This window comes from Polynucleobacter sp., from assembly GCF_040400325.1.
In the GTDB taxonomy this organism is placed as follows: Bacteria; Pseudomonadota; Gammaproteobacteria; order Burkholderiales; family Burkholderiaceae; genus Polynucleobacter.
In genome coordinates, this window is sequence record NZ_JBBAQK010000004.1 from 1 (window position 1) to 115,343 (window position 115,343).

A 115,343-nucleotide genomic window follows, 5' to 3' on the forward strand; every position below is an offset into this window, starting at 1 on the left:
CTTTTTAGCTTATTCACCCAAAGTAATTGCCCCATTACTCATTAGCATAGGGCTAGCTTATGGGATCAATAGGATTCCAGTATTAAGGACAGTTTTGTTGGGTGAGAGATGAGTTACTTAAAAAGATTAGTGGGACTGGAGTTTAAGCAATGGCACAGGGTAATAGCTAATCTAAAGCCAAAGTGGAGCTTAATAGCTTATGAGTAAAAGAGAGTAAATACTTTTGCTCATGTAGTTAGTCAAATTTTGCTGAAACCATTCCAATACCTAATACACGACTGTCATCATCCATGCCAATAGAAGATGGAGAGGCTGCATTAGGAAGTTTAAATTCCAAAGTAATATACCCCTTGTGCTTGACTGAAGCAGGAACATCTAACTGGATAAGATTATCTTCAAATTTGATTAACGAATAATTTCCTAGCATTTCACCATCGCTACTAATTTGGACTGTTTGCGCTGTTATTGCGCCATTGACAAAAGCTCTTAAGTTAATCGTTAACAATTTAGCTTGATTGATGGGAAGGGGAAGCGTTAGTGCTACATCTTTTCCTCTACTCCATACCCTCCAATCCTCACGATTATTCCAGTCTTTTGTTAGTGCATATGAACTGAGTGGTGATGCAGGGCGTTTGAAAGAAATTTCCTTATGAAGCTCAGGGCGAATAGATTTAATATTTATTGCTTTGTAAGAACCAATTGAATTGGTATCGCTCATTTTTAAGAAATTTGGAGCCAATACATTAAAGCCGTCGATGCTTGCTAGGAATGCATTTTCATCTTTGAGTCCAAATGCTACAGGTATTAAATCCTCATTTTTTATGATGTATAGAGTATTTTGGTTATATATTCCTGTTACCGAAGCTTTTAATGCATTACTAAATGCCATGTTCTGCTTTTGAGTGTCGTAGCGCGACATGTAAATAGCATTTGTATTTAATTGATTTACCCCCGCATACCTTCCAAAAATTCTCCAATCTGAAGACATAAAGCGAGACATAAAGTCAGGGTTCGGTTCAGATCGACTAGGAAGAAGATAGAGATTTTTATAGTGGTTCCCCGCAATTTGCCAGAATGGCTGTTTTAGTGGAGATAAAGTCAGATCGTTTTTAACTGGAGTATTTAGTTCTTTGTGAAGATTCATGAGACCTGGAGATAGATCTATTACTTGTATTGCCATACAAAGGGCAAAAATAAGACGTGCTCTATTTTGAGAATAATTTTTAATTATTAAAATACATCCCACTATCAAAATGATGTAATAAACAGGCCAAAAAAGTCTAGCCGAATGGCGTAATATGCCAAATAGCTGTAATAGCCATTGGGGAAATGGAATGCGGACTTCAAATGACCCTAGCCCAATTTGGTTGGTAATGGAAAATAGTAAAAATAAAACCATGGTAACCAAAAGAAATCGATATCTCTTCAATATTCCTATAACCTTGATATTCCAATACTTTATTTTTAAAAATCCGAATATCAATAACAAAATACTACCTAGGCCTAGATATAAATTCGCCTCACCCCAACTACTTTTAATGGGTATATCCTTCATAAAAATAGACCAACATTGGCATTAAAAAGGCTAAGTAAATTAGCTTTAAAAAAGCCATAACCAAAGAGGTTTGGAGCTTGGACGCTAAGGTATCCTAATTGCCATGCAAGAATCAGTATTAAAACTAAACCGGTACCAAATGAAATGAGATTCGACTTGGAGTTGTGAGAATTTTGAGGAGTGAAACGATCTCCAAGGTCAGCTACCCATAGGCCAAAAATCATTACAAATAAATAAAAGTGCACCCCAAGGCTTGCTAATAATAAAAATATCCACTTGTAATTTTGGTGCTTAGCATAGGGGCATAGATTTAAATATAGGCTACCGAGAATAAGGAAGTGGGCTGCAAGATTTGTATGAATGCCTACTCGAAACAGCATAGGAGTTGATAGTAAAAACAATATTGTGCCAAGTCCTTGAGATAGCCAATCCCTTGTATATAGACCTAAAATTTTCCAGGCAAGGTAAGCTTGCAAGACGAAACAGATTACCAACCATAGGCCCTGAAATTGAAAGATTTCTGGAAGAACTGCATTAAAGGGTTTGAAAAGAAGAGAGAGTAGTGGATTACCGTCTGAATAGACGATTGAGCTGCTTATGTCCATTCCGTACATCGGATTTAGACCCAGCGGCATTGTCCAAGGACTATTGCGAAAAAATACCCAGCCAAAGTACTGCTGAGTCAGATCGCCACCAGTTAGCAACCATGTTTCGTTAAGTGGGTTGAGTATGTTGGGGCCACAAATCAAAAGGAACGCAATCAAACCGATGCTGCTGGGAACCAAGCACCTAAATTTATCTATTGAAAATCTGACCATACCACATTTTATATTGATTATTAAGATTAAAAATAAAAAAATAAGACCATAATGATAGTTTATATGCTAAAGACTCATATTTAGTAGGAAACAAGCTCTTGTCTTAATCTATAATCTTTTACTAGTTGAGTTGGGTTATCAACCTTTCATTCTTAATACGCAACAATTTGTAACTTGGAATAATTTTGAAAAAAATATTCTTATTAGCAACCCCAATCTTTTTAGTTGCTTGTGCTGGAGGTAGTAGTTCTTCAAGTACCAGCTCATCGTCCGTGGCAACTACACCATTTACTAGTTAGTCGAGTACTACTGTAGGCACTCCAGTCAGTTTTTCTGGTGGAGCATCATCCACTTTAGCGGTTGATGGAACTTCAGTACAGGGAGCTGCTGATGGTGTGGCAACTCTGACCTTAAATTCCAGCAATAATTTTTCTGCGATCAGTGCTTCTAATTCAGGAGGTTCTGTTTCATTTAGCACTGTAGGCGGCGATACTTTACAAGGTGGATTTAATGGTAACTCAACAGTTGCGTTGAATAAAACTCAAACTACAGTTGGCGCGTTTGCTAATCCAGCTGCATATGGATTTGAATATCAAACTTTTGGGGCGTGGGGTGCGTATGGCAATGCCACTACACCAGCTTACGCTGTAAGCGTCGGAAACTCTTCTCCTGCCAGTGCAATTCCTGCCGTTGGTTCACTGACATTTACAGGGGGCTCTACTGGATATTATGTTGATGCTTCAAAGTTCGGCTATGTAACTAATGCTGCTATGGTGGCTGTTATAACATTTGATAATCGTACACTCGCCTTTACTACTACTAATACCTCTATTGCTGGGGGTCCTGGGGCACCTCAAATTTCAGCACCTAGTTTAAATATGACTGGCACTCTAAATTATGCTGCTGGCACAAATGCAATGACTGGAACTGCTTCTACTACTAATTGAATGTCAGGCAATATGAATGGTAAATTTTATGGCCCAGCCTTAAATGAGGTTGGCGGAACCTACGCAGTAACTGGTTCAGGTGTTGGGTCAATGGTTGGCGGCTTTGGAGGCAAGCGATAAATCCTTTTTTCTTAATTCTCTTAATAAGGGTACTACTTGTAGTGCCCTTTTTCTTTATTGTGCAATCTGCTTATGCAGTTGTTGCTCGAGAGCCTGCTGTTATTCAAAAAGAATTTGATGCCGCAGTTGGATTGATGGGGTCTAGTCCTGAGGCTGCTGCCGCATCTTTTGCTGCCTTATACCAAGAAACGCTTGCGCCCCGTATTCAGCTTGAGTGGGCTAGAAGCTTGTACTTGGCTGGTCGCCTAGCTGAAGCTAAGGCGCAGTTCATTGATGTGATCAATAAAGAGATTCCTATTACTGTTCGAGATAAGATTGAGTGGTATTTGAGTGAGATTCAAAAAAGACAATCAGCTAAGTTTTATATTGGCATTTATCAGGATTCAAACCCTGGGTATATTACCAGTGCACGTACGGTAAGCATTTTTGGGCAAACACTGTCTTACCAGCCTGCAGTCAATACGAACTCAGAAACAGGACTAGCAGTGGGAGTTGAGGCTGAGCGAGAGCTGATTCCTCAGTCAGGTTATTTTGCTCAGGTAAATCTCAATACCGCCACCTACCAGACAAGTGCTTTTAATAAACAAGATATGGATGTAAGCGTTGTTAAGCGTTGGCAAGACTATAACTATAAAGATTTGCGAGTGGGCTATCAGCGTATGCTCTATGGCGGTTCTACTTTATTTGATTATGCTTATGTCTCTTCAAGATGGATTTTTAATTTACCCAGTCAAGACTACTATGGATTTTTTATCAAAGGTGGACCTTTAACTTATCCTAATTACACTTATTTGTCTGGTTCTCAGACACAAGCAAACCTTTTCTATAACCACAATATCACCCGAAACCTAACGCTATATCTTGAGGCAGGAGGAGATAAAACTTTTGCTAGTCAGGCTGCCTATACATCAAATGGTTTTTATGGAACTATAGGCTCCCAAGTTGCTTGGGATTCTACAAATATTCAGGCGAACTTGAAGGCCTCGGTATTGCAGCGTAATTACTCTGACTCAGACCCTTTATGGGGTGAGGTAAGAAGAGATTCTGGGCAGCTTTACTGGCTATCCATCACCAAGAGAGACCTCTATATTCTGGGGCTAAGACCTAGTATTGATATCACATATCAAAACAATAACTCTAATATCCCATTTTTTAGCTATAACAAGCTCTTTGGTGGGATTTTCTTCAAGAACGTTTATTAGTAATCCCCATACTTTACGGTAGTGATTATTAGGTTTATAACTACCTTATGCGCGTGTCAAAAAACCGATTCACTTGTAATTAAGAAAACAATATAGAAAGTATAAGAGGATAGATCATGAAAAAGATTGCTCTAGTATTTGCGCCTATTTTAATTAGTGCTTGTGCCGGGGGAAGCAGTAGTAGTAGCTCGTCAAGCGGTTCAGCCTCTACTAATGCTTTTACTTCTTGGTCTGCAACTATTTCTGCTAATACTCCAGTTAGTTTTACTGGTGGGTCTACTTCAACGATGGCGCTAAATGGAACTTTAGTTCAGACTGACGCTGATGGTACAGCTACTCTTGCATTGGGTGGAAATGGTAATTTTTCATCTATCAGTGCAAGTACCCCTACAAGTTCTGTATCGTTTAGCGCTGCAAATGGAGATACTTTACAAAGTAGTTTTTATCAGACCTCTACGATTGCATTAAATAAGTCGGAAACAACGATTGGTGTCTTTGCAAATCCTACCTATAATGGATGTGAATATCAAACCTATGGAGCCTGGGGCTCCTATGGAAATGCAACAACTTCAGCTAATGCAATTAGCGTTGGAAGTGCAACCCCAGTAACAGGTCTTCCAGCAACTGGTTCTTATACCTTTACTGGTGGCGCATCTGGTTATTACACTGATCCTAGTAAATTTGCCTATGTAACCAATGCGAATATGACTGCTACAGCTTCTTTTGATGCTCGAACAGTGGCTTTTAGTACCTCGGGAACTTATATAAGTGGTGCACCTTCAGGGAACGCAGTCGCAGCGCCTGATTTAAATCTTTCTGGTACTTTATCTATTGCTGCCGGGGCAAATAAGGTCTCTGGAAATGTTACAACAATTAATGGAATGTCTGGTAATGCTAACGGTAAGTTTTATGGCCCGACTGCCAATGAAGTGGGTGGAACGTACGCAGTGTCAGGATCTAATTTAGGCAACTTTGTTGGTGGATTCGGAGGAAAGAGATAGATTTTCGTTTACAACTAAAGTGGATTTGGGTGCTATTACTGGCACCCTTTTTCTTGCTACCTGCTTATGCTCAAGAATCAAATACTTGGATTGAGTTCATTGATCCAAAACCTAAAACTGAAGTGTGGGTCAATCCAGGGTTTTATTCCTATCATTTTCAAAAAGATCAAAATCTTAATAACAATAACTGGGGCTTTGGTCTGGAGTACCGGTTTAATACGGTTGCATCAGCAACGATAGGTAATTTTAAAAATAGCGATAACGGACACTCTAGCTATGCTGGAATTTACTATCAGCCAATTGCTATAGGCCCATTAAAGCTAGGTGTAGTAGCTGGTGGGTTTAATGGATACCAGTCAACTAATAATGGTGGATGGTTTCCTGCAGTGCTACCTGCAATAACGATTGAGGAGGGCAGGTTTGGCGCCAATGTCTTTTTCATACCAACTGTAGGAGATAAAGTTCATGGGGCTATATCTCTTCAGCTCAAAGTAAAGCTTTATGATGCTTTTTAATCAGATCAACCAGACATAAACATCTCAGAAAAATAAAAAAACTATTGTTTGAATACTGCGCTACGTAAACCAATACCTAATACCCTGCCATCATTTGTTGATATCCCTGCCAATATTGGAGAAGTTGCATTCGGGGTTCTAAATTCGATATGTAGCAGTTTTGACTCATCAATAAGAGCGGGTAAGGATAATTCAATTTGATTATTTTCAGCAACATTGAGCAATAGTGTTTTCTGCAGACTATTGTTAACCCATATTTCAAGGGGCTGTTGTGTGTGCTTTGGGGTAATTAAGGCATTAACTAATAAAACGATTTTGGTGGGTGAGCCATTGGGAATGGGAATTAATAAATCAGCATTTTTACCATCAGACCAAATACCCCAATTCTCTCGATCGTACCAATGATTATTTAAATAACTTGTAATTGGACCACGTCCATCTTTAGAAAAATCAATAGTTTCATCGATCCGCGTATTTCGATCCATTTTTTTTATTTGCCCCCGAAGCGCATCGCATTTTATTTCACCTTTAACAAGTCTAGGGTACAGGATGTCATTGGAAAAGCCTGCCTCAAAACCCTCTTTGGCGATGGTCGGGTAGATTTTAAAGTAATGATATTGATAGCTAGCAAAGAAAAGGGAGCCTATCAGTAGGGTTGCCAAGTAGACTTTATTAAAGGGTAAAACTTCGCTTAGTCTAGATAAAATTACGCCAGAAAATATTGCATAAAAAGGCCAAACAGAAATTGTCCTAAGTGCATGCGGGGAAGCCTCATTGGTTAGGGATGCTGGAATAAGGCTGATACCAATACCAATTAATCCAATAAAGAATGCTTGATATTGCCCGGATGAAAAAATATGCTCATACTTGCGCGAAAGTACTTTTATGGCAACAAGATAAATTAGCGCTCCTAGCGCTAGGAGATCAAGCCAGCTTAGCATTCCAAAGGATTGAATAGAATGCCTTAAGTTATTTTCACCATGAATAAATAAAAAAGATGGAGAAAAGTGGGCTAACCAATTTTTCCAAAAGACAGAAAGAAGCTCAATTAAATTGTAGTGACGATAGGGGTTATAAAAGGTCGAACTCCATATAGTCAGCATATTGGAGCGAGACAAGAAATTTTCATCTTGAAATTGAAGTGCCAACGGAATGCATGTGAAAGCTATGACCAGAAGCCCTATTATTTTTCTTTTTATACTTAGGTTAGGTAGGCAAAGCCAAATTAATGGTGTGATTATTCTTAAGGGTGGGTATGAGTAGATAGCAAGACCAAGCGGTAATCCTGCGATCCACCATCCCTTTTTTAAAGTGCTTATCCAAAGCCCAAGCATTAGAAAAAGCGGCGCTAAAGGTGGATCCCACGCAATTCTTGAAAATTGCCAAGACCATGGCATGACTGTTGCTACAAATGCAATATAGAGTGCCGCTCTAGAGCCTAAAAGATTTTTAGCATAAAGATATAAAAATAGGATTGTTAGGGTTGTAATAATGGCTACATATGATCTAAAGCCGGCAATACTATGTCCAAAGACTGAGGTCCAAAGAAGCTGCCCATATAGATAGGTGGGTGAGTAAATGGGTTCCCCAGGCCCAGAAATTGCAAATAAAGGGAAAGCATTGCCAAAGAAATCAGCACCAGTTTGCCAAAGGCAAATTACTTGAGTAGCGCCATAGGACTCATCTGCATAGAAGCCCGGCGGTGATATTTCTAAGCCTATAAATCTTAGTGCATTAAATAATAGAATGAAGAAAATCATTGCTACTTTAGAACTTTAGATAAGTACTCGCCAACGAAAATATTTCCCTCGTTATGCAAATGACCATCATTAAGCCAGTAGAGTTCTTCCGACCGTTTTTTAGATTCATAGAAGGATTCGGTAAGATCATAGTAACGAACATTCTTTGAATTTAAATAATCTCGAAAGCCACCATAATAATTGGTGTTGGCATGATGTAATTTTGGGGGAATCAGAATCAAAATCAGCTCATACTTTCGTTTCTTAGCATCGTTAAACCAAAGATCTAAAGCCTCACGATTTTTTTTGCTTACCTCAGCGGTGCCATATCCCTTATCTTTGCCATAGTTGACGCCTTCACTAATGCCGTAGATCGTAGCAAGTTCTCTTGCTTTGGTTTGCTTGATGCCAATCTTCATTAAATTCCACGAAAGAGAGTGACCATCTAACCATGCATCAAGGCGTACTTTCCAATCTTGTGATTTAGGATTGATGCCGGCAAGAATATCTTTTTGAATTTGATCCATATCTCTGGGTACCAATTGAAATTGGCCAGGATCAAATTTATAGGTATCTACCTCGTAACCCTCTATGACAGTCGTATGGGGATATGCGTAATCATTGGCTACATCATTTTCATAAAAAGTAAGAATGACTCTTTTAGGAGGGTGCCCGATTAGTTTTTCAGTACGCTGAAACTTTTCAAATTGATGTTTTTGTCCGGAATGGATAATACCGCACTTAATGGTAAATCTGCCGCTAATCTTTTCATAAGTTGAAGGAATATTTTGTTCATAGTTTCCATATCCCCACGCAAAAGAATCGCCTGCGAAGTAATCATAGGATTTGGCAGCTTTGATTTCTGCCAAAGTATGGTGATCAAAACACCCTATATCATTTGAAAATATTGGGAAACTACCATCAGCCATATTGAAAGCAACAGGAGCTATATTTTTCTGGATGTCAAAGCCCGTAACAGGGTCAGCAACGTTATATCCACGTGGAAAATAATGCACTGCTGCATTTAGCTTCTCTTGAAATCGATTCTTTTTGTAGGCTGGTACATAAGCAATACCTTGGCTTGGTAAGCTTATGTAAGTTATAAGATCAACTGTAATCAAAGTGCCGATGATTACTAGGATTAAGGCTAAACAGTTCTGAATGATCTTTTTAAAAGATGGCATGAGTGAATGGATTGATTAGGGGTGAATTTCAGCAGACGACGATTACTCAGTCGCCTTCCACTCCCCACTCTTACCGCCACTCTTTTCTAAGAGCTTGACATCACCCATCACCATACCTCTATCGATTGACTTCGCCATATCGTAGATTGTGAGTAGGGCAATTTGGACTGCGGTGAGGGCTTCCATTTCAACGCCGGTTGGGCCAGTAGTTTCTGCTTTGACTTGGCAGGTGATGCTGCTTTCGGCCTTATTTAATTGAAATTCTAGGCTGACATGGCTTAGGGCCAGGGGGTGACAAAGGGGAATCAGATCAGATGTTTTCTTAGATGCCTGAATACCCGCAATTCTGGCGATTCCTAAAACATCCCCCTTTTTATGGCTTCCAGCCTCTACCATTTCAAAGGTCTGGGGGAGCATGGTGATCTTGCCGGTAGCCACAGCCACTCTATGGGTATTGGGCTTATCGCCTACATTGACCATATGAGCTTGGCCGCTGGCATCAAAATGAGTTAGTTTGTTCATGGGATAAGTTTTACCATATAGGGATGCAAGTGATAAAGCCAGTAGGCAAAATTTCCTTTATTCGACGTTTATTAGCCATCCAATTGATGCTGGCGCTAGCTTGTTCTGGCGCTTCCCCAGTTTTTGCCGCTCCACCAATACCTGCGCCTGTAGGGGATGTTTCTGTTCAGGGTGATTCGGCTGCCATACAAAATCTCAGGGGTCTAATGCAATCTCCCGAGGCAAGGCCTACTAACGCCCCAAACCGTAGTAGTTTACAAACCCAACCTACTTTGGTATTGCCTGATATGGGCGACCCAGGGGGTGATTCGCTCAGCCGAATTGATGAGCGTAAATATGGCGAGATGATCATGCGCCAGATTCGGCCTGATGTGGATTACTCCAACGATTGGCCCCTCTATGATTACCTGAATCAAATGGAGAGACGCCTATTACAAGCTGCCAAGAAATTACAACTTGGGGGTGCAAATGAACAAGGTAGTGGCGCCTATAACTTTGAAGTCTTTGCGGTCAAAGACAGCACAATTAATGCGTTTGCATTGCCCGGTGGATTTATTGGATTTCATACGGGCTTGATTGTGAATGCAGAGTCTGACTCTGAAGTTGCTTCAGTCATGGGCCACGAAACAGGACATGTTTTGCAGCGGCACTTGGCTCGTCAAATGGACAGACAGGCTACCAATACCATGATCGCTATTGCAGGTATGGTGCTTGGTGCCTTAGCCATGTCTCGTAACCCTTCGGCTGGCGCAGGACTGATGCAGGGAGGACAAGCCATGGCTATTAGCAATCAACTATCTTACTCACGAGATGCCGAGCGTGAAGCGGATCGGATCGGCTTTCAGATTCTTGAGGCCAGTGGGTATGACGTGAACGGCGCACCCGCTTTTTTCCAAAGACTACAAAAAATTACAGGGATTATGGATAAAGGTGTTCCAGGTTATGTACGTACCCATCCATTAACCACCGATCGTATTGCAGAGATGCAAGATCGAGTAAGGATGGTGCCTGATCGTAATATACCTACTGCAGTAGAGTTTTATCTTATTAAAGCACGTGCTCGCATGGAGCAATCTGGTTCATCTAGTGGACTATTTGATCTACGGAATACTTTTGAAAGTCTGAGTAAGCAAGCTCCTATTGGTAAACAGATAGAAGGCACTTATGGTCTTGCTTTGATTGCCCAGCGCCAAGGCAAAATAGATCAAGCAGAGACTTATTTACAGCAAACACGTAAGTTAGCGCAATCGGCCAGCGCTCCAGGCTCACCGATACAAAGACAAAGCTTATCTCTCGACATCACTTCCTCTGAATTAGCCCTGGCTAAAGGTAAGAATGAGGAAGCGCTGCAAATTGCACAAACTACTCTCAATGCTTTTCCTCAGTCCTATGCTGCTGGCGTAGCAATGATTAATGCAGAGTTAAAACTCGGGAAAACGAATGATGCAATCAATTGGTTAAAGGCTAGAACCCGTCTTCAACCCAATGAAGTGGTCTGGTGGTCCTTACTCTCTAATGCCTATGACCAGGCTAAAAATGTCCCTTTACGGCACTATGCGCTCGGAGAAAAATATGCACTTGAGGGGGCTTGGCCTTCTGCGATTGAGCAGCTCAGGATTGCGCGTGCTGCTGGTGGTGCTGATTTTTATCAGGGCTCGAGTATTGATGCGCGTTTACGTGAAATGCAAAGACAGTATCAAGAAGAACTGAAAGAGCAAGGCAAGAATAAGTCTGGATAGTGGGATAGTGACGGGCTGAATATTTTTCTAGGCACTAGGCTTAGGATTGAAGTCAAAGCGATTGGCTAATTCTGATGAATGAATCGGATCTAGAGGCAGTTGCTTGCCATGCCAGATCCAAGATCCTCCAAAGCTACAAGCTTCTTCTTTAAGGGTAGCTAACTCAGAAAAAAGATCTAGATCGTGATCATGCAAGAGGGCAATGCTCTTAGTAGTTTGTAGCTTAAATTGTGCTCTATCACTCTCTTCATACACTGCCTGAGCGATATTTCCGACGATGTAAATATTGCCATTCTCATCGCTGAGAGCTGCTGTGGGTTCTATTGGGCTTTGACATTGTGTTAATAGTTTGACGCCTTGATCGCTGGGAATCATTCTGACTATCCAGGGTGTGGTATCTAGGGTAATGAATACACGCTGCGGACCGTTCTGAAAAAAGTATTTACCTTGCGTATCTCGTGCATAGTTTCTGGAAATGAATTCATTGAGGGACTGGTGCTTAATGACCTGACCGGGAAGATTATTTTGCTGGGTAAATTCATCACGCATACGCCATTGGCCACGGCGATCTAAGGCAAGCCAGCCATAACAATCAGGAACATCAGGCCACTTGATCAGAGACCGAATGACTTGTTCATCCATTGCAAAAGTTAATGCAAGCCGTGAGGTGTAGATGGGGCATCAAAGGTTTCTTCGGTAGAAAGGCTCGCATGCAAATGAGCGATTCGCCATCCTTGACTATCTTGTAACAAGACTAAAGTAATGTTGAGAAAAAAATCAGCTTCAACTTGATCTGGTCTGAGATGTACTGCTTCGGTAGTGTCGTAGATTGCAGCGCCCAAAATTGTGTGGCTAATACAAGCAATAGGCTCTAAAAATAATGGCTGCTTAGAGAGCAGTCTTTCTAAACCCTTACGAATTTCTGCATGGCCACTCAGGCGATGTCCTTCAGGTAGAACGCAGGTAATAGAGTCATCATCTAGCCAAATATCCAAGGCACCTTGAACGTCACGATGTTTTAAGGCATCACGCCAAGCATCAAGGACATCATCAGCATTATCAAAAAGTCTGGCAAGTTTTGTCATGAGTAGGGCTTTAGTTTGAATGACGTCTATAAGGTATTGAGTGTAGTCAAAACTTGCTCAGGAAGGATATCTTTTAAGCACTTTAAGTGACCCAAAGGGCATTTTTTTTTGTGGCAAGGGCTACAAGGCAAGTTCAGCCAAATCACTTTAGCCTTCTCAGATAAGGGTGGAGTGTGCGCTGGATCGCTCGAACCAAAGATTGCCACCTGAGGAATGCTCAGTGCAGCTGCGACATGCATTAATCCAGAATCATTACTAATAAGCGCTTTGCTCATCCCAATGAGGGCAATGGCTTCATCTAAAGAGGTGCTGCCACACCAATGATGAATATGGGAATCTTGCTTTGCTAGAGAAGCAATCTCCTTACCAAGAATTTGATCGCTCTTGCTCCCAAGCAGGATGATGTGATGGTTGGGATTATTGGAAACTAATTGGGTAGCCAAGCTTGCAAAATGATCTGTAGGCCAGCGTTTACTGGGACCATATTCAGCACCAGGGCACATTACATAAACAGCTGAGCTTGATCCTGATAAGTTGATATTCGCGCTTTGGAGTTTCCTGTCAACAGATAGCTTTGCATTTTCCGATATATTTAAACGCGGAGCCATTTCATTGCTAACACTAGGCTGACTTTCTATTACTTCTTCATCATTGAGAAGTTTGCCAAGAGCCAGATAGTGCTCCAGCATTGGGGGCCGATTGACTTTGCTTGGGTTATCTAGCGCAACATTGATGAGGCCAAAGCGTATCTCCCCACGATATCCGATACGCAGAGGAATATTGGCTAACCAAGGAATGAGTGCAGACTTAAAACTATTCGGCAATACAAAACAGGCCTGATATTTTTTGGATTCCACTTGCTTTGCAATCTGCTTGCGCAGGCCCCACTGTAATTGCTTGTGCTCAAAGGGTGCTTCGATGACTTCACTAACTTCAGAGCAAGCGCGATAGATGGGTGCTACCCAAGTGCTGGCAAGAACATCAATTGTTGAGTCTGGATAAAGTGCTTTGATGCTCGCCAATAAAGGCTGTGTCATCACGGCATCCCCAATCCAGTTTGGGGCGATGATCAGAATACCTGGCATGGGTTGTATCCCGATTCAGCGCCTTTCAGCGCCGATCTGGTTTAGTGTCCGTGAGGCTCGGTGCCAGGAATGAGCTTGTACTCTGCTCCGCAATAAGGACACTTTGCATCACCAGTTTTGATGATATCTAGAAACACGCGTGGATGCGAATTCCAAGCAGGAGTCTGATTGGTTGGGCAATGTAATGGTAGATCTTTGCCATCTACCATTACTACTTGAGCTTGAGTCATTGATTGATTCCTGGCTGCTAGAAATGACTGCAACTTTTACTTGACGTAAGTCAGCCACGATTTATATTTGTCGTTTCTGCCATACACTGCATCAAAAAAAGTCTTCTGAATTTTCTCCGTAATCGGACCACGCTTACCGTCACCAATAGTACGATCATCTAGTTCACGAATGGGCGTTACTTCTGCAGCAGTACCAGTGAAGAAGGCTTCATCCGCCGAGTAGACCTCATCACGCGTAATACGCTTTTCGCGCAACTCTAAACCTAGATCTTTAACGATATCAATAATAGAGTCACGTGTAATACCGTCTAAACAAGAAGCTAGATCTGGTGTATAGACAATGCCATCGCTCACCATAAACATGTTTTCACCAGAGCCTTCAGAAACATAGCCTTCTGTATCAAGCATGAGCGCTTCATCGTAGCCGTTGGCCGTTACTTCTTGGTTAGCCAAAATCGAGTTGATATAGTAGCCAGAAGCTTTAGCGCGTACCAAAGAAGAGTTCACAAAGTGGCGAGTAAATGATGAAGTCTTTACACGAATCCCTTTATTGATTCCATCTTCACCTAAGTAAGCACCCCATTGCCAAGCGGCAATCGCGGTATGGATCGTATTGCCCTTAGGAGAGATTCCTAATCTTTCGGAGCCAATAAAGATGATGGGGCGGATGTAGCACGCTTCCAACTGATTGCTGTTGACTACCTCAATAATCGCCTTAGTAATTTCTTCTTTGCTGTAAGGCATATTCATCTGGAAGATCTTGGTGCCATTAAACAGGCGCTTCACATGCTCAGGAAGGCGGAAAATGGCAGTACCTTGAGGGGTGTTGTAAGCACGAATACCCTCAAAAACACCCATTCCATAATGCAGGCTATGGGTAAGCACATGAATATTGGCCTCACGCCAAGGAACTAGCTTCCCATCGGACCAAATAAAACCATCGCGGTCGGACATCGACATTTTTTCTACCTTTTTAGTAACTATTAAATTGGGTATTTCTGGGGCGCCCAGCCAGCCGGCTTTAGGCCTCTAGCTCAGAATGCGTCCAAGCCCTTATTGTAGAGCAGGCAGGGTAATTATTTCTTGGCTCCCTTTGGGCTAGCTGCTCCGAAACATTTAGAATGGAGTATTCCCAAGAATCAAGCTAAAACACCTTAACCACCCTATTTTTCTGAAAAAACATGCCGGAATCCTTATTTAAAGTTAAACGTTTAAGTGAATTGGCCCAATCAGGCCTTTTGAAGGGAAAACGGGTTCTCATTCGTTCCGACTTAAATGTGCCCCAGGACGATGTCGGCAACATTACCGAAGACACCCGAATTCGGGCGTCTATGCCCGCAGTACAAATGTGTCTTGATGCTGGGGCCGCCGTGATGGTGACTTCACACTTGGGTCGTCCAACCGAAGGGCAATTTAAGCCTGAAGATAGTTTGGCCCCAGTGGCTGATCGGATTGCGACTTTGCTCAATCGCAAAGTACCCCTCATTAGCAATTGGGTGAATGGTGGATTCGAAGTGAGGCCTGGAGAATTGGTGCTTCTAGAAAATTGCCGCTTAAATGTAGGCGAGAAGAAAAATAATGATGAGTTAGCAAAAAAGATTGCTGCTCTGTGTGATGTGTATGTCAATGATGCTTTTGGTACTGCGCATCGTGCTGAAGCAACGACATATGGCGTAGCAAAATTTGCACCAGTAGCTTGTGCGGGGCCACTGATGGCTGCAGAGTTAGACGCCTTGAGTAGAGCGCTAGCAAGCCCTAAGCGTCCGCTGGTAGCGATTGTGGCTGGCTCCAAAGTATCTTCAAAGTTAACCATCCTCAAAGTCTTGGCTGACAAAGTCGACGAACTCATTGTGGGTGGTGGTATTGCCAATACCTTTATGCTTGCCAAAGGTTTGCCGATTGGTAAATCTCTGGCTGAACCTGATTTAGTCAATGAAGCAAGAGAAATCATGGAGATCATGGAAAAGCGTGGAGCACATGTACCTATTCCTGAAGACGTTGTCGTTGCAAACGAGCTGTCTCCATTAGCGCGCGCTAATCGTGTTGCTGCTGATCAAGTAGCAGAAGACGACATGATTTTAGACATTGGTCCAAAAACAGCAGCACGCCTCTCGACCATGCTGGCTCACGCGGGTACGATTGTTTGGAACGGCCCCTTGGGCGTTTTTGAAATTGATCAGTTTGGTGGTGGTACCAAAATGTTAGCTGCCGCGATTGCCCATTCCCCAGCCTTCTCCATTGCGGGTGGTGGCGATACGTTAGCTGCGATTGCCAAATATGGCATTGAAAATCAAGTGGATTACATCTCAACTGGGGGCGGCGCTTTCTTGGAATTCCTCGAAGGTAAAACCTTGCCAGCCTTTGCAGTATTAGCTGAAAGAGCGAAAGACTAAATAATGCTTCGAGCAACCAAAATCATTGCCACCCTAGGGCCCGCATCTGAAAAGCCTGAAGTGCTTCGTGACATGATTCGTGCGGGTGTAGATGTCGTGCGGATGAACTTTTCGCATGGCACGGTAGCAGATCACAAAGCACGTCACGATTTAGTGCGCAGCATTTCTGCCGAAGTGGGTAAAGAAGTGGGTATTATGGCTGACCTTCAGGGCCCCAAAATTCGTGTCGGCAAATTTGCTGACAGCAAAATTTTGCTCAAAGAAGGCGATCCATTTATTTTGGATGTGAACTGCCAACTAGGTAATCAAGAACGTGTCGGCCTAGACTATAAAGAGTTGCCCAATGACGTTAAATCAGGTGATCGTCTTTTGTTAAATGATGGTTTAGTCGTATTGCGTGTCGAAAAGGTTCAGGGTGGAGAAATCTACACCCTCGTAGAGCAGGGTGGTCCACTGTCTAATAACAAAGGCATTAACCGTGCTGGTGGAGGTCTTACTGCTCCTGCGCTCACTGAAAAAGATATTAGTGATTTAGATGCTGCGATAGCAATGGGCGTTGATTTCTTGGCGATCAGTTTTCCAAAAGACGGTGCTGATATGGCTTATGCCCGTAAATTGGCGGATGCTGCTAGCGCCAAATATGGCGTTGGTAAAGTGCGCACCATTGCAAAGGTCGAGCGTGCAGAAGCCATCGAACCTGAAGCACTCAAAAGTATTATTGCTGAGAGTGATGGCATCATGGTTGCTCGTGGCGACTTGGCGATTGAAGTGGGTAATCCTGCTGTACCGGCACTACAAAAGCGCATGATTAAGTGGGCACTCGAGGCTGATAAATTCACGATCACGGCAACTCAGATGATGGAGTCGATGATTAATGCGCCAGTACCTACGCGTGCTGAAGTAAGTGACGTAGCCAATGCTGTTCTAGACGGTACTGATGCTGTGATGCTTTCTGCAGAATCTGCTGCTGGCTTGTATCCAGTGCAGACGATTAAAGCAATGGCAGAGATTTGCGTAGAGGCAGAAAAATCTGATCGCGTTAAATTGGACACCGATTTCTTAGATCAAACTTTTACTCGGATTGATCAAACTATTGCCTTGGGCGCTCTATTTACCGCCCATCATTTGAATGCGAATGCTATTGCGGCGTTAACAGACTCAGGATCTACTCCGATTTGGATGAGTCGCCATAATATCCACGTGCCTATTTTTGCATTGACCTCTAAGATTTCGACACAGCGTGCTTTAAGCACCTACCGCAACGTCACTCCGATTGGTTTGGATTATTCCAAAGACCGAGACACGGCTTTACAAGAGGTAGAGGCATGTCTCAAGACATTAGGCGTGGTTAAAAAAGGTGATACCGTGGTATTTACTTCGGGCGAACCCATGGGCGAGCCTGGCGGTACCAATACCCTCAAAATTATTCATGTGAAGTAATCCCATTTATTTATCCATCTCATTAACGTATTCAATCTATTAAGAGAACATCATGGCTTTAGTATCTTTGCGACAACTCTTGGATCATGCAGCTGAAAATGCTTACGGCCTGCCAGCGTTTAACGTCAATAACTTAGAGCAGGTCACTGCCATCATGGAGGCTGCGAATGAAGCAGATTCTCCAGTGATCATGCAAGCATCCGCTGGTGCGCGTAAATATGCTGGCGAAGCATTTTTACGCCATTTGATTTCAGCGGCAGTGGAATCCTATCCACATATTCCAGTGGTGATGCATCAAGACCACGGTCAGAGTCCTGCAGTCTGTATGGCAGCGATCAAGAGTGGCTTTACCAGTGTCATGATGGATGGCTCATTAGAGGCAGATGGTAAATCTGTTGCTAGCTACGAATACAACATTGATGTTTCTAAAGAGGTGGTGAGGTTTTCGCACTCTATTGGAGTAACAGTTGAGGCTGAACTGGGAGTTTTGGGTTCTTTAGAAACCATGAAGGGTGATAAAGAGGATGGTCATGGTGCTGATGGCACGATGACTCGTGAACAGTTATTGACCGATGTTGAGCAAGCCGCTGATTTTGTCAGAGCAACCCAATGTGATGCATTGGCGATTGCGATTGGTACGAGCCATGGCGCTTATAAGTTCAGCAAAAAGCCAACAGGGGATATTTTGGCGATTGATCGCATCAAAGAAATTCATGCACGCATTCCCAATACCCATTTGGTGATGCATGGTTCCTCTAGCGTTCCTCAAGAATTGCTCGCTGAGATTCGTCAATTCGGTGGGGATATGAAAGAAACCTATGGCGTGCCAGTAGAGGAGATTCAAGAGGGTATTAAGAATGGCGTTCGTAAGATCAATATTGATACTGATATTCGTTTGGCAATGACGGGCGCCATTCGTCGTTACTTTATCGAGAACCCCAGCAAATTTGATCCTCGTGATTACCTAAAGCCAGCACGCGAAGCTGCCAAAAGAGTCTGTCTTGCGCGCTTTGAGGCTTTTGGGTGCGCTGGTCAAGCATCCAAAATTAAACCTATCGCATTAGAAAAAATGGCAGAGCTTTACAAGAGCGGTAAGTTAGCTCAGATCGTCAAGTGAGTTAAAGATGCCTGCTTTGTACGCTACCTCTATTAAGTCACTCCCTTTGCTGTCCAAAGGTAAGGTGCGTGATGTTTATGCGCTAGGTGATGACAAGCTGCTCATGATTACGACTGATCGCTTGTCCGCATTTGATGTAGTGATGGGTGAGCCCATTCCAGAGAAGGGTGTTGTACTCAATCAAATGGCAAACTTTTGGTTTGATAAGTTAGCTGCCGTGATTCCTAATCACTTAACTGGTATTGATCCAGCATCGGTAGTCGCTGCTGATGAGGTGTCGCAAGTGACAGGTCGTGCAGTGGTCGCTAAACGTCTTAAACCGATTATGGTTGAAGCAGTAGTGCGTGGCTATTTGGCTGGGAGTGGTTGGAAAGATTATAAAGAGACTGGTAAGGTTTGTGGCATACCACTGCCAGAAGGTTTAGAGAATGCTCAAAAACTACCAGAGCCTATTTTTACCCCTGCCGCAAAAGCAGATGCAGGTGAACATGATGAAAACATCACCTTTGATAAAGTGATTGAGCTGATTGGTAAAAAATTAGCCAATCAAATTCGGGAAGTCAGTATTCGTTTATACAAAGAGGCTGCTGAATATGCAGCTACTCGGGGAATCATTATTGCCGATACTAAGTTTGAATTTGGTCTCGATGATGCTGGTCAACTGGTGTTGATGGATGAGATTCTGACGGCAGATTCTTCCCGTTTTTGGCCTGCAGAAACCTATTATGTGGGCTCTAATCCCCCATCCTATGACAAGCAATTTGTACGAGACTGGCTTGAAGTGGCGGTGGTCAATGGGAAGTTGTGGCCCAAAACCGCTCCAGCACCCCAATTACCTGCTGAGGTGATTGAAAAAACTGCCCAAAAGTATCGCGAAGCCTTACAACGACTCACTAAGTAGCCTGACTCAGGGATAATAGAGCCTCAAGATTTTAAAAGCGTGTATTTTGGGCATTTGGAGAGGTAATGATCAAAAAACCATTAGTCGGAATAGTGATGGGTTCCAATTCAGATTGGGAAACGATGCAACACGCCGCTCAAATGCTCGAGCAGTTTGATGTTGCTCATGAAGCTCAGGTGCTGTCTGCACACCGTATGCCAGATGATATGTTCCAGTACGCAGAACAAGCCCAGGCCAATGGTTTGCAAGCAATCATTGCTGGCGCTGGTGGTGCCGCTCATTTACCTGGCATGTTGGCCTCTAAAACAATTGTTCCAGTCTACGGCGTACCTGTAGCGAGCAAATATTTACGTGGTGAAGACTCTTTGTACTCTATCGTGCAAATGCCCAAAGGCATTCCAGTAGCAACTTTCGCCATTGGTGAAGCTGGTGCTGCCAATGCAGCTTTGCATGTAATTGCTGGGCTTGCCTTGCATGATGCAGATCTTGCCAAGCGTTTAAATGAATTCCGTGCCAAGCAGTCTGATACTGCACGATCAATGAATTTGCCGGGATATTAATTACATGGCAGAGCATCTAGAACCCATTTTACCGGGTTCGTATTTAGGAATTTTAGGTGGTGGACAGTTAGGGCGAATGTTTACGCAAGCGGCCCAAGCGATGGGCTATAAGGTTTGCGTTTTAGATCCAGGAGCTGATTGTCCTGCTGGCTCCATTGCTGAAAAATTGATCCAAGCCGATTACACAGATTCTGCTGCCCTAAAGGAAATGGCTTCTCTTTGCGCCTCAGTCAGTACCGAGTTTGAAAATGTACCAGCGCAATCTTTAGATGAGCTAGAGGCTCTAGGTGTATTTGTAGCGCCACGAAGCAGCTGTGTATCTTTAGCGCAAAATCGCGTTGCTGAGAAAAAATTCCTAGCGACTTGGAAAGCAGAAACCAATATTGGTCCAGCACCTTATAGCGTGATTGAGCATGATATTGATATCGAGCAGGTGCCGGCAGATTTATTTCCAGGAATTTTAAAGACCGCACGCATGGGCTATGACGGTAAAGGTCAAATCATTGTTGATGCAGCAGCTGATTTGCCTACTGCATGGGCTGAGCTAGGTAAAGTGCCTTGCATATTAGAGAAGCGCATGGAATTAGATTTCGAAGTCTCAGCCTTGGTGGTTCGTGGTTATGACGATGCAGTAGTGATATATCCTATTGCTCAAAACATTCATCGTGATGGTATTTTACATATCTCTACAGTACCAGCACCATCCCTGAAGCCTATTCAAGAGAAAAAAATTATTAGCGCAGCCAAAGCGCTGATTCGAAAAATTGATTATGTAGGTGTGTTGTGCATAGAGTTTTTTGTGCTCAAGAATGGCGACATCATTGCTAATGAAATTGCGCCGCGTCCCCATAACTCTGGTCACTACACTATGGATGCTTGCATCAGTAGTCAATTTGAGCAGCAGGTTAGAAGTATGGCGCGCTTACCCTTAGGCGATACTCGTCAACTAGCGCCAGTAGCCATGCTCAATTTGTTGGGTGATCTCTGGTTTGAAGGAAATGAAGAGCAAGCAAAAGAGCCTGCTTGGAATAAAGTACTAGCGCATCCTGATGCTAAGTTGCATTTGTATGGCAAGTCTGAGCCACGCATTGGTAGAAAGATGGGTCACATTAATTGTTTAGGTGAGAATTTAAGTGAAGCCCGTCAACATTGTGCTGCTGTCGCTACTGAATTAGGCATCGAACCTTAGTAATGTCTACTGACAAATCGGACAGTACGCCACTGCAATCTTCTGCAGTGATCAATGAAGCAGTGCAAACCTTGCGCGATGGTGGTTTGGTAGCGTTCCCAACAGAGACAGTTTATGGCTTGGGGGCAGATGCTAATAATCTAGAGGCCATTAAAAAGATCTTTACTATCAAAGGTAGACCCTCAAATCATCCGCTGATTGTTCATCTTGCAGCGCCAGATAAATATGATGTAGCGCAAATTGATTGGGCTGCTTTATTAAGCCCTTGGGTACGTGATGTATCGGAAAATGCACTATTACTAGTGAATACCTTTTGGCCTGGCCCTTTGACTTTAGTCTTTCAAAAAGATAAGAGTGTTTTAAGAGAGATCACCGGTGGGCAGGATACTGTTGCCATTCGCGCACCAGCACATCCGATTGCAAAAGAATTACTCCGTAAATTCAAAGGCGGTGTAGTGGCGCCATCAGCCAATCGTTTTGGCAAGATATCCCCTACTAGTGCCGCAGATGTTCGTCATGAGTTTGAAGGAAAGTTAGGGTTAATGGTGTTAGATGGTGGGGATTGTGAGATTGGTATTGAATCCACCATCATTGATTTATCGTCTGGAGATAAACCCATACTACTGAGACCAGGCGCAATTACGCCAAGCGAGATTTTGGCAAAGACCGGAATTAAGGTATATCAAGTAGGGGAAGTAAACAAGACTGATGAAGCAGATCCTCTTCCGAGAGTATCGGGAAGTTTGCTAGCCCATTACGCTCCAACGACGCCTTTACGGCTTTACGCACCAGGCCGAGTACTCGATGCCTTAAGTGAGTTTCCTGATACTAAGTCTAGGGTTGCAGTAGCTGTTTGGGATTCAGAATCTTCGCTTGTCTTGGAGGACCATCCTTCAATTGATGTTGAAGAAGTGATTGTCTCTAGTGATAGCACTGCTTTTGCTAGTCGACTCTATCGTTCTTTGCGAGATTTAGATCAGCAAGCTTGGGATCTGATTTTGTTCCCAGAGCCCCCAGCAGGTGAGGAATGGGATGGTGTTAGAGATCGACTTCAACGCGCTTGTTTTGGTTCGGGACCATCTTCCAGTAGCCACGTCAGTAATTGATCGTGTGCCTCCAAGCCTTTCCAGGCATTGGGATGATTAATAAAAGAAGATACTGCATAGAGCTTTCCAGATTTACTCAACACATAACCTGAGATGGCACGTACGTCGGCTAGAGATCCAGTCTTGATTCTGACCTCAGGTTTTTTCTTGAGATGTAAAAATTTTCGTAACTGAGTCATGAGGCGATTTCTCATAGTGCCATCACTTCCTGCAAGTGGCAGACTGTTATAAAAGATCTCTGATGCTGGTAAGTTTCGAGCTGTTGCTAAGAGTTGATTCATTTGCTCAGCAGAGATAGCCTCATTACGTGATAGACCAGACCCATTTTCAATCACGAGTCCTGGAAACTCTAAACCCATTTGTTTGAGCCAACTCTGAATCACGAGTTCACCATTCTCTGTTGTCGCTGGCTTACCCATTTTCTCAAGTGCTAAGGTTAATAAGAGTTGCCGAGCCATGACATTATTTGAATACTTATTAATATCCTGCACATCATCTGCTAGATTGATGCCTTCAAACTGTAGTAAGAGTCTTGCAGCCAGTGGCACAGTAGCGCTTTTTCCCACAGGAGTTTTTACCCAAGCGCCCCCAGCCTGTTCCCATGCAGCAGTAAAGCCTTGCGTTAAAAAGGTATTGGCATCCAAAGCCACAACGTTGTAGTGAACACCTTTACAGTCATTCGGAAATGCACCCGAAAATTGCGCTATGAGGAGTTGATCTGTTTTATTGGTATTGCTGTTATTACCCATACTTTCTGGATCTAAATTAAAGCGCATATTACTTTTCCAGTTATCGCAAGGCCTATCTACTAACTGCATTTGATTATCAATTTGCAGTTGCGACATGGCAGGGCTATAGCGAATATCAATGAAATCAGCAGTACGAGATTTGCCTATTTGAAACGAGAGTGTTCTAAAAGCATAGAGTAAGGGGTCAGGTGGAACGTTGTATGCCCTTAGGGATTCACCATCAATCGTGTTGTGTTCCATGACGCTAGGTGCATAAGCACTGCGATCAAAAAATAGATTACCATCAATTTTCTGAATGCCAAGCGCTTGGAGGGCTTTCATTAACTTAGCCAATTCTTCCGGAACCAGCTTAGGGTCTCCAGTACCCTGAAGATAAAGATTACCCTTGAGTGTGCCTTGACGAATCATGCCATCGGTATAAATGTTGGTGCGCCAGCGATATTGCGGTCCCAAAATATCTAAGCCACTCAGAGTAGTGAGTAGTTTCATGGCGGAAGCAGGATTCATGGGCTCCTGAGCGCGCCATCCCAAAATATTTTTTGTAGTTTGTTTACCAGTCTTTTGAGGCTCAAGCTCGACCACAGCAATACTGATAGCATTTCTCGGGATTTGGTTGCGATCTAAGCTAGTGATGACAGCTTTAGGGATGGTGTCAATACTGGCTGCATTAGCAATGAGGCAAGCGCCCATCCAAGATATGGCAATAATCCATACAGGTAGACGCCAATGATGCGTTTGGTGAGTTTGCATTCCCGATAGGATAAACCTAAGGGGGGCATCTTTGGCTACTTATAGGGGCTTACGATAGCTAGATTGATAGCTTTTCAGAATCCTGTTTTGTTCTTTCAGTAGTGTTTTGAAGGCAGTCATTCTGATATGAAGTGGACCATCTTCCTCTAATCGTTGGCATTGTTTAATAAAGTCTTGGGCTTTCAGAAGTTGGGCGCCACCTTTTACTTTATGTACCAGGCTTTTCAATTCAGGCTCGCTAAGCGTATGAGTTTGCAGTTGGCTTAGTGCCTCATCATGTACTTTTTTAATTTCCTCTAGAATGCCCCAAATTTGATTTGAGTCGTCTCGCAAGAGATTACTAAAAGCCTCGAATGAGTATGGACTCTCCTGCTCAAGAGGAGGCACTTCTATTGACGTGAAATAGCGCGATAGTTCATTTTCTAGTGTCATCAAACTTAGTGGTTTGATCAGCACCCCATTCATACCTGCTGCTAAAAACTGGTGCCGAGAATCGAGTGCATAAATGTCGGCAGTAACCCCAATGATGATAAGATCCCGATGACCATTAGTGCGGAGATGGAGTGCTAGTTCAGAACCTTGCATACCAGGTATCGATTGATCAGTGAGTACAAGGTCGAAGTGTTTTTCAGTAATGAAATCAAGTGCTGCGTGTGCACTTTCACACACACAAACTTCAATACCTAAAGCTTGTAACTGTAAAGAAATAATTTGCCTACTTGCTGGATGATCTTCTACTACTAGTGCTTGAAGGGTTTGATGTTGAGCATTTTTAGCGACCAACTTTCTAGATCTTGATATTTGTTCGGCACTATATGATCTTGTGTTGGCTGCAATGGTAGTGCGAGGAAATGCTACTGAAAAATGAACATTGCTTCCGCAATTAGGGGCACTTTCAAAGAAGAGTTGACTATTCATTGAGTGGACCAAGTGCTTGGTAATAGTCAGGCCAAGACCCGTTCCCTGCTGCTGTTCGCTGAGGTTGCCATCGGTTTTATTCGGGACTTGCTCAAAGGCCTGCAAGGCAAGCTCGATTTCTTCTGCCGCCATTCCTATTCCTGTATCGATTACTCTAAACTCGATCAGTTGACCTGCATGGTCATCAGCTAAGACGGTAATAGAAAAATAGATTTCACCTTGTTCAGTAAATTTAATCGCATTACTAATAATATTTTGCAATATTTGCCTTAGTCTTAAGGCATCCATCATCAAGACCTCTGCAATCTTAGGATCTTTTGAGGTGTGAAGTTGCAATTGGTGTTTGATAGCAACTGTCGAGAATGCAGAATCGATCTCATCGATCAAATTATTTAAGTTGTAAGGCTCTAGATTGAGAGTGAGCTTACCTGCCTCAATTTTGGAAAGGTCTAGTACTTGATTCAGAATACCTAAAAGAGACTCTGCCGATGCATGGGCACTGCGTAATAGGGGCTTTTCACTGGAGGGAAATTGCTTGCTTGTTAGAAGTAGCTCTTGAACGCCCAGAATGGCGTTCATCGGTGTACGAATCTCATGACTCATCGTGGCCAGAAACGCTGACTTTGCAGCGTTGGCTTTTTCTGCATTTTCTTTAGATAAAATCAGCTTTGCAGTTTCTTGCTCTTGAAAAGATTGCTGACGCTGGAGTCGCCAAATAATGAGGGTGCCACTGAATAGTAGAGCCAGAGCAATGGTCCAAGGAAACATAGTCTCCAATGCAGAATCTCTAGACTCATCAGGACGGAGGATATTTGGATCTAGAGAGAATAGCTGGCGCGATTCGATTGGATCAAGGGATTTTAAAAATCCTCCTAAGATTCTATGTAATGACGCATCTTGATGACCAATCAGCCAGCGATAAGGGAAAGGGTTTCTGCTATAGAGGCCATCAAGTGCAATTTTTCCATTACCTACTTGTGCAATATGATGTTGAGCTAGCCTGATGGGTAACACGAGCGCATGAATATTATTGCTCAATAAATCTGCCAGTAGTTTATCGGTGTGGCTCGAAACAATCGCATGTGCTTGATGTTGAGTTGGAGGCTTTTCAAAGCCGCGATCAAAATAAGCGATGTTAGAGGGATGAACTGGATTATTTACCTTGGACGCTGTTGTCAGGACGACATCATGACCCCAAAAGATTGCTTCCGAGAGGGCGCCAAATTCTAAGAATTGCGCATCTGCTGGTGGGTCAATAATAAAATCTACTTCCCCATTGGCTAGTTGCTGTAAGCCTTCCTGATCCGTCCTTCTCCAAGTGGGAATAAATTCTTGTTGAGTTCTTTTGCTCAGTTGAGATAGCAGGGCTCTAAAAACCCCCATTTCTTTTAGATCTTTACCTGGTTGAAGAAAAGGCGCATATTTTTCATGAATACTAAAACGTACTACTGGATGTGCATCGATCCACTTTTGCTCAGATGACCCTAGTGTGCTCGCCTGCACAATACTATGCATGAGTAGACAAAAAATGAGGCTAGCTTTACAAGCAGATCGATGCATTGCAGACTTTAACTTTCGATAATGTTATTCATACGACAAAACAAAATCAGGTCAGCAATATTATTAATTCCCAGCTTATCAAATACCCGTGTTTTATAAGTAGCTACTGTCTTATTGCTGATATGCAGTATGTCGGAGATTTGTTGGTTGGTACTGCCCTTACCTAGATATTTCATGACCTGTAATTCTCGATCAGAGATGAGCGCTAGCTTGTCATTGTCACTTAATGAACTATTCCCATTTTTGCCATGAGTGAAAAAGTTATAGCCTTGAGAAATGGCAACACAGGCCGCCAAAATAACATCAGCACCAGCGGTTTTATTGACAAAGCCATGTGCTCCAAGGGAGCGCACTCTACCGCCATATACCGCCTCATCAAGGCTAGAGAGTACTAAGATCCGAATCTCGGGGTACATTATTCCAATTCGACGAATCACATCAAAGCCATCCGTTTTCGGCATGTCAACATCAAGGATCAGCATATTAGGATTAACTTCTTTGATAGATCTTAAGCACTCCTCTCCATTTTGGGCTTGCCCTGCAATTTCAAAGAGCAATTGATCTTGCAACATACTTTTTAGCGCCATCAGCATTGCTGGATGGTCGTCTACCAACATTACGCGTTTTCTCATTACTAGTCTCCGTTTTGGTTTGATTGTGGATGAAACGAAAAAATAGCTTTAGCAATTCGGCTGTCATTAATGTGCAGCATTTGATGGCGACTGATGGGCGGCATCATCAAGCCGCCGTAACAGTGGTCAACTTGCATCAAGCTGGCATGACTTAAATCTTTCACCAAAGTTAAATTGCTGGCATAGATTTGAGTCCTGGCATGTTTGCAGTTTCGTATTTGTGATATGAGTTCAAGCGGCAATTCTGGTTGACGACATTGCGTCATATCTATATGAAGTCCTTCTATTTCTAATTCTTCTGCCCATTTCAGTTCTTCTGCGCTGCCACTAAACTGCAACAAATGAATGAGCACTCCAAGACGGCGTAATCGCAATAATCCCTCTTTACTGCTGCCTTCTAAATGCGCCTGGGGAAGAGATTGAATTCCAAGGGTCACGAGACCAACTGGAAGACGAGAATTGAGAATCAAATCGGATAAGGCGTCAATATATTCACTGGACGCTAAAGCGTGGGTCGGAATGGGTAAGATCCCAGGAATAAAGCGACCGCTGCGATACCAGTAGGCAATGCTATCTAAGCCTTCCATGAATAAACGCAGTAATTGCATATCCGAGGCATTCATTAATGGTCTGAATAAGGATCCGGTCAGTTTTGTGCCCTTGCAGTTAAAAATAGGTTCATGGCCAATCGCTTGTCGTTTAGACCAGGATTGATGTTCTTCGAGGGCTTGACTACTTAAGCCAAGCCACGGTTCGCCACAGGCGTCGCGTACTTCTTGGAAGGGTTTGTTCTTCCATGCCTTTACAAGCGTGTACAGCCGGGATTTCGGGCTCATCAGCATTCTCCAATCTGTGACTGTCCAGTCTAGGCAGGACGGATTGGAGCGGTAAGGGCTTAAGGCTGATTTATCTGTAGGAAAAGACCTACCAACCTGTCTTCAGTATAGAGAGGGCTTAAATCCATAAATAATTTATGGTGATCTGCTCTTGAAATCGCCAGAAATAGACCTATATAATCAGCACTCTCTACATGCGAGTGCTAAGAGTGAGTTTTAGGATTATTTTTTCTTAGCTTCCGTATGAAGAGTTTATAAAGCATTGATTTATATTGGTTTTTTAATTAGTTAACACTTACTAACATAGGAGAAGGAATGAATCTGCGTCCTTTACATGATCGCGTAATCATCAAGCGTTTAGATCAAGAATCAAAAACTGCCTCTGGAATAATCATTCCTGACGCTGCCGCTGAAAAGCCTGACCAAGGCGAAGTATTAGCAGTTGGCCCAGGCAAACGTGATGACAGCGGTAAATTAAATCCACCTGACGTCAAAGTTGGCGATCGCGTGTTATTCGGCAAATATGCAGGTCAAACAGTCAAGGTCGAAGGCGACGAGCTTCTCGTTATGCGCGAAGAAGACATCATGGCTGTTGTACAGAAGTAATTTTAGTATTTAAGAAAGGAATTCAATCATGGCAGCAAAAGACGTTGTATTTGGAGATAGCGCCCGTACCAAGATGGTGGAAGGCGTCAATATTCTCGCGAACGCAGTTAAAACAACTTTAGGACCAAAGGGTCGTAACGTTGTGATGGAGCGCTCATTTGGTGGTCCAACCATCACTAAAGATGGTGTATCCGTAGCAAAAGAAATCGAACTCAAAGATAAGCTCCAGAACATGGGTGCGCAGATGGTGAAGGAAGTTGCTTCTAAAACTGCTGACATCGCTGGTGACGGTACTACCACCGCTACTGTTTTGGCTCAATCTATCGTTCGTGAAGGCATGAAATATGTTGTTTCAGGTCACAACCCAATGGACTTGAAGCGCGGTATCGATAAAGCGGTGACTGCTGCTGTTACAGAACTCGCAAAAATCAGTAAGCCTTGCACCACTACTAAAGAAATCGCTCAAGTAGGTTCTATTTCTGCAAACAGTGACTACAGCATTGGTCAGCGCATTGCTGAAGCGATGGAAAAAGTAGGCAAAGAAGGTGTGATTACTGTTGAAGATGGCAAGTCTTTAGAAGATGAGCTAGAAGTAGTAGAAGGTATGCAGTTTGACCGTGGCTACCTCTCCCCTTACTTCATCAATCAACCTGAAAAACAAGTAGCGATATTGGAATCCCCATACGTACTCTTGTTTGACAAGAAGATTGCCAACATTCGTGATTTACTCCCAGTGCTTGAGCAAGTTGCAAAATCTGGTCGACCATTGCTCATCATTGCTGAAGATGTTGAAGGCGAAGCCTTGGCAACTTTGGTGGTGAACAACATTCGCGGCATTATCAAGACTTGTGCTGTTAAGGCCCCTGGTTTTGGTGATCGTCGTAAGGCAATGTTAGAAGACATCGCCATTTTGACTGGTGGTACTGTGATTGCCGAAGAAATTGGCCTAACATTAGAGAAAACCACTCTTGAGCATTTAGGTCAAGCTAAGCGCATCGAAATTGGTAAAGAAAACACCATCATTATTGACGGTGCTGGCGATACTAAAGCAATCGAAGCGCGTGTGAAGAACATTCGTGTTCAGATCGATGAAGCAACTAGTGATTACGACAAAGAAAAATTGCAAGAGCGCGTGGCGAAGTTGGCAGGCGGTGTTGCTGTGATTCGTGTTGGTGCTGCTACTGAAGTCGAAATGAAAGAAAAGAAAGCCCGCGTTGATGACGCATTGCACGCTACTCGCGCTGCAGTAGAAGAGGGTATTGTTCCTGGCGGCGGTGTTGCTTTGATTCGTGCTATGCAAGGTATCAAGGGTCTTAAAGGCGACAACGCCGATCAAGACGCTGGTATCAGCATCGTATTGCGCGCTATGGAAGAGCCACTACGCATCATCGTTTCTAACGCTGGTGACGAAGCAAGTGTGGTTGTTAATGCGGTATTGGCCAGTAAAGGCAATAACGGTTACAACGCTGCAACTGGCGAATACGGCGACCTCGTAGCTCAAGGTGTGATCGACCCAACTAAAGTAACCAAAACTGCATTAGTCAATGCAGCTTCCGTTGCAGGCTTGTTGTTGACTACCGATTGCGCTATCTGCGAAGCCCCAAAGGATGAATCTGGTGGTGGTATGCCTGATATGGGTGGTATGGGCGGCATGGGTGGTATGGGCGGCATGATGTAATGAGCCTTACCTTCCACAGCGAGCTTGCTGTAGAAAATAAAAACGCCTGGTTCACAAGACTGGGCGTTTTTTATTTGTTACAGTTAGCTTAATACTTAACTCATACAGATAGCGTTCTTATGATTCTTAAACAATTTCTTCTCAGTAGTCTAGGCGTGACCTTCTTGTTTTTACAAGGGGATGTTGCATTGGGTCAAGCCCCAGAGGCCAAACAAAAATATGAGAAAAGTATTTCTAATATACGGAATCAACGTTATTGCGAGGTTCTCTACGGCAAGCGCAACTTTTTAAGATTAGAGGTCAAGGTTTTTAATACTCAGGGACTCAATCTTTGTCCAGAGGATCAGTGGAAATCACTCACTAAAGAATCGATTGAAAAGGCATATGACGCCTCTTTCGTTTTACTAAATGGTCCACGTTACTGGACGATGGATGAAATTCAAGCGGCTGGCGCTACGGTCAATCAAACCAAAGAATCTTTTGGGGGCATTGAGATGAACTTACGGGCCACTATTGAATTAGGACTTTTCAAACAACTGCTGGGTAGCAAACACTATTCTCCCAATGAAATTATTCGAACGACTGCTTTTATCTATCAGGCGGGAAGCTCTGTTTATGAATTAAGTTCTCCTTCCGGCGAGGTATATGTCATGCAGTCATATTCCCAGATTGTGAATCCTAACTTAGGTATAGCAGATTTACCTGATTTAGCTAAGCAGTTGAAGTTGCCAAAAGGCTGGACATATCAATCAAGAGTGCTAGAAAAAGAATTATCCTTAGCTGCAAATGGCATTGCATACGTGCTGCAAGATAACTTATCCAATAGTTATCAAAGGCGCTAGCTGAGCAATCACTTAATCAGGCTGAATACCGCCACCCCTAATCACTTTTTTCATTTTGATGAGGCCTTGAGCAATCATATTTTTTAAATGATCTGGACCTAGCGGGGCTATCTCAAAACCTTGCGCAATCAGTTGTTCACGAAGCTTTGGATCTTTCAGTGCTGTTGCCAGGGATTCATTTAGCTTGTCAATGACTGCAGGTGGAGTGCCTTTGGGCGCCAGGAGCGCACCCCAGGTTGAGAACTCATAGCCTTTCACGCTTTCATCAATCGTCGGAGTATTGGGCAGTAATGGGGAACGAGTTTTACTAGCAACACCCAGAACCTTTAACTTACCTGCACGAATATGAGGAAGCACTACAGATAGGGCGCTCATCATCACTGGTACTTGACCTGCCATGACATCAGTGACGGCTGCAGCAGCACCACGATAAGGGATGTGAACAAGAGGTACGCCAGTGTATTGACGAAATATTTCCATTCCAATATGTTGGGGTGAGCCACTACCACCAGAGGCATAGTCAATTTTGCCTGGCCTCTCTTTAGCGATGCGTACTAAATCTGCCGCTGTATTTCCAGGAAAGCTAGGATTAGCCACCAACACAAATGTAATCGCTGCGAGTTCTGATATCGGGACAAAACTTTGAGTTGGATCGTAATCGATCTTTTTATAGAGATTGGGCAACATCGTCAAAATGCTGTCATTAAATACTCCTAATACATAACCTTCAGCAGGGCTCTGCACTACCTTCCCAGTTCCAATTAAACCTGCGCCCCCAGGAATATTTTCAATCGTGATCGCTTGACCTAAGTTCTCCCCCATTTTTTGTGCGATAGGGCGAAAGAGCAGATCAACGCCACTACCAGCTTGCAGCGGCATGACCGTTTGGACGGTGCGATTAGGATAGGCACTTTGAGCATTAGCAATCTGAACACTAAGGACGCAAAGTAAGCACGAGAGGAGGTTTGAGAACAATACTTTCATTGAGGGCTTAATCTATCTTAATGCCAGCCTTCTCCACAACCTTACCCCAACGACCTTGCTCTAATTTGATGAACGCAGTAAATTGCTCGGGAGTATCACCTATTAAAATAGCGCCATCGTCTAGCATGCGCTTAGAGTCTTCTTTATTTTGAAGAGCTTTTGCAATTTCTTTTTGTAACCTATCGATGATGGGTTTTGGAGTCCCTGCAGGCGCCATAATTCCGTACCATTGTGAGGTTTCAAAGCCCTTATAACCTGACTCAGAGATAGTAGGAACATTCGGAAGTGCATTTGATCTATCAGCAGATCCAACTGCTAAAGGCCGTAATGCCCCACCATTAATTTGACCCATTAGAGAAGGCAGTCCGTTGAAGGTCGCTTGTATTTGGCCGCTAATGAGGTCGGTCAACATTGGTCCAGATCCTTTATAAGGCACGTGCACTAAATCAATTCCTGCTACAGATGAAAAGTATTCCATCGCTAAGTGACCTGCACTACCGTTACCTGCAGAACCATAATTAATTTTCCCAGGATTCTTTTTAGCATCCGCTACAAAATCTGCCAAGGTCTTATTAGCGCTCTTACTGCTTACAGCAATAACATTTGGTACCTTAGCAACCAAAGTGATGGGTACAAAATCTTTGTTTGGATCATAAGGAAGTTTGTTGCCAAATAAAGCCGGGTTCACTGCTAAAGTACCAACGTGACCCAGTATCAGTATGTAGCCATCTGGTTTAGAACGCTTAACTTCTTCCATTGCAATATTCCCAGCACCGCCCGGTTTATTATCTACATAAACAGATTGTCCAAGACTGGTCGATAAGCTATTGGCTACTGATCTAGCAATAATTTCTGAGGTGCCACCGGTTGCAAATGGCACTACTAAGCGAATCGATTTTTCAGGATAGGCTGCGATTGATGCTTGCGAGAACGCCAGGGTACTTACTGCAACGGCAGTGAGGATGAGTTTTTTCATAAAAGGGACCTTGTCAGTAATTGCTTAAATTTGGCTTATTTTAGTATTGATTACCTTAATGCTTGATCAAGTAACATTGAACCATGAATCCTCAAATAGGCTCGCTCTTAAATCAGGCGCTTGAAGCACTCAGAAACTCTAACCTAGAGATGGCGGAGGCCTATTTAAAAGAGGCTTTGATACTGGAGCTAAATAACCCGCATACTTTAAGGCTTTTGGGGGTAGTGGCAGCTCAAAGAGCCGAATATGAAAAAGCGATTGAGTTTTTTTCAGCAAGTATTAATGTGTTCCCTGAAAATGCAGTGGCCCATAGTAATCTGGGTAATGTCTATGCAAAGCTAAGGCAATTCGATCGGGCTTTGGGCGCGTATGAGGAGGCGGCTCGCTTAGACTCTCAGGATGCAGAAACTTGGTCAAATGCTGGAATTGTCTTTTTTGAATTAAAGCGTTTTGAAGAGGCAATTGCACTCTACGACAAAGCCCTTGCCATTGATCCCAACTATGCAGAAGCGCTGTGCAATAAAGGTAATGCATTAGATGAGCTCAAGCGATATGAGGAAGCGATCGATTGTTATGAAAAAGCCTTATCAATCAATCCCAATATAGATTGGGCGCCGGGCGTCTGGATGCATTTAAAGCTGAAGGTTTCTGCATGGGAACATCTAGAAGCTAATGTTGAAGTACTGCTTGCAAAAGTGGCTGCCGGTGAGAAGGTCAGTAACCCCTTCCCTCTTTTAGCGATGAGCGACGATCCTATGCTCCATCGCCAAGCTTCAGAGATCTTTGCGCGCTATCAATATCCCTCTAATTCCACGCTTGGGGTAATTGCTAAACACCCTAGGGGAAAAAAGATTCGCATTGGCTATTTCTCGGCAGATTTTCATAATCATGCGACGGGTTATCTTTTAGCAGAGCTGATTGAGCTGCATGACAAAAATCAATTTGAACTGATTGGCATTTCATTTGGACCCAATCAAGATGATGAAATGCGCACCCGATTAAAAAAATCGTTTGACCAATTTATTGATGCCAGTGCTATGTCTGATATTGAGATTGCGCAGCTGAGTCGGCATCTGAAGATCGATATTGCAGTTGACTTAAAAGGCTTTACACAGAACTGCAGAGCCGGAATTTTTGCTTATCGTGTAGCGCCGGTTCAGCTTAGCTATTTAGGCTATCCCGGCACAATGAGCGCAGGTTACATTGATTATTTGCTTGCCGATAAAACCTTGATTCCTCAAGAGGCCCTACAGGGCTACTCAGAAAAAATTGCTTATTTACCCAATAGCTATCAAGCCAATGATCGTAAAAGAATCATCTCAGACAAACAGTTTACAAATGCAGAGCTCGGGTTACCAGAGCAAGGTTTTATCTTCTGCTCCTTTAATAACAACTATAAAATACTGCCAGCCACTTTTGAGAGCTGGATGAGAATTCTCAAAGCAGTAGACGGTAGCGTCCTGTGGTTGTATGAGGATAATGTTGCAGCAGCCAATCACTTGCGACAAGAAGCAGAAAAAAGAGGCGTTCATCCTAGTAGATTGGTGTTTGCAAAAAGAATGCCGCTAGCCGAGCATTTAGCGCGTCATCAACTGGCTGATCTATTTATTGATGCATTCCCCTGTAATGCCCACACCACTGCGAGTGATGCACTTTGGGCTGGATTGCCTGTGCTCACTCTAATGGGAAATGCTTTTGCAAGCCGCGTAGCAGCTAGCTTGCTCAATGCAATTGAATTGCCAGAACTCATTACAAGCACCCCACAAGCTTATGAGGCCCTGGCAATTGAGATTGCAAAGAACCCAGCAAAGCTTGCAGCGCTTAAGCAAAAGCTAGCAAGTAATAGGCTGACAACCCCCTTATTTGATACCCCCCAATTTACAAAAGATCTTGAGCGGTCATATGTTCAGATATATGAACGGTATCAGGCTGGTTTACCCCCAGAACATATATTTGTATAGTCAAAAATCAATTCTTCTTATTGACACAATAGTTTCGATATTTTTATATCAATTCCATTGGGTTAATATTCAATCATGAATCCACAAATCGGTTTTCTTTTAAATAAATCGCTTGAAGCACTTAGAGGCTCTAATTTAGATTTGGCAGAGTTATATTTAAAGCAAGCAAAAAGCTTACAAGCTAGTAACCCCCTTGTTCTTCGGCTTCTGGGGGTTATTTATGCCCAGCGCATGCAATATACCGAAGCTCTGAAATACTTCAATGATTCTCTCAAAGCTCTCCCCAAGAATGCATTAGCTTTAAGTAACCTCGGTAATGTATTACTTCAGCTGAAAGAGTACAACAAAGCTCTAGATGCTTACGATAAGTCATTAAAAATAGACGCAAAATATGAGGAGGCTTGGTCTAATAAAGGTAATGCCCTTTATGAACTCAAGCGCTATGAAGAGGCAATTACTTGTCACGATAAAGCCCTTAGTCTCAATCCAAATTATGCCGAGGCTTGGTCTAATAAAGGTAATGTATTTAATGACCTTAAGCGTTATGAGGAGGCGATTGCTTGTCACGATAAAGCCCTTAGTCTCAATCCAAATTATGCCGAGGCTTGGTCTAATAAAGGCCATGTATTCAATGAACTCAAGCGTTATGACGAGGCGATTGCTTGTCACGATAGGGCACTCAGCCTAAAGCCTAATGTTCCTTGGGGCTACGGTGATTTACTTCACACAAAGATGAGGGTATGTAGCTGGTCTGGCTTTGAAGGCTCTTTAGAAAATATTGCTCATAGAATTTTGGCAAATGAAAAGGCAACTACCCCTTTACCGCTACTATGCATCACTGACAATGCTTTATTGCATCAAAAATCTTCTGAAATTTACATCCAATCAAACTACCCATTTAACGCTGTCTTAGGACCTATTCAAAAGCGTTCAGGGAATCAAAAAATCCGCATTGCTTACTTTTCAGCTGATTTTCATAATCATGCTACAGGGTATTTAATGGCTGAACTTTTTGAGCTGCATGATAAAAATCAATTTGAACTAGTCGGCTTTTCATTTGGCCCAATAGCAGGCGATGAGATGCGCCAGCGGATAGAGAAGTCGTTTGACCAGTTTATTGAGGTTAGCAATCAATCAGATATGGAAATCGCCCAGCTAAGTAGAGACCTCAATATCGACATTGCTGTTGATTTGAAGGGCTTTACTCAAGATTCAAGAACTGGAATCTTTGCCAATCGTGCGGCAGCCATTCAGGTGAACTACCTTGGTTATCCAGGAACCATGGGTACTGATTACATGGATTACATCATTGCTGATAAAACCTTGATACCAGAAGGAACGCAGCAGGCCTACTCAGAAAAGATTGCCTATTTATCTAATAGCTATCAGGTCAATGATAGGAAGCGTTTTATTTCAGATAGGCAATTTACAAGGCAGGAACTAGGACTGCCTGAGAATGGATTTGTATTTTGTTGTTTCAATAATAATTTCAAGATACTTCCTGCAACTTTTGCCGGGTGGATGCGAATACTGAAGGCGCTTGAGGGGAGTGTTTTATGGCTATTCCAAGATAATCCTTGGGCAGTCGAGAATCTCAAACAAGAAGCTTTAAATCATGGAGTTGATCCCAGCAGACTTGTTTTTGCTGAGCGAATGCCCTTATCAGAGCATTTAGCACGTCATCGACAGGCAGATTTATTTCTTGATACGTTTCCTTACAACGCCCACACCACCACTAGTGATGCCTTATGGACTGGATTGCCAGTGTTGACTTTAATGGGTAACTCCTTTGCAAGTCGCGTAGCAGCAAGCTTATTAAATGCAATAGGATTACCAGAACTAATTAGCAATAGCCAAGAAGAATATGAGGCCTTAGCTGTAGAGTTAGCCAGCAATCCAGAAAAGCTCGCAGCCCTAAAACAAAAACTAGCGAGTAATAAACTGTCGACGCCATTATTTGATACGCCGCAATTTACAAAAGGTCTAGAGCGAGCCTATGTAAAGATGTATGAGCGGTATCAGGCAGATTTACCGCTAGAACATCTAGTGGTTGAATAAAAAAATTGCAAGATGCGTAGATATAACAATTCAAGAACTAAAGTAGGCCAGATTTACACCTAAAAAAGTTAATCCTTAGGCGCCCAAAACTCAGTTACCCAAGTTTGCCCACCGGTTTGCAGATCAATTGTTTCTAACTTAAAGTAATGAGCTTCTAAGATAGATTGAGGAATCATGGGATGGAAGTCTTTTGTGATTGCAATCAACTTAAATTCCTTTTGTGCAATTTTACTTTCAATGCCTTTAAAGTATTGATCAAAGGTACTAAAATAATCGTATCTTTTAGGTAGTAATATATCGACCAATGCCGATGGGGTATCTAGTCCGACATAATATTCTGTATGTCCGTTATCTAAAAGAATAGATTCGTCCATAATTGGTGCCAAGATGGGGCTAGAAATTAATTTAGGACCCTTGGTATTTATAATGATTTGATTAGCGAAATTCCACTTTTGTAAAGCCTGTGCACTATATATTGGCCGATAGCTCAGTAGTTCGCCATGAAAAATACTAAAGATTAAGATTGCGACTATGAAAAAAACTCTTACAACTGTCGATCTTAATTTCGATAAGGAAGTCAATCCAATAATGATGAGTGCAGGTAAAGCTAATTGATAGTGATAACTTAAGAATGATCCAGTGTTAAAGCCTAGGGGAATTAAGCACAATGTCGCAACCAATAAAACCCAGAGATATAAATTTTCACTCTGGTTGTAAGTAATCTGCTTTCTTGCTCTTCTCCAAAGGTAAATTAAGAGAAGGGTAATGAGGGGCCAATACTGATTGAAAAAGATGATCAATTGAATTCGAGCATGACTCCAGCCACCTCCAACCCCATACAACTGAGCGAGTATAGCGGCATAGAAATAAGCTGGAAAGACATAGCTTATTAGCACTATGGATGGGATCAAAATACCAAAGAAAAATAGTCCATAGATTAGCGCTTTCTTAAGTCCTGAGTTTGAGATGAGAAAAAGAAAGACGGGGGCAAAGATATAAAGAAAATATTGTTTTGTATAGAAAGCAAGAACGGTTCCCAATGCTGCCAGCAGAATGGAGGACAGGCTTTGAGATTTTCTAATTTGAAATAAAACGAGTAAGACGATTAACAATCCGCAGGAAGCAGGATTTAGTATAAATACTGAATTGGTTGCAGACCCCGTCCAAAGGGCTGCAGTAAAACCGAGAATGGCTAGAAATAATTGCCCACTTAATTTATACACTTCAGAAGCGATGATCACAGCTGTCAGGACAATGCAGGTACAGACGAAAAATTTAGTAACTAAGAAGATATCAACCTGAAGGATCCAGCTTAAGCCTCCCGCTAAAAGTGGAAAAATTAGGCCGTAAATATAGAAAAAGGGTGGGCCAACTGAAAATGAATAGGGTGAAGACTGATCAAAGAGTGAATTACTCAGACTAATACCGCTCCAATCCCGATATTCAGTTGGGATAGGATGATAAATGAGATGAAAGCACTGAAAAATCCAAAAGCCAATAAAGTAGAGCACTAACACTAGAAAAAATTGCTGTGATCTAGTGAATGACTTGGATTGATCGATGATTTTTTTTAGCATATGGCGCTGTTAACTAGATATTCAACTTTTTTGAAGAGCGCTATTTTGTAAGCGAATAAAATCTTGCATCGTCTTTTCAAATCGTAGAAAAATATTTTGGAATAGACATAATACTAATGGAATAGATAGAATAAAGAGATATGGTGAATCAATAGGCATAGCTATATTAAACTTCTCAAGCATCAAAATAATGAATAGCTGAAGCGGAAGATAGATAAGGTAGCTCGAATCAGTCATATTTCCTAGGGCCTCAATCAAATATCCCCTAACAAAAGATCTTGAACGGTATCAGGCAGATTTGGCAGCAGATGAAATTTTTCTAAATTAGAGCGTGTCTTAATACATACATAAAAGTTTAATATTCTTCAAGAATTATATTCCAAAATTTTGCATAAAATGGCTAATTCCATCACCTCAGTGGCAAAAAATATTCTCTTAGCAACAGTGTCGATTTTAATTGGCTTGGTGCTATTCGAAATCATTGCTAGCCTAGTTATTGGAAAAGAGCTTTCAAACGACCATCAACGTAGTAGAAGATATCTACTTTACGGTACAGCAGATGGCGCCCCTGTTTTTCGTAATCAAGGGAAGATATTTACCTACTCACCTAATTCAACTATTCGTACATCTGCCTATTATGAAAATGGAGATGCAATAGCTAAAGAATACGATTATCAATTTAAAACCAATAATTTTGGATTGGTTCAAAAGCTAGACATTGACAAGGAGCGCCCCACTATTTTAGTGCTTGGCGATTCTTTTGCAGAGGGGCAGGGTGCGATACCTTGGTTTTATAAGCTAGAGGAGGACAGTAGAAAAGATATTCAACTTATTAATGGTGGTCTTTTTGGTACCGGGTTTACGCAGTGGAAGTTGCTTCATGACCAGCTAGTTGAGTCAGGCGTTCGTATCAATAAAATAGTTGTCCCCTTTATATCTGATGACTATCAAAGAAAAGTATGGAATTTTTCGGATCGACTTTTAAATTGTTTTGAAGATGCAGCAAAATGTCAGGGAAATGAAGGATATTTTCCACTGCCCAAATCAGTTGATACAGAATCATTTGTTAGTAATTTGAGGAAATTTCGAGATACTGAGTATGCTGATAAGCAAGCTAAAAAAGAACGCAGTTTTTTTCGCCAGTACTTTCCTAGAATTCATTTCATAGTGGGATATATTAAAAATGAGTACAAACTTAGGTTTAAAAATCCCAATCCAGCTGCGATTGAGTATCTGAGTGGGAAATATGGAAAAAATATTGTATTTATTCACCTCCCGACTAAGGAAGAGTTAGAGCGTGGTCATGCCCCAGATCACATGGGTCAACTGGCTAGGGAAAAAATACTGAATACTGGTAGTAGGCTTGTGGATGGATTTAATGTTTGCGGTCTAGAGCCTAAAGACTATTTTGCTAATGATCCCCATCCAAATCCTGTCGGCTACCAGAAAATTGCAAGTTGCGTAGAGAAAGTAATGCTTGAATTAAATTAGGCATCCTTTGCTCAGGTCGATACGATTGATTGTTTGACTTCAGATGGCTCATAACCATTCTTTATTAATTAGCATGTGCATTGTTGCTACCTGATTTTTAGCAAATCACATTAATTGAATCAGAATTCTGTATGATTTGGTCGAAATGAGTGCCTCCCAAGAAAATCTCTCCCATCCTAAATATCGTCCCGACATTGATGGATTAAGGGCTATAGCCGTTTTATCTGTAGTTGGATTTCACGCTTTTGGGGTGATGGGCGGCTATACAGGAGTTGATATTTTCTTTGTCATTTCAGGGTATCTCATTTCAACGATTATTTTTGAGGGGCTGGAAAAACAATCCTTCAGTTTTAATCTGTTTTACCAAAGACGAATAAGGCGAATTCTTCCATCGCTTTTATTAGTTCTCATTGCTTGCTTAATTTTTGGTTGGTTTTCACTCTTTGCTGATGAATATGAGCAATTGGGCAAGCATGTTATCGCAGGCTCTGCTTTCATTTCAAATTTTGTGCTCTGGGGTGAAAGTGGCTATTTTGATATAGCCGCCGAAAAAAAACCTTTATTACATCTCTGGTCTCTAGGCATTGAAGAACAATTCTATTTCTTTTGGCCAATTTTTTGCTGGCTATTTTGGAAATTTCGCGCTCACTACTTGTGGATTATTTTAGCAATTACGACTTTTTCATTTGGCTTGAATGCTTGGTTGGTTGAAATCGATGGCGTAGCAACTTTTTATTCACCAATAACGCGTTTTTGGGAACTGTTGGCAGGCGCCTTCTTGGCCTATTTTGTGCTTTTTAGTCCGGAGTCATTGGATAGGATAAAACGATTTAACAATACATTCAGCATCCTTGGGCTGGCGCTTATTATTATTAGCATTTCGGTTTTTACTAAAGACCTGGCTTTTCCTGGATGGTGGGCAGCTATACCGGTACTTGGCGTTTTTTTATTAATTATGGCTGGACCAGATACATGGGTCAGTAAAAAAATATTATCGAATAAAATCTTAGTTTGGTTTGGTCTTATCAGTTTCCCATTGTATTTATGGCATTGGCCCTTACTGACTTTCGTTAGGCTGTTAAGTGATAGCCCAAGATATCTAATAATAGCATCGGTTATGAGCTCAATCTTTTTAGCTTGGCTTTCATATAGATACGTAGAAAAACCAATTCGATATGGAAAAAATCAGACACAAAAATCGATATGCCTACTAGTGGCGATGCTTGTAGTTGGAATTTCTGGTTTGATTATTTATCAAAAGGCGGGTCTTGAATTTAGAATTGATGATGGGCAAGAAGGACGCCTCACTCAAAAGTATCGTACTCAACTGGAATGGCCTAATAAATATAACCATAGCGACGCGTGTAGAGCTAAATATGGCGCGGATCAATATTGTTTAATTAACGACATCAGTAAACCACCTAACGCAGCTCTTATTGGGGATTCTCATGCGAATCAGTTTTACCCCGGTCTTGAGAAATACTATTTATCAAAAGGTGAAAATTTAATTTTATTGGGTGCTGGTGCATGCCCACCATTCTTTGGAATAGATAGGCCTAAAACTTCAAAACAAAATTTTAATTGTTACGCACGCACTGCAAAATTGTACGAATTTGTACTAGATGATGAGAATATCAAAACGGTTTTTATCGCCTTTTATCATAATCTTACTTTTGCAGATAATTTTATCTTTGAGGATAAGATAGGCAATATAAATACTACTAATAACTATCAGGCTACCTTAGATGCTCTGGCTCGAACTATTAATATGCTTGAAAAGCGCGGAAAAAAAGTGATCCTTATTTATGATATGCCAAATATAAATAAGGATATTAGAGAGTGCGCTTTAGTAAGACCAACTATTTTCAAAAAATCAAAATGCGATCTCAATCAAATAAAGCTAATTAATGATTTTGCGGTGTATGACAAAATGATTGAAGAGCTTCAAAAATTAACCCATGTAGAAATTTTCGATACACGCCCATATTTGGCGGAAAACTTTCCTGTAGATTCTGATGGTAATCTAAATTACAGAGATTCCACTCATTTATCCTATCGAGGTTCATTGTTCTTCTCTGATAAATACCGTTTTTGATACCCCTAGAACGTTATCTGCCAGATTTAGCGCACGAGTCTATCCACTTTGCATAAAAAAATCCCGCTGGTATTAAGCGGGATTTTGATGAAGTAGTTTGGATTACGAAACTGCTTTGACCATATCCTCTACAACTTTCTTCGCGTCACCAAAGACCATCATGGTTTTATCCATGTAGAAGAGTTCGTTATCAAGGCCAGCATAACCAGCGGCCATTGAGCGTTTGTTCACAATAATCGTTTTTGCTTTGAATGCTTCTAAGATAGGCATACCAAAGATGGGGCTACCAAGAGTGCGTGCTGCTGGGTTCACCACGTCATTTGCACCAAGCACTAAGACCACATCAGCTTGACCAAAATCACTATTGATATCTTCCATCTCAAATACTTGGTCGTATGGCACTTCTGCTTCGGCCAAGAGCACGTTCATGTGACCAGGCATGCGTCCAGCAACGGGGTGGATCGCGTATTTGACAGTCACACCATGGTGAGTCAGTTTCTCAGTGAGTTCTTTTAAGGAATGCTGTGCACGAGCCACTGCTAAACCATATCCAGGAACGATGATGACAGTGTCAGCATTTTCCATCAGGAATGCAGCATCTTCAGGAGAGCCAGTCTTGTAGTTCTTTGGACTGCCATCATCGCCACCGCCAGCAGCAGCTTCAGCACCGAAGCCACCAAGGAGTACAGCAAGGATGGAGCGGTTCATCGCCTTACACATAATGTAAGACAGAATTGCACCAGAAGAACCAACGCATGCTCCAGCAATAATCAACACAGGGTTATTTAAAGTAAAGCCAATACCGGCAGCGGCCCAACCAGAGTAACTATTAAGCATTGAGACAACCACTGGCATGTCTGCGCCACCAATCGGGATGATTAAGGTCACACCTAATATCAAAGCAATGCCACACATTACTAAGAATGCGGCATGGCTGTCACCCATGTAATAAACAACACCAGCACCCACCATACCAATTGCTAGAACTAAGTTCAGTAAATGTTGACCAGGGAAAGTCACGGGTTTACCACTCACTTTGCCAGACAATTTACCGAAGGCAATGACAGAAGCAGTAAAGGTAATAGCGCCAATGAAAGCGCCAATAAAGAGCTCAATCTTTTGTGCGCCATTGTGGTCTTGTGCTGGATTGATGACCGCTGCAATTGCAATTAAGACGGCAGATAGACCCACAAAGGAGTGCATCAAAGCAACCAGCTCAGGCATCTTAGTCATCTGGACGCGCTTAGCAGCAATGATGCCGATAATGGCACCACCAACAATCGCCACGCCAATTAAAGAAATCACTGGCTTGAAGCCGGGAATGAAGAAGGTAGTAATAACGGCCAGGAGCATACCAATCATGCCGAAGGTGTTGCCTTGGCGTGAAGTGGTTGGTGATGACAAGCCACGCAGTGCCAGGATAAATAGCACTGAGGAAATGAGGTAAGAAATAGCGGTGATATTTGACATTATTTTGGTCTCTATATAGATCGTGTTCTAGTGTTATTTAGTTCCAGCTGCATCAGCTTTAGGAGCTTTTTTCTTGAACATTTCTAGCATGCGACGGGTGACCATAAAGCCACCAAAAATATTGATAGATGCGAGGAAAACGGCAACTGCACCAATCATGCTAGTGAGCGTGATTTCATCTCCACCGATGACTTCGGTTTGCAATAAAGCACCCACAATAATGATTCCAGAGATGGCATTAGTGACAGCCATCAAGGGAGTATGCAGTGCTGGAGTAACGTTCCAAACGACGTGATAACCAACAAATATGGCTAACACGAAAACAGTGATGTTTTGGACTGTGAGGATGCTTTGAAAGGCAGCGAGATCCATAATATTTCCTTAGAATTTTTACTATTAGTTTTTGCGGATGGCTTGACCATCACGGCACATTAAGCAGGCAGTTACGATGTCGTCATCTGTTGGGATCACTAACTTCGCATCTTTATCGACAATCAGCTTCAGAAAGTCGAGTAAGTTACGTGAGTAAAGTGCTGAAGCATCTGCAGCAACCATGCTTGGTAAATTGGTATAGCCGACAATCTTCACACCATTCACGTTGACAATCTTGTCTGCTTGAGTCAGCGGACAATTACCAGATCCGTTATCACCTTTGCCAGCGGCCAAGTCGATCACTACTGATCCAGCTTTCATATTGGTAACAGTGTCGCTGTGCAGCAGTACTGGAGGTTTGCGACCTGGAATCAATGCGGTGGTAATCACGATGTCAGCTTGTTGAGCGCGCTCAGCCACTAGAGCAGCTTGACGCTTCATCCAGCTTTCTGGCATAGGTCTTGCATAACCACCTACACCTTTTGCGATTTCACGCTCTTCATCTGTTTCGTAAGGTACATCAACAAACTTGGCGCCCAATGATTCAATTTGTTCTTTAGCAGCAGGGCGGACATCAGAGGCTTCAATCACTGCACCAAGACGTTTTGCTGTTGCAATTGCTTGAAGACCCGCAACACCAGCACCCAAAATTAATATACGCGCTGCCTTAACAGTGCCAGCAGCAGTCATGAGCATTGGCATGAAGCGTTGATATTCATTGGCAGCAACCAAGACTGCTTTGTAACCAGCAATATTAGCTTGTGATGAGAGTACATCCATACTTTGTGCACGAGTAGTGCGGGGCGCAGCCTCTAATGAGAATGCTGTCACACCTTGTGCGGCCATTGCAGCAATGTTGTCATTATCAAATGGGTCGAGCATGCCCAACAGCACACTACCGGCTTTAATTTGCTTGAGTTCACCAACTTCTGGCGCCCGCACTTTAAGTACCAGCTCTGCACCAAAGGCATCTGCAGCACTGCCAATCGAAGCACCTACTGCTTCATATGCGGAGTCAGGTTGATTAGCATGTAAACCAGCATCTTTTTGAATGACGACAGTATGACCTTGACCAATCAGTTTTTTAACGGTTTCTGGTGTTGCGGCTACTCGAGTTTCCCCGGGCCTTGTTTCCAGTGGCACTCCTATGCGCATGGCATGTCTCCAAAAGCAAAATTTTTAAAAGATCTATTTTATAGATAAACAGGGTAGGTCATACCTACTTAGTTAGCTCCCAGGTTTGCCGGCTTGGTTTTTGCCTATATTCCTGCGAAATCGGGTTGAGACTTCTACAATAGGGGAGCTACCAATTTATAAAGTATTCTCGCATTTTTTTGATGAGCCAGCCTAATTCTTCCTCAATCCCACCTATAAAGCCCAACAAAGTCGTCATTGGCATGTCTGGGGGGGTAGATTCGTCGGTTGCCGCTTGGATGCTAAAAGAGCAGGGCTATGAGGTCGTTGGCCTATTTATGAAGAATTGGGAAGATGACGATAGCGATGAATATTGTTCAGCACGCCAAGACTGGCTTGACGTGGTCTCGGTTGCCGACTTAATTGGCATCGATGTTGAAGCGGTCAATTTTGCAGCTGAGTATCGCGAAAGAGTCTTTGCAGACTTTTTACGTGAATACGCTGCTGGGAGAACTCCCAATCCCGACGTTCTATGTAATGCCGAAATTAAATTTAAAGCCTTTTTAGACCATGCTATGAGTTTGGGCGCTGATGCCATTGCTACTGGCCATTACGCAAGAGTGCGACATCAGGCAGGTAAAGTGGAGCTGTTAAAAGCTATAGATGCTAGTAAAGATCAAAGCTATTTTTTACATCGCCTCACACAAGCTCAACTATCTAAGGTTTTATTTCCTCTAGGGGAAATACCTAAAACAGAAGTACGTCAAATAGCAGAAAAAATTGTACTTCCCAACGCTCGAAAAAAAGATTCCACTGGAATTTGCTTTATTGGCGAACGCCCTTTCCGTGAATTTTTAAATCGCTACCTACCTACTACACCTGGCTCCATTAAAACGCCAGAAGGTAAGATTGTTGGCGAACATATGGGTTTAGCCTTCTTTACTTTAGGTCAGCGTAAAGGCATTGGGCTTGGTGGCAGCCAGGATGGCAATGGGGATGCATGGTATGTAGCGCGTAAGGATATTGCCAACAATACTTTGTATGTAGCTCAGGGTCATGAACACCCGTGGTTATTGGCCAACAAGCTTGAAGCGATTGATGCTAGCTGGGTCGCTGGTAGTGCGCCAGCATCAGGAAAGTACTCTGCCAAGACACGTTATCGTCAGGCAGATTCTGCTTGTAACATTATCGCTGGCAAAGAAGGCCCAATGAGTTTTGAATTAAGCTTTCCAGAAACGCAATGGGCAGTAACGCCTGGACAGTCTGCCGTTTTATATGACGGCGATATTTGCTTAGGCGGCGGAATTATTTCCGCCTAAGCATTACGCTGCCGGTGGCGCAGTCTCAATAAACGAAGTTTTGAGCATCAGTTTTTGATAGAGACGATCAAGATTAGGATATTGCTTTTGCCATTGCACATCTGGATAGCGGAATAGTAAATATCCGACTGCACAACCGACTGCGATATCTGCCAATGTCATTTGATTGCCATGACACCATGCATTCTCACCAAGCTGTTCTGACATTTGGCGCAAAGCCGTTGCAATCTTACCCATTTGACGATCGACCCAGACTGGGCTTTGTTGCTCTGCTGGACGCAAAGTAAGCTCTAAGCGGGCCAAAATACCAGCATCCATGATTCCATCAGATAAAGCCTCCCAAGTCTTTACAGAGGCGCGATCGCGAGTATCGATTGGGATCAGTTTGCTAACAGGGCTTAAGCCATCAGCATATTCGGCTATCACCCTGGAGTCATAAATCACCCCGCCATCATCTAAAACAAGGCAGGGAACCTTACCTAAAGGGTTGTTTTGGGTGATTTTGGTGTCAGGAGCCCAAACGTTCTCAAGAACGTGGTCAACATCTACCTTTTTTTCAGAGAAAACAATGCGTACTTTGCGTACGTAGGGGCTAGTAAGGGATCCGATCAGTTTCATGGGGGATAGTATAGCGATCCTGGGAAAGCTAGGCAGAACACATTAAAATCAGGTTTTATAGATATCTTCAGTGCAAAGGCAATTTCTGTGAGTCAGCCTCTTTCAACCCTTAATGCCATTTCCCCATTAGACGGACGTTACGCCGGAAAATTGGATGCGCTCCGCCCCTGGCTTTCTGAGTCCGCTTTTATGCGCCAACGCGTTTTTGTGGAAATTCATTGGCTTTTGGCTTTGGCCTCGGCTGGCCTACCCGATGTACCCAAAATCAATGCAGCCGATGAAAAATTCTTACTGTCTTTGCCAGAAAATTTTTCCGATGTTGATGCCCAGCGGATTAAGGATATTGAAGCAGTAACCAATCATGATGTGAAAGCAGTTGAGTACTTTCTAAAAGAAAAAGTCTCAGGCCGACCTGATCTATTAAAAGCCAGTGAGTTTATTCACTTTGCCTGTACTTCTGAAGACATTAACAACACCTCGCATGGTTTGATGTTGCGCGGTGCTCGCGATGAAGTGTTATTACCGCAGTTAAACAAGATTCTGTCAGTGCTGACCGATTTAGCCATTGAGCATGCAAAAGTACCTTTGCTGTCACGTACTCATGGTCAACCTGCTTCCCCAAGTACTCTTGGCAAAGAAATTGCTAACTTTGCTAAAAGACTAGAGCGAGCCATTGATGCGATTGCTACTGTTCCCTTGCTTGGCAAGATGAATGGTGCGGTAGGTAACTACAACGCCCATATTGCTGCATATCCTGACTTTGATTGGGAGAATTTTTCTAAAGGAGTGGTGGAGAAGCGCTTAGGCTTAACTTTTAATCCTTACACCATTCAAATTGAACCTCATGATGGCATGGCCCAATTATTTGATGCCATTGCACGTGCTAATACGATCCTGCTAGACATGGATCGTGATTTTTGGGCTTATATTTCGGTTGGCTACTTTAAGCAGCGGACTAAAGCGGGCGAAATTGGCTCTTCAACGATGCCGCATAAAGTTAATCCGATTGACTTTGAAAACTCTGAGGGCAATTTGGGTGTGGCGAATGCTTTGCTTCGTCACCTGGCAGAAAAATTACCGATCTCCCGCTGGCAGCGTGACTTAACTGACTCTACAGTGTTGCGTAATTTAGGCCCAGCCTTTGGCCATAGTGTTTTAGCTTATGACAGCGCGCTACGTGGCCTCAGTAAATTAGAAGTCAATCATGCTGCTATTGCCGCTGACCTTGATTCATGTTGGGAGGTATTGGCAGAGCCAGTTCAAACCGTCATGCGCCGTTATGGGATTGAGAATCCGTATGAGCAATTAAAAGAGCTCACTCGCGGAAAAGGGATTAATCAACTCGATTTACAAAACTTTATTCGAGGATTAAAGATTCCTGAAGATGCTAAAGCCCGCTTGCTCGAGATGACTCCCTCATCATATTTAGGTAAGGCGGTCGAACTGACCGAACGTCTGAAAAAGTGAGCCTTACTCCCGCTTCAGAATACGGAGCGCGTCCTCGGATCTGGTTTGCTGTTTATCAATTGCTTTGGCATCTTTTGTTACCACTAGCATTTGTGCGTCTTGCTTGGCGTTCACGTCATGCCTTTGCTTATTTGCACCACATTCCTGAGCGCTTAGGTTTTGGCTATCAAAAGCCCATTACTCAAAATGTTATCTGGATTCATGCAGTGTCGGTGGGCGAGACACGTGCCGCACAGCCTTTGATTGAAGCCTACCTTGCGAGGGGTGAATCTATTTTATTGACGCACATGACACTTAATGGTCGCCGTACTGGTAAGCAATTATTTACTAAGGCAATTACAGCGGGGCAAATTCGTCAGGTGTACTTGCCTTATGACCTGTGTTGGTCAGTTGAACATTTCTTGAATACTTTTAAGCCTAAGTTGGGCCTCTTCATGGAAACAGAAGCTTGGCCAACAGTCGTATTTCGCTGTGCTGATAAAGGCTTACCCTCATTCCTAGTGAACGCACGTTTATCAGAGAGAAGCGCGCGTCGGGTAAATCAATTCGGTAAGGCAGGGCAGGCATTATTTCAGGCCTTTGCCGGCATTTTGGCTCAGACAGAATTTGATGCTCAGCGCTATCGTAGCCTAGGCGTTCAAAATATTGAGGTAGTGGGTAATTTGAAGTTTGATGTTCCGCTTGATGCGTATTTAGTCAAACAAGGTAAGGAGTGGCAAGAATCTCTACATGCCAAACAGCGACTGATGGTTTGTGCAGCTAGTACGCGTTATGGTGAAGAGGCCATCATTCTCAAGGCATGGAAAGATTTATTGCTCAACCATGCATTTGAGGTTCAGCCTTTATTGTGCTTAGTGCCACGACATCCCGAGCGTTCTTCAGAAGTGGCAGAACAGATTGATGCGGTTGGCTTGAAGTTCAGTAGACGCACTGAATGGCAAGGCACTCCTAAAGACAGCCCAGATTTGGATGTAGTCTTAGGTGATTCCATGGGGGAGATGCCGATGTACTACAGCGCATCTGATCTAGTAGTAATGGGCGGGAGTCTCTTGCGCTTTGGAGGTCAGAATCTGATTGAGGCTTGTGCTGCTGGATGCCCTGTTTTGTTGGGTGAGCATACCTATAACTTTCAGCAAGCATCGATCGATGCTCTAGCGTCTGGCGCTGCTAAACGCATTAAAGGGGAATTGCTCTTAGGTGAGCCCATTGCATTAATGGAAGCCCTGAAATCCTTATTACTCAATCCTGCAGAGTTAAGTCAGATGGCTATTGCTGCTAAGACTTATTCCATTGAACATCAAGGAGCAACAAAAAGAATTCTTGCCGCCCTTGATCAACAGAACTTTTCTTTAAATTAAACGCGAGCCCCAAAGTTAGGGTCATCGTTTTTAGTATTGTCATCAGGCTTTTTATCGCCCTTGACTAAATCTTCGCGGGTTACGCCTAACCACATGGCCAAGGCCGCTGCCACGAAAACTGAAGAGTAAATACCAAACAAAATACCAATGGTCAGCGCTAAGGCAAAGTAAAAGAGCGTTGGTCCACCAAAGATCAGCATCGCTAAAACCATCATCTCTGTACTGCCATGGGTAATAACAGTCCGGCTAATGGTGCTAGTAATAGCGTTATCAATAATCTCGCGAGTATTCATCTTGCGGTATTTACGGAAATTTTCACGAATACGGTCAAAGATCACAACTGACTCATTGACTGAGTAGCCAAGCACTGCCAAGATAGCTGCCAAAACGGATAGTGAGAATTCCCATTGGAAGAAGGCAAAGAATCCAAGGATGATCACAATGTCGTGTAAGTTCGCAATGATGCCGGCTAAGGCAAATTTCCACTCGAAGCGGAATGAGAGATAAATCACGATACCGATGATGACAAAGATCAGGGCTTTGAGTCCATCGATTGCCAATTCCTGACCAACTTGGGGTCCTACGAACTCGACCCGCTGTAGCTTAGCGCCAGTAGTGCTAGCATCAAGTGCTTGCATCACAGCGGTGCTTTGATCGGCTGAGGAGATGACCTTACCTTCGGCGTCCTTTTGCAAAGGCAGTCGAATCATGACATCACGTGAGCTACCAAAGTTTTGAATTTGGGTATCTGTATAACCTATTTTTTCTACTTTAGTCCTAATGGATTCCAGTGGCGCAGTTTGTGGATAACTCACCTCCATCACAGTACCACCAGTAAATTCGATGGAAAGATGTAAGCCGTTATGCCAGATGAAAAAAACTGCAAGTAAGAAAGTGATGAGAGAAATCGCATTGAGCACCAATGCATGGCGCATAAATGGAATATCTTTTTTAATTCTAAAAAATTCCATGGCTTATTTCTCCTGGGGGCGCCAAACTTGGCCAATAGCAAGTTTTTGAACCTTCTTATTTCTGCCATACCAAAGGTTGACAAGAGCGCGAGAGAAGAAGACCGCTGAGAACATTGATGTCAAGATGCCAAGGCAGTGCACCACTGCAAAGCCCTTGATAGGTCCTGAGCCAAATGCAAGCAAAGCCAGACCGGCAATTAAGGTAGTGACGTTAGAGTCAAGAATCGTAGCCCAAGCTTTATCAAAGCCAACTGCGATTGCAGTTTGTGGGGCAGCGCCATTACGTAACTCTTCTCGAATACGTTCATTAATCAATACGTTTGAGTCAATCGCCATACCAAGCGCTAAGGCCATCGCGGCAATGCCTGGAAGTGTCAATGTTGCTTGTAGCATCGACAGAATAGAAATCAATAAGACTAAGTTCACTGCCAAAGCAATCACAGAGAAAAAGCCAAAGAGCAGGTAATAAGACGCCATGAAGATAGCAATCGCGGTAAATCCGATGAGTAAGGATTTAAACCCCTTCTCAATATTTTCAGCGCCTAAGCTAGGACCAATCGTCCGTTCTTCAATGATTTCCATTGGTGCTCCCAGTGAGCCAGCACGCAGTAGAAGTGCCAAGTCATTTGCGCTGGCAGTAGTAGGTTGACCTGTAATCTGAAATTTAGACCCAAACTCGCCTTGAATGGTAGCGATGGTAAGCACTTCACCTTTGCCTTTTTCAAACAAAATCATTCCCATGGGCTTGCCAATATTCTCACGGGTGATTTCTTGCATGACCCGACCACCGGCAGCATCTAAAGAAATATTGACTGCAGGCCTTTGGTTTTGATCAAAGCCAGCACTAGCATCAGTAATTCGATCGCCACTGAAAATAACGGACTTCTTAAATACGCCTTGACGACTTTCACCAAAGCGAAATACATCCATTCCTGGGGGAGGCGTTTCACCAACCGCGATTGTAGAAACGATTGGATCGGCAAGACGTGACTCTAAGGTTGCGGTGCGACCAATGATGTCTTTGGCACGCGCAGTATCTTGTACGCCTGGTAGCTGAACGATGATGCGTTCAGCACCTTGTTGTTGAATGACCGGTTCTTTCACCGCTAATTCATTCACTCGTTTATTCAAGGTGACGATGTTTTGCTTAACGGCGTTATCTTGAATCTCTTTCAAGGCGGTTGGCTTAAATTCACCCAGTAGTTTTGGTGAGGGACCTGCAGGCTTCACTAGCCAGATTAAGTCAGGCTGGCTAGTCATTAAGATGGTGCGGGCTGCATCTGCATCAGCAGTGCTGCCAAAATTAATTGTGATGGATTCTGTTCCACGCTCAATACCTTGGTGGCGAATATTCTTATCACGCAACTGAGTACGAATATCGCTTGCTAAAGAAGTGACCTTCTTTTGTACTGCACCCTTCATATCCACTTGCAGTAAGAAGTAGACGCCACCACGTAGGTCAAGACCTAAGGGCATTGGCAGGGCATTAATAGCATTTAACCAACCTGGGGTATTTGATAGGAGGTTTAGTGCGACGGTGTAATTTGGATCGTTTTGATCGATATTCAGTTTTTGCTGCAATAGATCGCGCGCACGCAGTTGGATATCAGTATTGTTAAAACGAATTTTGATAGAGCCAATATTTGCTACAGCCTCGAAAAAGATCCCAGTATTCGCAATATCTGCTTCAGCTAGGATTTTTTCAACGCGAGACTGCGTCGCCAAATCAACCTTAGTGGTTGGTTTGGCAGACGAGACTTGAACTGCTGGAGCCTCTCCATAGAAATTCGGTATTGAATATAGCCCGCCGATGAGTAAAGCAACGGCGATGACTAAATATTTCCAGAGAGGGTAGCGATTCATATTGAGAAACTTTTCAACAAAATGATTAAGCGGACTTCAATGTGCCTTTAGGCAATACAGTTGTGATCGCACCTTTTTGCATTTGTACTTCTGTGCCTGAGGCAATTTCAACAGTGATTAGTGCATCTTTCAATGAAGTGACCTTGCCCATGATTCCGCCAACTGTCACTACTTCATCACCAACTGCCAATGCTTCGAGCATTGCTTTCGTTTCTTTTTGACGCTTCATTTGTGGGCGAATCATGATGAAGTACAAAACTGCAAACATCAAAACGAGGGGAAGGAAGCTCATTAAGCCACCGGAATCTGAAGCCGCGGCAGGAGCCTGGGCAAAAGCGTTACTAATCCACATATAAAACCTCCGTTAAAGACTATTTGGAAACTGATTTAGTTATAGGCTTTAAAGCAAAGCCGTAAACCCGCAATTCTAAACTGTGTGGCATTTTGGAGGTGATTTGGAGGGGCTTAGCCCTTTGTAGGGCTATTAATCCTGCCCTGGCGCTACGCCACGTTGACGGCTGGAGTGGAATTCCTCGCGGTAGGCGCTAAAGCGATCCTTGCTTAAAGCCTCTCTCACCTCAGTCATCAACTGTAGGTAATAGGAGAGGTTATGGATGGTATTAAGCTGTGAGCCCAGCATTTCATTAGCTTTTTGGAGGTGATTTAAATAGGATCTCGTGAAATTTTGGCAGGTGTAGCAGCCGCAGCTAGGGTCGACCGGACGATCATCGTCTTTATAGCCTGAATTGCGCAGTTTTAAGTCGCCAAAACGGGTAAATAGCCAGCCATTTCGTGCATTCCGGGTAGGCATGACACAGTCAAACATATCAATTCCTAGGCTCACGCCCAAAATAAGGTCTTCAGGCGTGCCTACCCCCATAAGGTAATGGGGCATATGTTCGGGAAGCTTGGGCGCTGTGAAATTCAGAATTCGCTCAAATTCTGGTTTGGGTTCGCCTACAGACAGACCGCCAATCGCAATACCATCAAAGCCTTGTTGACTGACCGCCTCTAATGAAAATTCACGTAGATTTTCAAACATACCGCCTTGAACAATGCCAAAGAGACCATTACCAGTATTGAGTTCTCGGAAGCGTTTCAGTGAGCGGTCTCCCCAGCGCAGTGACATCTCCAATGAGGCGCGGGCAGTTTTTTCAGAAGTGGGTTGACCCTTTATTTCATAAGGGGTGCATTCATCAAATTGCATTGCGATATCACTATTAAGAACTGCTTGTATTTCCATCGATACTTCTGGCGACATAAAGAGTTTGTCGCCATTAATAGGAGAAGCAAAGGTCACCCCTTCTTCAGAAATTTTTCGCAGAGCCCCCAAGCTAAATACTTGAAATCCACCAGAGTCAGTCAGTATGGGTTTGTTCCAAGCCATAAAACGATGCAAGCCACCATGTTTTTGAATCACCTCTAATCCAGGTCTTAGCCATAGATGAAAAGTATTTCCTAGGATGATTTGTGCCTTTGCCTCCTCTAGATCACGAGGGGTCATTGCCTTGACTGTGCCATAGGTACCCACTGGCATAAAGATCGGAGTTTGTATGCTGCCGTGAGGGAGATCCAACTGACCAAGCCGAGCTGGACTGTGTGAGTCACGCGCCAGGATATTGAAGTGAACAGGTTTGGTCATGAATTGATATTCTCTAGTCGGCAAAGAAACATTGCATCTCCATAGCTAAAGAAGCGATATCGTTGAGCAATGGCATGTTGATAAGCAGCGCGAATATTTTCTACCCCTGCAAAAGCACTTACCAACATTAATAAGGTAGATTTTGGCAGATGAAAGTTTGTTAATAAACAATCTACTGTTTTAAATTCAAAACCCGGCGTTATAAAGAGATTAGTCTCCCCAGAGCTTTGACCGCTAATAGCATGACTCTCCAGGGCCCTAAGGCTAGTGGTGCCCACGGCAATGACGCGACCGCCAGCTTTTTTTGTATTCGCTATCATTTTTAGGGTGGCATCCGGAATAGAGAACCATTCATGGTGCATCTGGTGTTTTGAGAGATCTTCCTCGCGCACTGGACTAAAAGTACCAGCACCGACATGTAATGTGATGGTAGCTTGTTGTACTCCAAGAGCCTTTATTTTCTGTAGGATGGTTTCATCAAAATGTAATCCTGCGGTAGGGGCTGCAACAGCACCAGGATTTTTGGCTAGGACAGTTTGATAGCGCTGCGCATCTTCGCTATCAGGCTGATGTTCAATATAAGGTGGTAATGGCAATTCACCAAATCGTTCTAGAAGTGAAAATACATTTTCCGGAAAACGTACTTCATAAAATCGTCCGTCATACCCAATTATTTCAACAGCGAATGACTCCCCTACAGTATTGTGGATATGTACTATTGATCCGGTTTTAGGTGCCTTAGAGGCTCTAATTTGAACCCATGCTTGCCGCTCACCACTAATCCGTTCAATTAGGAGTTCAACATTCCCACCCGTCTCTTTTTTGCCATGGAGCCGAGCAGGTATCACTTTAGTATCGTTCAGTACCAATAAGTCCCCGGGCCTTACAAGGTCAAGGATTTCTTTAAACTGACGATCTATGATTTGGGCGTGTTTACCCACCTCAGGCCTGATTTCTAAGAGGCGGCTATCCGTTCTATTCGCCAAGGGGTGCTGAGCGATTAGGTCGGTTGGGAGTTCGTAATTGAAGTCAGAGAGTTGCATAGCATTACCATCAGGTAAGAGATTTTAACGATGACTACGAAACAAGCACCAACTCCACTACAAAAAATGGGTTTAGACAGCCCAATGGCCCTTGCTTTGCACTTGCCATCTCGGTATGAAGATGAAACCGAATTATTGACAATTGAAGAGGCTATTAGCCATGGCCGCTATGGAGCCGTCCAAACTCAAGGGCTTGTCATCCGTAATCAAGTGCTATTTAGACCTAGAAGACAGATGATTGTCACTATTGAGGATGAAGCGGAAACCCTACAATTGCGCTTTCTCAATTTTTATCCTAGCCAACAAAAACAAATGGCAGTTGGTGCGCACCTTAGGGTGCGTGGTGATATTCGAGATGGATTTCAGGGGAATGAGATGGTGCATCCAACTGTGCGCGCCGTTTCCCCCGATACACCATTGCCGACTAGTTTGACACCAGTCTATCAAGCGAGCGCTGGAATATCACAAACCATTATTCGTAAGGCAGTAACGCAGGCATTACGAGATCCTAGTTTGAAAGAAAGCTTAGCTGAGTTCTTGCCGAAGAAATTAATGGCGCAGCTTCTTCCCAGTAACGATTGGCCTCACTTACAAGCAGCGATTACTTATCTGCATCAACCACCTGCTGATGCTAATACCCAAGCATTATTAGAGCGCACTGATCCCGCTTGGAGACGTGTGCAATTTGAGGAGTTACTAGCCCAACAAATTTCCTTAAAACGAGCCCATGCTCTTCGAAGAGAGCGGAATGCCCCAAGTTTTGGTAAACCAGATCAAAAAGAATCAAGCATTGAGGCGGGCTTATTAAAAGCCTTACCTTTTGAGCTTACTGGAGCACAAAATCGGGTTTGGTCAGAAATTGGAGATGATCTTTCCCACTCGTTTCCAATGAATCGACTTTTGCAAGGCGATGTCGGGAGTGGGAAGACAGTGGTAGCTGCGTTGGCAGCCGCCCGTGCGATGGATCATGGCTATCAAGCTGCAGTCATGGCTCCCACAGAAATTTTGGCTGAGCAACATTACCTCAAGATGAAAGAGTGGTTTGAACCTCTGGGCATCAACATTGCATGGCTATCTGGTAGCCTCAAAGCAAAGGCCAAAAGACTTGCCCAAGAGAGTATTGAGAGTGGTGCAGCACAGCTCATTATCGGCACCCATGCGCTGATACAAGAGAATGTCAGCTTTGCTAAATTAGGCTTGGCAGTGATTGATGAGCAACATCGTTTCGGGGTGAGGCAGCGTTTAGAAATTCAACAACGCGTCGGCTCTGAAACTTTTTATTGTCATCAACTCATGATGTCTGCAACTCCAATACCACGAACATTAGCGATGACCTATTACGCCGATCTCGATGTATCGGTCATCGATGAATTACCACCAGGTCGAAAACCAATTACTACTAAAGTCGTGAAAGCTAGTCGTCGTGATGAGGTGATTAGCGGGCTTCAAGGCTGGTTAGAAAAAGGCTTACAAGCGTATTGGGTATGCCCTTTGATTGAGGAGTCTGAAGTACTCCAATTGCAAACTGCAGTTGAGAGTTTTGAGCAGCTCACTTTGGCATTACCGGGCTTTAAAGTAGGTTTGGTGCATGGCCGTCTTAAGGCGGATGAAAAAGCGGCTGTTATGGCAGCGTTTAAAGCCGATGAGATTCAGCTTTTGGTAGCTACTACAGTTATTGAGGTAGGTGTAGATGTGCCGAATGCGGCGCTCATGGTGATTGAACATGCAGAGCGCTTTGGTTATGCTCAAATTCATCAACTGCGAGGGCGTGTTGGGCGGGGTTCGGCTGATTCAGTTTGTATTCTAATGTATGCAGAACCACTCTCGATGGCAGCAAAAGAACGCTTACAGACCTTGCGAGAGATTTCTGATGGCTTTGTGATTGCAGAACGAGATTTATTGCTTCGAGGTCCTGGTGAACTATTAGGCGCCAAACAATCGGGCGATGCCATGTTGCGTTTTGTAGACTTACAAAGAGATGCGTGGCTGATTGAATTAGCTCAGCAGGCTGCTGATCGTCTTTTGGCTGACCATGGCGATATCGTTGAGCGTCACCTAGAGCGCTGGCTTGGATCGCGAGCTGAGTTTCTAAAGGCATGATAATGACGCTATGGTTTTGATCGAGCGCCTGACCTCTTATGCTTACCTCATCCGGTTAGATAAACCGATTGGGACTTTATTGCTTTTATGGCCTACCTTATGGGCCCTATGGTTAGCCAGTAGTGGCGTTCCCAATTTTTCCATCTTGATTATTTTTGTTGTTGGAACCTTTTTGATGCGCAGTGCAGGTTGCGCTATCAATGATTATGCTGATCGCGACTTTGACCGTCACGTAATGAGAACTCAAGGGCGACCAGTAACGAGTGGCAAGATTTCAGGTAAAGAGGCAATCGGTGTAGCAGTGATCCTAGCCTTACTTGCATTCCTATTGATTCAACCATTAAATCACTTTACAAAGCAGTTATCAGTTCTCGCTTTACTCGTTGCATTTGTCTATCCCTTTACTAAGCGATTTTTTGCAATGCCCCAGGCCGTGCTTGGCATCGCATTTGGTTTTGGGATCCCTATGGCCTACGCTGCAATTTTAGATTTCATTCCTTTTGAAGCATGGGTGCTTTTTATAGGAAATATCTTTTGGGTTATTGCGTATGACACTGCTTATGCCATGGTTGATCGAGACGATGACATACGCCTGGGTTTACGTACTTCAGCCATTACCTTCGGTCGCTATGACGTTTTGGCGATTGGCATCAGCTATGTCATCTTATTAATCAGTCAGCTCTGGGTGGCCAATATCGCCAGTCTGAGTAATTATTTCTTAATAGGCTGGTTCGCTGCATTGGCTTGTGCGATCTACCACATAAAATTAGTGTCTACTCGCAAAAGGGAAGATTGCTTCCTAGCATTTCGCCACAATAATTGGTTAGGCGGATTTTTATTTCTGGGGATTGTTTTAGGTTTGAGTCTAAATTAGCTTGCTTTTAACTTTTACCTAATTCATCACCCATCACTTTGCCGCGCTCATTTGCCGCTGCAATCGCTTTCTCCAAAATTGCATGCCAGCCATCTTGGTTTAATACGTCTAATGCTGCAGCAGTAGTGCCACCCTTAGAAGTCACACGTTCGCGTAATACGCTAGCGGGTTCAGAGGAGTTTTGGGCGAGCTGTATTGCACCCTCTAAAGTCGCATAAGCTAATTTTCTAGAAGATTGTGTATCTAAGCCTAATTTTTCACCAGCTGACTGCATAGCCTCTAAAAATGCAAATACATAAGCAGGCCCACTGCCAGACATCGCAGTAACCGCATCCATCAATTTTTCGTCAGATATCCATACAGATTGTCCGACAGCATTACAAATTGTTTCTGCTAGAGCGCGATCTTCTATGCTGATATCAGACTTTGCAAAAAGGCCAGTGATCCCTTTACCAATCAGTGCAGGAGTATTGGGCATAGCGCGTATGCACCTTGTCTGCTCGAGCCATCGGCTCATATCGGCCAAGCGAATGCCTGCTGCAATGCTGAATACCAATGGGCTTGGTGCAGATGCATGTTTGAGTTTGGGCGCCAAACCTTTGGCAACGATATTGAAATCCTGTGGCTTGATAGCCATGAGTACAACATTATTTTGAGAAAAGTCAAAGGCAATGCTATCTAAATGATGAATGATCTGTACTTTGAAATCATTTTGTAGGCTTTGTGCAGTAGCAGTATTTGCTTCTACAACTGAAATTTGATCTGCTTTGCAGCCATTCGCTAGCAAACCACTAATGAGGGCACGGCCCATATTGCCGCCGCCAATGAACGTAATGTGGGTATCAGAATTGATCTTTGAGCTCATGTAGTGATTTTATCCCGCTTGCCAAAAATAGCACTTCCAACACGAATCATGGTGCTACCTTCAGCAATTGCAGCCTCAAGATCATCCGACATTCCCATTGAGAGAGTGTCAAAAAATTGGTATCCACGCTCAGACGCATTCGCAGCCAGAATGCCTATAAAGCAATCGCGTACAGCCGCAAAAGCTTGGCGCTGTAATACGGGGTCGGCATTCGGTGCAGGGATGGCCATTAAGCCCCTGAGTACGATGTTGGGTAGCTTAGATATTGCATTACATAGAGCTTGCGCTTCACCTAAAGGAACACCACTTTTACTATCCTCTTCGCTAACATTCACTTGTATACAAAGCTGTAAATCACCAAGGCTTGGGAATTCTCCACGTTGAGTCGAAAGACGCTCGGCAATTTTGAGGCGATCTACGCTATGAACCCAATCAAAATGCTCAGCTATGTCTCTGGTTTTATTGCTTTGTAGTGGGCCTATAAAGTGCCATTCGAGCCAAGGGCGTAACTTGGCAAGTTGTTGGATTTTCTCAACACCCTCTTGAACATAGTTTTCGCCAAAAGCAGATTGACCAGCATGCATTGCCTCTTCAATAGCGCTTGTAGGAAAGGTTTTGCTGACTGCTATGAGGGTAATATCTTCTGGCTCACGCTTTGCAGCTAATGCAGCGAGCTCAAGCCGCTGTCTCACTTGCATGAGCTTGGTGATGATGGAGCTCATCTAGCCTGAGCTTGTTGGCTTAATAGTTGATCTACGATTTCAATCCAATGTACTACTGGTTTGTCATCTTGCTGAAGATGGGTAATACAACCAACGTTTCCTGAGACGATGACATCAGCATCAAATTCTTCGCAGGCCGTATGAAGATGCGCTAATTTGTTCTTACGCAATTGTTCTGAGAGCTCTGGTTGTGTAACGGAGTAGGTACCAGCAGAGCCACAACATAGATGACTGTCCGCGCAGAGCCGAACGCCAATGCCAATGCTACTGAGCAAGCCCTCTACTTTGCCCCGAATTTGTTGACCATGTTGCAAAGTACAAGGAGGGTGATACACCACGCCTGGTTTAGGATCAGTCCCAATGAGTTGTACCAGTTCATCTTGTAGGTTTGGCAATATCTCTGAAATATCTTTAGTTAAATCAGAAATCTTTTTAGCTTTAGCTGCATATTGAGGATCGCTGGCTAGAAGGTGAGCATAATCTTTGACCATCACACCACACCCTGAAGCCGTCATCACAATGGCTTCAATCCCTTGTTCAACTTGGGGCCACCAGGCATCAATATTTTGCTTGGCATTATCAAGGCCACCAGATTGATCATTGAGGTGGTAACGCAATGCTCCACAGCAAGTTGCATTTGGTGCGGAAATGAGTTGAATTTTTAATGCATCGAGGACACGTGCAGTTGCAGAATTGATATTGGGTAACATCCCTGGCTGTACACAGCCTTCTAGGATGAGCATCTTACGAGCATGAGTATCACTTGGTCTGGCGTAAGGATTTGTAGAGCTTGCAAGCGCCTGATTTTTGATTTGTGGAATCTTGCGTTGTATACCGCTCGGCATGAGTGGACGCGCTAAGCGTCCTAATGCCATTGCAGAATTAAATAGAACAGGTTTAGTCAACCCTTCTTTTAGGGCCCAACGAGTCAGACGCTGACCCAGTGGACGCTCAGGAGTATTTTCTTCCGCCCATTGACGACCAATATCAATTAATTTGCCATACTCCACGCCGCTTGGGCACGTGCTTTCGCAGTTTCGGCATGTGAGACAGCGGTCTAAATGCAAACGGGTTTTTTCTGTAGGAGCTTGGCCTTCAGCAATTTGTTTGATGAGATAAATGCGACCACGAGGACCATCTAGCTCATCACCCAGTACTTGATATGTTGGACAGGTTGCCGTACAAAATCCACAGTGAACACATTTACCTAGAATCCGGGCCGCTTTAATACCTTCGGGCGTATTTTCAAATTGAGGGGCGAGTTGAGTATGCATGTCAGAACTTAAGGAAGGCGTGAGGTAGCAAATACGCCACCTGGATCAAAGGCTGCCCTAAGGCGAGTGTGGACAATTTCAAGTGCTTTAGAGTGCACCTGCTCACTGAGCAATGTAAAGCGCTGCAAAGATGGGTCAACTCCAATGCCTTGTTTAAAACGTGTCGCGTGACCGCCATGTGCGCTTGCAAGTTGCTTGATGGCTGCAAAAGTCACTTCATCACCAGCCGCTTTAATCCAACGTTGTTGTCCATGCCACTCTAAGATAAGCTCACTGCTTGCATTTGGAATTGTTAATACGCCGCAAGCAGCTGGTAGTGCCAAGCGATAAAGCGTTTGATCAGAAGCAAGATCAGTAAAGGCGCCTAATTGTTGTTCACGCAAATTTTTCCAAAATACGTCAGCAATCTGAGGGTCGACTTCATTGGCTTGAATTAAAGAGCGCATTGCGGGAATCGCAGCTTTCACTGCAGCAGCAGCGCCTGCAAGACGAATTATTAATTCACCATCACCGCCCTTGCTATCACCAATCCAGCAGCTTGCTGATAGGGGTAGGGGTTGACCAGCCCATTCGTTTAATACCTTGAGTGCTTGAGCTTGAGAAATCTGAGCGCGCAAAGTGGCGCTTGCTGCAGGCTTTGGTAATACTTTGACTGATGCCTCCAGTAGAAGTCCAAGCGTGCCCATAGACCCTGGCAGCAATCGAGAAACGTCATATCCCGCTACATTCTTCATCACTTTGCCGCCATAGTTCAGATCTTGGCCTCTGCCATCCATGATGCGGGTACCTAAAACGAAATCTCTAAAATTACCTGCGCTGATGCGGCCTGGACCGGCTAGACCTGCAGCAATCGCACCACCAAATGTGGCATGTTCGCCAAAGTACGGGGGTTCAAATGCGAGCACTTGATTTTTTTCTTTCAGGGCCGCTTCTATTTCTTTGAGTGGGGTACCTGCGCAAGCAGTAATTACCAATTCTTCTGGTTGATATTCCAAAATTCCAGAGTAAGTGCGGGCATTTAACTTAGTGTGCGAATTGGCATTGCCATACCAAGATTTACTTCCACTGCCTTCAATAGAAAGTACAGCCTTATTATTGACAGCATTCAGAATTTGTTCCTGAAAGTCTTTTATTGCAGGACTTGGCATTAGAAGCGCTCTAATTCAGGGTGAGGCAGCTTGCCACCACTGATGCGCATGCGCCCATATTCTGCACAGCGACTTAAAGTGGGAATCGCTTTATCTGGATTGAGTAATTTTGCTGGATCAAAGGCGCTCTTCACACCCCAGAAGGATTCTCGTTCACCTTCGCCAAATTGAATGCACATAGAATTAATCTTTTCGATACCAACACCATGTTCTCCGGTGATGGTTCCGCCAAGCTCAACGCAGGCCTCTAAGATTTCAGTACCAAATTCCTCTGCGCGGTGCCATTCATCTGGATCTGCACCATTAAATAAAATAAGGGGATGCATATTGCCATCACCTGCATGAAAAACATTTAAGCAACCCAAGCCATATTTAGTTTCCATACCTCGGATACGCTTTAATAAAGTAGCAATATGTCTGCGAGGAATAGTGCCATCCATACAGTAATAGTCAGCTGCGATACGACCTGCAGCAGGGAATGCGTTTTTACGACCACTCCAAAACTTGAGGCGCTCAGATTCGTCTTGAGAGATCTTGATACCGCTGGCGCCGGATTCTTCCAGGACCTTAGTCATACGTGCAATCTCTTCAGCCACTTCTTCAAAAGTGCCGTCGGACTCGCAAAGCAAAATGGCTTCCGCCTCAAGATCATATCCAGCATGGACAAACTCTTCTACTGCGCGAGTTGTTGCCTTATCCATCATTTCTAATCCAGCAGGAATAATGCCGGCAGCGATGATGGCGGCTACGGCATCACCACCTTTTTCGATGTCATCAAAACTAGCCATAATCACTCGCGCTAAATTTGGTTTGGCAACCAATTTAACAGTCACTTCAGTGACTACTGCCAACATCCCTTCGCTACCCATCACAATGGCAAGCAAATCTAATCCGGGAGAGTCAGGAGCTAGGCTACCAAATTCAACTATTTCACCATTCATCAAAACACCGCGAACACGTAAAACGTTATGCAAAGTCAAACCATATTTAAGGCAATGCACGCCACCAGAGTTTTCATTGACGTTGCCACCAATCGAGCAGGCAATTTGCGAAGACGGATCGGGAGCGTAATAGAGACCAAGATGAGCAACTGCTTCTGAGATGGCAAGATTGCGAACGCCAGGTTGCACTACTGCAGTCCGGGTAAATGGGTCAATGCTGATTATTTTCTTGAGTTTGGCTAAAGAGAGGACTAAGCCTTGAGAAATCGGCATTGCGCCACCAGAAAGACCAGTTCCTGATCCGCGGGGCACCACTGGAATTTGCATCTCAAAGCAAATCTTCAGAATTTGAGCTACTTGCTCTTCTGTTTCAGGCAAAGCTACTGCTAGAGGCATGCGGCGATATGCTGCTAACCCATCGCATTCATAGGGGATTGTGTCCTCAGGCTCCCATAGCAGGGCATGCTCTGGCAGGATGGGGCGTAAGGCAGAGACGAGTCTGGACTGAAGTGCGCTGATGGCAGCGATATCTGGGGGCGGGGTTACCATATTCATAAGAACATTTTAGCCACTTACCTATAATTAAGCTCATGGGAAATCGATTATCAAAAATAGCCACCAGAACTGGTGATTCAGGCATGACTGGCCTAGGTGACGGAAGTCGCGTAGAAAAGGACCATTTGCGGATTTGCGCTATGGGGGACGTCGATGAGTTGAATTCTGAAATTGGCGTTTTGATGACCGAGCAGATCCCTGAAAGCATTGCCCCAGAGTTACAAGAGCTGTTTTTACAGATCCAGCATGATTTATTTGATTTGGGTGGTGAGCTTTGTATTCCGAATTACAAGCTCCTCAAACCTGAGCATGTTGCCCAGTTAGATGTCTGGCTCGAAAAGTACAACAAGCAACTACCTCCACTAACTGAATTTATTTTGCCAGGTGGAACACGTGCTGCTGCGCAAGCTCATGTTTGCCGCACAGTGTGCAGAAGGGCTGAACGCTCGATTGTCCGTTTGGGTTGGGCTGAGCCCTTATATGACTCTCCGCGCCAGTATGTCAATCGCCTCTCAGATTTATTATTTGTTTTGTCACGCATACTGAATCGTGCTGCAGGTGGTAGTGATGTGTTGTGGAAGCATGAAAAAAAAAGAGACTAAATAATCTAGTCTCTTTTCTAATGCTCGCCCATTAATTTTTAGGACTTGCTTTTCTTGCTTCTACGTTTCTTCACAGCATCAGCAAGACGCTCAAGTACTTTCACTGAATCATCCCAGTTAATACATGCATCAGTAATGCTCTTGCCATATTCCAGTTTGGCAGGATCATCTTTTCCAGGTGTGAATTTTTGTGCACCATCATGAAGATGACTTTCAACCATGACACCAAAAATTTGGTGCGATCCAGACTCAATTTGCTTAGCAATATTGTCAGCGACAACGATCTGACGCTCATGCTTTTTACTGGAGTTTGCGTGAGACAAGTCCACCATTAAACCAGCTGGGAGCTTGGCAGCCGCAAGCTCTGCACAAGCAGTCCGGACGAATTGTGCTTCATAGTTAGGTTCTTTACCGCCGCGCAAAATCACGTGACAGTCTTTATTGCCTTTGGTTTCTACTACAGAGACTTGACCATTCTTATGAATAGAAAGGAAGTGATGCGGCATACCTGCAGCCTGGATTGCATCTGTTGCAATCTTGATGTTGCCATCAGTACCATTTTTAAAACCAATTGGAGTTGATAAACCAGAAGCCAGCTCACGATGAACTTGGCTTTCGGTTGTACGTGCGCCAATAGCGCCCCAAGAAATCAGATCAGCAATATATTGTGGAGAAATCACGTCAAGGAATTCACTACCTGCCGGCATACCAAGACGATTAATTTCCATCAGGACTTGGCGGGCAAGACGCAGACCTTCTTCGATGCGATAGCTCTCATCTAAATAAGGGTCATTGATTAAGCCCTTCCAACCAACAGTGGTGCGTGGCTTTTCAAAATACACCCGCATTACAATTTCTAATTCTCCAGCAAAACGCTTACGCTCTGCTAAGAGGCGATGGCAGTATTCCAATGCTGCTCTTGGGTCATGAATCGAGCAGGGACCGATGACGACGAGTAAACGATCATCTTTGCCATGAATAATGTCTCGAATCTTCTTTCGGGTTTTGCTAATCAGTGCTTCCGTTGGAGTGCCTGAAATGGGAAAAAAACGAATCAAGTGCTCTGGCGGAGGCAGAATTGAAATGTTGTGAATACGTTGATCGTCAGTATCCGACGTCTTATCAACGGCGGAGTACCAATTAGCGGGATTAGTGTTTTGTTGGTTCATACGGCTATTTTAAGCCGTAATTAGGTAATACTAGGCAGTCCCGCCCACTGTAAGGCTATCAATTCTTAGGGTGGGCTGTCCAACACCTACTGGAACGCTCTGTCCCTCCTTGCCGCAAACCCCTACGCCGCTATCCAACTTGAGGTCACTGCCAATCATAGAAACCTGCTTCAGAGACTCTGGTCCACTGCCGATGATGGTGGCTCCTTTGACTGGGTACTGAATTTTTCCGTTTTCTACCCAATAGGCTTCAGATGCAGAAAAAACAAATTTTCCGCTAGTGATGTCCACCTGACCACCCCCAAAATTGACCGCATAAAGGCCCCTCTTAATACTAGCCACAATTTCTTGTGGATCATCTTTGCCGGCCAGCATATAAGTATTGGTCATGCGTGGCATTGGTAATGAAGCAAAACTTTCTCGGCGACCATTGCCGGTGAGTGGCATCTTCATTAGGCGAGCGTTCAGACTATCTTGGATATAGCCTTTCAAAATACCATCCTCAATTAAGGTGGTGCATTGGGTGGGCGTACCTTCATCATCAATATTGAGTGAGCCCCTACGACCTGAGAGCGTGCCATCATCAACTACAGTGACACCCTTAGCCGCTACGCGTTGACCAATACGTCCAGCAAAGGCAGACGAACCTTTGCGATTGAAGTCACCCTCTAGACCATGACCAACTGCTTCATGGAGTAAGACACCTGGCCAACCTGGGCCCATGACTACGGTCATCGGTCCGGCAGGAGCAGGTCGTGAATCTAAGTTCGTTAGGGCACCATCTACCGCTTCATCAACATAACGATTAATCAGTGCAGCATCAAAGTATTGATAATCGTGACGTGCTCCGCCACCAGAGGAGCCAGATTCACGCCGACCGTTTTGTTCAGCAATGACATGAACTGAGACACGGACTAATGGACGAATGTCAGCGGCTAGTAATCCATCGGCACGCACGACTAAGATCACATCAAATTCACCAGCCAAACTTGCCATCACTTGAATAATGCGAGGATCACGGGCTTTTGCACGCCGCTCAATACTTTCAAGAAGCGCAATCTTTTCTTTGGGTTGCAAAGAGTCTAAAGGATTGATGTCGGAATAGAGTTTGTTCGAGAGGGGATTAAAAAGTTTGCTAGCAACAGCTTGTTTGCCACCTTCTGGTCCGATAACGCGCGTTGCCTTCGCTGCTTTATTGAGTGCCTCTAAATTAATTTCATCAGAATAAGCAAAGGCTGTCTTATCGCCATAAATTGCACGTACCCCAACGCCTTGATCAATATTGAAGCTGCCAGATTTCACAATGCCTTCTTCAAGGCTCCAGCTTTCGCTACGGGTGTGTTGAAAGTACAGATCGGCATCGTCTAGGCGATGTGTAAACATATCGCTAAAAGTACGATGAAGATCTTGTTCTGTGAGTCCCGTGGGTTCTAGCAAAATTGATTTTGCTACTTTCAGGAGATCAGCTTGTTTTTTAGCTTTGGTCCAATGATTTGGAAATAGTGCTTCTGGTGCATTCATTGATTAGGAAAATCTTTCGGTGATTTAAAGCTTTCGATGGGTCAGTGCAGGTAACTTAGAGCGTACCTCGTTTAATTTATCTTTGCACAATACCCCAGAAATAAAACCTTCACCTTCAGGGAGATTGGCAAAAACATCGCCCCAAGGGTCAATCAGCATGCTATGCCCCCATGTACGCCGTTGATTGAGGTGGGTACCGCCCTGAGCTGAAGCCAGAACATAGCATTGATTCTCAATCGCCCGTGCACGCAGCAGAATTTCCCAATGGTCTTTACCTGTCGTGTAGGTAAAAGCCGCAGGAATAATATGGCAATCTACTTGACCTAAGGCCCTGTAAAGCTCTGGAAAACGCAGGTCATAGCAGATACTCAGTCCAAAAATCCACTCTTGCGTACCGATTGCAATCTTTAGTATGCATTGCTCATTACCCGCTTCAATCGTTTCAGATTCTTGGTAGCGCTCAGTTTCTGTCTGAAATCCAAATAGATGAATTTTGTCGTAACGTGCAATCGTCTCACCGTGTGGATTGAAGACTAGAGTGGTGTTCAACACTTTTTCTGGATCACCAGCCTCCAAGGGAATAGTCCCTGCAACTAAATAAATGCCATTATCTTTTGCAATTGCCGAAAGCTGTTCCTGAATAGGGCCATTCCCATAGGACTCTCGAGCTCGAACCTTATCGGTATCCTTAAAGCCCATCAAGCAAAAATATTCAGGTAAGACAGCAAGCTGAGCGCCCTCTTCAGCTGCAGATTTAATTAATCTAGCAGCCGTATTGAGGTTCTCCTGAAGTACGGGAGTAGATACCATTTGGATAGACGCGATCCGAATATCGCTTAAATTTTCACTATGATTCATGATGGAGGTGACGAACTGTTCGATGCAGGTTTGCTTTGTTCTTTTAACAGATCCTTGCTACGAATCTTATCCATAGCCTTTGAGTCGAGAGGTTGTCCTTGTTGATCCAAGGGAATCACCTCAGGATTTTTCCAAGACCCTTGAACCAAATAGTCTGATTGAAAATTACGGTTGATTTGACTGGTAATTAAATATTGCCCAATGAGAGCGCTTAAACCAATAATAGGGTTGATCGCAAAAGCAGCTAATGAACCCGCTGTTGCATCGATGGTGGGGAAGATAGTAATTCGTAAATCTTGAGTTTGTTTCGGAATGTTGATTTGACCGTTCATCGCGACACGAGCCTGATCCAGTTCTATCTTAAATTGCTTTGCCTGCGCAATGCCTTGATTGATCTCAAAACTACCGTTAATCGAGTTAAAGCTAGTTCCCTTAGCCGCAATATTTCCAACGCTACCTTGTAAATCAAGAGTAGCAAATTTCAGCAGACTTTGTAAGCTCAAAACATCCAGAAGTTGAGCACCACTAGTATCGACCTCTAACAGCCGACCTTTTAACAGATTTAAATTTGCCTGACCTTTTAGAGAGTCGAATTGTGGGTCAAATGGTGAGCCATCCCACTCAATCGCTGCGTTCACTTTGCCTTGACCGCCCTCAACTAATTTTTCATCACTCCAGTGAGCAATGAGTTGTCCGGCATTCTTCACATCCATATCAAAATTGAGTTGGGTATGCTCAGATTGATTTTGGCTAGCACCATTCCACTGCCCAGTGATTTTGGACTCACCTTCGGGATTAATGGTTTGAATGGAGTCAATCTTGACTGCGTTATTGCCTGAGATAGTCTTGATTTTGAATTGACCAAGCTTAGCCTTGAACCAAGAAAAATCATCTATAGATAAATCGAGACTGGGGACGCTGTCAGGACTGCGCGTATTTTGATTTGAAGTATTACTGGCACTTGATTTAATTAATTCCGTTGCTACATCTGGTACGCGTAGGCGACTGAATATTCCAGAAAGTATACCGTTAGGATTTTCTTGATTAGCGCCTTGGTACTGAATCTGCCCATTAATCTGAGGCGCATTGATACGCATTTGCAACGCACTCTGCTGCTGGCTGGCAGATATATTCAAATCCTCCCATATTCGATCAATCAAGGTTAATTTTTGCACTTGCGCTGTTATTTGTAGACTGTTGGCGCTAGGATCGTCCGCCTTGGTTTGAAGATTCTTGTTATCTTGATGCCCAAAAAAATCAATCCAGGAATCTACATTCAGTTCATTAGTGACTAAATTTAAATTAAATCCTTGTTGCGAAAGAATGGCTGGGGCGCCGACTCCAAGGGCTGAGCGTACCTCACCATCCTGATTGAGTTCGCCTTGTATAGCGTAGATATCTCCAAGATTACCGATCCAGCTAGCACCCGCAGATCCTCCCTGAGTCGTGGAGTTGGTTTTAATGGTGACTTGACCCAAAAGGGGGGCCCCTTTCAGTTTTTGAGCTGGGATTGGCGCAGCACTTGCCCAGTCGCGCAGATCAAATTTTAGGTTGGTTTCGCTTCCAGACTTATGAAAACTCAGTACACCTTCATATTTAGCGGCACCACTCATCGCATCAAGTAGGGAAACGGACTCAGACTTCACCGCATTAGAAAAATAATCCCTAATAAAATTTGCAGAAATATCGCCGACAATACTATAGTTCTGAGCGCCTGCAGATGATGGTGCTGTAGCAATCTTGAGATTACCTCCTAAGAATTTGGCACTCACATCTTCAAACTGAGGGTTGATATCGGTAATCCGAATTTTTCCTTTAAGGTTTTCAAGGGGTGGAAAACTGGCCCATTGCGCTTTATTGCCAGGCAAATTGAGTTTGATATCAACTTTAGTGTCCTCGTTGCCTGAAAGGGGAATTTTTAAGCCCAGCTCAATACTGGTATTACCAGTTACGCGTAAATTCTTTTCAAAGCTAGCCTGCTTTTTCCCTACTGGTGAAGCAAATAAATATTCCAGTATTTGAGGCGCTTCACCTTGGACGTTGCCATTGACGGAGAGCACTAATTGATTAGCGCTAACACTTGGAATTTCGGCATGCAATTGACTCATTGCAACTTGTTTGTAATTACCTTGACTAATGTCTACGGTAAATAACTCATTTTGCATAGCGATGAGTCCATTGACATTAGTAAATGCAGACCATACTCCTTGATTGCTTGGTAGGGTAGGTAGAGGGTTATAGGTCGCCGCAGTGATTGGTAGATTAAAAGTAAATTCCCCAGTGCTGCCTTTAGGAAAAGGGATTTTGTTTGGATCACCTTTAATATGCAGCTTACCCTTCTGGATATCGCCTGCACTGAACGCTTTGCTTAGATAGTAATGAGTATCTTTATCCATATTGATCGGAAGATAGCGGTGTGCAGTAGCAAGTTTAGCTGTTGGAAAGTCCATGTCTAAAGACATTAGGTCGGCTTGACCTTTGCCCCCAAGCACATAATTGAGATCGAGTTTCGTTGTTATTTCTGAGTTACTTAAGGCTAGATCTTTAGCAGTCACAACCCAATTACCTTTTGTTTTCACCCAAGAAATTTGGCCCTTGGCAAGATCTAATTTAATTTTAGGATCCGCAAGGAGATCATTGACTTCTAAGCCAAGGTTATTTGAGTCGACAGTAAAGCTGCCCTGATTTTGATTACTAGAAAGAAATCCAGAAAGATTGCTGACCGAAGGCATGGATTTATTCACACCCGTGAAGCTTAGATTAATGAGTTTGCCACTGACCGTAAAATCTAATTTATTCGATTTAAACCAATTACCGGGTAGCTTTAAATTAGAAAGCGCTGATTTGCTTTCTGACCAGTTGATGTCTAAGTTCTGGAGCTCACCATTAGCCTGAGAGTCTTTGATCCAACGCTGTACTTTTTTAGAGAGCGGAAGATTAAGAGCAAATAAAGCAATATCTTTTACTAAGATTTTTGGAGAAGAAAAACCAAATTCCTTGATTTCACCATCAGCCCCAGGTGGTCGCCAGCGGAACGTCATCGGGCTCAGGTTTTCTAGCGAGGTGTTTTTAGCGCTTTGAGCATCTCTCCAAGCAAGGGTTTTAGTATTGATAGAAATCATGCCATTAATATTTTCTTGAGTCAGGTTAGTCTCTACCCTTCCAAAGACAATAGCGTTTTCTTCTTTTGATAATTGCACTACTAGATTATCAGCAGCAAAATAAACCTCTCCACCGTCTGGCTGACCGTTGTCAATATTTAATTTTCCTTTCGAGCTGGCACTACCCTCTAAAGTTTTAGGGCGCAGCTTAAACTCCTTGGCAATCTGAGTGAGATTGAGATTCGTGAAGTCCCACTCGATAGCGCCAATCCAATGGCGCCAATTACCCGCTTGCCCAGTAAGACGTTGCGCAAAATTGACTTTAACTTCTACAGGGCCAGTAGTCCATGGCGTAGTAGCAGTCAGCACGCCTTGATGCTTACGGAAGCCATTACTTAGGGTGAGGTTCCCAATATCAATAGTGCTTAACTGCTTTTGACTTTTTTGGTCATCCCAAAATAATTTGACATCATTAATCTGAATATCATTTTGTGCAAATAACCAGTTTTCAGCTGAATAATCATTAGGCTGACTATGAATCGGTAATCCCGCTATGCTGATTAGTCCTTTGCTATCACGACGAACTTCAATTTGCGCACCCTTTAAGTTCAGTTTATGAAAATAGGGCGCAAGGTGATATAAAGAATTCCAGCTCAGCTCACCATTAATTTTTTCAACGAATAATAAAGGCTTCGATGGATCTGCCCCGTTAAAGCGTAGTCCTTCAACTTCAAAGTTAGGTCGAATTCCAGTCCAAGCAACTTCTAGCTTATCTATAGAAACATTAGCCCCAATGCGAGCACTAATCAATTTTTCAATGCTTGCTTTTGATTTTTCAATTTGAGGCCAAAGAATGAAACGAACTCCAAGGTGCCCAATCACAAATAAAGCTGCTACTAGAGCAATCAAAATCAAGGCGCGCTTGTACCAAGCTTTGCCCGAGAGTTGAGGGTCTTTAGTAAATGCGCCCTTGAGACGAGGCAGAATGATATTTTCCAGCATGGCCCCTATTATCCGTCAGCCCACGGTTGACCGCCAAGCTTCTGTATAGCAAGTTCTGGGTACGGATTAAGATGGGGGAATGAACGATTTTTCTGAGCAAATGGACTTATTAGAGCGGCACTCTACTTATGCGCGCCGCTGGCTGAGTGCTCGCCCAGATTGGGCGGAGTGGCTCCATAGCTGCGGCCAGAAAAAAATTGAAGCCCAAGATATTCGAGATCTATTGAGCGCTTGCAGACAGTCCAAGGAGGGCAGTGAGTTTGGTGAAGCGCAATTCATGACCGAATTGCGCCTAGCTCGCCAGAGATTGATGTTGTGGATTGCTTTTCGAGACTTAAATGGTATGGCTAGCCTTGAAGAGGTGACCCATAGCCTTAGTCTGTTTGCTCAACTTGCTGTTTCAGAAGCGATTACCTTGATTCGCTCAGATCTGCAGGCCCGCTTTGGGCTGCCCTGGAGTCGAGTTACTAATAACGAAATGCCTTTGATGGTTGTTGGTATGGGAAAGTTGGGCGGGCTTGAGCTCAATCTTTCATCTGATATTGACTTGATATTTTTATATGAGCATGAGGGTGAGACGGTAGGAGCAGAAAAAAGTTTATCGAACCACGAGTGGTTTACACGCATGGGTAAACGCTTGATCACCTGCTTGGCTGAGCACGATGCTAATGGCTTTGTATTCCGAGTTGATATGCGTTTGCGTCCAAACGGAGATTCAGGACCTTTAGTGTGTAGCTTAGACATGCTAGAGGAGTATCTGCTAGTGCAGGGTCGAGAATGGGAGCGCTATGCTTGGATCAAGGGTCGACTGATTGCGCCTTTGCCTGGAACAGATACCCACCTGTACTGTGAAAAAGAGTTAGAGCAGCTCATTCGCCCTTTCGTATATCGCCGTCATCTTGACTATGGAGTGATTGCTTCAATAAGGGATCTTCACGCACAGATACAGCTGGAAGCAGATAAGAGATCCTCAGGACGCCAAGGCCGTTCTCGAGATATTAAATTGGGTCGTGGCGGAATTCGGGAAATTGAATTCTTAGCGCAGATGTTCCAGTTAATGCGCGGAGGTACTGATCCTCGGTTTAGAGTGAGACCCACTTTAGAGGTTCTTGATTTGATTTCGCAGCGTGACATTCTTCCTGCAAGTGAGGTCAAGGATTTACAGTCTGCCTATATATTTCTGAGGCGCTTGGAGCATCGGCTTCAGGTTTGGGATGATCAACAAACCCATTACTTTCCTGATGACGAGGAAAGCAGGACGCGCTTAGCGCAATCGATGATGCAGTCAGGACAAAATCTCGATCAGTTTTTAGCAGAGTTAGATCGCCATCAAAATAACGTAGCGCGACTATTTGAAAAAGCATTTTCACTTGACCATAGCGCTCGCCTAGATCTAGCTCCCTTAGCGCTTGATTGGGCGCCTGATGAGCTTGTTTTTCCTGAAACCTTAGTTAGATGGCGGATGTGGGTTGAAAGCCCCAAGCAAAAGCAATTACCCGAGAAGAGCCGTCTTATTTTTAATAACTTAATGCGCCAAGCAGCCCAAAGTATTCAAGGTGATGATGCTTCGCTCGTGCACGCTGATACGACTTTATTACGCTTTTTTGATTTACTAGAAGCGATTGCGCGCCGAAGTGCTTACCTCTCTATATTGGCTGAATACCCTAGGGCTTTATCAAATGTATTAGCCCTCTTGAAATCTTCTCAGTGGGGTGCTCATTATCTTACTCGGCACCCTCATTTATTGGATCATCTTCTGAACTCTAGAACTGAGGAGTTACTCATTGAAAACCCAGATGAATATTGGCGAGAAGTAAAAGCCAATCTTCATCTGCAACTTGATGATGTCATGGCCGATGGAGATGGTTCAGAGCAGGCAATGGATATTTTGCGGGTGACGCATCACACCGAAACCTTTATTACCTTATTAGCAGACTTGGGAATTGGCGTTAAACAGGCACTTTCCGTAGAAAAGGTTAGCGATCATCTTTCTGCATTGGCTGATCTCATTTTGCAAATCACTTTTGAGCGGGTCTGGCCGAGTGTTGTGGAAAAATTTAATTTACCCAAAAGTAGCAACCCACCTTTTGCCATTATTTCTTATGGAAAGTTAGGTGGCAAAGAGTTGGGTTATGCCTCCGATTTAGATTTGGTATTTTTATATCAAGCAGATGAGACAGATTATGTGGCTAGTGAGGTGTATGGGCTTTTAGCCAAGCGCATGATTAATTGGTTAACTGCCTTTACTACTACAGGGAGCCTATTTGAAATTGATACTCGCTTACGCCCTAATGGCTCGGCTGGATTTTTAGTAACCAATAGCGAGGCATTTAGGAAATATCAACTTCGTGAAGGTGATAACGCTGCATGGGTATGGGAGCATCAGGCCCTCACTAGGGCGCGTTACTCGGCAGGCAATATCGAAGTAGGCTTAGTGTTTGATGATGTTCGGGCTGAGGTCTTAAGTCAGCAGCGTCATGTTGATCAGTTGCGCAATGAAATTTTAGAAATGCGACGCAAAGTCCATGCAGGTCATCCGAATATAAGCGGGGAGTTTGACTTAAAACATGATGCTGGTGGCATGGTCGATATCGAATTTATAGTACAGTTTTTAGTGCTGGCTTATTCGCATCAATATCCTCAATTAATTGGTAACTTAGGCAATATTGCTTTACTGCGTATTGCTGGAGAGTTAGGTTTAATTGCCCCTCATGCTGCGCATGCAGTTGCTAATGCATATCGCTCTCTCAGGGCTTTGCAACATCGCCTGCGTTTAGATGGTGCAGAAAAGACCCGTATTTCTATTGAGGCACATCCGGAAATGCTTTTAGCAAGAGATGCTGTGGTGTCGCTCTGGAAAGAAGTCTTTTCGGAGTCATCTAACCCCTAAGCTAATTTAACTTTGGCCCAAAAGTTCCCGAGCATGACGACGCGTAGTATCGGTAATCGTTGCGCCACCTAGCATGCGCGCTACCTCTTCTACCCGCTCTGATCTGCCCAGAGTTTGGACTTGAGAGATGGTCTTATCCGCACTTTGTGATTTACTGACTTTCAGATGATGGTTGCCTTGGGCTGCTACTTGGGGCAGATGTGTGACACACAAAATTTGATGCGATTGGCCAAGTTGATGCAATAGCTTTCCAACGGTTTCAGCTACAGCCCCTCCAATTCCAGCATCGACTTCATCAAAGATCAGTGTGGGCGTAAATGAGGCCTTACTTGTGATGACGCTAATGGCTAAGCTAATCCGTGCTAATTCACCGCCTGATGCTACTTTGGCTAAAGACCGCGGTGTACTGCCGGCATGACCTGCAACTAAAAACTCAATTTGTTCTAGGCCATTCGAACCACCTTCATTGAGAGGGGTGAGGGCAATCTCGAGTTGACCGCCAGCCATAGAAAGATTTTGCATTGCATCTGTGACTAACTTACCCAGTTCAGTTGCAGCTTTACTGCGCTTTTGTGAGAGTTGCTTGGCAATTTTCTGATAGGCAGCTTCTTCAGTCTTGACCTTGTCGCGAAGGGCTTCAATATTCTGTGAAGCCGTTAATGCATCTAAGCGTTCCTGAGTGTCTACTAATAGTTTGGGTAATTCATCTACTTCAGTGCGGTATTTGCGTGCAGCCCCGTGAAGTGCTTGCATTCGTTCTTCTACCAGTTCCAGTCTTGCTGGGTCTAAATCAATCTTTTGTAAATAGCGATTGAGACCATGAATCGCTTCGTCCAATTGAATTTGTGCAGAATTCAAGGCCTCACTAATATTACATAGGACTGGATCATGCTCTGCCAAAGCGCTGATATTGCCGCATGCTCTAGATAGAATTGCTTCTACTGAACTATCTGCTTCGCTCAATGATTCGATTACTTCCTGGCAGCCCTCAATAATTTTGGCGCCATTTGCAAGTTTTGCATGCTCGCTTTGAATACTGAGCCACTCACCCTCTACTGGAGAAAGCTCTGTCAGCTCTTCTAGCTGCCACTCTAAGCGTTCACGCTCACGCTCAATATCTTGGCCAGCATTTTCTGCTTGTTCTAATCTGCGACGAGATTCACTTAAGGTCTTAAAAGTTTGAGCTACTTCAGATGCAAGCGGTAATAAACCGGCATGACGATCGAGCAGTTCACGTTGTGCACCACCCTTCAGTAAGAGTTGATGCGCATGTTGACCATGTATATCGACCAACCGATCTCCCGCCTCACGAAGCTGTGTGACTGTAGCGACGCTACCATTAATAAACGCGCGGCTGCGACCATTCCCATCAATGGTTCGCTTTAGAAAAAGGCTTTCTCCTCCATCTTCTATGGGAAAACCTTGCTCTTCCAACCACTGATTGAAGTATTGAATTTGTTCAGGATCTATTCTGAAGAGAGCTGATATTTCAGCACGACTAGCACCCTCTCTAATTTGACTGCTATCAGCGCGCTCACCCAATACCAAGCTGAGGGCATCTAATAGGATCGATTTACCCGCGCCAGTCTCTCCAGTCAGGACTGTAAAGCCGCTGGCAAAGTCGAGCTCAAGCTGATCAACAATGACAAAGTCACGAAGTGAGATAGTGTGAAGCATGTATTAGCGTAGCAAAGAAAGCGACATCAGAATGTCGATGGGTACTCATTCCAATGCAGCTTCTCGCGCAAAGTTTTGTAGTCACTATGGCTGCAAGGATGTAGGAAAGTAATTGTTTTATTGGACTGACGCACTTCAATCTTGTCCCCGCTTTGTAAATCAGTTTGGGATTGCATATCAAAGTTCACAATGACTTCACGACCATCAATCACTTCAATAACCGTCACGCTATCTTCCGGTAAGACGATTGGGCGATTCGAAAGTGAATGGGGTGCAATCGGAACCAGTAAGATTCCTGCAACTCGTGGATGCAAAATGGGACCTCCAGCGGAAAGAGCATAAGCAGTTGAGCCTGTAGGTGTAGAGACAATCAAACCATCTGAACGCTGGTTGTACATAAATGAACCATTGACACGAACCGCCAACTCCACCATTCCAGAAATTCCTGAACGGTTTACCACTACATCATTGAGTGCAAGCGCGCGGGTAATTTCTTTATCTTTACGCAAAACGACTGCATCTAAAAGAGTACGAGTATCTGCTTCGTACTCCCCGGCAATAATTTGAGGAAGAATGGTTTGGACCGATTGGATGGGAATATCAGTCATATAGCCTAGGCGACCCATATTGATGCCCACCAAAGGAACATTCTTTCCTGCCAATTGGCGACCAATTCCAAGCATGGTTCCGTCGCCACCCAGAACTACCACTAGATCAATTGCCCCGGCAAAATCCTCAGCTGTTTTGATGGGAAATTCAGTAAAACCCAGATGTTGGGCGGTGGCAGCCTCTAAAAAGACTTCACAGCCCAAGCCTGTGACCAGTTTAGCTAGGTCTTGGAGGCGTTCCTCTATCCCATCAGCCTGGAATTTGCCAACAAGCGCAACCCGCTTAAAGGCCTTATTGGTGGAATTTGGGGAAGGGCTTAACATATAAGGATTAAACCATAGGCATAAAATCTCTTCCATCATGGATGAACGTTCCCGCGCTTTACTAAAAACCCTCATCGAGCGTTATATCGAGGAGGGTCAGCCGATTGGCTCCCGGACACTTTCGAGATTCTCGGGCTTAGACCTATCAGCCGCCACAATTCGTAATGTCATGGCTGATTTAGAGGACATGGGTCTAGTGACTAGCCCGCATACCTCTGCTGGCCGAGTTCCAACTCCGAGAGGCTATCGTCTGTTTGTGGACACCATGGTCACTATTCGCCCTCTTGAAGAAATGGCTGCTCGAGAAGTAGAAAAGGGACTTTTGCCCGACTCACCGCAAAGGGTTTTAAATTCCGCAGCTCAAATGCTGTCCAATCTGACTCATTTCGCTGGCGTTGTCATGACGCCTAAGCGCGCTCAAGTCTTTAAGCATATTGAATTTTTGCGTTTGGGCGAAGGCAAGATCTTGCTCATTATGGTTACCCTCGAAGGGGATGTACAAAACCGCATCTTGCCGACAACTCAAGATTACACACCTAGCCAATTAATCGAAGCAGGTAATTACATTAATGCTCAGTTTGCAGGAAAAAGTTTTGATCAAGTACGCTCTCATCTCAAAGCTGATTTAGATAATTTACGTACCGACATTTCTGGTTTGATGACTTTAGCTTTACAAGCTGGAGTAGCTGATTACGATTTGGGTCGTGGCGATGTCGTCCTTTCTGGTGAGCGCCGTCTACTCAATGTTGGGGACTTAAGCTCCAATCTTGATAAGCTGCGCAAAATGTTTGATATGTTGGAACAAAAGTCGGTTTTAATGCAATTGTTGGATGTATCTAGCCATGCTGATGGTATTCAGATCTTTATTGGTGGAGAGAGTGACCTTCTGCCTTATGAGGATTTAGCTGTCATTAGTGCGCCCTACAGTTTGGACGGTCAAATTGTTGGTACCTTAGGAGTGATTGGGCCAACTCGAATGGCTTATGACCGAGTTATTCCAATTGTGGACATTACTTCTAAATTATTATCAGGTGCTCTTAGCTCTTAAGCATTTTAAAAAATATTGATGAAGACATCTACTGTGAATCAAAACCCTCATTTAAGAGCCTCAAAGACTGCAGTGTTGTTGCTCAATTTGGGCACGCCATCTGCGCCTACTTCCAAGGCGGTGAGAGCTTATCTCAAAGAATTTTTATCTGACCCTCGGGTAGTAGAAATTCCCTACTTTATTTGGTGGTTCATTTTGAATGGCATTATTTTGCCTATTCGTAGTGGAGCGTCAGCTAAAAAATATGCTTCAATTTGGTTGCCAAAATTAGGCTCGCCTTTAATGCACTACTCACGCCTGCAATCTAAAGAGTTAGGTGAAATATTTGCCAATCAAGGACATACCGTCTTGGTCGATTTAGCGATGCGCTATGGGGAGCCTTCTATCGAAGAAGTTCTTAAGAGCTTGAAGGCACAAGGCATGGAGCGTTTATTGCTACTGCCTTTATACCCACAGTATTCAGCTACAACCACAGCTTCTAGCTTTGATGAAGTATTCCGTGTATTAAGTACTTGGCGCGATCAACCGGAATTACGCTTAGTCAAACACTATCACGATAATCCTGCATACATTGATGCTTTACGTGATCAAGTAAGCAATGCTTGGGACCAGGATGGGCGCCCTAACTTTTCTGCCGGAGATCGATTCGTCATGTCTTTTCATGGACTGCCTAAGAGAAATTTATTGAATGGCGACCCTTATCATTGCGAGTGTCTAAAAACAGGACGTTTGCTTGGTGAAGCATTGGGATTGGAGAAGGGCGAATATATCGTAACCTTTCAGTCGCGCTTTGGAAAAGCAGAATGGCTTAAACCTTATACCGCCCCCACAATTGAAAAGCTGGCAAAAGAAGGATGTCAGCGTATCGATATTTTTTGCCCAGGATTTCCAGCTGATTGCCTGGAGACTCTTGAGGAGATTGCAATGGAAGCAAGAGAGAGCTTTCTAGAGCATGGCGGAAAAGATTATCGTTATATCCCATGCCTCAATAGCAACCCAAAATGGATTGAGGCATTAAGTGATATTGCTCACCAGCATTTATTGGGGTGGTCTTTAGGCACTGAGTCTGAGGCTGAACTTGCTATCCGAAATGAGAGAGCAGAATTAGCCGAAGGGACTGAGACTTGAAATGGAGTCTTTTAACCCCATATCGGAAACAATAGTCACTCTTCATTAAAAGCGAAATAGCGTCCATGACACAAGAAAATCAAAACCCTCATCCTGAACAAGAAAATACTGCTGAAGATGCTGCGTCTGAAGCATCAGCACAAGCTAGTGTTCCTTTGACACCTGAGGAAGAAATTGCAGAGCTCAATCAAAAGCTTGCTGATTTGCAAGATCATTTCTTGCGCGCCAAAGCTGAGGGAGAAAATATTCGTCGCCGTGCTGTTGAAGACATTGCTAAAGCGCACAAGTTTGCAATAGAAAGTTTTGCAGAGCATTTGGTCCCCGTTACCGATAGTCTTTATGCTGCTTTAAGTACCGATGCTGGAGATGCAAAAGCATTCAAGGAAGGTTTAGAAATCACGCTTAAGCAACTTCTATCTGCCTTTGAAAAAGGTCGTATGACCGAAATTAACCCTACAGTGGGTGATAAGTTCGACCCTCACCACCATCAAGCGATTGCGTCGGTGCCCTCTGAGCAAGATCCCAATACCGTAGTTTCTGTTCTCCAGCGCGGCTACACCATTGCTGATCGCGTATTGCGACCTACCTTAGTGACTGTTAGCGCCCCCAAATAGGACCTTTTTAAGGGGTAAATACCCAAAAAATCCCCAAAAACAGCATAAAAAGGCGGATTTCTGCCTTTTTGCTATTTCAGCTCTTGAATTCCGCTTTTTAAACCCCATTTAGTGGATAAGGATTTATTCATAGCCGTATGGAGAACTTATATAAAACAAGGTATTAACTTAATTTTTTGGAGCCATTATGGGAAAGATTATCGGAATCGACTTAGGAACCACTAACTCGTGTGTTTCAGTAGTAGAAAACAATGCACCTAAAGTTGTTGAGAACGCAGAAGGCGCTCGTACAACCCCATCCATCATTGCCTATCTTGAGGATGGCGAAGTGTTGGTTGGTGCGCCAGCTAAACGTCAATCAGTTACAAACCCTAGAAATACTATCTACGCTGTGAAACGTTTAATGGGCCGTAAATTTACTGATGCTGAAGTACAAAAAGATATCGGTTTAATGCCTTATGCCATTATTCAAGCAGATAACGGAGATGCTTGGGTTGAAGCGCGTGACAAGAAAATGGCGCCACAACAAGTGTCTGCTGAAATCCTGCGCAAAATGAAAAAGACAGCAGAAGATTACCTTGGTGAAGAGGTCACTGAGGCTGTGATTACGGTGCCTGCTTACTTTAACGATAGCCAACGTCAGGCTACTAAAGATGCCGGCCGCATTGCTGGCCTAGATGTTAAGCGCATCATTAATGAGCCAACCGCTGCTGCATTGGCATTTGGTTTGGATAAACAAGACAAAGTTGATCGCAAGATTGCGGTATATGACTTGGGTGGCGGTACATTCGACGTTTCGATTATTGAGATTGCCAACGTAGATGGCGAGAAGCAATTCGAAGTACTCTCTACTAACGGTGACACCTTCTTGGGTGGTGAAGATTTTGATCAACGCATTATTGATTGGATCATTGCTGAGTTCAAGAAAGAACAGGGTGTTGATTTAAGTAAGGACGTATTGGCATTACAGCGCTTGAAAGATGCTGCTGAGAAAGCCAAGATCGAGCTGTCATCTGCTCAGCAAACCGAAATTAACTTACCTTACGTGACTGCTGACGCTAGTGGTCCAAAGCATTTAAATTTGAAATTGACCCGTGCCAAATTGGAGTCTTTGGTGGAGGAGTTAATTAACCGCACTGCTGGCCCTTGCTTAACAGCTATTAAAGATGCTGGTGTGAACGTATCCGAGATTGATGATGTCATTTTGGTTGGCGGTCAAACCCGTATGCCTGCTGTTCAGGACAAGGTAAAAGAAATTTTTGGCAAAGAGCCACGTAAAGACGTCAATCCTGATGAAGCGGTTGCTGTTGGCGCCGCCATTCAAGGTTCTGTGTTGTCGGGCGATCGTAAAGACGTATTGCTCTTAGACGTTACCCCATTGTCATTAGGTATCGAGACTCTTGGTGGTGTGATGACTAAGATGATTCCCAAGAACACTACGATTCCAACCAAGCATTCACAGGTTTACTCCACTGCGGAAGACAATCAGCCTGCGGTCACCATCAAGTGCTACCAAGGTGAGCGTGAGATAGCCGTTGCAAATAAGTTGCTAGGGGAATTTAACCTAGAGGGTATCGCCGCAGCACAACGTGGTATGCCACAAATTGAGGTGACTTTTGATATTGATGCCAATGGTATTTTGCATGTCACCGCAAAAGATAAAACTACTGGTAAAGAAAATAAAATCACCATCAAGGCAAACTCTGGTTTAACCGAAGAAGAAATCTTGCGCATGGTCAAAGATGCAGAAGCCAATGCTGCTGAAGATAAGAAGGCTTTAGAGTTGGTAACAACTCGCAACACTGCCGATGCTTTAGCGCACTCAACTAAGAAAGCCTTAGAAGAGCATGGTGCAAGCTTGGAAGCTTCTGAGAAGGAAGCAATTGAAACTGCCTTGAAGGAGTTAGATGAAGCAATCAAAGGTAGCGACAAGGCAATCATTGAGGCTAAGACCGAAGCATTGGGTAAAGCAAGTCAGAAGCTTGGCGAGAAAGTGATGGCTGCTGAGCAGGCTAAGGCTGGTGGCGGCGCTGCTGCTCCCGGTGCAGCTCCAGGTGGCACCTCTGGTCCAGCCCCTGATGCTGATGTCGTTGATGCCGACTTTAAAGAGGTGAATGACAAGAAGTAATAGAGGCATTGAACATTTATTTGATGTAGTTTTGAAATACTTAAACAACAAGTCGGCCGCGTGCCGACTTGTGTCATTCAGGTTGTAGAGAGGAATAGGCTGTGCCTAAAAGTAAACGCGATTATTACGAAGTACTTGGCGTATCAAAAGGGGCTAGCGACGCAGAGCTTAAAACAGCTTATCGCAAATTAGCGATGAAGCATCACCCAGATCGCAACCCTGACAGCAAAACGGCTGAAGCTCAATTTAAAGAGGGAAAAGAAGCATACGAAACACTGACTGATCCAAATAAACGTGCTGCTTATGATCAGTATGGGCACGCTGGTGTAGACCCCTCAATGGGTGGCTTTGGTGGTGGTGGCTTTGCAGGCGGCGGCTTTGCAGATGCTTTCGGGGATATCTTTGGCGATATCTTTGGCCAAGGTGGTGGACGTCATGCAGGCCCCCAGGTTTATAAGGGTGCAGATCTCCGTTACAACATGGAAATCACTCTTGAGCAAGCGGCAGAGGGATACACTACTCAGATTCGAGTGCCTACCTGGAGTAGTTGCAAACCTTGTCATGGGACTGGCGCAGAACCTGGTAGCAAAGCTGAAAAATGTTCTACCTGTGACGGTCATGGTCAAGTTCGTGTTCAGCAAGGTTTCTTCTCAATGCAGCAAACTTGCCCTAAGTGTCGCGGCACGGGCGAGTACATTCCTAAGCCATGTAAAACTTGCCACGGCAGTGGTAAACATAAAGAACAAAAAACCCTTGAGATCAAAATTCCGGCAGGAATTGATGATGGTATGCGTGTGCGCTCAGTTGGAAATGGTGAACCAGGCATTAATGGTGGTCCGTCAGGCGATCTCTATGTGGAGGTGCGAGTTAAACCCCATCCAGTATTTGAACGCGATGGCAGTGACTTGCATGTCCAAATGCCGATTTCATTTGCCAACGCTACGATTGGTGGGGAAATCGAAGTCCCTACTTTATCGGGGCGCGTTGAGTTTCCAGTTCCAGAAGGAACGCAAACTGGCAAAACATTCCGTTTACGCAATAAAGGTATTAAAGGTTTACGTTCATCATTGGTAGGCGATCTTTTTGTCCACATTGTGGTCGAGACGCCGATCAAATTAACGGATGAACAGAGAAAATTACTACAAAAGTTTGATGAAAGTCTTAAGTCTGGTGGGGATAAACACAGCCCACAACAAAAAGGCTGGTTCGAGGGTGTAAAGAGTTTTTTTAGTTAATTAACCTGCAAAGCCATATTCGGGTCCGGGGAATTTTCCGGACTTCACTTCTCTTATATAGGCTTTAATAGCAGCCTCCACCGAGTGACGACCTTCCATGAAGTTTTTGACGAACTTCGGTGGTTTTCCGGGACTAATACCCAACATATCTTGTAGAACTAATACTTGGCCAGAACAATCTGGGCCAGCACCAATACCAATAGTAGGGATATGAAGTTCTGCTGTAATTCTTTTTCCTAGCGTTGAAGGAATTGCCTCTAGAACAACCATTTGCGCCCCAGCATGTTGGCAAGCAAGTGCTTGCTCGAGCATGATGCTTGCTGAGTCCTTTGACTTTCCTTGTACTTTATAGCCACCTAAAAGATGGACTGATTGAGGAAGTAATCCAAGGTGAGCGCAAACGGGAACGCTACGTTCTACTAAGTACTGAATGATTTCTACTTGCCATGGACCACCACCTTCCAGTTTCACCATATCAGCACCAGCACGCATGAGTTCTGAGGCAGACTCCAAAGCTTGCACTGGATCACCGTAGCTAGCAAAGGGTAAATCAGCAATCAAGAAGGCATGTGAGTTAGCGCGGGCAACACATTCGGTGTGATAGGCCATCTGACCAATCGTTACAGGAGTTGTGCTGGTGTGGCCTTGAATCACATTGCCCAATGAATCCCCGATCAGGATGACTTCCATGTCGCAACGATTCAGCAGCGCAGACATCGTAGAGTCATATGCTGTGAGCATACAAATTTTTTCACCCTCAGCGTGCATCGCTAGGAGTTTAGTAATCGAGATTGGCTTTTCGCCCTGTAAATAACCCATGGCGAGAGTTTAATGAATTAATGCGTCGATTGGCTATAAACAGTCTTTTCCCCGCAATTACAGTTGCGGCAGGGGAGTTTTTCAATACGTTGGTCTGCTACTTTGGGTAAATAGGTCTTTAATTCGCCAAAGTGAGGTAGAAAGAAATTAGGAGAAATTTCAAGAAGGGGTAACAATACAAAAGAGCGTTCTGTGATCCTGGGGTGCGGCAGTATGAGCTCAGTTTCATTTTGTGTGACGCCCTCAAAGTGCAAGATATCGAGGTCAAGTGTTCTCGGGGCATTAGCATAGGGACGCTCCCGACCAAATTCTTGTTCGACTGCTTGGCAAATATGTAAGAGCCCATAAGGCGTGAGTTGCGTTTCAATTTGAATGACTGAATTGATGTAGTCACCACCAAGGGCCTCTACAGGAGCGCTTTGATAGAAACAACTCTTGTTTAGGATTTGTAATTCGCAGCGTTGAGCAAGACAGATGATTGCGTCAGTGATCAGTTGACGCGTATCGCCGATGTTCCCGCCAAATCCAATATATGCACGTGCCATATTTTTCCAAACCTAAGATAAAACTACTTTACAGAAATTTCTAAAAACTTGCTTAGCTTGGAGTATTTTCGCTAGGGCTGGCTGTAGTGGCAGATTTAGGCTTCCTTCGACGGCGTTTCTTGAGGGGTGATGCACTGTTACCCACCTCATTTTTGGCGCTGGCCATCAAAGCCTCTTGTCCATTTGGGTCTGCGGCGATAAAGTCTGTCCACCATTGCCCTAGAACAGTATCTCTTTCCCCTGTGGCACAACGCAGTAGGAGGAAGTCATAACCCGCCCTGAAACGGGGGGATTCTATTAAGCGGTATGGATAACGACCTACCCGCTTTTCGAAACGGGGTTGCATAGACCAGATTTCACACATGTCACTCTCAAAGCGACGATGAATGGTAATCGCGCTACTTTGGGTGGCAATCGTATCGTCCATCGCATCTTGTAAGGCTGGAATATTGGCCATACCGTTTGCTAAGTTGGCATTCCAATTTCTGAGAAGATCGGGCCAAAGCAATGTGGCGAACAGAAATCCTGCAGAAACACTCTTGCCGGATTGGATTCGTTGATCAGTGTTGGCTAGTGCTAGCTTAACGAATTGATTAGCCTCTTTGGAATCTTCACTACTATCAAGGATGTGATCAAGCAGGGGTAACAGGCCGTGATGTAAGCCTGCATCACGTAAACCTTGAATGGCTGCCCAAGAATAGCCAGACATTAAGAGCTTCAGAATTTCATCAAAGAGTCGTGCAGAGGGAACATCTTGTAGTAGCGTACTGAGCTTGGTAATGGGGGAGCGTGTAGCTGCCTCTAAGCTAAAACCAGTTTTAGCGGCAAAACGAATTGCTCTGAGCATCCGTATAGGATCTTCTCGATAGCGTTTTACTGGATCACCAATCATGCGCAAAGTTTTCTTTTGGATATCGACCATGCCACCGTGATAGTCGAGCACTGTTTCAGAAGAGGGGTCGTAATACATCGCGTTGATACTAAAATCACGCCGTGTTGCATCCTCTCCTTGGGATCCCCAAACGTTATCGCGCAAAATGCGGCCACTTTCTGCAAGATGGTCACCAGCGTTATCCAGTATGGCTCTAAAGGTAGAAACTTCAATAATCTCAGGGTGGCCCTTACCAAAAAAAATAACGTGAACTATCTGAAAGCGACGACCAATCAGACGTGCTTTACGAAATAATTTTTGCACTTGATCTGGGGTGGCATTGGTTGCCACATCGAAATCTTTTGGACCAATACCTAACACTAAATCACGTACCGCACCTCCAACAATAAATGCTTCATAACCAGCTTGTTGCAAGGTATCAGTCACTTTTACCGCATTCTTGGAGAGTAAGTGAGGGTCAATACGATGTGTTTTTTTGGGGATACGTTTGGGTGCCCCTGTATTGTTTGCTTGTGTATGCTTGACCATCGGGTCACGACGCAAGATCCGCTTAATAAATTTAGTGATCATGCAAATAACTCAAGGATAGGCCAGTGACGTTTCTGAGCTTCACTACGCAAACGATCATCAGGATTAGTAGCAACAGGGTGGCTGACTTTCTCAAGTAAAGGTAAATCATTCATTGAATCAGAATAAAAATAACTACGCGCCAGGGTGTCCAATGAAAGTTGCTTACTAGAAAGCCAGTTGTGCAAATTCAGAATCTTGCCTTCCCGAAAATTGGGAATGCCCAGGACTTCACCAGTAAAAGTCGCTAGTGGGTGATCTGAGATAGTGACTGGCTCGGTAGCAATAAGGTGTTCAATGCCAAAGCTTTCCACAATTGGGCGCGTCACAAAGCTGTTTGTGGCAGTGATAACGCAGCATAAATCTCCAGCATCTTGATGGTGTTTCACTAAATCAATCGCTTTCTGGCGTAACTGCCCATGAATCACTTCCTTCATAAAAGCATCGTGCCATTCCTTCAATTGCTCACGTGAATGTTGGGATAAGGGCTTTAAGGCAAATCGTAAAAATTCATGGATATCCAGTTTGCCGTCTTTATAGTCTTGGTAGAAGCGCTCATTTTTTGTGGCGTAGTCATTGCCATCCACGACGCCCATGCGAACAAGAAATTGACCCCATTCGTAATCGCTATCGCAGGGTAAAAGAGTGTGATCTAAATCGAAGAGGGCTAATTGGGTCACAAATTCAATATTGAGTAAATAATTATGGCTGCAAAAGCTCACGCACCAGCGGCAAGGTTACAGCACGTTTTGTTTCTAGTGAATAAGCGTCTAAAGCATCCATTAAGGCCATTAAATTAGGCATATCGCGGTAGAAACGGCTTAACAACCAAGGCAATACATCTGGCGATAACACTAGACCACGGGCTTGTGCCGCTTGCTCTAATGCTTGCAGTTTCGCATCATCATCCAAGAGTTCCGTTTGGAATACCAAGCCCCATCCTAGGCGAGTACGCAGGTCCTCTCTAATCTCTAGAACTGCAGGCGCTGCTTTGCCGACCATAAAAATATGGATTGCTTTGCTGGCTTGCACTCCATTGAGGATGCGAAACAGAGAGCCAACTAAACGCTCATCCAGGCGATCGACATCATCTACCGTAATCACTGAAGGAATATCACTTTCTGTGAGCAGATTCATTTTTTCTTCCAGACGGACCCAAGCGGTAGGTTCATGAGGCCCCAAAGAAAAATAGTCAAACCCAGCCTGGGCAGCAGCATTTGCGATGGCTACTAGTAGATGCGTGCGTCCAGATCCCTCTGGTCCCCACCAATAAATCCAGCGTTGATTTAGAGAATTATTTTGGGCTGCCTTAGATTGTTGATGCCATGACTGACTCAAGTCTTGAAGCGTAGAGATCAAAGCTCGGTCTTTGCCTGGTAGGTAGTTTTCTAGACTAGCTTTAGGTGTGTGACTAATATCTAAAGCAAATTGTTTAGGAAGCGGAGTTTTATTCATTACAACGAAAATCTATTTTTGATACCAAGAGCTTTTGGTGTAAAGAGACCATGCATATTGAACTAAGACCATACTAACGGCGCTGATTGGGAGTGCTAGCAGTACTCCAAAAAATCCAAACAACTTTCCAAAAAATAACAAAGCAAAAAGCACACCGACGGGGTGCAAGCCAATCCGCTCACCTACCAAGCGAGGTGTTAAGAAAAAGCCTTCTATGAATTGACCCAATCCAAAAACCGCTAGTACGCCAATAATCTCAGGGCCTGGCCCAAATTGAAGAAGCGCAGATAAGGTTGCCAGAGTAAGACCAATCGCAATACCAACATACGGAATAATGATCATTAGGGCTGTAAATACGCCCAGTGCAGCAGCTCCTTTGATGCCAACCAAACTAAGACCGGCACTGTAAAAAATAGCCATGATCGAAATCACAATTAACATGCCGCGCAAGTATTGGGATAGCAAACCATCGGTATGCATTGCAAGGTGGAGCACAGTTTCTTGCGCGCGCGCAGGAACAGCTTTTTTAATCAATGAAAAAAACTGATCCCAGTCAATCAGTAAATAGAACATGACAAAAATAATCAGCACCGCATTAACAAAGCCTGCGATGACTGAGCTTCCCGATACCAGGACTGTACTAATGGTGGTGTTGATGAGAGCGTCGGCATTCTCATTAATATGCGTAGTAATTTTTTGCGTGACATTGACCTTAAGAGCGCTCCAGTCAATATTCATGTGCAACTCTTCGAGTTTTGGGCTCAGCCAAGACTGGGTATTGGCTATCCATTCTGGGAGTTGGGTTTTGAGTAGCGGGATTTCGTATTTGAGCAGACTGATCAGTAGGCTGAAAATGAAAATAATCAGTCCTAAGCCAATCAGCATGGAGATGAGGGCAGCTAGCGCACGCGGGATGCGATGGGTCTCAAGCCATAGGCAAACAGGGCGTAAGGTATACGCCAGAATGAATGCAGCCAGAAAAGGGGTAAAAATTTCAGCCATTGCTTGTAATCCTCTAGAATTCAATGATTCTACTGACCCAGTAGCATTTTTTACTAAAATTCTGACTCAAATATGACTTCTTCAAGCAATTCCCCATCAAAAGGCCTTTCCTACCGTGACGCTGGCGTCGATATTGATGCGGGGGACGCTCTAGTCGACCGCATTAAGCCTTTGGCCAAGAAAACCATGCGGGAGGGTGTTTTAGCTGGAATTGGTGGTTTTGGAGCACTTTTTGAGCTTCCTAAGCACTACAAAGAGCCTGTCTTGGTTTCAGGAACTGACGGTGTAGGAACCAAACTTCGTTTGGCTTTCGAGTGGAATCGGCATGACACGATTGGCCAAGATCTAGTGGCGATGAGCGTGAACGATATTTTGGTCCAAGGTGCTGAGCCACTCTTTTTCTTAGATTATTTTGCATGCGGCAAATTGACCGTTGATACTGCCGCAACAGTTGTGGGCGGAATTGCTAAAGGTTGCGAGTTATCAGGCTGCGCACTCATTGGTGGTGAAACTGCAGAAATGCCTGGTATGTATCCGCCAGGCGAATATGATCTTGCAGGATTTACTGTGGGTGCGGTCGAGAAATCTAAAATTATTACTGGTGCCCGTATTGTTCCGGGCGACACCATCTTGGCAATTGGATCCAGTGGCGCACACTCCAATGGTTACTCATTGGTGAGAAAAATAATTGAGCGTGCTGGCGCAAAACCAAGTGATGACTTGGGTGGCCGGCCATTAGGTGATGTAGTGATGGCGCCCACCGAAATTTATGTCAAGCCACTTTTAAAGCTTATTACAGAAATTGACGTTAAAGGAATGGCTCATATTACTGGCGGTGGCTTAGTAGATAACGTGCCACGTGTTCTCCCAGAAAATACGCAAGCTGTCTTGCACCGTGATAGCTGGCAAATGCCTGAACTCTTCCGTTGGTTGCAAATGAAGGGCGGCGTAGCGGATGCTGAAATGGTGCGCGTATTTAACTGCGGCATTGGCATGGTGGTGATAGTGTCACCAGATCAAGCAGACGCAGCAATCAAATCATTGACTACTCAAGGCTTAAAAGCCTGGACTGTAGGAGAGGTAGTAGAGCGTCCTCAAGACGCCCCACAAACCATCGTCATTTAATGAGATTGTAAATTCACTTTGCAGTAATCTAGAGCGGCCCCAAGTCCATCCGGATGAAACGGGTCGAAGGTTTTTCTGCCGGTGATTGCTCTTAGCCAAGTGAGTTGGCGCTTTCCAAGCTGACGAGTAGCGGCTAATGCTTTGTAACGCATTTGGTCCGAATCAATTTGCCCATCGAGGTATTCCCAAACTTGGCGATAGCCTACCGAGCGAATCGCTGGAAGGTCGGCATGCAATGAAGCATTTTGTTTCAGTTTTTCTACTTCCTCTATCAGGCCGCTACTCAACATTTCATCAAAACGTTTTTTTAGATTGAGATGGAGTCTTGCCCGATCACTCGGTTCGAGAGAAACCAACTTAATCCAGGACGGAATGACTGAGCCCTCTCGACCATCATCGCTCGGCGCTTCAGCAAGCAGTGCCGACATTGGTTTGCCGGTAATTTCAAATACCTCAAGGGCACGCTGCACACGTTGTGAGTCATTTGGTTTTAGGCGTACGGCCGTCACAGCGTCTACCGTTGATAAAAGCTCATGCATTGCAGGCCAACCCATTTCCTTTGCCTGCTCCTCAAGCCTTGCTCGAATTTCAATATTTGCTGGGGGTAGTGAAGATAGGCCATGTGCCCATGCTCGCCAATACAACATTGTTCCACCAACAACAACCGGGATATTGCCTCTATTCCGAATCTCTTCGCAAAGTCGTTTTGCATCCTTAGCAAAACGGGCTGCTGAATAGACCTCACTCGGTTCAAGGATGTCGATTAGGTGATGTGCTACCAATTTTTGTTCTGCTTTGGTGGGTTTAGCGCTACCAATATCAAGTCCGCGATAAACCAGCGCAGAGTCCATGCTAATCAGCTCAATCGTTAGTCCAATAGTTTTCGCATATTCAGCCAAAGACATGGCTAGATGCGTTTTGCCTGCGCCAGTAGGTCCAACGATGCAGATGGTTGGATAGGGCTCAGGAGATTGCATCGGCTGAATGTAGGGTTCAGTTTGCATTCCTCATTATAAGAGCCTGCCAATACAAATTAGTGCAGTTTGGTTTGGCTTTCTAGAGTGGCAATATGCTCGCGAATATCTCCAGCATCCTCTGCTTCAGGGGCCTTGCTGAGATAGCGATGCATATCATCTAGTGCAGGGCGGAAGTATTCCAGCTGAGCAAAAATCAAGCCTCGATCCCGAATTTCCTCAATCGAGTCAGGCAGTAGGATCACTAAGCGTTCTTGGACACCTAGCAGACGCTCCCAGCGCTCATGCTCCGAGTAGATCATTTTGAGGTTTCTTAAAAAACGCGACATAATTTCTCGAGAGCTAGAGGCGCGCAAGAATACATTCAGTGGCAAGCCCAACTCGCCACGATAGCCTTTGGCATCAAGATAGGGGTCAAGCATTTCCTGTAACTGATTCTTCGAAAGTGATTTACCAGTAAGGGGATCTAAGATCACTTCTCCTTGTTGCAAGGAGATCCGCATCATGAAGTGATTTGGAAAAGAAACTCCCCGAATCTTCAAACCAATTTGATTGCCAAGCTCCATCATTAATATCGCTAATGAAATGGGAATACCTCTACGATTTTCAAGAATGTAATGTAGATAAGAATTTTCTGGCGCATAAAAATCATTGGGGTTAGGGCCGAAACCTAACTCTGTATAAAAGAAGTGCTTAAGAATTTGCAAGCGTTGCATCGGAGAAGTGTCTGGAGTAATTCGCGTTTTAAGTTTATTACCCATCTTATCAATCTGATCGAGCACGCCTTGAACATCTAAATCTGGATAGGCATGTTGGGCGACTGCGATAACAGCCTCAGTTAGAGGCAGGTGCTCGTCTTCGGCAACTAAAGAAGTGAAATAGTCGAGTTGTTGTGTTGGCATACATGCTATTTTGCATGACGTAAGAATTTTTGCCAGCGAATTCCGACCAAAACCAGTGCACCAAAGTAGGCAATGGCCGCCAATGCTAGCCACGCGGCCAGCAAGCCAATTCGGGTCCAGGGTTCTGCCTGCAGGGCGATCCAGTTATGGGCACTAGCAGCATAAAAAAGTACCCCAGCAAAGGGAATCAGCGCTAAAAACAGTTGACCTAAGTATTTGGCCCAAGCGGCGCTTGGAAGGGCGTCCTTTCGATGAAGTCCGATCCATAAAAGCGCTGCGTTTAAGCACGCTCCTGTGCCAACTGATAGGGCTAATCCAGCATGTCCAAACCAAGGTACAAATGCCAGGTTAGCTAATTGTGTGGCTACAAGTACGATCAAGCCAATTTTGACTGGAGTTCGTATATCTTGGCGAGAATAAAAACCGGGCGCCAAAATTTTTACCAAGATCAAGCCAATTAAACCAACGCCATAGGCAGCTAAAGCCTGCTGTGTCATCAACACATCGAAGGCGCTAAATTTTCCATAGTGATACAAAACTGCTGCAATAGGTTCTCCAAAAAGAAAGAGAGCAATGGCGCAAGGGGCTGCTAATAGGAATGTCAGTTGTAAACCCCAGATGAGTAATTCACCGGCATGAACTAAATCATTTTTAGCATTAGCTTTGCTTAAGCTTGGCAAAAGCACGGTACCCAAGGCAACCCCAAGTAGTGCAGTCGGAAACTCCATCAAGCGATCAGCATACGAGAGCCAAGATACGCTTCCAGTCTGTAAGCGTGAAGCAATGTTGGTATTAATGATTAAGGAAATTTGTGCCACAGAGACTGCGAAGACTGCGGGCCCCATGAGCTTTAAAACACGTCTTGCATCTTGGTTGTGCACTGCTGATTTAATGGCAGCAGGTAATAAACCGATGCGCGGCAAAAGTCCTAAGCGCGAGAGTGCAGGAATTTGAATCGCCAATTGCAAGAAGCCACCTATAAGTACGCCAATGCCCAGAGCGTAAATGGGTTGCTCAAGATGCGGGGCCAATAAGATGGCACTCCCAATTAAAGCGAGGTTGAGTAAAACAGGGGTGAAGGCTGGAATCGCAAAACGGCCAAAGGTATTCAGAATTCCAGCAGAAAGCGACACCAGTGAAATCAGTCCAATATAAGGGAACATGATGCGGGTCATGACAACGCTGGCCTCATAAGCAGGCCCGCCACTAAAGCCTGTAGCAATCACCAGAATGAGCACTGGGGCGCCAATGACCCCAAGTAGTACCGTCAGTAGTAAAGCCCAAAATAAGAGGGTGGCGACGGCATTTACGAGGATTTGAGCCTGCTTTTGATCGCCATTGCTGGAAATTTCACCCAAAATGGGCACAAAAGCCTGGGAAAAGGCTCCTTCGGCAAATAAGCGACGCAAGAGGTTCGGTAGTCTAAAAGCCACATTAAAGGCATCGGTCCACTCGGATGCGCCAAAGTTTCGAGCGATCAAAGTCTCCCTTAGAAGGCCCGTAATACGGGATAGCATCGTCAGGGAGCTAACTTTGGCAGCAGCAGAAAGCAAGTTCATGAGCCGATTTTCCCCTATTTATCATGCAACTGGGCTTTTTTGCCCCTTTACTGTAAAATCTTGGGTTTTGGTGAGCTGGCTTACAAATCCGGCAAGTCCGACAAGATTTTCAACTAATCGTATTTAGCAATTTATAGAGGCAAGGTTTAAAGATGGCCAATACAGCACAAGCGCGTAAGCGCGCACGCCAGGCAGTAAAACAGAACGATCACAATTCCAGCTTGCGTTCGAAGCTCCGCACTTCTATCAAGGCAGTGCGCAAAGCGATCGAAACTGGTGATAAAGCTGCTGCAGCGAAAGTATTCTCAGCAACTCAGGCAACAATCGACAAGATTGCTGACAAAAAGATTGCTCACAAAAATACTGCAGCACGTCAGAAGTCACGTTTATCAGCCGCTATTAAGGCGATGGCAGCGTAATTCAGTAATTGTTTTAGGCTGGTCGAAGTAGTTTCGACCTAAGCCCGCTCCTGATCAGAGCGGGTTTTTGTTTTTAGGGCTAGGTTTGGGGTTTGGGTTCAAACTCACACGCCTCTTCGATCGTCAGACTGTTATCTTTGGCAAAGTTCATGACAAAGTCTAACGCTCTGGGATCGAGATCACCTAGCCTGGTATCAATAACAACGCATTTCACTGTAGCAATCAGGATGGGTCTGACGTAGGGTGAATAAGTGAAGCGAGGGTCTCCAGAATCTCCTGGAGGGCGAAAAGTAGCCATTACCCCGCAAAGACGCTCCGCCCAATCGCTGGGTCTAAATGGCTTGCCAGAAGTTGTAATACCTTGAATGAAAAGCTTTTTAGGGTTCAAGTTGGTGTCAAGGTCGTGGTAGAAATAAGTGGTACTAAGCCCTCTAGCTTAACAGCCTGAGTTGGCCGTAAGATGACTTAAGAATCTATTTTCGTGCAGTCGAAAGCTTTGAAAAAAATGCAATCCAAAACTTTAGTAGAAAGCTCAACGATGACATCTCTGGCAAAGCCACCAGTGCCTGGTCAGGTGAAGCACTACCTGCAATTCTCCGACCTTAACCGTCAAGAGTATGACTACTTGCTGAAAAGAACAGCCTGGCTCAAGGCTAAATTCAAAAGTTATGAGACTTGGCATCCATTGCATGATCGGACCTTGGCAATGATTTTTGAGAAACATTCCACTCGTACACGTTTGTCTTTTGAGGCTGGTATTCATCAGCTTGGGGGTCAAGCTGTATACCTCAACACCAGAGATACTCAGTTAGGCCGTGGCGAGCCTGTAGAGGACGCTGCACAAGTCATATCGAGGATGACGGACATCATTATGATTCGGACCTTCGGTCAAGACATCATCGATCGTTTCGCAGCTAATTCACGGGTTCCCGTCATTAATGGTTTAACCAATGAGTTTCATCCTTGCCAGGTCTTGGCAGATATCTTTACTTATGTGGAAGCGCGTGGACCTATTCAAGGAAAAACAGTGGCCTGGGTCGGTGATGCCAACAATATGGCGTATACCTGGATTCAAGCCGCAGAATGTTTAGACTTCCAGTTTCATTTCTCAGCCCCAGAAGGTTATCAGTTAGACACTTCGCGCTTGACAGCAAAGTCAGCCCAGCATTTAACTGTTTATGCAGACCCTAGAGAAGCTTGTAAGGGTGCTGACTTAGTGAGCACGGATGTATGGACTAGCATGGGTTATGAAGCTGAAAACACATCACGTATGAGCGCCTTTAAAGATTGGATGGTCGATGAAGAATTGATGGCTTTGGCAAAACCAGATGCTTTGTTTATGCACTGCCTGCCTGCTCATCGAGGCGAGGAAGTATCTGCTGGAGTCATTGATGGCCCACAAAGTATTGTTTGGGTAGAGGCGGAGAATCGTTTGCATGTGCAAAAAGCCTTGATGGAGTATTTGCTTTGCGGGCGTTTAGAGTAAATTACTTTGATTATTTTTTTGATTGAATAGAAAACATGTCTGAAATTAAAAAAGCAGTATTGGCTTATTCGGGTGGTCTAGACACTAGCGTGATCTTGAAGTGGCTTCAAGATACTTATGGTTGTGAGATTGTGACATTCACGGCTGACTTAGGTCAGGGAGAAGAATTAGAGCCAGCGCGCGCTAAGGCGCTGCAGTTTGGGATCAAGCCCGAGAATATTTTTATTGATGATCTACGTGAAGAATTTGTCCGTGATTTTGTATTTCCGATGTTTCGTGCCAACACAATCTATGAGGGTGAGTATTTGTTGGGCACATCCATTGCACGCCCATTAATTGCTAAGCGTCAAATTGAAATCGCGCGTTTAACTGGTGCTGACGCTGTATCTCACGGCGCTACCGGAAAAGGTAATGATCAAGTTCGCTTTGAATTAGGCTATTACGCTCTTGAACCGGGAATTAAAGTAATTGCCCCATGGCGTGAATGGGATCTGCTCTCCCGTGAAAAACTGATGGCCTATGCAGAAAAGCACGGTATTCCAGTCGAGATGAAACACAAGCAAGGCGGCTCACCCTATTCCATGGATGCCAACTTATTGCATATTAGTTATGAGGGCCGTCATTTAGAAAACCCCAATGCGGAAGCCGAAGAAGCCATGTGGCGTTGGACTGTTTCTCCTGAGAGGGCTCCAGATGCTCCAGAGATTATTGAGATTGAATTTAAGGCAGGTGATCCGATTGCTATCAACGCTAAAGCCTACAAACCGCATGAGTTATTAGCCGAACTCAATCGTATTGGCGGCATGCATGGTATTGGCCGTTTGGATTTGGTAGAAAACCGTTTTGTTGGCATGAAGAGCCGTGGTTGCTATGAAACTCCTGGGGGCACAATTTTATTAAAGGCGCACCGCGGTATTGAGAGCATTACCCTTGATCGCGAAGTAGCTCATCTCAAAGACGACCTGATGCCACGCTATGCTAGCCTGATTTATAACGGCTTGTGGTGGTCTCCGGAGCGCGTTGCCTTACAAACCTTAATCGACCATACCCAACAAATGGTAAATGGTGTTGTTCGTCTAAAGCTTTACAAAGGTTCTGCTTCTGTCATTTCAAGAGATTCAGCCAATACTTTGTTCGATCAAAATATCGCTACCTTTGATGATGATGGCGGCGCTTATAACCAGGCTGATGCTGGCGGCTTTATAAAGCTCAATGCTCTACGTATGCGCATTGCAGAAATTGCTAAACGTAAGCGTGCCCGGAAATAATCAAACCCTATTTTTCAGTTAGAGGATATTCAGATGCAATTTGATCAAGTTTCAGTAGGCAAAAAAGCCAATGTATTTTTTGATGGCAAGTGTGTATCTCATACAGTTACTTTGCCTAATGGGATTCGGAAGTCAGTAGGTGTTGTATTGCCTAGTACCTTGCGTTTTGACCTCAGTACTAAAGAAAGCATGGAGGTCGTCGACGGCAATGCTTTTGTCAGTATTAATGGTGCTCCTGAGCAGGAGTTCAAGGCAGGCCAGAGCTGGGAAGTGGAAAAGGGCGGTTACTTCATCATCCGCGCTGAACAACCCGTCCATTATGTTTGCCACTTTGAATAAATAAAGCCATCAAGCCACGTGCCAAATACAATGCAGACCAAGGTCTGCGTTTTTTATTATCTGTTATTACTTATCTCTTGGGCAGCCCAGTAATGACGCTGCCGGGTATGATGACTCGTTCTGAGAACCACTGTTTGTTCATCTCCAAGGCATACCGTACAGTAGCTTTAGGGCAATGATTAGTAGTGGTGTCAGCTTGCATTTCTTCGATGTTCACAATCTTTCCATCGTCAGCAATGAAGGCAATGGAAAGGGGAATCTTCGTGTTATTCATCCAAAAACAGTGTGATGCCTTTTGCTCAAATACAAATAACATCCCTGAATTGGTTGGCATACTGGTGCGATTCATTAAACCATTTTCTCTTGCCTTGGGTGTATCAGCTAGCTCGGCTTGTATCCGATAGATACCGGTTTTTAATTCAACTGTGGGCAAACCAGTGTTGACCTGTGCCAGTAAAACTCCAGGACAGATAAAAGAAAGAGCGATAAATAGTTTGCCTAGGTATTGGTTCGGTGTATGCATCTTGTCTATTTTAAGTGAGGCAAATCGCAGGCGAAAAAAAACCCAGGAACAAGTCCTGGGTTTTCGATAGTGATCTAAGGACGATTAAGCCGCTTGGATATTAGTAGCTTGCTTGCCTTTAGGGCCTTGGGTAATGTCAAACGTTACCTTTTGGTTTTCCTTAAGGGTTTTAAACCCAGGCATAGTAATTGCGCTGAAATGCGCGAACAACTCTTCTTCACCATCATCAGGTTTGATAAAGCCAAAACCTTTTGCATCATTGAACCACTTAACAATTCCGGTCGCCATGCGAACTCCATTACATAAACTTAAAACAACCGTGATGAGGGTAAATACTTTTTAATCAGTCTCGCTCCACAACACGCCTCAATAGGTCCTTAATAAAGGCCTACCCCCCGATTGTTTGCCCTTTTTGGAGGGGTGTCAAGGATTTATATGAGATTCCTCCTTAGTAATTACCCCTTTTTTTATCGAAAAATGCCCCAATATGTCATTAATAGGGGTTTTTGCGGGGTTTCCGCAACAAGACCCTAGTCAGTAAAAGTTTTCATATCTGTGTTTAGAATGTTTCTCATGAGTCGCGCAACTAAAACCCCCAATACTGGAAATCCTGTAAATCCTTATATCGAGGATACGATCCTGCTCGAAAAGCAGGCAGAAAAAGTAAAAGTACCATCGATGTATAAAGTATTGTTATTGAATGATGATTACACCCCAATGGAATTTGTAGTTATGGTGATTCAAGAGTATTTTAAAAAAGATTATGAAACTGCTACACGCATTATGTTGCAAGTACATTTAGCTGGTAAAGGCGTTTGCGGAGTATTTACCCGTGACGTTGCTGCCACCAAAGTACATCAAGTCGTCGAATTATCCCGTGAAGCGGGCCACCCACTACAGTGCACTATGGAGGAAGCATGATTGCCCAAGAATTAGAAGTAAGTTTGCACATGGCATTTGTTGACGCAAGAGCTTCACGTCACGAATTTATTACGGTGGAACATTTGTTGGCAGCGTTACTCGATAACGCTACTGCTGTTGAGGTACTTAAAGCTTGTGCGGTGAATATTGCAGAGCTACGCGCACAGCTGAAAAATTTCATTAATGACAATACTCCGGTTGTGCCAGGTACAGACGAAGTGGATACACAACCAACGCTGGGATTTCAGCGCGTCATTCAGCGCGCCATCATGCATGTGCAATCGACATCTAATGGAAAAAAAGAAGTCACTGGTGCCAATGTCCTGGTGGCAATATTTGGTGAGAAAGATTCTCATGCGGTTTACTTCTTGCAACAGCAGGGCGTGACTCGTTTAGATGTAGTGAACTTTATTAGCCATGGTGTGCGCAAAGATCAGGCAGAGCAGGTTAAGCCTGCTGACACAACACAAGAAGCGGAAGAGTCGGCTTCTTCAGGTAAGGAAAGTCCGCTAGATCAATATACTCAGAATCTAAACGTACTGGCTCGCCAAGGCAAGATTGATCCACTGATTGGTCGTGATAGCGAAGTCGAGCGCGTAATACAAGTTTTGTGTCGTCGTCGCAAAAATAATCCCCTCTTAGTCGGTGAGGCTGGTGTTGGTAAGACTGCAATTGCTGAAGGCCTAGCATGGCGCATTGTTAAAGGGGACGTTCCCGATATCCTGGCCAATGCCACTGTGTACTCGCTAGATATGGGTGCTCTCTTAGCGGGTACTAAATATCGTGGAGATTTTGAGCAGCGTCTCAAGAGTGTTTTGAAGTCTTTAAAAGACCATACGCATGGTGTTTTATTTATTGATGAAATCCATACTTTGATCGGCGCTGGCGCTGCCTCTGGCGGAACCTTGGATGCAAGTAACTTATTAAAGCCTGCTTTATCTAATGGCCAGCTGAAATGTATTGGTGCAACTACTTTCACTGAATATCGTGGAATTTTTGAAAAAGATGCCGCTCTGTCACGTCGCTTTCAGAAGGTCGAGGTGGTTGAGCCAACCGTTGATCAGACTGTCCAAATTCTTCGGGGGCTTAAGTCTCGCTTTGAAGAGCATCACAGTGTTAAGTATGCCTCTGCCGCTTTAGTGGCTGCTGCAGAGCTTTCTTCCCGTTATATCAATGACCGTCATTTGCCAGATAAGGCCATTGATGTGATTGATGAGGCAGGTGCTGCACAGCGCATTTTGCCAAAGTCTAAGCAAAAGAAAACGATTGGCCGTCCAGAGATCGAGGAGATCGTTGCCAAAATTGCTCGCATCCCTCCTCAATCGGTTACCAATGATGACCGTAGTAAATTGCAGACCTTAGATCGCGACATCAAGAGTGTGGTTTTTGGTCAAGATCCTGCTATTGAGGCTTTGGCTAGTGCCATCAAAATGACGCGCGCTGGTCTTGGAAAGATTGATCGCCCAATCGGTTCATTCTTATTCTCAGGCCCTACTGGCGTAGGTAAGACTGAGGTTGCTAAACAGCTTGCTTATATCTTGGGTATTGAGCTGCTTCGATTTGACATGTCTGAATACATGGAACGTCATGCTGTAAGCCGTTTGATTGGCGCCCCTCCAGGCTATGTTGGATTTGATCAAGGTGGTTTATTGACTGAAGCCGTCAACAAGAAACCGCATTGCGTTCTTTTGTTAGATGAAATTGAAAAAGCCCATCCTGATATTTTCAATATTCTTCTACAAGTGATGGACCATGGTACTTTGACAGATAACAATGGTCGTAAGACTGACTTCCGTAATGTCATTATTATTATGACTACTAATGCCGGCGCTGAAGCAATGCAAAAGTCGACCATCGGATTTACCAATGCTCGTGAATCTGGTGACGAGATGGTTGATATTAAGAAATTCTTCACGCCTGAGTTCCGCAATCGTTTAGATGCGATTGTTTCGTTCAAGGCGCTTGATGAAACCATCATCATGAGGGTAGTTGATAAGTTCTTAATGCAATTAGAGGAGCAATTGCACGAGAAGAAGGTAGATGCTACTTTCAGCTCCGCCTTACGGGCGCATTTAGCAAAACATGGCTTTGACCCATTAATGGGGGCTCGTCCAATGCAACGGATTATTCAAGACACTGTTCGCAAAGCGCTTGCTGATGAGCTCTTATTTGGTAAATTAGCGCAAGGTGGTCATGTGGCAGTCGATATTGATGCGGATGGCAATGTACAGCTTGAGTTTGATGCTCCCGCTCCTTCGCGTAAAGCGCCGAAGACTGATATCGCTTCAGCAGAAGAAATTTAAATCTTTAAATCAATATTAAAAAAGGAAGTCATGTCTCATCACGATAAACTACTGGAAGCTTTTGAATCTTATAAAGCAGAAAATGAAAAGTTCCAAGGTAAGGGCATCAAAGCATCAGCAGCACGTGCTCGCAAGGCGCTTCAGGAAATTGCGGGTTCTTGTAAAGAGCGTCGTAAAGAGATTACCACTGAAAAAGAGTCTCGTGAGGGTAAAGGTGCCGGCATGTCACAAGATGCAGCCCGCCATGCTCATGTTCGTAAATAATGAGCTTGATGATCAAAAGGCCGCTTTAAGCGGCCTTTTTTTATATCCAAGAGGTAAGGTGAATTAGAACGGCATGACTCAAAATAAATTGAGGTGCCTTAAGTTCGTCTACGGTTTATAAATAATGAATCACATTCGGACTCAAGAATCCCGCCCAGTATCTGTGTTTGGCTAAAGTTGTTACCTTGGTTAATCTGTTTGGCTGTAAATTGAAATATTAATTCCAGCTTTCTGAATAGCCTCAATAGAGCTGCCAAAGACAACGCCACCAATGCCAGCCCAAATGAGGGCGCTCATGCACATCGGACATGGTTCCCCGGTCGTATACAACACTAGATCAGGCCAATTTTTATTACCGTATTGCGCAACATAGTTATTAATGCAAGAGATCTCACCGTGCAGTACGGGGTTCTCAAAAGTTTTATTAACGCCTCTAGCAAGTATGGCTCCGCTACTTGCATTGGTAATGACGGCACCAAATGGATAGGCTTGGTTTTGAGCCGCCATTGCAATAGCAGCGCGCATTGCAGTTTCATGTCTCTTGATGGGGATTGATGAAAGAGTAGTTTTTGCTAGGATGCCTCGAGTAAGGCCAGCTAAACCAACACCACATAAACACAATAATACGCTGCGGCGCTTCATATTATTAAGCTCTACCGGTGCTGCCAAAGCCACCACTTCCACGACTACTTTCAGTAAATTCTTCAACAACTTTGAGTTCTACTTGTAGTACAGGCATTACGACGAGTTGGGCTAAGCGCTCCATGGGCTCAAGTTTGAATAAGATAGATCCGCGATTCCAGGTGCTGACCATCAGTTGTCCCTGGTAGTCAGAGTCAATCAGGCCAACTAAATTACCCAGCACGATGCCATGCTTATGGCCTAGTCCTGAGCGGGGCAAAATAAATGCTGCATAACGTGGATCTTCAACATAAATCGATAAACCAGTTGGAACTAGGATAGTTTGACCTGGTGCAATCTCAATCATTTCATCAATACATGCTCGAAGATCTAGTCCAGCACTTCCCGGTGTGCCGTAAGTAGGCAGCTGATCGCGCATCCGTTCATCCAGAATTTTGACTTGAAGTGATTGCATAAAATTTCCTAAAGCGAGTGAGGGAAAACAGTAAAATCGGTAATTATTAGCTAGATTTTTTTCGCAACAAGCGCAATCAGTTGTCTTGCAAGCTGAAGTTTTTCAGCACTTGCGAGTTTTTTACTACCCTGTTCATCGATGATCAATAATTGATTTAGATCGCTACCAAAGGTATCGGGCCCAATATTGCCCACAATCATCGGGATGCCCTTACGCTTGCGTTTCTCATTAGCATGTAACTCTAGATTACTAGACTCAGCTGCAAACCCGACACAGTAGGGATATGGCTTGCCGCCCTTGGTCTTTACTGTTTTTGCAACATCGAGAAGAATATCTGGGTTAGCAACAAACTCCAACGCTGGAGCTTTTTCACCTTGGCGTTTGATTTTCTCTTTTGCGGGCTTTGCAATTCCCCAGTCTGCTACCGCAGCTACAGCAAAAAAGATATCGTTATCAAGTGATTGAAGTGCCGCTGCATGCATTTGCTTTGCGCTAGTGATATCGGTGCGAGTGATTTTTCCGGTAGCAGCAAGAGGTGTCTCTAGGTCACAAGGGCCAGCAATGAGGTGTACGTCTGCACCAGCTTCAAGCGCTGCACGTGCAATCGCAAAACCCATTTTTCCAGAGCTGTGATTGGTAATGCCGCGCACGGGATCAATTGCTTCAAAAGTAGGGCCAGCAGTAATCAATACTTTTTTACCAGTAAGTATCTTTTTTTGGAAGAAGGCAACTACTTGCTCGCATATTTCAGTGGGCTCAAGCATTCGACCCATACCAATCTCACCACATGCCTGAAAGCCACTTGCTGGACCAAGTAAGCTAACGCCATCTTGATGAAGACGTTGGACGCTTCGCTGAGTGGCTACATGTTCCCACATTTGTTTATTCATTGCTGGGGCAAGTAGCAAAGGACAATCTCTTGCAAGACATAAGGTGCTCAGTAAATCATCGGCCAAACCAAGAGAAAGCTTTGCCATGAGATCTGCACTTGCGGGAGCAATCAAAATCGCATCCGCAGCTCTGGATAATTCAATGTGGGCCATATTATTGGGAATACTGCTATCCCACTGGCTTGTATAGACCGGGTTACCTGTTAAAGCTTGCATCGTGACAGCTGTTACAAACTGTCCTGCTGCTTCTGTCATCACAACTTGAACCGATGCACCTTCTTGCATTAACTGGCGTGCAAGCTCAGGAGCCTTATAGGCAGCAATACCGCCTGAGATTCCGAGAACAAGTTTTTTATTTAAAAGTGATTGCATGGCGCCAGCTTACTGGGATTGAGATGATTTGCCAAATGACTTACGTAATTCACCCCAAATAATGAGGGCAGCCCCTATACAAATGGCACTATCGGCAATATTAAATGCGGGCCAGTGCCAGTTGCCATAATGCAAGTCAATAAAGTCGACTACCGCACCATACATAATGCGATCCATTACATTACCGATTGCTCCACCTAAAATGAGGCTTAAAGCAAAGCAGAGTAATTTATCCGTTTGGTTTTTGTATAGCAGCCAAATAATATAAATTGCTGCTGCAATTCCGATGATAGTGAAAAACCAGCGTTGCCAACCTGAGCTTTGTGCTAAAAATGAAAAGGCAGCGCCTGGGTTAAACAGGAGCAGCCAGTTGAAAAACGGGAGTACCGGTTCTGGTATGCCAACCTGAAGATGACTTAGAGCTGACCATTTACTGAGCTGATCAAGCAACAGAACGATGACAGCGATTGCAAGGTAGCGGAGAAATGTTAGGCTCATAAAATGGTCTGGCGCTTAAGCAAATAAGCGATGATCGCCATCACCAAATACATTACTAATGCAGCGACCACACAAGTCAGCATACTTCGCATGACTTCCTACGTCAGCAGTGTGGTGCCAGCAGCGAGCACATTTCTGATATTGGCTACTGCGAACAAGTACTTCCAAGCCATCGCTACTGAGCTCAATATTAGCGCTAGAGGTAATGGTGACAAAACGTAAATCGTCTTCTAGTGAATGCAAGATCGCGAAATCGATATCGCCTACTTTGATGGTGAGTTCAGCCTGCAAAGAAGAGCCTACATGACCTGCTTCACGCTCGAGCTCAATTGCTTTTGTCACCTCTGAACGGATTTCGCGAATACGACTCCATTTCGCCAGTAACTCATCAGCATTCTCAATGGTAGGAAGCGCAGCAAACTCTTCCATAAAGATGGAGTCTTTAGCAGTTTCATTTGAACCGTGAGGGAATGATTGCCATGCTTCTTCTGCAGTAAATGAAAGGAAAGGTGATAACCATTTCAGGAGGTTACGGGTGATATGAAATAGTGCGTTCTGTGCAGCACGACGGTCAGCTGAATCTGGAGCGCTGGTATAAAGGCGATCTTTCAGAATATCTAGATAGAAGCCACCTAAATCTTCCGAGCAGAAAGTGAGCATGCGCGCTACTGCTGGTTGGAATTCATATACCTGGTAATGTGCTTTGACATCACTTTGCAATTGACCAGCGAGCGCTACTGCATAACGATCAATTTCTAACCATTGATCGGCTGGCATGCTGTGCACGCTAGGATCAAAGTCAGATAGATTGGCTAATAAAAAGCGCAGGGTGTTACGAATGCGACGATAACTTTCAGTCACGCGCTTGAGAATCTCGTCAGAGATCGTCATTTCGCCTGAGTAATCGGTTGAAGCCACCCACAGACGAATGATTTCTGCACCGAGCTTATCAGCCACTTGCTGTGGAGCAATCACGTTACCCACAGACTTGCTCATCTTGCGGCCTTGTCCATCGACCGTAAACCCATGGGTTAAGAGTGCTTTGTAGGGAGGCTTGCCATCGAGCATCGCGCCAGTCAGCAAAGATGAGTGGAACCATCCACGATGCTGGTCTGAACCCTCTAGGTATAAGTCAGCCAAACGGCCATTGAGAGTTTGCGCATCGGCAGTGAGTAATTCATCACGATGCGAGCCACGAATCACATGCCAGTGAGTCGTACCTGAATCAAACCAAACGTCCAAGGTGTCACGGTTTTTTTCATACTGAGATGCTTCATCGCCCAATAACTCAGCTACTTCTAATTTTTGCCAGGCTTCGATGCCCCCTTTTTCGACTCGTTTAGCAACTTCCTCAAGAAGTTGGGCGGTACGTGGATGTGGCTCACCACTTTCTTTATGAACAAAGAAGGCCATTGGTACGCCCCATTGGCGTTGGCGTGACAAGGTCCAGTCAGGGCGATTGGCAATCATGCTACTGAGGCGTTGCTTCCCCCAGGCTGGGAAAAACTCCGTGTTCTCAATACCCTTTTTCGCTGTTTCACGCAGTGTTGGGTTACCGTCTGACGGTTTCTGATCCATGCTCGCAAACCACTGCGAGGTTGCACGGTAAATAATGGGCGACTTATGACGCCAGCAATGCATATATGAGTGGGTATAGGTTTTGTCTTGCAACAAACTGCCAGCCTTGCGTATTGCCTCGACAATTTTAGGATTGGCTTTCCAGATGTACTCGTTTGCAAAGAGCGGAAGCCAGGAGGCATACACCCCGTTACCCATCACAGGATTCAGAATGTCTTTGTCATCTAGTTGATTGGCTTTGCAGGACTTGAAGTCTTCTTCGCCATAGGCAGGTGCGGAGTGAACAACTCCAGTACCAGTATCCAAAGTGACATATTCAGCAGGATAAATGGGTGCCAGACGTTTATATCCATCATGCAATGGCGCAAGCGGATGCCAGAAAGAAATATTAGCCAGTTGTGCGCCTTGGCAAGTAGCGATGACTTTGCCTTCTAGGCCATAGTCTTGCAAGCAAGTTTCTACGCGATCTTTTGCCAAAATGAGTAACGTATCACCCACATCTACCAGTGCGTAAGTGAGCTCAGGGTGAACGTTCAATGCCTGGTTGGCTGGAATAGTCCAAGGGGTGGTGGTCCAGATCACAATCTGGCCAGGCTTGTTTGGCAGCTCAGGCAGGCCGAATGCTTTTGCTAGGGCTGGGCGCTGCGCATCATCAAATGCAAAACCCACATCCACTGTTGGATCGGTCTTGTCCTGATACTCAACCTCAGCCTCAGCTAATGCAGAGCCGCAATCAAAACACCAGTTCACGGGTTTTAATCCGCGGAAGACATAACCCTTTTCCCAAATCTTACTGAGCGCACGAATTTCATCAGCCTCATTACGGTAGCTCATGGTCAGGTAAGGATTATTCCAATCTCCCAATACACCTAAGCGCTCAAAATCTTTTTTCTGCTTTTCGACTTGAACTAGAGCATAGGCGCGTGCTTTTGCTTGCACTTCTGCAGTGGGCAAATTCTTACCAAATTCTTTTTCTATTTGGATTTCAATTGGCATGCCATGACAGTCCCAGCCTGGAACAAAGACTGCATCAAACCCCATTAGCCAACGCGACTTCACAATCATGTCTTTGAGAATCTTGTTGACTGCATGACCAATATGAATATCGCCGTTGGCATAAGGAGGACCATCATGCAAAATAAACTGGGGTTGATTTGTATGTGCCGCACGAATTTTTTCGTAGAGTTTATTTTTTTGCCATTGGGCAACCCATTGCGGTTCACGCTTGGCTAAATCACCCCGCATTGGAAATGAGGTATCTAACAGATTGACGGGATAAGAATTTTCTTTTTCAGACATGAGTTTTTTTCTGGAAATAATTTCTGGCATGCGCTGCATCAGATGCAATCGCTTTAGTAAGGGCTTCGAGGTCTGCATACTTTGCCTCATCCCGAATTTTTTCTAATAGTTCCACAGTAATAATTTTTCCATAGACATCTTTATCGTAATCAAATATATGGGTCTCGAGTAATACGCGACCTTGGTCTTCGACTGTTGGTCTAATGCCAAGACTAGCTACTGCTGCTAAAGGCTTTTCATCCAGACCCAAGACTTGTGCTGTAAAAATACCAGTAGTTGCTGGCTTACGATGATGCAGGTGACTGGCTACTGCTAAATTCAAAGTAGGAAAACCCAATTGTCGACCCAATTTCTGACCATGAATGACATGCCCAGAAATACCGTAGGGCCTACCTAATAATTTTTCCACTAGCTTCATATCGCCATTTGCAAGAGCAGTTCGTAACGCTGAACTAGAAATGCGTTCACCATTCTCTAGAATAGTTTGGATGCTAGAGACCTCAAAGCCATATTGTTGGCCTGCTGCTTGTAGGCTCGTAAAATTTCCTGCGCGTTTGGCGCCATAGCAAAAATCATCACCTATCAAAATCCATTTGGCGTTGAGACGCTTGACGATAATTTCTGAAACAAACTCTTCGGGCGTGAGACGGGCAAAAGCAGATTGGAAATGTTCTACTACTACCCGATCAATTCCAATCGAAGAGAGTGCTGCTAGTTTGTCACGCAAATTCATGATGCGGGGTGGTGCTTGTTCAGGGGCAAAGAATTCTTTGGGGTGTGGCTCAAAGGTCATGACACAACTGACTAGGCCTCTTTCTTTAGCGCCATCGACCAGTTGCTTCAGAAGGGCGCAATGACCCCTATGCACGCCATCGAAGTTTCCAATGGTTAAGGCACAAGCGGGTCCTGCAGAAAACTGGGTGGGGCCTCGGAATACGTTCACAAAATCGCTTTCAGGGTAGCCATCAATTATATTGTGGGCATGCTTTCAATCGTCACCTTAATCTCAGGCCGCGGATCTAATTTCGAGGCCATCGTCAAAACCGCTCAAAAAGAGCAGTGGCCTGTCCAGTTTGCTGGGGTCATTGCAAACCAGTCTGCGGCTAAGGGCCTTGATTTTGCTCGCTTGCAGGGCATCCCAGCGTACACCATAGAGCATCAAGAGCATGCAACCCGAGAATCCTTTGATGCAGCCCTAATTCAGCAAATTGATGAATTAGGGGCAGATTTGGTGGTTTTGGCTGGCTTCATGAGAATACTGACGCCAGGCTTTATTCGCCATTTTGAGGGTCGCCTCATTAATATCCATCCTGCATTACTGCCAGCATTCCCTGGTTTGCATACCCATGAGCGCGCTTTAGAGGCCGGTATCAGCGAGCATGGCGCGACAGTACATTTTGTTACTGAGGATGTCGATGAAGGCCCAATTATTTGCCAAGCCTCTATTCCAGTGCTGGCAGGTGATGATGCAGATACCTTAGCTGCCCGTGTTTTAGAGGCTGAGCATCAGATTTACCCGCGGGCCGTAAAATGGTTCCTTGATGGACGATTGCGAATAGAAGGTAATCAAGTGAAGCTACAACCCCCCGAGTCGCAATTTTTTAAATTATGAGTACAGAGCAACCTTCCAGAAAGTCTTCCAGTGGTTCAAGATTAGCCCCTCATAAAAGTTATGCAGCAAAATCAAAAGATCCCTTACGTCGACCTGAGAGACGGAATGCAAGCGGTAATTTAATTGCTCCCGAAGGCCAAAAGAATTTTTCAAATGCAAAAGCCCTACCTCAACACGCAATTCATTTAGAACGTTTATTACCTGAGTTGCTGAACTTTGAGCAACCAGCAGATCGTGTAGTGAGTCGATATTTCCGTGCTGAACCTCAATTAGGAAATCGTGATCGTGCCTTGATTGCAGAGAGTGCATTTGCCATTCTGCGACGTAAGAATGAGTTCTCCCAATTTGCTTCGAGTGGTGAGGGTTCACAGGCTAGACGCCTGGCCATATTAGGTTTACTGTCCGCACTCTCGGAAGGTGGATTGGGTTCAGCAAATCGTGCCGAGAGCGCGATTGCGAATTTAGCACATGTTCTTAAGCCAGGTGAGTATGAGTGGTTACAACGTTTTTCTAAAGTAGATCCTGCGTCTTTAAATCCATTAGTACGTAATAATTTGCCTGAGTGGTTATGGGATGCATTTGGAAAATATCCTGGAAAAGGTACTCGTGAAGAGTTGGCAAAATCCTTAATGCATTCAGCGCTATTGGATTTGCGTGCCAACACCATGAAAACCAATCGCGAAGAATTACTTGCGCAGATGAATGCTTTGGGTGGTCGTTATAAAGCAATACCCACTCCTTATGCGCCTGATGGTGTTCGCATTATGGGTAAGCCAGCCTTACAAAATACGGCCGCCTTTAAAGCGGGAATGTTTGAGGTACAAGATGAGGGCAGTCAACTTTTATCGTATTTGTTGGCCCCTAAACGGGGCGAGATGGTCGTTGACTTCTGTGCGGGTGCTGGGGGCAAGACTTTAGCCATAGGTGCCTTGATGCGCTCTACAGGGCGTTTATATGCACTGGATACATCTGAGCGTCGCCTAGCAAATTTAAAGCCAAGACAGGCGCGCAGCGGCCTATCCAATGTCCATCCAGTGTGGATTGATAGCGAGAACGACTCTAAGATCAAGCGGCTGGCTGGAAAAATCGATCGGGTCTTGGTAGATGCCCCTTGCTCTGGCATGGGCACTTTAAGGCGTAATCCTGATCTTAAATGGCGCCAGACCCCCGCAGGAGTCCTGGAGCTGAATCAAAAGCAAACCAATATTTTAGCCTCCGCTGCTCGTTTATTAAAACCAGGAGGTCGACTCGTTTACGCGACTTGCAGTCTATTACCCCAAGAAAATCAAGGCGTTGCAGAAGATTTTCTAGCAAAACACCCAGAATTTGAGGTGCTTCCTGCAGCCGAAGTCTTAAAGCCTCTCTTTCCCAAGGATCAGCTGCCCTTAGGTTGTAGCGCAGATAACCCTTGGTGGCAGTTGTGGCCCCACATCCATGGAACCGATGGATTTTTTGCTGCCGTTTTTCAAAAGAAACTTGCACCCCAGAGCCAATCTCCTGAAAAAGGTGAGGGAAAAGAGACTCAGGTCAAAACTAAAAAGCCAGCTAAAGAACTAAAATAGAGTTTTAGTTCTATTTAGGAATTTCTTTTGAATACAGCTTCGAGTTTTGATTTATTGCTTCACTGGCTGGACAATGGCTATTTGGACTGGTCTTGGTGGCAAATCACCATCTTTACCTTGGTACTCACGCACATCACAATTGCTGCTGTCACGATCTTTTTGCATCGCTGTCAGGCACATCGCGCTCTAGATCTTCATCCTATCGTTTCTCATTTTTTCCGCTTCTGGCTTTGGCTAACCACCGGTATGGTCACAAAAGAGTGGACCTCTATTCACCGTAAGCATCACGCTAAGTGTGAGACAGTTGATGATCCTCATAGCCCCCAAGTCTTGGGTATTAAAACAGTACTAACGCGTGGCGCTGAACTGTATAAACAAGAAGCAGCCAATCAAGAAACCTTAGATAAGTTTGGTCATGGCACTCCGAATGACTGGCTTGAGAAAAATATCTACTCCAAGTTTTCTTGGCAAGGTGTTGGGCTTATGTTGATCATTGATGTGTTTTTATTTGGCGGCATTGGCTTAACAGTTTGGGCGGTTCAGATGTTGTGGATTCCGATCACAGCTGCTGGTGTCATTAACGGCATTGGCCATTTTTGGGGTTATCGTAATTTTGATTGTGAGGATGCCTCGACTAATATTGTTCCGTGGGGAATCTTGATTGGTGGTGAAGAACTCCATAACAATCATCACACCTTTGCTACGAGTGCCAAGCTTTCAAATAAATGGTATGAATTTGATATTGGTTGGCTATACATTCAGATCTTAAGTTCAGTTGGTTTAGCAACAGTTAAAAAGACACCACCTAAACCACAACTGAGCGACTTACGACCTGCCGATCACAATACGCTGGAAGCGATCATTGCTAATCGCTATGAAATTATGGCTCGTTATAGCAAGACTTTGCGTCGCTTCTTTACTAATGAAGTTCAGCATATACAGGTTCTAGCCGTTCATCTTAAGGATGCTGGTGCTTGGTTGGCTAAGGATGAATCTCGTTTAAGCGAGGAAGAAAAGCTAAAGCTTGAAGAGTTGATCTCAAGCAATTTGCAGCTTTGCAAAATGATTGAGATGCGCCGTGACTTGCAAGCAATCTGGGGTCGTTCTAACGCTACAAGAGAGCAGTTAGTATCTCAGTTACATGCATGGTGTCAGCGTGCTGAGGATAGTGGTTTAGCTAGCTTGCGTGATTTTTCTTTAAGACTGCGTCGTTACGCATAAATCGATTGAACCTTGTTTCTGGCAATATCGAGACCAATAAAAAACCCGCTGATGTAGCGGGTTTTTTATTTGCATGAAGTGCAATCAATGCATTACTTCAGCTTAGTTTCTTTATAGGCAACATGCTTGCGAATGGTGGGATCAAACTTCATGAGCTCCATTTTTTCAGGCTTAGTGCGCTTGTTTTTGGATGTTGTATAAAAGTGACCAGTACCAGCTGATGACTCTAATTTAATTTTTTCTCTGCCGCCTTTAGCCATTTGTGCGCTCCTTAAATTTCGCCACGTGCACGCAGATCAGACAAGACAGCATCGATGCCGTTTTTGTCGATAACGCGCAAACCAGCATTGGTTAAGCGCAAGCTAATCCAACGGTTTTCAGATTCAACCCAGAAACGACGGTTTTGCAGATTAGGCAAAAAGCGACGCTTCGTTTTATTGTTTGCATGGGAAACATTATTGCCAACCATCGGCTTTTTCCCAGTGACTTGGCAAACTTTTGCCATGACATAACTCCATTAATTGCGAAAAGAAATGATTGTATCAGTCCCAGCCTATTTTGGGCTAGTTCTGAATGACTTTGGTTTGCTAAAGGTCGCAGTACGTTCCATATTAAGAGTATGGATGCAGCCCAAGAACTTCTGTAAGTTTGCGTTTACTACCATTTCTAATCAATCCTCATAAGACCAGAGTCAGAAAAAGAGAAAAAACCACTACCACTGACGATGCAGTGATCTAAGAGGGGGATTTCGACTAGTTGCAGGGCTTTAATCAAGATCTTAGTGAGTTCTTGATCGGCCTCGCTAGGCAAGGGGTTGCCGCTGGGATGGTTATGGGCCACGATGAGAGCGCTGGCATTTCTGGCGAGGGCCTCTTTGAGGATCTCCCTTGGGTATACGGCGGTTTGGGTAATCGAGCCTCTAAAGAGCTCTTGGCACTCGATTAAGTGCAGGCGGGAGTCTAGGTATAGACAGAGGAAAACCTCGTGAGGAAGGGCTCCAATTTTGGCCTGAAGGAACTCTTTGACCAGAATGGGCGATGAAAAAATGGAGTCTTGAGCTAATTGCTCTTCAAGACTGCGCTTAACCAGTTCATACGCCGCCTGAATCTGAGACCATTTGGACAAACCCATGCCATGAACTTGAATAAATTCATCGGGTTTGCATGTCATCAGCCGAGGCAGATTACCAAATTGGCGCAAAAGATCTTCTGCCAAAGATACGGCACTTTTACCTCTTACGCCAACCCGTAAAAAGATCGCCAAAAGCTCTGCATCGCTAAGGGACTGGGCACCAAAGCGACGTAGCTTTTCTCTGGGCTGTTCATGTTTTGGCCATTCTGTAATAGGGGAATGGCCAGTACTCACAGGTCTAGATACAATCTCTTTATGACTAAGCTGACCGTTTTGCCAAATTCCTATTTGACTCTCAACTATCGACTGACTTTGCCCAGTGGGGATGACTTCATCAACACTTTTGTTGATCGCCCTGCGACGGTTCTGATGGGTTCTGGACAATTTGCTCCTTGCTTTGAAAAAGTGTTGTTAGGTCTAGGTATTAGTGAAAAAAGAAGTGCAGTACTAACACCTGAGGAAAGTTTTGGTGAGCGTAAAGAAGATTTGGTGCAATGGGTTTCTTTGCAAGCGCTGAAAGAAGGCCGTGATGACGACGTAGAATTTCATCCTGGCGATGTGATTGAATTTAATGCGCCTGGTGGTGCTCAATATGCAGGTGTCTTGCAATCGATTAATGAAGAGGGAGCATGGTTTGACTTTAATCATCCTTTGGCAGGAAGACCTGTTACATTTGAAGCTGAAATCATTGCTATTCTGTAAGTTATGACAAATCAATCTATTTCCAATGACTCTGAAATTTTGATGGCACAACCGCGTGGTTTTTGCGCAGGTGTTGATCGCGCTATCAATATCGTGGAAGAAGCACTGAGCCGATTCGGTACGCCCATTTATGTACGTCATGAGATTGTGCATAACGCATTCGTCGTAAATGATTTGCGTGAAAAAGGGGCAATCTTTGTAGAAGACTTAAATGAGATTCCTAAAGGAGGGATCGTAGTCTTTAGTGCCCATGGTGTATCCCAAGAGGTTCGTAAGGATGCGCAAGAGCGGGGTTTGCAGGTGTATGACGCCACATGTCCTTTGGTAACAAAGGTGCATCTAGAGGTTGTCAAAATGTGTAAAGATGGATTCACGGTGTTAATGATTGGACACCCAGGCCATCCCGAGGTTGAGGGGACGATGGGGCAAGTTAAAGAAGGTATTTTTCTGGTGGAAAAATTAGAGGACATCCAAAAATTGTCTTTTCCGGACAATGAAAGGATTGCCTTTGTTACACAGACCACTTTATCTGTAGATGAGACTAAAGAAATCGTTGATGCCCTTATTAAAAAATACCCCAATATCGTCCAACCCCGAAAACAAGATATCTGCTATGCCACTCAGAATCGCCAAGATGCTGTGAAATTTATGGCTCCTCAGGTGGAGATAGTGATTGTGGTTGGTAGTGCGGCGAGCTCGAACTCTAATCGTTTGCGAGAACTCTCTGAAAAGTTGGGGGTACCTTCCTACATGGTGGACGATCCAGATCAACTCAAGGCTGAGTGGTTTGTTGGCAAGAAGCGGGTTGGTTTAACGGCAGGCGCATCGGCTCCAGAATCCTTGGCGCAATCTATCGTGAAGCGGATTCAAGAGTTTGGTCCACGCCAAGTCCGGGCGCTACCTGGAGTGGTTGAGGATGTAACATTTTCCCTGCCAAAAAACTTAGTCGACTAATTGCACTAAGCTACTTGCTTCAGAAGTTCGCGCAACATAGCGCTCATTTGACGGATCTCGTCATCACTGACATTAAGTGCTGGCATAAAGCGCAAGAGATTTGGTCTGGGAGAATTAATGAGCAAACCTTCTGGGGTGCGCTCACGTGCAAGATCAACCAATTTTCCACCAATATCTTTACCAAGCATTAGGGCACGCAATAAACCTTCACCACGCTCACCCTCTAGACCAAATTCTTCTGAAATTACGAGCAGTTCAGATTTTAGAAGTTCACCTTTTCTCTTCACGCTATCTAAGAAGCCAGGCGCTAAGAGCTGCTCGATGACACTCATGCCAACGGCTGTCATGAGTGGATTGCCGTTATAGGTTCCCCCTTGATCACCAGGGACAAAACACGCTACTGCATCAGTAGCCAGCAGTGCTGCTAAAGGAACACCGCCACCAATACCTTTACCTAGGGTCATGATGTCTGGATTAATACCGTAATGTTGGTAGGCAAATAGGGTGCCGGTTCTACCGCAGCCCGCTTGAACCTCATCAACGATTAAGAGAATATTGTTCTCTTTGGTGAATTTGCGCAGCTCGCTCATAAATTCTGCGGAAGCAGGAATGACGCCACCCTCACCCTGCACAGGTTCAATCATGACGGCAACAGTTTTATCGTTTACCAACTTTTTGACTGAATCTAAGTCATTTAAATCCGCCTTAGGAAAGCCAGCCACCTGTGGGGCAAACATCGTATCCCAACCTGGCTTTCCAGAGGCGCTCATCGTAGCCAGAGTCCGTCCATGAAAGCTGTGGTCAAAAGTAATGATTTCAAATGCGCCAGATTTATTGAGTTGACCCCATTTGCGCGCTAACTTAATTGCGCCTTCATTAGCTTCAGCACCGCTATTGGCAAAAAAGACTTTGTTAAAGCAACTATTAGCGATCAGGAGATTGGATAGGCCCAGCATTGGCTCGTTATAAAACGCAGGGCTAGAATTAATCAGTTTTTTTGCCTGTGCATTAAGAGCCTCGATCATCCCTGGATTGCTGTGCCCCAAACAATTGACAGCCCAACCTTGCAGGAAATCTAGATAGCGCTTGCCATTGTTATCTGTCAACCATGAGCCGCGACCCTCAATCATGATGAGATCTGGGCGTTTGGTAATAAACATGACTGCTTGAGTATCGATGGCTTGGGCTGGCTTATTCATGTTGGTTCTTGGTTAAAAGTAATTGAGGCAATGAGTATTTCTATTATCTCGCTTAATGAGATTT

General features: G+C 44.2%; 105 protein-coding genes (1 of these 105 running past the window's edge). 44 read left to right on the top strand and 61 right to left on the bottom strand.

Going from position 1 to position 115,343, the window contains the following annotated elements; translation table 11 throughout:
* Nucleotides 1-235: 235 nt before the first annotated feature.
* The 3 genes from ABWP14_RS04520 to ABWP14_RS04530 form a co-directional block, all read right to left on the bottom strand.
* Nucleotides 236-1,555: a DUF6311 domain-containing protein gene (locus ABWP14_RS04520; RefSeq protein WP_353201798.1), complete on the bottom strand. Its 1,320-nt coding sequence runs from the start codon at nt 1,553-1,555 to the stop codon at nt 236-238.
* Nucleotides 1,552-2,319: a DUF6311 domain-containing protein gene (locus ABWP14_RS04525; RefSeq protein ID WP_353201799.1), complete on the bottom strand. Its 768-nt coding sequence runs from the start codon at nt 2,317-2,319 to the stop codon at nt 1,552-1,554. The genes ABWP14_RS04520 and ABWP14_RS04525 overlap by 4 nt, the downstream gene beginning before the upstream one ends.
* A gap of 349 nt (nt 2,320-2,668) precedes the next feature.
* Nucleotides 2,669-2,851 (bottom strand): hypothetical protein, encoded by a 183-nt coding sequence (locus ABWP14_RS04530; protein ID WP_353201800.1) that lies wholly within the window; start codon nt 2,849-2,851, stop codon nt 2,669-2,671.
* Between the two features lie 52 nt (nt 2,852-2,903).
* Here ABWP14_RS04530 and ABWP14_RS04535 point away from each other — a divergent pair, with 52 nt between their 5' ends.
* The 4 genes from ABWP14_RS04535 to ABWP14_RS04550 all read left to right on the top strand — a co-directional run bounded on the left by ABWP14_RS04535 (nt 2,904) and on the right by ABWP14_RS04550 (nt 6,158).
* Nucleotides 2,904-3,320, top strand: coding sequence for a hypothetical protein (locus tag ABWP14_RS04535; protein WP_353201801.1), 417 nt, complete (start codon nt 2,904-2,906; stop codon nt 3,318-3,320).
* Nucleotides 3,321-3,481: 161 nt separating this feature from the next.
* Nucleotides 3,482-4,642 carry a surface lipoprotein assembly modifier gene (locus ABWP14_RS04540; RefSeq protein ID WP_353201802.1) on the top strand — a complete coding sequence of 387 codons (1,161 nt, stop codon included), beginning with the start codon at nt 3,482-3,484 and terminating at the stop codon, nt 4,640-4,642.
* Between the two features lie 116 nt (nt 4,643-4,758).
* Entirely contained in the window at nt 4,759-5,643 is an 885-nt protein-coding gene (locus ABWP14_RS04545) for a transferrin-binding protein-like solute binding protein (protein WP_353201803.1), read from the top strand.
* A gap of 29 nt (nt 5,644-5,672) precedes the next feature.
* Nucleotides 5,673-6,158, top strand: a complete 486-nt coding sequence (locus tag ABWP14_RS04550; RefSeq protein WP_353201804.1) for a hypothetical protein — start codon at nt 5,673-5,675, stop codon at nt 6,156-6,158.
* 41 nt (nt 6,159-6,199) lie between these two features.
* On the opposite strand, the gene ABWP14_RS04555 is transcribed toward ABWP14_RS04550, so the two are convergent.
* Genes ABWP14_RS04555 through moaC form a run of 3 tightly spaced genes read right to left on the bottom strand, consistent with a single transcriptional unit; the run spans nt 6,200 to nt 9,603 of the window.
* A complete protein-coding gene (locus ABWP14_RS04555) occupies nt 6,200-7,918 on the bottom strand; it encodes a glycosyltransferase family 39 protein (RefSeq protein WP_353201805.1) in 1,719 nt (572 codons plus the stop codon).
* Nucleotides 7,919-7,920: 2 nt separating this feature from the next.
* Nucleotides 7,921-9,081 carry a hypothetical protein gene (locus ABWP14_RS04560; RefSeq protein WP_353201806.1) on the bottom strand — a complete coding sequence of 387 codons (1,161 nt, stop codon included), beginning with the start codon at nt 9,079-9,081 and terminating at the stop codon, nt 7,921-7,923.
* 42 nt (nt 9,082-9,123) lie between these two features.
* Nucleotides 9,124-9,603, bottom strand: a complete 480-nt coding sequence (moaC, locus tag ABWP14_RS04565) for a cyclic pyranopterin monophosphate synthase MoaC (protein ID WP_353201807.1) — start codon at nt 9,601-9,603, stop codon at nt 9,124-9,126.
* A 23-nt stretch (nt 9,604-9,626) separates the two neighbouring features.
* On the opposite strand from moaC, the gene ABWP14_RS04570 reads away from it, so the two are divergent.
* Nucleotides 9,627-11,342: a M48 family metalloprotease gene (locus ABWP14_RS04570; protein ID WP_353201808.1), complete on the top strand. Its 1,716-nt coding sequence runs from the start codon at nt 9,627-9,629 to the stop codon at nt 11,340-11,342.
* Between the two features lie 27 nt (nt 11,343-11,369).
* On the opposite strand, the gene ABWP14_RS04575 is transcribed toward ABWP14_RS04570, so the two are convergent.
* The 5 genes from ABWP14_RS04575 to ABWP14_RS04595 are packed head-to-tail and all read right to left on the bottom strand — an operon-like array spanning nt 11,370 to nt 14,702.
* Complete coding sequence (locus ABWP14_RS04575; protein WP_353201809.1) at nt 11,370-11,984, bottom strand: DUF2946 family protein; 615 nt, start codon at nt 11,982-11,984, stop codon at nt 11,370-11,372.
* An 8-nt stretch (nt 11,985-11,992) separates the two neighbouring features.
* Entirely contained in the window at nt 11,993-12,427 is a 435-nt protein-coding gene (locus tag ABWP14_RS04580) for a YybH family protein (protein ID WP_353201810.1), read from the bottom strand.
* A gap of 26 nt (nt 12,428-12,453) precedes the next feature.
* Nucleotides 12,454-13,512 carry a lipopolysaccharide heptosyltransferase II gene (gene waaF, locus ABWP14_RS04585; RefSeq protein ID WP_353201811.1) on the bottom strand — a complete coding sequence of 353 codons (1,059 nt, stop codon included), beginning with the start codon at nt 13,510-13,512 and terminating at the stop codon, nt 12,454-12,456.
* A gap of 41 nt (nt 13,513-13,553) precedes the next feature.
* Nucleotides 13,554-13,742: a zinc-finger domain-containing protein gene (locus ABWP14_RS04590; RefSeq protein WP_353201812.1), complete on the bottom strand. Its 189-nt coding sequence runs from the start codon at nt 13,740-13,742 to the stop codon at nt 13,554-13,556.
* Between the two features lie 36 nt (nt 13,743-13,778).
* Nucleotides 13,779-14,702, bottom strand: coding sequence for a branched-chain amino acid transaminase (locus ABWP14_RS04595; RefSeq protein WP_353201813.1), 924 nt, complete (start codon nt 14,700-14,702; stop codon nt 13,779-13,781).
* 221 nt (nt 14,703-14,923) lie between these two features.
* On the opposite strand from ABWP14_RS04595, the gene ABWP14_RS04600 reads away from it, so the two are divergent.
* The 7 genes from ABWP14_RS04600 (at nt 14,924) to ABWP14_RS04630 (ending at nt 22,448) form a co-directional block, all read left to right on the top strand.
* Nucleotides 14,924-16,135 (top strand): phosphoglycerate kinase, encoded by a 1,212-nt coding sequence (locus ABWP14_RS04600; RefSeq protein WP_353201814.1) that lies wholly within the window; start codon nt 14,924-14,926, stop codon nt 16,133-16,135.
* A gap of 3 nt (nt 16,136-16,138) precedes the next feature.
* The gene (pyk, locus tag ABWP14_RS04605) at nt 16,139-17,575 is read left to right on the top strand and encodes a pyruvate kinase (protein WP_353201815.1); all 1,437 of its coding nucleotides are present in this window, start codon (nt 16,139-16,141) and stop codon (nt 17,573-17,575) included.
* A 52-nt stretch (nt 17,576-17,627) separates the two neighbouring features.
* Nucleotides 17,628-18,692 (top strand): class II fructose-bisphosphate aldolase, encoded by a 1,065-nt coding sequence (gene fba / locus ABWP14_RS04610; RefSeq protein ID WP_028818383.1) that lies wholly within the window; start codon nt 17,628-17,630, stop codon nt 18,690-18,692.
* Between the two features lie 7 nt (nt 18,693-18,699).
* On the top strand, nt 18,700-19,593 hold the full coding sequence (locus ABWP14_RS04615) for a phosphoribosylaminoimidazolesuccinocarboxamide synthase (RefSeq protein ID WP_353201816.1): 894 nt from the start codon (nt 18,700-18,702) through the stop codon (nt 19,591-19,593).
* 65 nt (nt 19,594-19,658) lie between these two features.
* Entirely contained in the window at nt 19,659-20,153 is a 495-nt protein-coding gene (gene purE / locus ABWP14_RS04620) for a 5-(carboxyamino)imidazole ribonucleotide mutase (RefSeq protein ID WP_353201817.1), read from the top strand.
* Between the two features lie 4 nt (nt 20,154-20,157).
* The gene (locus ABWP14_RS04625) at nt 20,158-21,342 is read left to right on the top strand and encodes a 5-(carboxyamino)imidazole ribonucleotide synthase (RefSeq protein ID WP_353201818.1); all 1,185 of its coding nucleotides are present in this window, start codon (nt 20,158-20,160) and stop codon (nt 21,340-21,342) included.
* A 2-nt stretch (nt 21,343-21,344) separates the two neighbouring features.
* The gene (locus tag ABWP14_RS04630; protein WP_353201819.1) at nt 21,345-22,448 is read left to right on the top strand and encodes an L-threonylcarbamoyladenylate synthase; all 1,104 of its coding nucleotides are present in this window, start codon (nt 21,345-21,347) and stop codon (nt 22,446-22,448) included.
* Here ABWP14_RS04630 and dacB read toward each other — a convergent pair.
* The 4 genes from dacB to ABWP14_RS04650 are packed head-to-tail and all read right to left on the bottom strand — an operon-like array spanning nt 22,394 to nt 27,893.
* Nucleotides 22,394-23,947: a D-alanyl-D-alanine carboxypeptidase/D-alanyl-D-alanine endopeptidase gene (dacB, locus tag ABWP14_RS04635; protein WP_353201820.1), complete on the bottom strand. Its 1,554-nt coding sequence runs from the start codon at nt 23,945-23,947 to the stop codon at nt 22,394-22,396. The two genes, ABWP14_RS04630 and dacB, sit on opposite strands and share 55 nt — an antisense overlap.
* A 39-nt stretch (nt 23,948-23,986) precedes the next feature.
* On the bottom strand, nt 23,987-26,380 hold the full coding sequence (locus ABWP14_RS04640) for an ATP-binding protein (RefSeq protein ID WP_353201821.1): 2,394 nt from the start codon (nt 26,378-26,380) through the stop codon (nt 23,987-23,989).
* Between the two features lie 53 nt (nt 26,381-26,433).
* On the bottom strand, nt 26,434-27,057 hold the full coding sequence (locus tag ABWP14_RS04645) for a response regulator (protein WP_353201822.1): 624 nt from the start codon (nt 27,055-27,057) through the stop codon (nt 26,434-26,436).
* Nucleotides 27,058-27,059: 2 nt separating this feature from the next.
* The gene (locus tag ABWP14_RS04650) at nt 27,060-27,893 is read right to left on the bottom strand and encodes a diguanylate phosphodiesterase (RefSeq protein ID WP_353201823.1); all 834 of its coding nucleotides are present in this window, start codon (nt 27,891-27,893) and stop codon (nt 27,060-27,062) included.
* A gap of 315 nt (nt 27,894-28,208) precedes the next feature.
* Between ABWP14_RS04650 and ABWP14_RS04655 the strand changes: the two genes are divergently transcribed.
* From ABWP14_RS04655 to ABWP14_RS04665, 3 genes are all read left to right on the top strand, one after another.
* Nucleotides 28,209-28,499 (top strand): co-chaperone GroES, encoded by a 291-nt coding sequence (locus tag ABWP14_RS04655; protein WP_216257163.1) that lies wholly within the window; start codon nt 28,209-28,211, stop codon nt 28,497-28,499.
* 28 nt (nt 28,500-28,527) lie between these two features.
* Entirely contained in the window at nt 28,528-30,177 is a 1,650-nt protein-coding gene (groL, locus tag ABWP14_RS04660) for a chaperonin GroEL (protein WP_353201824.1), read from the top strand.
* 119 nt (nt 30,178-30,296) lie between these two features.
* Complete coding sequence (locus ABWP14_RS04665) at nt 30,297-31,019, top strand: hypothetical protein (RefSeq protein WP_353201825.1); 723 nt, start codon at nt 30,297-30,299, stop codon at nt 31,017-31,019.
* Between the two features lie 12 nt (nt 31,020-31,031).
* On the opposite strand, the gene ABWP14_RS04670 is transcribed toward ABWP14_RS04665, so the two are convergent.
* On the bottom strand, nt 31,032-32,003 hold the full coding sequence (locus ABWP14_RS04670; protein WP_353201826.1) for a Bug family tripartite tricarboxylate transporter substrate binding protein: 972 nt from the start codon (nt 32,001-32,003) through the stop codon (nt 31,032-31,034).
* Between the two features lie 7 nt (nt 32,004-32,010).
* Entirely contained in the window at nt 32,011-32,979 is a 969-nt protein-coding gene (locus ABWP14_RS04675) for a Bug family tripartite tricarboxylate transporter substrate binding protein (protein WP_353201827.1), read from the bottom strand.
* An 83-nt stretch (nt 32,980-33,062) separates the two neighbouring features.
* On the opposite strand from ABWP14_RS04675, the gene ABWP14_RS04680 reads away from it, so the two are divergent.
* Entirely contained in the window at nt 33,063-34,940 is a 1,878-nt protein-coding gene (locus ABWP14_RS04680; RefSeq protein WP_353201828.1) for an O-linked N-acetylglucosamine transferase, SPINDLY family protein, read from the top strand.
* 75 nt (nt 34,941-35,015) lie between these two features.
* Nucleotides 35,016-36,998 carry an O-linked N-acetylglucosamine transferase, SPINDLY family protein gene (locus tag ABWP14_RS04685; protein WP_353201829.1) on the top strand — a complete coding sequence of 661 codons (1,983 nt, stop codon included), beginning with the start codon at nt 35,016-35,018 and terminating at the stop codon, nt 36,996-36,998.
* A 68-nt stretch (nt 36,999-37,066) separates the two neighbouring features.
* Here the strand turns inward: ABWP14_RS04685 and ABWP14_RS04690 are convergent, their stop codons facing one another.
* Nucleotides 37,067-38,575 (bottom strand): hypothetical protein, encoded by a 1,509-nt coding sequence (locus ABWP14_RS04690; RefSeq protein ID WP_353201830.1) that lies wholly within the window; start codon nt 38,573-38,575, stop codon nt 37,067-37,069.
* A 396-nt stretch (nt 38,576-38,971) separates the two neighbouring features.
* Here ABWP14_RS04690 and ABWP14_RS04695 point away from each other — a divergent pair, with 396 nt between their 5' ends.
* Both ABWP14_RS04695 and ABWP14_RS04700 read left to right on the top strand, forming a co-directional pair.
* A complete protein-coding gene (locus ABWP14_RS04695) occupies nt 38,972-40,066 on the top strand; it encodes a hypothetical protein (RefSeq protein ID WP_353201831.1) in 1,095 nt (364 codons plus the stop codon).
* A gap of 145 nt (nt 40,067-40,211) precedes the next feature.
* Entirely contained in the window at nt 40,212-42,161 is a 1,950-nt protein-coding gene (locus ABWP14_RS04700) for an acyltransferase family protein (protein WP_353201832.1), read from the top strand.
* A 102-nt stretch (nt 42,162-42,263) separates the two neighbouring features.
* Here the strand turns inward: ABWP14_RS04700 and ABWP14_RS04705 are convergent, their stop codons facing one another.
* From ABWP14_RS04705 to ABWP14_RS04715, 3 genes are read right to left on the bottom strand one after another with little or no spacing between them, the layout of a single operon-like run.
* Nucleotides 42,264-43,631, bottom strand: coding sequence for an NAD(P)(+) transhydrogenase (Re/Si-specific) subunit beta (locus ABWP14_RS04705; protein WP_353201833.1), 1,368 nt, complete (start codon nt 43,629-43,631; stop codon nt 42,264-42,266).
* A 33-nt stretch (nt 43,632-43,664) separates the two neighbouring features.
* Nucleotides 43,665-44,003, bottom strand: coding sequence for a proton-translocating transhydrogenase family protein (locus ABWP14_RS04710; RefSeq protein ID WP_353201834.1), 339 nt, complete (start codon nt 44,001-44,003; stop codon nt 43,665-43,667).
* 24 nt (nt 44,004-44,027) lie between these two features.
* On the bottom strand, nt 44,028-45,158 hold the full coding sequence (locus ABWP14_RS04715; RefSeq protein WP_353201835.1) for a Re/Si-specific NAD(P)(+) transhydrogenase subunit alpha: 1,131 nt from the start codon (nt 45,156-45,158) through the stop codon (nt 44,028-44,030).
* A 182-nt stretch (nt 45,159-45,340) separates the two neighbouring features.
* Here ABWP14_RS04715 and mnmA point away from each other — a divergent pair, with 182 nt between their 5' ends.
* On the top strand, nt 45,341-46,456 hold the full coding sequence (mnmA, locus tag ABWP14_RS04720) for a tRNA 2-thiouridine(34) synthase MnmA (protein ID WP_502930141.1): 1,116 nt from the start codon (nt 45,341-45,343) through the stop codon (nt 46,454-46,456).
* A 3-nt stretch (nt 46,457-46,459) separates the two neighbouring features.
* Here mnmA and ABWP14_RS04725 read toward each other — a convergent pair whose 3' ends face one another.
* The gene (locus tag ABWP14_RS04725; protein WP_353201836.1) at nt 46,460-47,074 is read right to left on the bottom strand and encodes a glutathione S-transferase N-terminal domain-containing protein; all 615 of its coding nucleotides are present in this window, start codon (nt 47,072-47,074) and stop codon (nt 46,460-46,462) included.
* Nucleotides 47,075-47,161: 87 nt separating this feature from the next.
* On the opposite strand from ABWP14_RS04725, the gene purB reads away from it, so the two are divergent.
* Both purB and ABWP14_RS04735 read left to right on the top strand, forming a co-directional pair.
* Nucleotides 47,162-48,541: an adenylosuccinate lyase gene (gene purB / locus ABWP14_RS04730; protein WP_502930142.1), complete on the top strand. Its 1,380-nt coding sequence runs from the start codon at nt 47,162-47,164 to the stop codon at nt 48,539-48,541.
* Nucleotides 48,538-49,899, top strand: a complete 1,362-nt coding sequence (locus tag ABWP14_RS04735) for a 3-deoxy-D-manno-octulosonic acid transferase (RefSeq protein ID WP_353201837.1) — start codon at nt 48,538-48,540, stop codon at nt 49,897-49,899. The genes purB and ABWP14_RS04735 overlap by 4 nt, the downstream gene beginning before the upstream one ends.
* Here ABWP14_RS04735 and secF read toward each other — a convergent pair.
* The 5 genes from secF to queA all read right to left on the bottom strand — a co-directional run bounded on the left by secF (nt 49,896) and on the right by queA (nt 55,418).
* Nucleotides 49,896-50,870 (bottom strand): protein translocase subunit SecF, encoded by a 975-nt coding sequence (gene secF, locus ABWP14_RS04740; protein WP_353201838.1) that lies wholly within the window; start codon nt 50,868-50,870, stop codon nt 49,896-49,898. The genes ABWP14_RS04735 and secF overlap by 4 nt on opposite strands.
* 3 nt (nt 50,871-50,873) lie before the next feature.
* Nucleotides 50,874-52,733: a protein translocase subunit SecD gene (gene secD, locus ABWP14_RS04745; RefSeq protein ID WP_353201839.1), complete on the bottom strand. Its 1,860-nt coding sequence runs from the start codon at nt 52,731-52,733 to the stop codon at nt 50,874-50,876.
* A gap of 25 nt (nt 52,734-52,758) precedes the next feature.
* A complete protein-coding gene (yajC, locus tag ABWP14_RS04750; RefSeq protein WP_353201840.1) occupies nt 52,759-53,085 on the bottom strand; it encodes a preprotein translocase subunit YajC in 327 nt (108 codons plus the stop codon).
* A 132-nt stretch (nt 53,086-53,217) separates the two neighbouring features.
* Entirely contained in the window at nt 53,218-54,375 is a 1,158-nt protein-coding gene (gene tgt / locus ABWP14_RS04755; RefSeq protein WP_353201841.1) for a tRNA guanosine(34) transglycosylase Tgt, read from the bottom strand.
* A complete protein-coding gene (gene queA / locus ABWP14_RS04760; RefSeq protein ID WP_353201842.1) occupies nt 54,372-55,418 on the bottom strand; it encodes a tRNA preQ1(34) S-adenosylmethionine ribosyltransferase-isomerase QueA in 1,047 nt (348 codons plus the stop codon). Before queA ends, tgt begins: the two co-directional genes overlap by 4 nt.
* A 30-nt stretch (nt 55,419-55,448) precedes the next feature.
* Between queA and recG the strand changes: the two genes are divergently transcribed.
* A complete protein-coding gene (gene recG / locus ABWP14_RS04765) occupies nt 55,449-57,518 on the top strand; it encodes an ATP-dependent DNA helicase RecG (protein ID WP_353201843.1) in 2,070 nt (689 codons plus the stop codon).
* Between the two features lie 10 nt (nt 57,519-57,528).
* Nucleotides 57,529-58,392 (top strand): 4-hydroxybenzoate octaprenyltransferase, encoded by an 864-nt coding sequence (ubiA, locus tag ABWP14_RS04770; RefSeq protein ID WP_353201844.1) that lies wholly within the window; start codon nt 57,529-57,531, stop codon nt 58,390-58,392.
* Nucleotides 58,393-58,399: 7 nt separating this feature from the next.
* On the opposite strand, the gene proC is transcribed toward ubiA, so the two are convergent.
* The 5 genes from proC to ABWP14_RS04795 are packed head-to-tail and all read right to left on the bottom strand — an operon-like array spanning nt 58,400 to nt 63,897.
* Complete coding sequence (gene proC, locus ABWP14_RS04775; RefSeq protein ID WP_353201845.1) at nt 58,400-59,257, bottom strand: pyrroline-5-carboxylate reductase; 858 nt, start codon at nt 59,255-59,257, stop codon at nt 58,400-58,402.
* Nucleotides 59,254-59,979: a YggS family pyridoxal phosphate-dependent enzyme gene (locus ABWP14_RS04780; RefSeq protein ID WP_353201846.1), complete on the bottom strand. Its 726-nt coding sequence runs from the start codon at nt 59,977-59,979 to the stop codon at nt 59,254-59,256. Before ABWP14_RS04780 ends, proC begins: the two co-directional genes overlap by 4 nt.
* Complete coding sequence (gene glcF / locus ABWP14_RS04785; RefSeq protein ID WP_353201847.1) at nt 59,976-61,253, bottom strand: glycolate oxidase subunit GlcF; 1,278 nt, start codon at nt 61,251-61,253, stop codon at nt 59,976-59,978. The genes ABWP14_RS04780 and glcF overlap by 4 nt, the downstream gene beginning before the upstream one ends.
* 8 nt (nt 61,254-61,261) lie before the next feature.
* Entirely contained in the window at nt 61,262-62,401 is a 1,140-nt protein-coding gene (gene glcE, locus ABWP14_RS04790) for a glycolate oxidase subunit GlcE (RefSeq protein WP_353201848.1), read from the bottom strand.
* Nucleotides 62,401-63,897 carry an FAD-linked oxidase C-terminal domain-containing protein gene (locus ABWP14_RS04795; protein ID WP_502930143.1) on the bottom strand — a complete coding sequence of 499 codons (1,497 nt, stop codon included), beginning with the start codon at nt 63,895-63,897 and terminating at the stop codon, nt 62,401-62,403. Before ABWP14_RS04795 ends, glcE begins: the two co-directional genes overlap by 1 nt.
* A gap of 35 nt (nt 63,898-63,932) precedes the next feature.
* Between ABWP14_RS04795 and ABWP14_RS04800 the strand changes: the two genes are divergently transcribed.
* Entirely contained in the window at nt 63,933-64,499 is a 567-nt protein-coding gene (locus ABWP14_RS04800; protein WP_353201849.1) for a cob(I)yrinic acid a,c-diamide adenosyltransferase, read from the top strand.
* 38 nt (nt 64,500-64,537) lie between these two features.
* Here ABWP14_RS04800 and ABWP14_RS04805 read toward each other — a convergent pair whose 3' ends face one another.
* The 4 genes from ABWP14_RS04805 to ABWP14_RS04820 are packed head-to-tail and all read right to left on the bottom strand — an operon-like array spanning nt 64,538 to nt 72,150.
* The gene (locus ABWP14_RS04805) at nt 64,538-65,668 is read right to left on the bottom strand and encodes a 3-deoxy-7-phosphoheptulonate synthase (RefSeq protein ID WP_353201850.1); all 1,131 of its coding nucleotides are present in this window, start codon (nt 65,666-65,668) and stop codon (nt 64,538-64,540) included.
* A gap of 30 nt (nt 65,669-65,698) precedes the next feature.
* On the bottom strand, nt 65,699-67,189 hold the full coding sequence (tldD, locus tag ABWP14_RS04810) for a metalloprotease TldD (RefSeq protein ID WP_353201851.1): 1,491 nt from the start codon (nt 67,187-67,189) through the stop codon (nt 65,699-65,701).
* 24 nt (nt 67,190-67,213) lie between these two features.
* Nucleotides 67,214-68,047: a carbon-nitrogen hydrolase family protein gene (locus ABWP14_RS04815; RefSeq protein WP_353201852.1), complete on the bottom strand. Its 834-nt coding sequence runs from the start codon at nt 68,045-68,047 to the stop codon at nt 67,214-67,216.
* Entirely contained in the window at nt 68,044-72,150 is a 4,107-nt protein-coding gene (locus ABWP14_RS04820) for a YhdP family protein (RefSeq protein WP_353201853.1), read from the bottom strand. Before ABWP14_RS04820 ends, ABWP14_RS04815 begins: the two co-directional genes overlap by 4 nt.
* 79 nt (nt 72,151-72,229) lie before the next feature.
* Between ABWP14_RS04820 and glnE the strand changes: the two genes are divergently transcribed.
* Nucleotides 72,230-75,040 (top strand): bifunctional [glutamate--ammonia ligase]-adenylyl-L-tyrosine phosphorylase/[glutamate--ammonia-ligase] adenylyltransferase, encoded by a 2,811-nt coding sequence (gene glnE / locus ABWP14_RS04825; RefSeq protein ID WP_353201854.1) that lies wholly within the window; start codon nt 72,230-72,232, stop codon nt 75,038-75,040.
* A gap of 6 nt (nt 75,041-75,046) precedes the next feature.
* Here glnE and recN read toward each other — a convergent pair whose 3' ends face one another.
* Nucleotides 75,047-76,717 carry a DNA repair protein RecN gene (recN, locus tag ABWP14_RS04830; RefSeq protein ID WP_353201855.1) on the bottom strand — a complete coding sequence of 557 codons (1,671 nt, stop codon included), beginning with the start codon at nt 76,715-76,717 and terminating at the stop codon, nt 75,047-75,049.
* Between the two features lie 26 nt (nt 76,718-76,743).
* Nucleotides 76,744-77,649, bottom strand: coding sequence for an NAD kinase (locus ABWP14_RS04835; RefSeq protein WP_353201856.1), 906 nt, complete (start codon nt 77,647-77,649; stop codon nt 76,744-76,746).
* A 37-nt stretch (nt 77,650-77,686) separates the two neighbouring features.
* On the opposite strand from ABWP14_RS04835, the gene hrcA reads away from it, so the two are divergent.
* From hrcA to dnaJ, 5 genes are all read left to right on the top strand, one after another.
* Nucleotides 77,687-78,697, top strand: a complete 1,011-nt coding sequence (gene hrcA, locus ABWP14_RS04840) for a heat-inducible transcriptional repressor HrcA (RefSeq protein WP_353201857.1) — start codon at nt 77,687-77,689, stop codon at nt 78,695-78,697.
* 18 nt (nt 78,698-78,715) lie between these two features.
* Complete coding sequence (gene hemH / locus ABWP14_RS04845; protein WP_353201858.1) at nt 78,716-79,825, top strand: ferrochelatase; 1,110 nt, start codon at nt 78,716-78,718, stop codon at nt 79,823-79,825.
* Between the two features lie 65 nt (nt 79,826-79,890).
* Nucleotides 79,891-80,439: a nucleotide exchange factor GrpE gene (gene grpE, locus ABWP14_RS04850; protein WP_353201859.1), complete on the top strand. Its 549-nt coding sequence runs from the start codon at nt 79,891-79,893 to the stop codon at nt 80,437-80,439.
* Between the two features lie 187 nt (nt 80,440-80,626).
* Nucleotides 80,627-82,567, top strand: coding sequence for a molecular chaperone DnaK (dnaK, locus tag ABWP14_RS04855; RefSeq protein WP_353201860.1), 1,941 nt, complete (start codon nt 80,627-80,629; stop codon nt 82,565-82,567).
* 101 nt (nt 82,568-82,668) lie between these two features.
* Nucleotides 82,669-83,802 carry a molecular chaperone DnaJ gene (dnaJ, locus tag ABWP14_RS04860; RefSeq protein ID WP_353201861.1) on the top strand — a complete coding sequence of 378 codons (1,134 nt, stop codon included), beginning with the start codon at nt 82,669-82,671 and terminating at the stop codon, nt 83,800-83,802.
* Here dnaJ and panB read toward each other — a convergent pair whose 3' ends face one another.
* Genes panB through ABWP14_RS04890 form a run of 6 tightly spaced genes read right to left on the bottom strand, consistent with a single transcriptional unit; the run spans nt 83,803 to nt 89,082 of the window.
* The gene (gene panB / locus ABWP14_RS04865; protein ID WP_353201862.1) at nt 83,803-84,621 is read right to left on the bottom strand and encodes a 3-methyl-2-oxobutanoate hydroxymethyltransferase; all 819 of its coding nucleotides are present in this window, start codon (nt 84,619-84,621) and stop codon (nt 83,803-83,805) included.
* Between the two features lie 17 nt (nt 84,622-84,638).
* Nucleotides 84,639-85,166, bottom strand: coding sequence for a 2-amino-4-hydroxy-6-hydroxymethyldihydropteridine diphosphokinase (gene folK / locus ABWP14_RS04870; protein ID WP_353201863.1), 528 nt, complete (start codon nt 85,164-85,166; stop codon nt 84,639-84,641).
* A gap of 52 nt (nt 85,167-85,218) precedes the next feature.
* Entirely contained in the window at nt 85,219-86,628 is a 1,410-nt protein-coding gene (gene pcnB / locus ABWP14_RS04875; protein ID WP_353201864.1) for a polynucleotide adenylyltransferase PcnB, read from the bottom strand.
* Nucleotides 86,625-87,305, bottom strand: coding sequence for a histidinol-phosphatase (locus ABWP14_RS04880; protein WP_353201915.1), 681 nt, complete (start codon nt 87,303-87,305; stop codon nt 86,625-86,627). The genes pcnB and ABWP14_RS04880 overlap by 4 nt, the downstream gene beginning before the upstream one ends.
* A gap of 22 nt (nt 87,306-87,327) precedes the next feature.
* Nucleotides 87,328-88,080, bottom strand: coding sequence for an HdaA/DnaA family protein (locus ABWP14_RS04885; protein ID WP_353201865.1), 753 nt, complete (start codon nt 88,078-88,080; stop codon nt 87,328-87,330).
* 12 nt (nt 88,081-88,092) lie between these two features.
* Nucleotides 88,093-89,082 (bottom strand): AI-2E family transporter, encoded by a 990-nt coding sequence (locus ABWP14_RS04890; RefSeq protein WP_353201866.1) that lies wholly within the window; start codon nt 89,080-89,082, stop codon nt 88,093-88,095.
* A gap of 72 nt (nt 89,083-89,154) precedes the next feature.
* Here ABWP14_RS04890 and purM point away from each other — a divergent pair, with 72 nt between their 5' ends.
* Nucleotides 89,155-90,207 carry a phosphoribosylformylglycinamidine cyclo-ligase gene (gene purM, locus ABWP14_RS04895; RefSeq protein WP_353201867.1) on the top strand — a complete coding sequence of 351 codons (1,053 nt, stop codon included), beginning with the start codon at nt 89,155-89,157 and terminating at the stop codon, nt 90,205-90,207.
* Here purM and miaA read toward each other — a convergent pair.
* The 3 genes from miaA to murJ are packed head-to-tail and all read right to left on the bottom strand — an operon-like array spanning nt 90,204 to nt 93,642.
* The gene (gene miaA / locus ABWP14_RS04900; RefSeq protein ID WP_353201868.1) at nt 90,204-91,211 is read right to left on the bottom strand and encodes a tRNA (adenosine(37)-N6)-dimethylallyltransferase MiaA; all 1,008 of its coding nucleotides are present in this window, start codon (nt 91,209-91,211) and stop codon (nt 90,204-90,206) included. The genes purM and miaA overlap by 4 nt on opposite strands.
* Nucleotides 91,212-91,240: 29 nt before the next feature.
* Nucleotides 91,241-92,083, bottom strand: coding sequence for a SirB1 family protein (locus tag ABWP14_RS04905; RefSeq protein ID WP_353201869.1), 843 nt, complete (start codon nt 92,081-92,083; stop codon nt 91,241-91,243).
* A gap of 5 nt (nt 92,084-92,088) precedes the next feature.
* Complete coding sequence (gene murJ, locus ABWP14_RS04910) at nt 92,089-93,642, bottom strand: murein biosynthesis integral membrane protein MurJ (RefSeq protein WP_353201870.1); 1,554 nt, start codon at nt 93,640-93,642, stop codon at nt 92,089-92,091.
* Nucleotides 93,643-93,794: 152 nt separating this feature from the next.
* On the opposite strand from murJ, the gene rpsT reads away from it, so the two are divergent.
* Nucleotides 93,795-94,061, top strand: coding sequence for a 30S ribosomal protein S20 (gene rpsT, locus ABWP14_RS04915; RefSeq protein ID WP_028819360.1), 267 nt, complete (start codon nt 93,795-93,797; stop codon nt 94,059-94,061).
* 79 nt (nt 94,062-94,140) lie between these two features.
* On the opposite strand, the gene ABWP14_RS04920 is transcribed toward rpsT, so the two are convergent.
* Nucleotides 94,141-94,449 (bottom strand): DUF3579 domain-containing protein, encoded by a 309-nt coding sequence (locus ABWP14_RS04920; protein ID WP_353201871.1) that lies wholly within the window; start codon nt 94,447-94,449, stop codon nt 94,141-94,143.
* Nucleotides 94,450-94,599: 150 nt separating this feature from the next.
* Here ABWP14_RS04920 and argF point away from each other — a divergent pair, with 150 nt between their 5' ends.
* The 3 genes from argF to ppnP are packed head-to-tail and all read left to right on the top strand — an operon-like array spanning nt 94,600 to nt 97,154.
* Entirely contained in the window at nt 94,600-95,547 is a 948-nt protein-coding gene (argF, locus tag ABWP14_RS04925; protein ID WP_353201916.1) for an ornithine carbamoyltransferase, read from the top strand.
* 35 nt (nt 95,548-95,582) lie between these two features.
* Nucleotides 95,583-96,815, top strand: a complete 1,233-nt coding sequence (locus ABWP14_RS04930; protein ID WP_353201872.1) for an argininosuccinate synthase — start codon at nt 95,583-95,585, stop codon at nt 96,813-96,815.
* 33 nt (nt 96,816-96,848) lie between these two features.
* A complete protein-coding gene (ppnP, locus tag ABWP14_RS04935; RefSeq protein ID WP_353201873.1) occupies nt 96,849-97,154 on the top strand; it encodes a pyrimidine/purine nucleoside phosphorylase in 306 nt (101 codons plus the stop codon).
* 70 nt (nt 97,155-97,224) lie between these two features.
* Here ppnP and ABWP14_RS04940 read toward each other — a convergent pair whose 3' ends face one another.
* Both ABWP14_RS04940 and ABWP14_RS04945 read right to left on the bottom strand, forming a co-directional pair.
* Nucleotides 97,225-97,677, bottom strand: coding sequence for a DUF192 domain-containing protein (locus tag ABWP14_RS04940; RefSeq protein ID WP_353201874.1), 453 nt, complete (start codon nt 97,675-97,677; stop codon nt 97,225-97,227).
* A gap of 84 nt (nt 97,678-97,761) precedes the next feature.
* Nucleotides 97,762-97,965, bottom strand: coding sequence for a cold-shock protein (locus ABWP14_RS04945; protein ID WP_011903586.1), 204 nt, complete (start codon nt 97,963-97,965; stop codon nt 97,762-97,764).
* A gap of 276 nt (nt 97,966-98,241) precedes the next feature.
* Between ABWP14_RS04945 and clpS the strand changes: the two genes are divergently transcribed.
* From clpS to ABWP14_RS04960, 3 genes are read left to right on the top strand one after another with little or no spacing between them, the layout of a single operon-like run.
* A complete protein-coding gene (clpS, locus tag ABWP14_RS04950) occupies nt 98,242-98,598 on the top strand; it encodes an ATP-dependent Clp protease adapter ClpS (protein ID WP_353201875.1) in 357 nt (118 codons plus the stop codon).
* Complete coding sequence (gene clpA / locus ABWP14_RS04955; RefSeq protein ID WP_353201876.1) at nt 98,595-100,901, top strand: ATP-dependent Clp protease ATP-binding subunit ClpA; 2,307 nt, start codon at nt 98,595-98,597, stop codon at nt 100,899-100,901. Before clpS ends, clpA begins: the two co-directional genes overlap by 4 nt.
* 30 nt (nt 100,902-100,931) lie before the next feature.
* Nucleotides 100,932-101,165, top strand: coding sequence for an Hc1-related histone H1-like protein (locus tag ABWP14_RS04960; RefSeq protein ID WP_028819352.1), 234 nt, complete (start codon nt 100,932-100,934; stop codon nt 101,163-101,165).
* A 189-nt stretch (nt 101,166-101,354) separates the two neighbouring features.
* Here the strand turns inward: ABWP14_RS04960 and ABWP14_RS04965 are convergent, their stop codons facing one another.
* Genes ABWP14_RS04965 through ABWP14_RS04990 form a run of 6 tightly spaced genes read right to left on the bottom strand, consistent with a single transcriptional unit; the run spans nt 101,355 to nt 107,841 of the window.
* Nucleotides 101,355-101,876 (bottom strand): nucleoside deaminase, encoded by a 522-nt coding sequence (locus ABWP14_RS04965; RefSeq protein WP_353201877.1) that lies wholly within the window; start codon nt 101,874-101,876, stop codon nt 101,355-101,357.
* Nucleotides 101,812-102,261, bottom strand: a complete 450-nt coding sequence (gene dut, locus ABWP14_RS04970; protein ID WP_353201878.1) for a dUTP diphosphatase — start codon at nt 102,259-102,261, stop codon at nt 101,812-101,814. The genes ABWP14_RS04965 and dut overlap by 65 nt, the downstream gene beginning before the upstream one ends.
* 50 nt (nt 102,262-102,311) lie before the next feature.
* Nucleotides 102,312-103,523: a bifunctional phosphopantothenoylcysteine decarboxylase/phosphopantothenate--cysteine ligase CoaBC gene (coaBC, locus tag ABWP14_RS04975; RefSeq protein WP_353201879.1), complete on the bottom strand. Its 1,212-nt coding sequence runs from the start codon at nt 103,521-103,523 to the stop codon at nt 102,312-102,314.
* A 9-nt stretch (nt 103,524-103,532) separates the two neighbouring features.
* Entirely contained in the window at nt 103,533-104,021 is a 489-nt protein-coding gene (lspA, locus tag ABWP14_RS04980) for a signal peptidase II (protein ID WP_353201880.1), read from the bottom strand.
* Between the two features lie 15 nt (nt 104,022-104,036).
* Nucleotides 104,037-106,916: an isoleucine--tRNA ligase gene (gene ileS, locus ABWP14_RS04985; protein WP_502930145.1), complete on the bottom strand. Its 2,880-nt coding sequence runs from the start codon at nt 106,914-106,916 to the stop codon at nt 104,037-104,039.
* On the bottom strand, nt 106,891-107,841 hold the full coding sequence (locus ABWP14_RS04990; protein ID WP_353201881.1) for a bifunctional riboflavin kinase/FAD synthetase: 951 nt from the start codon (nt 107,839-107,841) through the stop codon (nt 106,891-106,893). The genes ileS and ABWP14_RS04990 overlap by 26 nt, the downstream gene beginning before the upstream one ends.
* A 39-nt stretch (nt 107,842-107,880) precedes the next feature.
* Here ABWP14_RS04990 and purN point away from each other — a divergent pair, with 39 nt between their 5' ends.
* Genes purN through ABWP14_RS05005 form a run of 3 tightly spaced genes read left to right on the top strand, consistent with a single transcriptional unit; the run spans nt 107,881 to nt 111,293 of the window.
* Entirely contained in the window at nt 107,881-108,510 is a 630-nt protein-coding gene (purN, locus tag ABWP14_RS04995) for a phosphoribosylglycinamide formyltransferase (protein ID WP_353201882.1), read from the top strand.
* Nucleotides 108,507-110,072: an RsmB/NOP family class I SAM-dependent RNA methyltransferase gene (locus tag ABWP14_RS05000; RefSeq protein WP_353201883.1), complete on the top strand. Its 1,566-nt coding sequence runs from the start codon at nt 108,507-108,509 to the stop codon at nt 110,070-110,072. The genes purN and ABWP14_RS05000 overlap by 4 nt, the downstream gene beginning before the upstream one ends.
* A 27-nt stretch (nt 110,073-110,099) precedes the next feature.
* On the top strand, nt 110,100-111,293 hold the full coding sequence (locus ABWP14_RS05005) for a DesA family fatty acid desaturase (protein WP_353201884.1): 1,194 nt from the start codon (nt 110,100-110,102) through the stop codon (nt 111,291-111,293).
* Between the two features lie 92 nt (nt 111,294-111,385).
* On the opposite strand, the gene rpmG is transcribed toward ABWP14_RS05005, so the two are convergent.
* The 3 genes from rpmG to radC form a co-directional block, all read right to left on the bottom strand.
* Entirely contained in the window at nt 111,386-111,553 is a 168-nt protein-coding gene (gene rpmG / locus ABWP14_RS05010; RefSeq protein ID WP_028819341.1) for a 50S ribosomal protein L33, read from the bottom strand.
* Nucleotides 111,554-111,564: 11 nt separating this feature from the next.
* Complete coding sequence (rpmB, locus tag ABWP14_RS05015; RefSeq protein ID WP_011903570.1) at nt 111,565-111,798, bottom strand: 50S ribosomal protein L28; 234 nt, start codon at nt 111,796-111,798, stop codon at nt 111,565-111,567.
* A 161-nt stretch (nt 111,799-111,959) separates the two neighbouring features.
* Nucleotides 111,960-112,658 carry a RadC family protein gene (gene radC / locus ABWP14_RS05020; RefSeq protein ID WP_353201885.1) on the bottom strand — a complete coding sequence of 233 codons (699 nt, stop codon included), beginning with the start codon at nt 112,656-112,658 and terminating at the stop codon, nt 111,960-111,962.
* A gap of 21 nt (nt 112,659-112,679) precedes the next feature.
* Between radC and ABWP14_RS05025 the strand changes: the two genes are divergently transcribed.
* Nucleotides 112,680-113,126 carry an FKBP-type peptidyl-prolyl cis-trans isomerase gene (locus ABWP14_RS05025; RefSeq protein WP_353201886.1) on the top strand — a complete coding sequence of 149 codons (447 nt, stop codon included), beginning with the start codon at nt 112,680-112,682 and terminating at the stop codon, nt 113,124-113,126.
* Between the two features lie 3 nt (nt 113,127-113,129).
* Nucleotides 113,130-114,080, top strand: a complete 951-nt coding sequence (ispH, locus tag ABWP14_RS05030; protein WP_353201887.1) for a 4-hydroxy-3-methylbut-2-enyl diphosphate reductase — start codon at nt 113,130-113,132, stop codon at nt 114,078-114,080.
* Between the two features lie 5 nt (nt 114,081-114,085).
* On the opposite strand, the gene ABWP14_RS05035 is transcribed toward ispH, so the two are convergent.
* Nucleotides 114,086-115,279: an acetylornithine transaminase gene (locus ABWP14_RS05035; protein WP_353201888.1), complete on the bottom strand. Its 1,194-nt coding sequence runs from the start codon at nt 115,277-115,279 to the stop codon at nt 114,086-114,088.
* A 62-nt stretch (nt 115,280-115,341) separates the two neighbouring features.
* Nucleotides 115,342-115,343 carry a 2-nt sliver of a CDP-6-deoxy-delta-3,4-glucoseen reductase gene (locus tag ABWP14_RS05040; protein WP_353201889.1) on the bottom strand. 1,039 nt of this gene lie beyond the right edge of the window, so just 2 of its 1,041 coding nucleotides fall inside the window; its start codon lies beyond the right edge, outside the window; the stop codon is cut by the window's right edge — 2 of its three bases fall inside, at nt 115,342-115,343.

What these genes read in the sequence shown, in the direction of transcription:
- mnmA (WP_502930141.1), top strand. Translation starts at nt 45,341, where the DNA reads ATGAGCCAGCCTAATTCTTCCTCAATCCCACCTATAAAGCCCAACAAA.
- murJ (WP_353201870.1), bottom strand. Translation starts at nt 93,642, where the DNA reads ATGAACTTGCTTTCTGCTGCTGCCAAAGTTAGCTCCCTGACGATGCTA.
- purN (WP_353201882.1), top strand. Translation starts at nt 107,881, where the DNA reads ATGCTTTCAATCGTCACCTTAATCTCAGGCCGCGGATCTAATTTCGAG.
- tldD (WP_353201851.1), bottom strand. Translation starts at nt 67,189, where the DNA reads ATGAATGCACCAGAAGCACTATTTCCAAATCATTGGACCAAAGCTAAA.
- ABWP14_RS04600 (WP_353201814.1), top strand. Translation starts at nt 14,924, where the DNA reads ATGCCGGAATCCTTATTTAAAGTTAAACGTTTAAGTGAATTGGCCCAA.
- grpE (WP_353201859.1), top strand. Translation starts at nt 79,891, where the DNA reads ATGACACAAGAAAATCAAAACCCTCATCCTGAACAAGAAAATACTGCT.
- ABWP14_RS04630 (WP_353201819.1), top strand. Translation starts at nt 21,345, where the DNA reads ATGTCTACTGACAAATCGGACAGTACGCCACTGCAATCTTCTGCAGTG.
- ABWP14_RS04800 (WP_353201849.1), top strand. Translation starts at nt 63,933, where the DNA reads ATGGGAAATCGATTATCAAAAATAGCCACCAGAACTGGTGATTCAGGC.
- queA (WP_353201842.1), bottom strand. Translation starts at nt 55,418, where the DNA reads ATGCAACTCTCTGACTTCAATTACGAACTCCCAACCGACCTAATCGCT.
- secF (WP_353201838.1), bottom strand. Translation starts at nt 50,870, where the DNA reads ATGGAATTTTTTAGAATTAAAAAAGATATTCCATTTATGCGCCATGCA.
- ABWP14_RS04700 (WP_353201832.1), top strand. Translation starts at nt 40,212, where the DNA reads ATGAGTGCCTCCCAAGAAAATCTCTCCCATCCTAAATATCGTCCCGAC.
- miaA (WP_353201868.1), bottom strand. Translation starts at nt 91,211, where the DNA reads ATGCAAACTGAACCCTACATTCAGCCGATGCAATCTCCTGAGCCCTAT.
- glcE (WP_353201848.1), bottom strand. Translation starts at nt 62,401, where the DNA reads ATGCCAAGTCCTGCAATAAAAGACTTTCAGGAACAAATTCTGAATGCT.
- fba (WP_028818383.1), top strand. Translation starts at nt 17,628, where the DNA reads ATGGCTTTAGTATCTTTGCGACAACTCTTGGATCATGCAGCTGAAAAT.
- rpsT (WP_028819360.1), top strand. Translation starts at nt 93,795, where the DNA reads ATGGCCAATACAGCACAAGCGCGTAAGCGCGCACGCCAGGCAGTAAAA.
- ABWP14_RS04940 (WP_353201874.1), bottom strand. Translation starts at nt 97,677, where the DNA reads ATGCATACACCGAACCAATACCTAGGCAAACTATTTATCGCTCTTTCT.
- ABWP14_RS04710 (WP_353201834.1), bottom strand. Translation starts at nt 44,003, where the DNA reads ATGGATCTCGCTGCCTTTCAAAGCATCCTCACAGTCCAAAACATCACT.
- recG (WP_353201843.1), top strand. Translation starts at nt 55,449, where the DNA reads ATGACTACGAAACAAGCACCAACTCCACTACAAAAAATGGGTTTAGAC.
- ABWP14_RS04655 (WP_216257163.1), top strand. Translation starts at nt 28,209, where the DNA reads ATGAATCTGCGTCCTTTACATGATCGCGTAATCATCAAGCGTTTAGAT.
- ABWP14_RS04780 (WP_353201846.1), bottom strand. Translation starts at nt 59,979, where the DNA reads ATGAGCTCCATCATCACCAAGCTCATGCAAGTGAGACAGCGGCTTGAG.
- hrcA (WP_353201857.1), top strand. Translation starts at nt 77,687, where the DNA reads ATGGATGAACGTTCCCGCGCTTTACTAAAAACCCTCATCGAGCGTTAT.
- ABWP14_RS04685 (WP_353201829.1), top strand. Translation starts at nt 35,016, where the DNA reads ATGAATCCACAAATCGGTTTTCTTTTAAATAAATCGCTTGAAGCACTT.
- groL (WP_353201824.1), top strand. Translation starts at nt 28,528, where the DNA reads ATGGCAGCAAAAGACGTTGTATTTGGAGATAGCGCCCGTACCAAGATG.
- ABWP14_RS04555 (WP_353201805.1), bottom strand. Translation starts at nt 7,918, where the DNA reads ATGATTTTCTTCATTCTATTATTTAATGCACTAAGATTTATAGGCTTA.
- ispH (WP_353201887.1), top strand. Translation starts at nt 113,130, where the DNA reads ATGACAAATCAATCTATTTCCAATGACTCTGAAATTTTGATGGCACAA.
- ABWP14_RS04835 (WP_353201856.1), bottom strand. Translation starts at nt 77,649, where the DNA reads ATGTTAAGCCCTTCCCCAAATTCCACCAATAAGGCCTTTAAGCGGGTT.
- ABWP14_RS05025 (WP_353201886.1), top strand. Translation starts at nt 112,680, where the DNA reads ATGACTAAGCTGACCGTTTTGCCAAATTCCTATTTGACTCTCAACTAT.
- purM (WP_353201867.1), top strand. Translation starts at nt 89,155, where the DNA reads ATGACTTCTTCAAGCAATTCCCCATCAAAAGGCCTTTCCTACCGTGAC.
- ABWP14_RS04545 (WP_353201803.1), top strand. Translation starts at nt 4,759, where the DNA reads ATGAAAAAGATTGCTCTAGTATTTGCGCCTATTTTAATTAGTGCTTGT.
- lspA (WP_353201880.1), bottom strand. Translation starts at nt 104,021, where the DNA reads ATGAGCCTAACATTTCTCCGCTACCTTGCAATCGCTGTCATCGTTCTG.
- secD (WP_353201839.1), bottom strand. Translation starts at nt 52,733, where the DNA reads ATGAATCGCTACCCTCTCTGGAAATATTTAGTCATCGCCGTTGCTTTA.
- ABWP14_RS04665 (WP_353201825.1), top strand. Translation starts at nt 30,297, where the DNA reads ATGATTCTTAAACAATTTCTTCTCAGTAGTCTAGGCGTGACCTTCTTG.
- ABWP14_RS04695 (WP_353201831.1), top strand. Translation starts at nt 38,972, where the DNA reads ATGGCTAATTCCATCACCTCAGTGGCAAAAAATATTCTCTTAGCAACA.
- ABWP14_RS04820 (WP_353201853.1), bottom strand. Translation starts at nt 72,150, where the DNA reads ATGCTGGAAAATATCATTCTGCCTCGTCTCAAGGGCGCATTTACTAAA.
- ABWP14_RS04885 (WP_353201865.1), bottom strand. Translation starts at nt 88,080, where the DNA reads ATGAATAAAACTCCGCTTCCTAAACAATTTGCTTTAGATATTAGTCAC.
- ABWP14_RS04795 (WP_502930143.1), bottom strand. Translation starts at nt 63,897, where the DNA reads ATGAATATGGTAACCCCGCCCCCAGATATCGCTGCCATCAGCGCACTT.
- ABWP14_RS04675 (WP_353201827.1), bottom strand. Translation starts at nt 32,979, where the DNA reads ATGAAAAAACTCATCCTCACTGCCGTTGCAGTAAGTACCCTGGCGTTC.
- ABWP14_RS04705 (WP_353201833.1), bottom strand. Translation starts at nt 43,631, where the DNA reads ATGTCAAATATCACCGCTATTTCTTACCTCATTTCCTCAGTGCTATTT.
- ABWP14_RS04945 (WP_011903586.1), bottom strand. Translation starts at nt 97,965, where the DNA reads ATGGCGACCGGAATTGTTAAGTGGTTCAATGATGCAAAAGGTTTTGGC.
- ABWP14_RS04645 (WP_353201822.1), bottom strand. Translation starts at nt 27,057, where the DNA reads ATGAGAAAACGCGTAATGTTGGTAGACGACCATCCAGCAATGCTGATG.
- yajC (WP_353201840.1), bottom strand. Translation starts at nt 53,085, where the DNA reads ATGTGGATTAGTAACGCTTTTGCCCAGGCTCCTGCCGCGGCTTCAGAT.
- ABWP14_RS04715 (WP_353201835.1), bottom strand. Translation starts at nt 45,158, where the DNA reads ATGCGCATAGGAGTGCCACTGGAAACAAGGCCCGGGGAAACTCGAGTA.
- ubiA (WP_353201844.1), top strand. Translation starts at nt 57,529, where the DNA reads ATGGTTTTGATCGAGCGCCTGACCTCTTATGCTTACCTCATCCGGTTA.
- coaBC (WP_353201879.1), bottom strand. Translation starts at nt 103,523, where the DNA reads ATGCAATCACTTTTAAATAAAAAACTTGTTCTCGGAATCTCAGGCGGT.
- ABWP14_RS04815 (WP_353201852.1), bottom strand. Translation starts at nt 68,047, where the DNA reads ATGAATCATAGTGAAAATTTAAGCGATATTCGGATCGCGTCTATCCAA.
- ABWP14_RS04670 (WP_353201826.1), bottom strand. Translation starts at nt 32,003, where the DNA reads ATGAAAGTATTGTTCTCAAACCTCCTCTCGTGCTTACTTTGCGTCCTT.
- ABWP14_RS04625 (WP_353201818.1), top strand. Translation starts at nt 20,158, where the DNA reads ATGGCAGAGCATCTAGAACCCATTTTACCGGGTTCGTATTTAGGAATT.
- clpA (WP_353201876.1), top strand. Translation starts at nt 98,595, where the DNA reads ATGATTGCCCAAGAATTAGAAGTAAGTTTGCACATGGCATTTGTTGAC.
- ABWP14_RS04725 (WP_353201836.1), bottom strand. Translation starts at nt 47,074, where the DNA reads ATGAAACTGATCGGATCCCTTACTAGCCCCTACGTACGCAAAGTACGC.
- moaC (WP_353201807.1), bottom strand. Translation starts at nt 9,603, where the DNA reads ATGAACAAACTAACTCATTTTGATGCCAGCGGCCAAGCTCATATGGTC.
- dacB (WP_353201820.1), bottom strand. Translation starts at nt 23,947, where the DNA reads ATGCAAACTCACCAAACGCATCATTGGCGTCTACCTGTATGGATTATT.
- purE (WP_353201817.1), top strand. Translation starts at nt 19,659, where the DNA reads ATGATCAAAAAACCATTAGTCGGAATAGTGATGGGTTCCAATTCAGAT.
- ABWP14_RS04595 (WP_353201813.1), bottom strand. Translation starts at nt 14,702, where the DNA reads ATGTCGATGTCCGACCGCGATGGTTTTATTTGGTCCGATGGGAAGCTA.
- waaF (WP_353201811.1), bottom strand. Translation starts at nt 13,512, where the DNA reads ATGCCAGGTATTCTGATCATCGCCCCAAACTGGATTGGGGATGCCGTG.
- ABWP14_RS04575 (WP_353201809.1), bottom strand. Translation starts at nt 11,984, where the DNA reads ATGGATGAACAAGTCATTCGGTCTCTGATCAAGTGGCCTGATGTTCCT.
- dnaK (WP_353201860.1), top strand. Translation starts at nt 80,627, where the DNA reads ATGGGAAAGATTATCGGAATCGACTTAGGAACCACTAACTCGTGTGTT.
- ABWP14_RS04680 (WP_353201828.1), top strand. Translation starts at nt 33,063, where the DNA reads ATGAATCCTCAAATAGGCTCGCTCTTAAATCAGGCGCTTGAAGCACTC.
- hemH (WP_353201858.1), top strand. Translation starts at nt 78,716, where the DNA reads ATGAAGACATCTACTGTGAATCAAAACCCTCATTTAAGAGCCTCAAAG.
- ABWP14_RS04520 (WP_353201798.1), bottom strand. Translation starts at nt 1,555, where the DNA reads ATGAAGGATATACCCATTAAAAGTAGTTGGGGTGAGGCGAATTTATAT.
- ABWP14_RS04570 (WP_353201808.1), top strand. Translation starts at nt 9,627, where the DNA reads ATGCAAGTGATAAAGCCAGTAGGCAAAATTTCCTTTATTCGACGTTTA.
- panB (WP_353201862.1), bottom strand. Translation starts at nt 84,621, where the DNA reads ATGGGTTATTTACAGGGCGAAAAGCCAATCTCGATTACTAAACTCCTA.
- ABWP14_RS04805 (WP_353201850.1), bottom strand. Translation starts at nt 65,668, where the DNA reads ATGAACCAACAAAACACTAATCCCGCTAATTGGTACTCCGCCGTTGAT.
- ABWP14_RS04905 (WP_353201869.1), bottom strand. Translation starts at nt 92,083, where the DNA reads ATGCCAACACAACAACTCGACTATTTCACTTCTTTAGTTGCCGAAGAC.
- ABWP14_RS04615 (WP_353201816.1), top strand. Translation starts at nt 18,700, where the DNA reads ATGCCTGCTTTGTACGCTACCTCTATTAAGTCACTCCCTTTGCTGTCC.
- pcnB (WP_353201864.1), bottom strand. Translation starts at nt 86,628, where the DNA reads ATGATCACTAAATTTATTAAGCGGATCTTGCGTCGTGACCCGATGGTC.
- dut (WP_353201878.1), bottom strand. Translation starts at nt 102,261, where the DNA reads ATGCAATCACTTCAAGTCAAAATTCTGGATGAACGGATGCGCGATCAG.
- ABWP14_RS04960 (WP_028819352.1), top strand. Translation starts at nt 100,932, where the DNA reads ATGTCTCATCACGATAAACTACTGGAAGCTTTTGAATCTTATAAAGCA.
- ABWP14_RS05000 (WP_353201883.1), top strand. Translation starts at nt 108,507, where the DNA reads ATGAGTACAGAGCAACCTTCCAGAAAGTCTTCCAGTGGTTCAAGATTA.
- recN (WP_353201855.1), bottom strand. Translation starts at nt 76,717, where the DNA reads ATGCTTCACACTATCTCACTTCGTGACTTTGTCATTGTTGATCAGCTT.
- rpmG (WP_028819341.1), bottom strand. Translation starts at nt 111,553, where the DNA reads ATGGCTAAAGGCGGCAGAGAAAAAATTAAATTAGAGTCATCAGCTGGT.
- ABWP14_RS04930 (WP_353201872.1), top strand. Translation starts at nt 95,583, where the DNA reads ATGTCTGAAATTAAAAAAGCAGTATTGGCTTATTCGGGTGGTCTAGAC.
- proC (WP_353201845.1), bottom strand. Translation starts at nt 59,257, where the DNA reads ATGAGCTCAAAGATCAATTCTGATACCCACATTACGTTCATTGGCGGC.
- glnE (WP_353201854.1), top strand. Translation starts at nt 72,230, where the DNA reads ATGAACGATTTTTCTGAGCAAATGGACTTATTAGAGCGGCACTCTACT.
- ppnP (WP_353201873.1), top strand. Translation starts at nt 96,849, where the DNA reads ATGCAATTTGATCAAGTTTCAGTAGGCAAAAAAGCCAATGTATTTTTT.
- ABWP14_RS04650 (WP_353201823.1), bottom strand. Translation starts at nt 27,893, where the DNA reads ATGAGCCCGAAATCCCGGCTGTACACGCTTGTAAAGGCATGGAAGAAC.
- pyk (WP_353201815.1), top strand. Translation starts at nt 16,139, where the DNA reads ATGCTTCGAGCAACCAAAATCATTGCCACCCTAGGGCCCGCATCTGAA.
- folK (WP_353201863.1), bottom strand. Translation starts at nt 85,166, where the DNA reads ATGGCACGTGCATATATTGGATTTGGCGGGAACATCGGCGATACGCGT.
- glcF (WP_353201847.1), bottom strand. Translation starts at nt 61,253, where the DNA reads ATGCATACTCAACTCGCCCCTCAATTTGAAAATACGCCCGAAGGTATT.
- clpS (WP_353201875.1), top strand. Translation starts at nt 98,242, where the DNA reads ATGTTTCTCATGAGTCGCGCAACTAAAACCCCCAATACTGGAAATCCT.
- argF (WP_353201916.1), top strand. Translation starts at nt 94,600, where the DNA reads ATGACATCTCTGGCAAAGCCACCAGTGCCTGGTCAGGTGAAGCACTAC.
- ABWP14_RS04640 (WP_353201821.1), bottom strand. Translation starts at nt 26,380, where the DNA reads ATGCATAGTATTGTGCAGGCGAGCACACTAGGGTCATCTGAGCAAAAG.
- tgt (WP_353201841.1), bottom strand. Translation starts at nt 54,375, where the DNA reads ATGACCAAACCTGTTCACTTCAATATCCTGGCGCGTGACTCACACAGT.
- ABWP14_RS04890 (WP_353201866.1), bottom strand. Translation starts at nt 89,082, where the DNA reads ATGGCTGAAATTTTTACCCCTTTTCTGGCTGCATTCATTCTGGCGTAT.
- ABWP14_RS04560 (WP_353201806.1), bottom strand. Translation starts at nt 9,081, where the DNA reads ATGCCATCTTTTAAAAAGATCATTCAGAACTGTTTAGCCTTAATCCTA.
- ABWP14_RS04590 (WP_353201812.1), bottom strand. Translation starts at nt 13,742, where the DNA reads ATGACTCAAGCTCAAGTAGTAATGGTAGATGGCAAAGATCTACCATTA.
- rpmB (WP_011903570.1), bottom strand. Translation starts at nt 111,798, where the DNA reads ATGGCAAAAGTTTGCCAAGTCACTGGGAAAAAGCCGATGGTTGGCAAT.
- ABWP14_RS05035 (WP_353201888.1), bottom strand. Translation starts at nt 115,279, where the DNA reads ATGAATAAGCCAGCCCAAGCCATCGATACTCAAGCAGTCATGTTTATT.
- ABWP14_RS04690 (WP_353201830.1), bottom strand. Translation starts at nt 38,575, where the DNA reads ATGCTAAAAAAAATCATCGATCAATCCAAGTCATTCACTAGATCACAG.
- ABWP14_RS04580 (WP_353201810.1), bottom strand. Translation starts at nt 12,427, where the DNA reads ATGACAAAACTTGCCAGACTTTTTGATAATGCTGATGATGTCCTTGAT.